Raw genomic sequence first — 115,343 nt, 5'->3', positions numbered from 1 at the left:
TTCCAAGGGAAGTAAGATTGTAAATTATGTTGTTATTAACATTAGAAATACCGAGACATTCTTCAAGATTGAAACCTGTGTTCTCATCACCAGTATCATTCCATGCGTAATTGTCATAGGTGCCTTCATAGTTGGTGTTGTCTAATTTTCCGAACATATAAAAGCAATTACCGTCATTACTAGAGCCACTAAGGGTTAATATAGGTGCGTTATAATTTGGTGAGTTTGTGTCGAACTGACTATTTATATTATCCAAAATATAAATGACGTCGCCATCATCAATGCTATATTGAACAAACTCAGAAACCGTATTGCAGGCCGTTATGGTACCAATATTAGTTAAAGGAGTTGTAAAAGTGTAACTAATACTATCTGTTGTTTGAAGATTTACATAATCACTTGCTTTTATTTGAAAAGTATTGTCTTCTTCACAACGTAATAAGCTTATTTCAAAAGTGCCATCACTTACAACATCTGTAAAAATTTGACCACCATATTTTAACTGAACGTAACCATCGGTTACTGCATTGTCATCACATGTATTAAAATTTCCTGTTATAGTTTCTTCTATAATATCTGAGCTTTCCGGTACTGTTATAGAAATATCAGAATCTGTTGTAAAAGGACCTATCATTTCTGAATAAAGTGCTGTATTTCCACAAAAATCATAACTATACACATTAAGTTCTAAGCTTTCATTGCTAGGTATATAACCACAAACTTCTCCATTTTCGTTAGTAAAACCAGTGGTTGTACCATAAGTTAGACTGGTTATTTTTACCCAAAGATTGTTTAATGCATTGTTATCTTCATTGGTTGCTGTAATACATAGTGTAACTGCTTCTGCTTGAATGTCATAATTCCAAAATGAAAAATGAGATACAGTGCCGACATACATGTTGCCTTGTAATGTAGCTTCACCTTCTTCAATCCAGTAGCCTTTGGTTTCATCAAAATACCATAAAGGGATGGTGGCTGGTGCTATAGTCATTAAACTTGGATCAACATACATTTGAATTTCGGATGTTGAACCTTCCGCTAAATTAAGTTCTTCTCCAGCACTTCCTCGCAATTCTACAGCGAGCATACCAAGCGTTTGAAGCATGCGTTCGGCTCCTTCTTTGTTTTGGGCGTACAACATACCTGGGCGTTGTAAAGGCATATCCTCGTCGGTTGGGTCTAAATGATGTACAATCACATTTACTGATCCTGAATATTCTGAACCATCTTCTTTAATAAAGTTGCCGTCAAAATTAACAGAACTTCCATTGTTAAGCGAAACATTGCCAGTTTCTCCACTATTTACAGTACCTATAATATTGTGGTCTAATAACATCATCGTTACTTTATTGGTGCCATTAGAAGGTACCACATTTCTAGAACCATGGATATAACCTGTTTTTGAAGCTTTTATGTAGCCAAAACGTTCATTAATTGTCGCGTTCTTAATCATAAAGACACCATTGCTATCGGTATATGCGGTATCATCACCAATGGTGACTAAAACGCCTTCAATGGGAAGATGATTTTTATCAATGACGGTACCTAAAAAATCTCTTGAGATTTCATTACCAAAATATTCAGAAAATTCATCGGGAACAATTTCTTGTTGTTCACCTCCAGATATTCGGTCATCTTCATCTTTTGAACAGGAACTAAAAGTGAGTGTTGTTATAAGAATGAATAAAATAAACTTGGGGAATTTGCTTATACGTTTCATATTGAAATAGTTTTGATTGTTTATGATGTCTTATTTATAAAACAATCTAATAGTTGGAATTCCTACTTTTTGCAACGTTATGATATGAAAAACCCTCAACATTTATAAACTATGCTGAGGGTATATTTGAATGTATTTAGTACTTTCTAACGTTTAGATATATCGACGCTCTCAATTACTTTTTCAACCTCACCAGCTTCGTTAGTAGTTGAGGCTTCAAAACTTTTTAATTCTTTTTCTACTTCAGCTTGTGTGCCTTCAAAAATGATTACTTCAGAAGTTTTTTTGCCTTCTTTTAGGGTAGAATAATTAACTGTTGCTTTTGCTATATCTTTAGATTCTACAGTCATTTCTATAGTAATATCTTCTTCGCTATGAGCTAAGCCTGTTTCTTCAGCATGACCTCCCAAAATTGGGGCAATCACCAAGCCAATTAAACAAGTTAATTTAATTAAAATATTCATTGAGGGTCCAGATGTATCTTTAAAAGGGTCACCAACCGTATCGCCAGTAACTGCGGCTTTATGTGCTTCAGAGCCCTTATAAGTCATCTGTCCATTAATCTCAATTCCCGCTTCAAAAGATTTTTTAGCATTATCCCAAGCTCCACCAGCATTATTTTGAAAGATAGCCCACAGAACACCAGATACTGTAACACCTGCCATATAGCCACCTAGCATTTCTGCGATTGCTAAAGCATCCATTCCAAATAACATGGGTACAAAAGCGATAATTAAGGGAAAGCCAATGGTTAATAAACCAGGTAACATCATTTCTTTTAGGGATGCTTTTGTTGAAATCGCAACACATTTATCGTATTCTGGCTTTCCTGTACTTTCCATAATACCAGGAATCTCTCTAAACTGACGACGGACTTCTTGTACCATTTCCATTGCGGCTTTACCAACAGCATTCATAGCTAATGCAGAGAAGACTACTGGCACCATACCGCCAACAAATAACATGGCTAATACAGGTGCTTTAAAAATATTTATGCCATCAATACCAGTAAAGGTAACGTAAGCCGCAAAGAGCGCAAGTGATGTTAAAGCAGCAGAAGCGATTGCGAAACCTTTTCCCGTGGCTGCTGTTGTATTTCCTACAGAATCTAAGATATCTGTGCGTTCTCTTACAATGGGTTCTTGTTCGCTCATTTCTGCAATACCTCCTGCGTTATCAGAGATTGGCCCAAAAGCATCAATAGCTAATTGCATGGCTGTTGTTGCCATCATTGCTGAAGCTGCCAATGCAACACCGTAGAAGCCAGCAAAAGCATAAGAAGCCCAAATTGCTCCGGCAAATAACAATACTGAAGGAAATGTAGAAATCATGCCTGTGGCTAAGCCTGCTATAATATTAGTTCCTGCTCCTGTAGAGGATTGTTGTACTATTTTTAAGATAGGGCGTTTACCTAAACCTGTATAGTATTCAGTAACAGAAGAAATTACAGCGCCCACAACTAAACCAACTAAGGTGGCATAAAATACGCGCATAGATGAAATTTCTTGTATGCCTTCACCAAAGAAATTCATTAGCATAGTTTCAGGCAACATCCAAGTTACGAGTCCGAAACAAGCTGCAGCAACTAAAATAATTGAGGTCCAGTTACCGATATTTAAAGCACCCATAACCTGAGCTTCTTTGGCATCGTTACTTTTAATTTTTACAAGCATAGTTCCAATAATAGAAATTATAATACCTACACCAGCAATAGCCATTGGTAGTAAAATTGGGCCAATACCTCCAAAAGCATCAGCGATAGATCCTCCCATATCCTTAATAACGTAGTTACCAAGTACCATTGCTGCTAAAACGGTTGCGACATAAGATCCAAATAAATCGGCTCCCATACCAGCCACATCACCTACATTATCACCAACGTTATCAGCAATTGTTGCAGGATTACGTGGGTCATCTTCAGGGATGCCAGCTTCAACTTTACCTACTAAATCTGCACCTACATCGGCAGCTTTCGTGTAAATACCGCCACCAACTCTAGCGAATAATGCTATAGATTCTGCACCAAGAGAGAAACCAGCAAGTGTTTCTAATACAATGGTCATGTCCATAGTATTAGTCCAAAGCCCTCCCATAAACACATGGAAAAATATAATGAAGAAAACGGTGAGGCCTAAAACGGCTAGGCCTGCAACACCAAGTCCCATTACAGTACCACCTCCAAATGAGATTTTTAAAGCATTTGGTAAACTTGTTCGAGCCGCTTGAGTTGTTCTAACATTAGTTTTAGTGGCTATCTTCATTCCAATATTTCCCGCAAATGCAGAAAAAACAGCTCCAAAAATAAAAGCAATAACAATAAGCCAATGGGTGGTTGGCACAATAAATGAAACAATCGCGAGAAGTATACTTACAATAACTACAAAAACAGCAAGAAGTTTGTATTCGGCATTTAAGAAAGCGAGTGCACCTTCATAGATATGATCTGAAATTTCTTTCATTTTACCATCTCCGGCATCTTGTTTCATAACCTGAGCTTGTTTTACAAGCATGTAAATTAATCCTAAAAGTGCCAATGCTATTGGCATATAAATCATCATTGATTCCATATAATATTTATTATTTTGATTAGTTATTAGCTGGGTAAATGTAGTAAAATCCATCATATTTTTACGAAAAAAGCAATATCAATTACTTCAAATTGGTTTTTTTGTAAATGTTAAGTGAAATAAATATGAATTACATATTATTGGTGTTGGCACATATTTTGCTGAAATTATATAATATTTACATTTTTAAATTGTTTAACTGAAACTTCTGTACCTACTCAGTTTTTATTTCATTTAGGTTTTACGGTGAGTAAAAAAAAGAAACCCTTTTACTGTAGTAGCAAAAGGGTTTAATCAATAATATTTTTAGAATGCACTAAATTGTGAATGTGCGTTTCTTTTTGTGTTCACTTTCGTCGTAACGTTTTACACATTCGTGATAAATTTCTACAGCTTCTGCTGCATCTCCCCATCCACCAACATCAACTTTCTTCTTCTCTAAGTCTTTATAGACTCTAAAAAAGTGTTCAATTTCTTTTAATCTGTGTGGATTTAAGTCGCTAATATCTCTATTGTTGCTCCAAATTGGGTCTGAAACTGGTACACAGATAATTTTTTCATCTGGTCCTTTTTCATCTGTCATATGGAATACTCCAATAGGTCTTACTTCCATAACTACCATTGGGTAGGTTGGTTGGTGTCCTAAAACTAAAACATCTAAAGGGTCACTGTCTAATGCTAATGTTTCTGGAATAAAACCGTAATCACCAGGATACATCATAGATGAAAAAAGCATACGATCGAAACGTATTTTATTTAGTGTAAAATCGTATTCGTATTTGTTACGACTTCCTTTAGGTATTTCGATAAGTACATCGAAAGTTAAATCTTCTGTTTCTGACATTTTATAAATTGTATTTGGGTGTTCTGTATTCTTAGAACCGTTATTATATGTTTTGTTACTTCGTAAAGTGCTGCAAAGATAGTATATTGTGTGAGTTAGGCAATTAAATATGTTTTCAGTTTCTAGGCAAAGCGACTTCATAAATAATCTTCATTCTTAAACGATAGGTCTTATTTATAGGGTTGTGCTTTTCTTCTTGAAATAGATTCAGTAATTTCGTTTTTCCCATAATAGACAAAGTAAGGATTCTTATATATATAACCCAAAGTTACCTTTTAACAAATGAATACGCATTTAATACAAGTCATTAATCAACATAAGGAAACTATTAAGGTTTCTATGACACTAAAAGAGGAGTCCAAACGCTTTACAACACTTCTATTTAATGCGTTTTATGATTGTGATACAAATGCAGAGGAAGCATTAAAAGATTTAGAAGCACTTTTTATGTCCATACGAAATATGGCGTGTCCACAAATTAAAAATATGCCATGTAAGCGTTGGGATGATTTTAAAGCTAATATTCCCGATTTATATGCTAGTTTGCAAAAAGATGCTGAAGCCATTTATAATAACGATCCGGCATCTCAGTCTATAGAAGAAATTTACATAGCGTATCCTGGCTTTTTTGCAATTTCCATTTATAGAATGGCAAGAGTGTTTTATAAATTAAATTTGCCTCTAATACCTCGATTAATGACAGAGCACGCACATTGTGTTACAGGTATTGATATTCACCCTGGAGCTAATATTGGGGAATCATTTTTTATAGATCACGGTACAGGAGTTGTAATTGGTGAAACTACAGAAATACATAATAATGTAAAGGTTTACCAAGGAGTAACTTTGGGAGCGTTAACCGTTAAAAAAGATCAGCAAAATTTAAAACGACATCCTACGATAGAACATAATGTTACTATTTATGCTAATGCAACTATTTTGGGAGGCCATACAGTTATTGGATCTCATAGTATTATTGGTGGTAATACATGGTTGACAGAGTCGGTACCTGAAAATTCGATAGTTACACATAAACATCAGGTTGAAATTTATGCAAAAGCAAAAAAATAATATGAACAAGACATTAATAGATCGTATTGGAAATACACCATTGGTGAAATCCATAGCATTAAATGATAATCCAAATGTAAGTTTGTATTTTAAACTTGAAGGTAATAATCCTGGTGGTAGTGTTAAGGATAGGGCAGCTTATAATATGATTAAAAGTGCTTTAGATTCTAAAAAAATTAATGCCTCTACAAAACTTATTGAAGCCACAAGTGGAAACACAGGCATAGCTTTGGCAATGATTGCAAGTGTTTTTAAGTTGCAAATAGAACTTGTAATGCCAGAAACTGCCACAAAAGAACGTGTACAAACGATGCGTGCGTATGGTGCTAAAGTGACTTTGCATCCCGATGGTATTGAAGGAGCCAGAGACTATGCTATTGATAAAGTTGAAAATGAAGGTTATTTTTCCTTTAATCAATTTGCTAACGATGATAATTGGAAAGCGCATTATAAGACTACAGGTCCTGAAATCTGGAGAGATACTGAAGGTGGAATCACACACTTTGTATCTTCTATGGGAACTACAGGCACAATCATGGGAACTTCAACCTTTCTCAAGGAGCAGAATTCAGAGGTAAACATTGTTGGTGTACAACCCACTGATGGCTCTAAAATACCTGGAATTAGAAAGTGGCCATTAGAATATTTGCCCAAGATATTTGAGGCTTCAAAAGTAGATAAAACTATTGAAGTGAGTACGGCAGAGGCTAAAGAGATGTCTCGCAGATTGGCAAAAGAAGAAGGCATCTTAGCAGGCATGAGTAGTGGAGGTGCTACAAGTGCGGCATTAAAATTAATACAAGAACTAAAAAGTGGTATTGTAGTTTGTATTATATGTGACCGAGGTGATCGCTATTTATCTTCAGATTTATTTGAATAGATTGTGGTGATCTAAATGATAAATAATTGTATTAAAAATAAAATCCAAAACTTCCAGTAATACCAAAAGATCTTGCGTCTGTTCGGTCTAGATAATTACCTCTAAAATTAAAATCTAATCTTAGCACTTTAAAAATATTGGCAACACCAAAACTATATTCGTAATACATACGCATATTTGGTGCAATAAGATCGATTTCAGTTGGGAGGCCAGTATGATTTAAAGCCTTATTTTCATCAGAAAGTTCTCCCCAAACACCTCTTAATCCTAGAATAGCTCTAAGGTTGTATTTCTTTAAGAATGGTATACGCGAAAAAATACGACCATTAAAATTGTGTTCTAAGTGTACAGAGCTATAGGTGTCGGTTACAAATTCGTAGTAATCTAATTGTGTAAAGGTATTGTAAATTGAAAAATACGATTGATTACCAGGAACAACACTTAATAAGCTAAGTGGTACTTCACCATAGGTTTTACCTAATTCTACAGAAGTAACTAACCTTCCAAAACCTCCAACTTGCCAAGGTTGTATATATGAAAATTGAACCTTGGTATAATCAAAATCACTGTTAAACCAATCGCGATCTCCACGACTTACCTGAGCAAAAAGTCTAGCAAAATTATCATTCTTATGCTTACGTTCAACTCCAAAACCTGTCATTTGACGTTTTGGGAAATAGCCAAGAGACAATCGCGATTCAAATTGTTCCACTTCAGGTGAAATACCAGTTGCGGATTCTGGGTCATTGTAATCTAAACTAAATGTAGGTGATGCCGAACTTATAGTGCGGAAACTCCCATCGATGCGGACTTCAAAATTTCTGAAGGGCTCTATAGACGCACCAAAATTAGTTAAATTGATATTAGAAAGCTTATCATTAGTCCCAGTGCCTATTACTGCAGAAGAGGCCAAACTACGACCTAGTACATCAGAAGAGCTCGTTAAGCTGGCGCCAATTTGTTCTACATCGCGTCGGTTGCCTCCAAAGATGGTAAATCGACTACGTTTGTCTAATAACCACTTTCCTGAAATACCGTATTTAAATTTGTCATCTTTAAACCCGTAGGCTAAAAATCCTTCGATACGCCATAAATCATTTGGACCAAAATAAGTTCTACCGCCTGTTCTTAAACGAACCCCTTCAACTTCATTATAACCAAAAGTTGAAAAAATAGGACCATAATCTAAGTTAACACTCGGAAACTCTATATAGCCAGATGCCAAAATACTTCCTAAGTTATACAAACGTTTAAATTTCTTAACGGTTTTAAGGGTGTCTAACATTTTATAGACTCCTTTTTCGTCTTTACTTAGTGATTCAAGTCTGTTGTTTTGCCAAAATTCGTCTTCTCTATTGTATACATCTTCATCATAGTTATAAACCACCTTATCATAAAATTTAGGGTCTTTAGGTTGGTCAAACTTGTAATTATCGTAGATGGTGGTTCGTTTTCCATAAATACCTCGAGACATTTCTTTTTTGTTCATGGCAAAATCAGAAAGGAAATAATCGCGTTTTATTAGAAATACAGAATCATTTAATACTTCAAACTCTTGCTCAATATAGATTTCTTTAACCCAATTGATATTCGCACTCTTAGAGGCTTGCAGGTTAATTTCTTTAATAGCGTAGGTCGAATCATTTACCCAAAAATCACCTTTAAAAGTCAGTTCGTTTTTACGCCTTGGATAATAGATAATATTATAACACCATTTGTTGTCAATAAAAGCACTATCAGATAAAACGTAGTTGTACGTTTGTACTCCGGTTCTGCTCAACGGACTTACAAAACTTTTATCGAAGAACTTTAAGTAATTATCGTAGACGTTATATTCTGAATATAAGTCATCTATAAAATCAATAATAATTTGGTTATTGCTAAAACCTGAATTTTTGTTCCCTTTTAATTCTTCGTGTTTTTTGTTAAGGAGGTTATCTCCAGATATTTTCTTAACGGATTCATTTAAGAAAATTGGTAAATAGGTTTTTCCTGTAACATTAGAAGTATCTACTTCATTAAAAACAAATTCCATACCTCTAAAAAGTTTACTCTTTATAAGAGTACTGTCTATGGTATTAAGGTCGAATTCTACTTTTTCGTATTGGTCGTATTCGTATTGTTTAAATTGACTTAGTCCATTTTGTCGTTTGCGCTCCCATATCTTTTTAAGGATGCGTATTGCAGGATTTTCGGAGGCCTTTTTGGATTGTTTGCCTGTAACAATTAGAACTTCGTCTAAAGAAGATGCTTCTTCTTTAAGAACAAAATTTAAATTGTAGTTAACAGATTTGGTTAGGGGTACTTCTAACATTTCAAATCCAATAAAGGAAATGATTAAGTTATCCCATTTATTATCAGATTCTAAATAAAATTTTCCATCCTCGTTAGTGATGGTACCTTCTGTAGAACCTTTAAATAAAACATTTACAAATGGGATTGGTACATTGTTTTCATCAACAACATGACCGCTAACTTTTGTCTGCGCTACTGCAGAAAAAAATCCGAGAATTAGAAAAGGGATAAGTAGTTTTAGTTTCATATTAAAAAAATAAACTTCATCAACAACCATGCTAAACTTACGCTAGAGGGTTACGAATGAAGTTTACTAAACGCAGAAATCTGCAATTTATTTATTTATACATTACTTTTTTCACTGCTTTAACAACATCGTCACTGTTTGGCAACCATTCTGCTAGTAAAACAGGTGAATAAGGGGCAGGTGTGTCTGCGGTGTTTATTTTAATAATTGGTGCGTCTAAATAATCAAATGCTTCAGATTGTACTAAGTATGTAATTTCAGTAGCAACATTTCCAAATGGCCATGCTTCTTCTAAAATAACTAAACGATTAGTCTTTTTAACGGACTTTAAAATTGCAGCTCTATCCATTGGACGTACAGTACGTAAATCGATAATTTCGCAAGATATACCGTCTTTTTCTAGTTCGTCTGCAGCTTTGTAAGCTTCTTTAATGATTTTTCCAAAAGATACGATAGTAACATCTGAACCTTCACGTTTAATATCTGCAACTCCTATTGGTAATACATATTCTCCTTCTGGGACTTCACCTTTATCTCCATACATTTGCTCACTTTCCATAAAAATTACAGGATCGTCATCTCTAATAGCAGCTTTTAATAAACCTTTTGCATCATATGGATTTGATGGTACTACTACTTTTAAACCAGGAGTATTGGCAAACCAATTTTCAAAGGCTTGTGAGTGTGTTGCACCTAATTGACCTGCCGAAGCTGTTGGGCCTCTAAAAACAATAGGGCATTTAAATTGGCCACCAGACATTTGTCTAATTTTGGCTGCATTATTAATAATTTGGTCAATACCAACTAAAGAGAAGTTAAACGTCATATATTCTACAATTGGTCTGTTTCCAGTCATTGTAGAGCCTATGGCAATACCTGCGAAACCAAGTTCAGCAATAGGAGTATCTATAACACGTTTTGCGCCAAATTCGTCTAACATACCTTTAGATGCTTTATAGGCACCATTATATTCTGCTACTTCTTCACCCATAAGATAAACACTCTCATCTCTGCGCATTTCTTCGCTCATGGCTTCACAAATAGCTTCTCTAAATTGAATTGTCTTCATTTTTCTGTTTTTAGTCGAGTAGCAAAAATAATAATTCTATACTATATATGACCACTAAAAGTAACGTGAAAATGTAAAAATTTATGAAGATTTATTTTTTTTCTGATTTATGAGATTTTCATTGAAGGTCTTTTCATTTAACGAGACTTAAATTGTCGTCGAATTATCAAAATATCTTTGAATTTTTGAAAAATCAATAGTTTAATGAGAAAATATTGAGTTTTTTTAAAAAATACTATGCGTGCATAGTAAAATTCAAATTATTATTTTTATCTTCGTACACAAGAAAAAGACGTTTAAAGTAAATCATTTTTATATGAAAATATTAGTATGTATTAGTCATGTACCTGATACAACATCAAAGATTAATTTTACGGATAATGACACAAAGTTTGACACAAATGGTGTTCAATATGTGATTAATCCTAATGACGAATTTGGTCTAACACGTGCCATGTGGTTTAAAGAAAAGCAAGGTGCCAGTGTAGACGTTGTCAATGTTGGTGGACCAGAAACTGAGCCAACATTAAGAAAAGCGTTAGCCATAGGAGCCGATTCTGCCATAAGAGTAAACACACCAGCTACCGATGGTTATGCTGTGGCTAAACAATTAGCTAAAGTAGTAAATGATGGTGGTTATGACTTAGTTATTGCAGGTAGAGAATCTATTGATTATAATGGTAATATGGTACCAGGAATGTTGGCAGCTATGATTGATGCCAATTTTGTAACCAATTGTATCAGTCTTGAGGTTGATGGTACAAGCGCTAAAGCTACTAGAGAAATTGATGGAGGTAAAGAAACCGTAAGCACATCGCTACCTTTAGTCATTGGTGGTCAAAAAGGTTTGGTTGAGGAAAGTGATTTGCGTATACCAAATATGAGAGGTATTATGATGGCTCGTAAAAAGCCATTATCTGTTGTAGAACCAACAGAGACTAACGCAGAAACTAATGTAGTAAGTTTTGAAAAGCCAGCTCCAAAAGGTGCTGTTAAATTAGTTGATGCCGATAATATTGATGAATTAGTAAGTTTACTTCATAACGAAGCTAAAGTTATCTAATATGTCATTTCTGCGAAGGCAGAAATTTACTAATAAATTATAATAAAATAGATTCTTGCTTTGGCAGGAATGAAAAAATTAAAAGTTATGTCAATTCTAGTATATACAGAATCCGAAAACGGAAAATTAAAAAAGGCAGCGTTAGAAGTGGTGTCATACGCTAAAGCTGTTGCAGACCAAATGGGTACCTCAGTAACCGCTGTCGCTGTTAATGCCGATAACGCAGAAACACTTGGTAACTACGGTGCGTCTAAAGTACTTTTGGTTAAAGACGAATCTATACAAGCATTCAATGCTAAAAAATATGCAGCTATTTTAGAAAGTGCCGCAAAAAATGAAGGCGCAAAAGTTGTAGTAGTTAGCGCAAGTGCAAATAGTAAATATTTAGCACCTTTATTGGCTGTTGGGTTAGGTGCAGGTTATGTCTCTAATGTCGTGGCAGCGCCATCTAGCGTGTCACCATTTACAGTAAAACATTCTACGTTTACAAATAAAGCTTTTGCGAATACAGAAATTACAACCGATGTGAAAATTGTAGGTTTATCTAATAATTCTTTTGGATTAGTAGAGTCTGATGGTAGTGCTTCTGTTGAAGATTTTTCTCCTTCAGTACCAGAATCTGGCGTTACTGTAGAGTCTGTAGATAAGGCTACGGATAAAGTGAGTATTGCTGATGCTGAAATTGTAGTATCTGGTGGACGAGGCTTAAAAGGTCCTGAGAATTGGGGAATGGTTGAGGAATTAGCAGAAGTTTTAGGTGCAGCTACCGCATGTTCTAAACCAGTATCTGATTTAGGTTGGAGGCCACATAGCGAGCATGTTGGGCAAACAGGTAAACCAGTAGCATCTAATTTATATATTGCTATTGGGATTTCTGGAGCAATTCAGCATTTGGCAGGTATCAATTCTTCAAAAGTAAAAGTCGTTATCAATACAGATCCTGAAGCACCGTTTTTTAAGGCTGCAGACTACGGAGTTGTTGGAGATGCGTTTGAAGTTGTACCAAAATTAATCGAAAAATTAAAAGCTTTTAAAGCAGCAAACGCATAATTTTATTACCTTGTAGTCTTCAATACCAAATTGTATTATGAAGATAAGGTATTAATAAGGACTGTTTAAATTTAGAAACTCTCTTGTGGACTTGCATTTTATAATGCGTCACAAGAAAATTAGCCAAATCTGCTCAATGCAGTTGGTAAAGTCCAAATTTAAACAGTTCTTTGTGTTTTATAAATTATGAGTTTAGTTCGTTTAAATATCAAAGGCATTTCTTATAGTCAAACCCAGAATGGTGCCTATGCTTTAATTCTTAATGAAGTTGATGGTGACCGAAAATTACCAATAGTTATTGGTGCCTTTGAAGCACAATCTATTGCTATAGCTTTGGAAAAAGAAATTCGTCCTCCACGTCCTTTAACTCACGATTTATTTAAAAACTTCTCAGATAGATTCGATATTGTTGTTAAGCAAGTTATTATTCATAAGTTGGTGGATGGAGTTTTCTATTCAAGTTTAATTTGCGAACGCGATAAAATTGAAGAAATTATCGATGCGAGAACAAGTGATGCCATTGCCTTGGCTTTACGTTTTCAAGCCCCTATATTTACCTATAAAAATATATTGGATAAAGCAGGAATCTATCTTAAAGTCAATCCTAAAAAGGAAGACGAAGAAGACCAAGATAGCATTCTTGTTGATGATCTTATTGTCGAAGAAATTGAAGCAGCTTCAGCTGAACAAGAAGGCTATAAAAATAAATCTCTCACAGAACTTAATGCACTCTTAGAAGAAGCGGTAAATAATGAAGATTATGAATTAGCTGCTAAAATAAGAGATGAAATTTCTAAACGCTAACTAACACTTTATTACATATGAATCAGTTTTTCAAGGCTTTTCTGGCTATATTTCTTGCGCTTTCGTCAACAACAGCTCAGGAACTTGAAAAAACATGGGAGTCTACATCTTCCGAAAGCAACTATTCTACATTAGAATTTAATCAAGGTGAGTTTAATTTCTCTTCAAAATCGGCTAATGATTTAGAAGGGGATTATATGTATCAAAATAACTTATTGGTATTGTATCTCAACGATTCTTTAAATTCTATTAAACGTTACAAAATCTCAGAACTTACAGATTCTACCTTAGTGTTTTCGGGTCATAATATGCGTTATAACTTGGTGGCTGCTAAAGAAACAGTACAGGAGGAGGTTGCTACTACTAGTGTGGTTAACGATAATATTATTCCCAATCAAGGTTTCTCTTTTAATAGTTTGTGGCGAGGGATTTTAGGTATGGCATCGTTAATTCTTATCGCATTTTTATTTAGTAGTAATCGTAAAGCTATTAACTGGAAAACAGTTGGGATTGGACTATTATTTCAATTAATTATAGCTATTGGTGTCTTAAAAATCGATTTTGTAAAAACAGCTTTTGAGTTTATTGGTCAAGGCTTTATTGCCATCTTAGGGTTTACGCAAGCAGGTAGCGAATTCTTATTTGGTGGTATGTTAGATATTAATTCATTTGGATTTATCTTTGCTTTTCAAGTACTGCCAACAATTATATTTTTCTCAGCTTTAACATCAGTGCTGTTTTACTTAGGACTGATTCAAAAAGTGGTAAAAGGTATGGGATGGTTATTGTCTAAAGTTTTAGGTATTTCTGGTCCAGAAAGTTTAAGTGTTGCTGGTAATATTTTCTTAGGGCAAACTGAAGCTCCTTTGCTGATAAAGGCTTATTTAGAAAAAATGAATAAGTCTGAAATTCTCCTTGTTATGATTGGTGGTATGGCTACGGTAGCAGGTGCTGTATTAGCGGCATATATAGGTTTCTTAGGAGGTGAAGACGAAGCTTTACAATTATTTTATGCAAAACATTTATTAGCCGCTTCTGTTATGGCAGCTCCTGGTGCTATTGTAATTTCAAAAATATTATTTCCGCAAACAGAAAAAGTGAATACAGATGTAGCGGTATCTCAAGAAAAAATAGGATCTAATATCTTAGAAGCCATTGCTAATGGAACCACTGAAGGTTTAAGATTAGCTGTGAATGTTGGTGCCATGTTGTTGGTTTTTGTTGCTTTTATAGCTATGATCAACGGGATATTAGGTGGTATAGCAGGATATGATGGTATTGTTATTGAAAAATGGAATGTGAATTGGCATTTTACATCTTTGAATGAAATTATTGCGGCCAACACAGTGTATGATAGCTTGTCTTTAGAATTTCTTTTAGGCTATTTATTTGCACCATTAATGTGGTTAATAGGAGTGGCTTCTGAAGATATGGCTTTAATGGGGCAATTGCTAGGAATTAAATTAGCAGCTAGTGAGTTTATTGGCTATATACAGTTAGCAGATTTAAAAAATGCAGCAAATGCTACACACCTTACTTACGAAAAGTCGATAATTATGGCGACTTATATGCTATGTGGTTTTGCAAATTTTGCGTCCATTGGTATCCAAATTGGAGGGATAGGATCATTGGCACCAGGTCAACGTACACAATTATCTAAATTTGGAATGAAAGCATTAATCGGAGGTACGCTGGCGTCTTTAATTTCTGCAACTATTGCAGGTATGATTATTGGTTAAAAGCCTCATCAATTCCCAAGGAGGAACGTAAGCATTCGTAATTTATTTGTTAATAAATATCTGATCTCTGTTATGATTTGTTTTAAGTCAATGAGATTGCTTAAATTCGTTCCTATAAAATTTTATTAAACACAATACAGTTTCTTCTCTTTTGGAAGACTGAATAAAGGCTTTATGAAACAATACCACGACTTAGTAAAACACGTTTTAGCAGAAGGTAACGAAAAAGGAGATAGAACAGGAACTGGTACCATCAGCGTTTTTGGTTACCAAATGCGTTTCGATTTGAGTGAGGGTTTCCCAATGGTTACAACAAAAAAACTCCATCTAAAATCTATTATTTACGAATTGCTTTGGTTTTTAAAAGGAGATACTAACACCCAATATTTAACCGAAAATGGTGTTAGAATCTGGAACGAATGGGCAGATGAAAACGGTGATCTTGGACCTGTATATGGACATCAATGGAGAAATTGGGCTAGTGAAGATATAGATCAGATTAAAGAAGTTATTGCCACCTTAAAGAACAATCCAAATAGTCGTAGAATGCTGGTTTCAGCTTGGAACCCTTCAGTTTTACCTGATACTTCTAAATCGTTTGCTGAGAATGTTGCTAATGGAAAAGCGGCCTTACCACCATGTCATGCTTTTTTTCAGTTTTATGTGGCTAATGGCAAATTATCTTGTCAACTCTACCAACGTAGTGCAGATATATTTTTAGGTGTCCCTTTTAATATTGCATCTTACGCCTTGTTTACAATGATGATGGCCCAAGTCTGTGGTTACGAGGCAGGTGAATTTATCCACACCTTTGGGGATGCTCATATTTATAATAATCATAAGGAGCAACTAGAGTTACAATTATCTAGAGAGCTTAGGCCTTTGCCAAAAATGATTCTGAATCCAGAAGTAAAAGATATTTTCGATTTTAAATTTGAAGATTTTACACTGGTCGATTATAATCCACATCCACATATTAAAGGTAAAGTGGCAATCTAAATTTCCATAATGAGACACCTATTTTTTATAGTTACTTTCTTTTGCGGCTTATGTTTAAGTGCACAAGATATTGATAACGCAACCTACCCTGTTTATAAAGGTTGTAGTAAAGAATTAAATTTTGAAGAAACAAAACAGTGCACTTCAGATAAAATTATAGATTATATTAAGGTTAGTTTTAATTATGAACTCGCCGATAAAGTGTTTCCAACGGCATTAACAACCAAGTTTCTTGTAGAATTCACCATTAATAAGAAAGGAAAAACAGAGCAAATAAATGTAAAAGCACATCATAAAGCGATTGCAGTAGATGTTATTCAGTTAATAAAGCGGATGCCAAAATTTAAAGTTCCAGGGACTAGCAACGGCGAACCTTCAGAGACGCGCTTTAGTGCTTTAATGACTATTAGGTTATTAGGCTAAGCGAGTAAAGGTATACACCTAATAAAAGAAATATTATGTAAAAAGAAAGGGCTTTCAAAATAAAGAGAGCCCTTTTTATATAATGCTATTTAATTGCGATGTCTTATAAAGTGATAACACAATTTTCTTCTCCTGCATAGGCGTTAAATGCATAAGAATCCGCTTGATCATCATTAGTATACGTACCATCTATAAGATATCTAAATTCGTAAGATGCGTCTTTTGCTAAATCTAGAGTACCTTTAAATGTACCGTTTTTTAATTTCTTTAATTCAGTAGCTTCAGTATTCCACTCATTAAAAGTTCCAACAACCGCTACACTTTTTGCCTCTTCTGCAGGTACAGAAAATGTTACCTTACAAACGGGCTTACTCTTTAAATACTGTTTTTTAATTGCCATAATGATATAAAATATAGATTTATGTATAGTACAAAAGTATAAAAGAAATCGATGATTATTTTTGTTAAATCCTTAAAAACTAAATAATTATCAATTTCTTAATCTAGGATTTAATTTTTGTTTAAGAATATAAAATATATAGGCTTAAATTATTGTATTAATAACAGGAGTTGGTGTTGCTTTACTGTTGATTATCAGTTATTTCGTTTTAATTGAAGAAGAATTACTAATCTCTTGAAATCCCAATAACAATTTTCTAAAAAAACAAGTATCTTTATCTTATTAAATCACGATTATGTTTGGCAAAAAGAAGCAAGCAACGACAATAGATAAAGACCAGTTAGAGCTCATTGAAAATGCGCAAAAACGTATTAAACAAAAGAAGCGTTTATATATTCACTTTGTCATTTTTTTAATTGGTGCCTTATTTTTAATACTAGCAAACACGGTTTTAAAAATTGGAGAAACATTTAGACCTGCTGGAGTTGATTGGTTTGTGTATGCTATCTTAGTTTGGTTTTTTCTGTTTATCTACCATTTTATTAGTGTGTTTATTACGCATAAATTTATGGGCAAAGATTGGGAGAAACAACAGTTAGAAAAATTGGTGAGCCAACAAGAGAATCGCATAGAAAAGTTAAAACAAAATTTAATCAAAGAAGAAACTAAAATTGCACAAACCCAAGCTTATACAGAAGTGAAAGACAAAACCGATACACATCAAAAAAAAAAGACATCTGAATTAACGATTATCGTAGCAGCAGGCGAGGATAATGCCATAGGTAAAGACAACGATTTAATTTGGCATCTCAGTGATGACCTTAAACACTTTAAATCTTTAACAAATGGGCATCATATTATAATGGGGAGAAAAACGTTTGAAAGCTTCCCAAAACCGTTGCCAAATCGTACACATATTGTTATTACAAGACAAACCGACTATAAAGTGCCGAGTGGTGTTATTGTTGTAAATTCGCTTAACGATGCATTAGATGCAGCTAGATCTGATAAACAACCGTTTGTAATTGGCGGAGGCGAAATTTACAAGCAAGCAATGCCTTTAGTAGATAAGCTTGAAATAACACGTGTCCACGCCGAGTTTGATAATGCCGATACGTTTTTTCCAGAAATAGATAAAACAAAATGGCAAGAGGTTAGTAGAACTACACACGATGCTGATGAAAAGCATGCTTATGCATTTTCATTTATAACATATCTAAAGATATAAGAAAATGAAATTTATACAGTATTTGTTTTTTACAGTATTTGTTTTTCTTAAAATGACAGCCAAAAAAACACCCTAAATTTGAAAGAAGTTAGGGTGTTTTTTTGATTTGTATTGCGATAATCCAATTAAACTTCAAAAGCAGCTTTTACTTTATCAACATAATCTAACTTTTCCCATGTAAATAATTCTACATCTAAAGTTATAGGTTCACCGTTAGGTTGTTCAAATGATTTACGCACTACTTCATGCTGTCTCCCCATGTGTCCATATGCAGCAGTTTCGCTATACATTGGCTGACGTAGCTTTAAACGCTCTTCAATAAAAGCTGGTCGCATATCAAATAAATTTTCAACTGTTTTAGCAATTTCACCATCTGTTAAATTAAAATGACAAGTACCATAGGTATCTATAAAAATACCCATAGGTTTAGCAACACCAATAGCATAAGAAACTTGTACTAAAACTTGGTCGCATAAACCTGCTGCAACTAAATTTTTAGCAATATGTCTGGTTGCGTATGCTGCACTACGGTCTACTTTACTTGGGTCTTTTCCTGAAAAAGCACCACCTCCGTGTGCCCCTTTTCCTCCATAGGTATCAACAATAATTTTTCTACCAGTTAAACCTGTATCTCCGTGTGGTCCTCCAATAACAAACTTACCCGTTGGGTTAATGTGATAGGTTATATCATCATTAAATAATTGCTGAATATGTTCAGGTAATTTAGCGATGACTCTAGGAATTAAAATGTCGATAATATCCTTTCTAATTTTGGCTAACATTACATCATCAGTATCAAACTCATCATGTTGTGTAGACACTACAATAGCATCAATACGTTGTGGTACATTATCGTCACTATATTCTATAGTAACCTGGCTTTTAGAATCTGGACGTAAATAGGTAATATCATTATTTTCACGACGCAGCTCTGCTAACTCTTTTAATATCCTATGAGATAAGTCTAAAGCCAAAGGCATAAAGTTTTCCGTTTCGTTAGTGGCATAACCAAACATCATTCCTTGGTCACCAGCACCTTGCTCTTCTTTAGTAGCTCTGTCTACACCACGATTAATCTCTTCAGACTGCTCATGGATTGCAGAAAATACTCCACAAGAATTACCGTCAAACATATAGGCGCTTTTGGTATACCCAATTTTGTTTATGGTATCCCTTGCAATTTTTTGCACGTCGAGATAGGTGTTCGATTTTACTTCACCTGCAAGTACAACCTGTCCTGTGGTTACTAAGGTTTCACATGCAACTTTAGATTCTGGGTCGAAAGCTAAAAAGTTATCGATTAGAGCATCACTAATTTGATCTGCTACTTTGTCTGGGTGTCCTTCAGATACACTTTCTGAAGTAAATAAATATGGCATAAGTCCTATTTGTTTAGGTTATATTTAATCAACGAAAAATTTTAGATTGCTTGGTCGCTAGAGAAGTAGTATCCTTACTGCTTTAGCATTTTTTGTTTCAGCTGAAGTTAATTCAGCGTCAGAGGTTGCAATCAGAACAAATTTTTCCTCTCAAATTTGAAGGTACAAAAGTAGAAAAATTATATTGAAAGCAATTTTATTTCAGTTTTTTTATGATTTAATTTGGTTTTTGAATTATTTTGGAAGCTTATATTAATTATGACGTTTAAGAGATATCTTTCCTTATCATAATCGCAATAGAGACTAGAAGGTTTACTTGGTGGTTAATTTGAAGTATAGTTTTTGAAAATGAGCTGTTTCTAAATCGATGTTTTTTAAGTTTCTATGGTCCTTAATCGTTATTTTTGTAAAAAACGAGTTATGAAACTAGTGTATATTCTATTCCCTCTTGTCATATTGACATGTTTATTTAATTGTAGTTCTAACGATTCTAATGAAGAGGTTGTTGAAGAGAATTTGGAGTTAACGGCAGTTTCAGAATTTTCTGCAAATAGTGAATCCCAGTCTATTTATGTAATCTCTAATTTAGAGTGGATGGTTGAAGATAATTCTAGTTGGATTTCTACAACACCAAATAGTGGAACTAATAATGGATTGATTGCAATTTCTGTAGACGAGAATTTAACTGAAAGTAACCGTTCAGGAGTTGTAACGGTTTCAGGTGGCAGTGTATCAAGACAACTTACCGTGACACAACGAGCATTTGAAGAAGGTTTAGGTGAATTAGACCCTAATAAATCACCTTCAGAAAATTTCGATTTATCAACTTGGAATTTAAGTATTCCTGAAGATCAAGGAAATGGTACAGCGACCACAATAACGGTGAGTCAAATAAATAACAACTATGAAAATTCCAACTATTTTTACACTGCAGAAGATGGAGGTATGGTGTTTAAATGTCCCGTAGATGGTTTTAGAACTTCAGAAAATACAAGTTATACCAGAGTAGAACTTCGCGAAATGCTTAGAGGTACAAATACTAGCATTAGTACGCAAGGAGTCAATGGTAATAACTGGGTATTTGGCTCTGCACCTGAGACAGATAAATTAGCTGCGGCAGGTTATGATGGAGAAATGACTGCTACGCTTGCCGTAAACCATGTAACTACTACAGGAAATAGTAATCACCAAGGTAGAGTCATCATTGGGCAGATCCACGCTAATAATGACGAACCTGTACGTATTTATTATAGAAAATTGGTGAACAATACATTGGGTTCAATTTATTTTGCTCACGAACCTACCGATGGAAATGGTGAGGAACAATGGTACGAAATGATTGGATCTAGAAGTAGTAGTGCGTCTAATCCTTCTGACGGCATTGCGCTGAACGAAGTTTTTACTTATAATATTAAGGTGGTTGCTGATGTTTTAACAGTGACAATTAGTAGAGAAGGAAAACCAGATATTGTTGAAACAGTAAATATGGTTAACAGTGGTTTTAATGTTGGTGGACAGTATATGTATTTTAAAGCAGGCGTGTATCAAGGAAACAACTCTGGAGAGGATGATGACTACGTACAAGCAACATTTTATGCTTTAGAAAAAACACACACTACAAATTAGCATAACGATTTTAAAATACTTATAATAGCATAATGCTGTCAAAGAAAACAAAATACGGAATTAAAGCTTTAGTGCATCTAGCACGACAAGAAGATAGGCAACCTGTTCAGATATCTACGATATCCACATCAGAGAATATATCTCGAAAATTTCTAGAAAGTATTTTACTTACACTAAGAAAAAACGGTATCCTCGGCTCAAAAAAGGGTAAAGGCGGTGGTTATTATTTATTAAAGGATCCTAAAGAAATTCCGATGACCACTGTGATGCGCCTATTAGAAGGACCGATTGCAATGGTGCCTTGTGTAAGCTTAAATTTTTACGAAAAATGCGCCGATTGTATAGATGAAGAGACCTGTGCAGTAAATAAACTAATGCTTCAGGTTCGAGATAATACTTTAGAAATATTCAGAAATACAACCTTGGCCGATTTGTCTAATTAGTACATTCTTATTTTTTTAATCTTTTTTTTTCAAAATAAATAGGCTCTAAACTATAATAAATTTATATGTTTGCATTATCCTATTAAATCTATAGGGTAGTAGTGTTAGGAAATTAATAGTAATAATATGATGCGTATTACAAGTAGAGGTATGTTTTTATAAAATAAATAAAGGGGGCTTCTACACCTCAATAAAATATTAAGCGAAGCATGGTAAAAACAAGAAAGAAGACTTGTAATTCATTAGTTACGGTAACAATTTCTTAATAGATTACAGGTATTTGAGCTTTGGCATTAATAATCGGAGGTATAGAAATCGTGTCTAAAAAGGTACTTTATTTTTATAACGAGCGCACATGGACTAAAATAAAATGGAAAAAATGATTAACATAGATATTGACGTTTGGAACAAAAAATTGAGAGATAAAACTCCCGATGAAATTGCGGAATGGGCATTACGGCTATCAGATAATAGAATCGTAACCACAAGTTTCGGAATTTATTCTTCTGTTTTGTTAAGTACAATGTCTAAACTAGATAAAGATATAAGAGTGGTTTGGTGCGATACCTTGTACAACCAACCAACAACTTACCAGCATGCCGATCATTTAATTAAAAAGTATAATCTTAATATTCTAAAATATCAAAGTCTATATACCAAGGAAGAAATTGATTCTACAATAGGATTGCCAAGTTTAGAAGATGATAACCATGCTATTTTTTCTGAAGCTGTGAAATTAGAGCCTTTTAGAAGAGCCTTAAAAGAGCAAAATCCAGATGTATGGTTTACTAATATTAGAGTAAGACAAACGGAATATCGGGACAAAAAAGACATTTTAAGTTATAGCAAAGATGGTATTCTTAAAGTGAGCCCGTTTTACTATTGGAGTGATGCAGATTTAGATAAATATATAGAAGATAATAACTTAGCTAAAAATAACTATTATTTCGATCCTATAAAAGCACTTCTCAATAGAGAATGTGGTATACATTTTCAATAAATAAATGAAAATAAAAGAGGCTACCAATAGCTATATAATTATGCTTTAAAATCCTATAAAATCTATAGGAATAATATATTTAAAATTATGCAAAGTTTCCGAACCGAATTAGAAAATCCAGTAGTTGAAAAAGATATTCTTGAATTAGCACATAAAATTGAGCTTTTTCGAAATGGAAAAATTGACGAGGAAAAATTTAGAAGCTTACGGTTAGCTAGAGGCATTTATGGTCAGCGTCAAGAAGGCGTGCAAATGATTAGAATTAAATTGCCATATGGTAAAGTTTTAAGTCATCAATTGCGTCGTATAGCTGAAGTTTCAGATGAGTATTCTAGAAGTCGTTTACATATTACTACGCGTCAAGATATTCAAATACATTACGTAGATATTAATAGAACTCCAGAACTTTGGGCCGAATTAGAGCGCGATGAGGTTACAATTAGAGAGGCATGTGGTAATACCGTAAGGAACGTTACCGCAAGTGAAACAGCTGGTATTGATATTAACGAACCATTTGATGTATCTCCTTATGCAGACGCGTTATTTAAGTTCTTTTTACGAAACCCAATATGTCAAGAAATGGGAAGGAAATTTAAGGTTTCTTTTTCAGCTTCAGAGGAAGATACAGGGTTGTCTTATATGCACGATTTAGGTTTTATTGCCAAAATTAACAATGGAGTTAAAGGATTTAAAGTGATGTTGGGTGGTGGTTTAGGATCACAACCAAGACATGCCGATTTGTTTTACGAATTTCTTCCATCAGATAAAATAATCCCTTTAATGGAGGGAGTATTAAGAGTATTTGATCGTTATGGAGAGCGCAAAAGTAGAGCGAAAGCACGACTAAAGTTTTTATTAAAGGATATTGGATTAGAGGCTTTTAAAATTTTGATTGAAGAGGAGCAAAATGCCATAGCCTTTAAATCCGTCACTATTGATGATGCTAATTACAAGGTTTCTAAACCGGTTACGGTCACTGCCCCAAATGTTGAAATTAAAGATATTGAGGCCTATAATTTATGGAAATCTACCAATGTAATTCCTCAAAAACAACACGGTTATGTGGCTATAGGAATTAAGGTCTTATTAGGAGATTTTTACACCGACAAAGCGCGTTTATTGGCTGATTTAGTTGAGCAATATGCAGCTGGTGAAATTAGGTTAAGCTTGCGGCAAAACATCTTAGTTCCTTTTGTAAAAGAAGATTTGTTACCGTTTTTCTATATAGAGTTAAAAAAGTTGGGCTTCGTAGAGGCTGGTTATAATAAAGCTGTAGATATTACAGCATGTCCTGGTACTGATACTTGTAACTTAGGGATTGCAAGTAGTACTGGGATAGCCCAAGAACTTGAGCGTGTTATAAAAACAGAGTATCCACAATATCTAGAAAATTCTGATTTGGTAATTAAAATCAGTGGATGTATGAATGCTTGTGGGCAACACAATATGGCAAATATCGGTTTTCAAGGGATGTCTATCCGTACAAAAGATAAGCTAGTTGCTCCAGCATTACAAGTTTTGTTAGGCGGTGGAAATTTAGGTAACGGCAAGGCGTATTTCGCTGATAAAGTGGTTAAAATTCCAAGTCGAAGAGGTCCAGAAGCATTACGTAGAATATTAGATGATTTTGAAACCCATGCTGAGGGAAAGCAGTTTGTAGACTATTACAACGAAAAAGGGGAAAAGTATTTTTACCATTTATTAACCGATTTGTCGAATACGGATAATTTAACGCAAGACGACTTTATAGATTGGGGAACAAATGAGCAATATGTAAAAGCCATAGGAGTTGGAGAATGTGCTGGTGTAGTTATCGATTTAATTGCCACATTGTTTTTAGAAAGTGAAGAAAAAATTCAAGAATCTAAAACCGCATATAATAATAGCGTGTATTCAAGTGCAATATATGAAGCATATCGTTCAATGGTAAATTCGGCCAAAGCCATTTTACTTTCAGAAAATATAAGTACCAACACACAAGCTGGTATCATTAAACAATTTGATGAACTATTTGTTGACACTCATAAAATAGATTTAGGAGGCTCATTTTCTGATATTGTTTATCAAATTAAAGTTTATCCTCCAACTAAGGATTTTGCCAGTAATTATATAAACGCCGCAGAGGAGTTTTTAAAACGTCTTAGAGCTTTTAGAGATACTAAGATTGTGAATTAAAGATAGGAGTATGACACCAAAATTAACCGTAGTAGGAGCAGGACCAGGAGATACAGATTTAATTACTGTAAAAGCGATTAAGGCAATAAAATCGGCTAATGTAATTTTATATGATGCATTAGTGAATGTTGAATTATTAGAATATGCATCACCACATACTGAATTAATTTTTGTTGGAAAACGAAAAGGCTGTTATGCTTACCAACAAAATCAAATTAACGAGTTAATTGTAGAACGCGCATTAAGATTTGGCCACGTAGTGCGGTTAAAAGGTGGTGATCCTTTTGTATTTGGTCGAGGTGCAGAAGAACTAGATTATGCTAAAGCATATGCGATAGAAGTTGCTGTTGTGCCTGGTATTTCATCGTCTGCAGCAGTCCCTGCATATCAAGGTATTCCTTTAACTAAACGCAATGCGGCTGAAAGTTTTTGGGTCATTACAGGTACTACAAAATCACATCAAATTTCAGGGGATATAGCTTTGGCTGCTCAATCTACAGCGACCGTCGTTATTTTAATGGGTATGAGTAAGCTCTCAGAAATTGTCCAAATATTTTCAAATGAGGGGAAGTCTGAGACAGCTATTGCGATAATTCAAAATGGTACTAGACCTAATGAGAATGTTGGTATTGGTACAATTTCTAATATCAAATCTATTGTTAAAGCAAAGCAGCTCTCTAATCCTGCTATTATCATAATTGGAGAGGTAGTAAATCAGCGCGTAGATTTAACAGATATTTATAATAAAGCGAATTTGGCGCAGTATAACACACAGAAGCAAATAGCCTAACAATGGAACGAAATAATTTATATCCCATTTTTTTAAAGCCTAAAAACCTTAAGATACTCATTGTTGGAGGTGGTTATGTAGCAGAAGAAAAATTAACCTTTCTATTAAAATCTAGTCCAGATGCCAACGTTACTATGGTGGCGCCAATGTACAGAGAAGAAACAATTAAAATCGCGGATAGAGGAGATGTAAATCGTGTTGTAGACGTTTATAAAACAGACTATTTAAAAGAGCATCATATGGTCATTGCAACAACGGATCAACCCGAAATTAATATTCAGATTTACAAGGATTGTCGGTTACAACATAAGCTGGTAAATGTAGCAGATAATCCACCATATTGCGATTTTTATATGGGAGGAATTGTCACCAAGGGCAATGTTAAAGTAGCCATATCTACTAATGGTAAATCACCAACAACAGCAAAACGATTACGTCAGTTTTTTGAAGATGTAATACCAGAAAATATCGATGATTTAGTAAAGAATCTCAATATATACAGAAAAACAATTAAAGGAGACTTTGAACAAAAAGTTGAAAAATTAAACGAATTCACTAAAGGTTTAGTCGAAAAAATGTAGAATATGATTACAACAGATATACTTATTATAGGAGCAGGACCAACAGGTTTATTTACAGTATTTGAAGCTGGATTGTTAAAATTAAAGTGCCATTTAATTGATGCATTGCCCCAACCTGGTGGTCAATGTTCCGAATTGTATCCCAAAAAACCGATTTATGATATTCCAGGGTTTCCAGAAATTTTAGCAGGAGACTTAACTTCAAATTTGCTAGAACAAGGCAAGCAGTTTCAGCCTGGTTTTACCCTCGGTGAACGTGCAGAAACTATAGAAACTTTAGAAGATGGTAGTTTTATTGTTACAACAAATAAAGGCACCAAGCATCACGCTCCAATTATAGCTATTGCTGGTGGTTTAGGTAGTTTTGAGCCTAGAAAACCACAATTAGAAAATATAGATAAGTACCAAGACAAAGGCTTAGCATATTTTATTAAGGATCCAGAAGTTTATCGCGATAAAAAAGTAGTGATAGCAGGAGGAGGCGACTCTGCATTAGACTGGAGTATTTTCTTAGCAGATGTGGCTTCAGAAGTAACCTTAGTACATAGACGAAATGAATTTAGAGGGGCTTTAGATTCTGTAGAACGCGTCCAAGAATTAAAATTGCTTAATAAAATAAACATTATTACTCCAGCCGAAATTACAGGTTTATATGGAGAGGATAAAATTGAAGGAGTCGCTGTTACTAAAAATGGTGACACTAAGGTTTTAGAAGCAGATGCATTTATACCGCTTTTTGGCTTATCTCCAAAATTGGGACCTATTGGAGATTGGGGACTTGAGATAGAAAAAAATGCCATTAAGGTAAATACATTAGATTACCAGACTAATATTCCGGGAATTTATGCCATAGGTGATGTCAATACTTACGAAGGAAAATTAAAGTTAATTCTTTGTGGTTTTCACGAAGCAACCTTAATGTGTCAATCCGCTTATAAAAGACTTAACCCAGGAAAGAAATTTGTTTTAAAATACACTACAGTTAGTGGAGTAAATGGATTCGATGGTTCACGGAAAGAATCACCAAAGGCAGTTGTTAAGGCAATTGTGTAATGCAAGGTATTACCTTATTTATTACGGACAGAAATGGTAATTTATCTACCTTTTTGGAACCTACTGATTTGGTCATGAATGTCATGGGAGTTATACGCTCCTATGATTTAGGTGCGAGAGGGTACAATTGGTAACTGTGGTGGTATGGCCATGTGGGCTTCATGCCAATGTTATATCAATTCAACGCATAACTTAGCGGCTATGGAAGGTGAGGAGGAAGCTATGTTATCTGAAGCTTTTAATGTTATAGAGAATAGCCGGTTGAGTTGTCAGATTACGGTGTCATAGGTTTTAAATAACTTAAAAATAGTGTTGGATCTAGAATCTTAAGATCAAATTAAATACGTAACAATTTCTTAGGTTTTAATTAACAAAAGAGTCTGTATTTAGTGAGATATTTGCACCGTAGAATTAAGCCCTTTATCATGAAAATATTAAACAAATATAAATCAGATTTTAGATTTGTATTGCAACTATTGGCTCTAACAGCGATATCATTATTCGCTACTTTATTTATATAAAGCTTAGCGCTGATATAGGCTTCTAATTGTAATTATTGACTATTTTAGCACCTCAATAATTGCCAATGAGAAATCTATTATGTACCATTATTATATTCTTCTCTGTAGTACTCTATGGACAAGAAAAAAAGCATAGTACGTATTTTGATCTCAATTATTTTGGAGGCAATATAGCCCTTCATAATAATAGTATTCTTCATTTAATAAAGGGGCATCCTGAAGGTTTTATATTTAGTTGGAACCAAAAAACGTTTGGTAACCAAGCTTGGCAACAGCGGTTTAACTATCCAGATTATGGAGCGTCTTTTATTTATCAAGATTTAAAAAACGAAATTTTAGGGACTAATATAGGGCTTTACGCACATTACAATTTCTATTTTTTTAAGCGAAATTTAATGTTACGACTTGGACAAGGCTTGGTGTACTCAACCCATCCATATGATAAAATTGAAAACCCAAAGAATATAGCATTTGGATCTGATATTTTAAGCTCCACTTATTTAATGGTGAATTATAAGAAGGACAGACTCTTTAATCGTTTTGGGCTGCAAACAGGTTTGTCTTTAATTCATAGTTCTAATGCCAATGTTAAAGCACCTAATACTAGTGTTAATATTATAGCTTTTAATTTGGGAGTAACTTATCATTTAGATATGGAAGATCCTGAATATAAAAATGTAGTTGAAAACGGGAAGTTTACAGAAAAGGTGAAATATAACCTTGCGTTTAGAACCGGAATTAATGAAAGTGATATTATCGGAAGTGGGCAGTTTCCATTTTATGTCGTATCTGCATATGCTGATAAACGCTTAAGCCATCTTAGTGCTATCCAATTTGGAGCAGACATGTTTTTTTCAAACTTTTTAAAGGAATTAATTTATTACGAATCGGTTGCATTTCCTGAAGAACAAGTTAGTGGAGATGAGGATTATAAACGTGTGGGACTATTTTTAGGACACGAATTATTTATAAATAAAATATCGATAGAAACACAATTGGGTTATTATATATATTATCCATACGATTTTGAAGGTAGAACTTATATAAGAATTGGTTTAAAACGGTATTTCGGGAAAAAGTTATTTGCTGCTGTTACCTTAAAATCACATGCTGCAAAGGCAGAAGCCGTAGAATTTGGAGTGGGTGTAAGGTTATAAAAGCCCATAAACTTTAAGAGTATCGATATCCCATAAGATTAAAGTAATATGAAAAGAATACATATTTGCGTTTTTACGTTTTTTATGCTTTTTGCTTGTAATAGTGAAGATGCTAACGATTGTTTTCAAACCTCAGGAAACTTAATTCAGCAAGCTATCACTGTACCAAGTTTTAAACGTATTATTGTTCATAGAGATATCGAAGTGATTATAAAAGAGGCTCCAAACTATAAAGTTACTGTTGAAACTGGTCAAAATTTAATGAACGATGTTAAGGTAGAAGTTTTAGGCGACCAATTGGTGTTAACTGATAGTAATTCATGCAACTTTGTTAGAGAGTATGGTATTACTAAAATATATGTTGAAACGCCAACACTGACAGAAATTAGATCGTCTACACAATACAACATTTCCTCAGATGGTGTTTTAAATTATGATATACTCAGTTTACTGTCTGAAGATTATAATGCAGAAAATGAATTTACAGTGGGAGATTTTAGACTTCAAATAAATTCAGAGACGCTTAATATTAGATCTAATAACCTTTCGTTTTATTACATTGATGGAGCTGTAGAGGATTTGTTTGTTGGATTTTATTCTGGTGACGGTCGTTTTGAAGGTGAAAATTTAATAGCTCAAAATGTTCAAGTTTATCATCGTGGTAGTAATGATATAATTGTAAATCCACAGGAAACCTTAACTGGAAGCCTGAGTGGTACAGGTGATTTAATTTCTGTTAATGAGCCAACAATGGTAGATGTTGAACGTATTTATACAGGGCAATTGTTGTTTCAATAGCAATAATGCTTTCTTTTAAAGCTAGTTATAAGCTAAAGCGCTTCCAGACGTTTTAGTGTAGATAAGGATAACAGCTCAAAAGACTTCTGTGTACAGTTTCTATTCTAATTAGTGAGTTCTTGAAATAAACTTTCTAAACTTGCATTCTTCTGATTAAGTTGTAGAATTTTTAATTCATTATCATGTGCAAAATCAAACACGTGAGAGCGCATATCTTCTTTGGTCGAAAAAGTGATTTCATATACAAAATTGTGTATATTTTTTACACTTTTTACCTTAGGTAGCCTTAGTAAGAAGGCATCTTCAACTCTATAGTCAAATTCAACAATTACAATTTGTTCTTGGCCTTCTCGTAGATCTTTTAGGTATTTGTCAGCAACCACTTCTCCTTTATTAATGATGATGACACGGTCGCACATCGCTTCAACTTCTTGCATAATATGAGTTGATAAAAACACAGTTTTCTCCTTTCCTATATTTCTAATTAAGTTTCTAATATCTACCAGTTGGTTAGGATCTAAACCTGTGGTAGGTTCATCTAAAATTAAAACATCAGGATTGTGTAATAAAGCATTCGCTAAACCAACACGTTGTCTGTAGCCTTTAGAGAGCTGGCCAATTTTCTTATGTGCTTCGGGTTTTAAACCGGTTAATTCTATGACTTTATCTATACGCGATTTTGGGGTGGCGTAAACGTTGGCGTTGAAATTTAAATATTCTTTAACGTATAAATCGGTGTAAAGCGGATTGTGTTCGGGCAGATACCCAACACTCTTTTGTACATTTTTCTTATCAGAGTTTACATCAAAACCATTTACAATAGCAGAACCGTCAGACGCATTTATATAGGTGGTTAAGATTTTCATCATAGTTGATTTTCCCGCTCCATTCGGGCCTAAAAAACCAACAATTTCAGCATCATTTACCTTAAAAGAAACGTTATTAAGTGCCTTCTGATCTTTATATAATTTGGTTATGTTTGAAACTTCGATTGACATACGGTTATAATTTATTCAAAAATAGGTATTTCCAAATATTGTATTGCAATTATTATTAATTCTTTAAAATAATAGAATTAACTCCAAAAAAACAAGGCAACAATTTTGATTTGCAAAAATAATAATTACATTAGCGACATAATTAAAGATTTCCACTGGTGTGGAAAATGAATATGAACATATCTAGAGCATATTATAACTGGTTTTATTTCTTTTTTAGCTAAAGGAACGAGACTGAGTATGTTTTATTTAAAAATATAGTTTTAAAGTCTCGATTTAATCGAGACTTTTTTTTATGTCAACTTTTAAAAGTTGAAGAATGTTAAGCTGATTTTAAAAGCGATAAAAGAGAATTATAAATTGTGGGCAAACCAATAGCAATACAAGGAATTAAGGGATCATTTCATCATGAAGTTGTACAGCATTATTTTAATGTTGAAGCTAATGTGGTAGAATGCATGAGTTTTGATAGTGTTATCGATACATTACTCAATAACCAATCAGATGATATTGTAATGGCTTTAGAAAATTCTATTGCAGGTTCTATTATACCTAATTATGCGCTAATTGATAATCACAATTTGAGTATTGTAGGTGAGTGTTATTTAGATATACAGCATAGCTTAATGGCTTTGAAGAACCAAACAATTGAAGAGATTTTAGAAGTGCATTCACATCCTATGGCTTTATTACAATGTAAAGTGTTTTTTAGAGAATACCCACATATTAAATTGGTAGAAGCTAAAGATACAGCAGATGTGGCTAAGCAGATTTCCGAACAAAATATTAAAGGCATTGCAGCGATTGCAAGTAAAAACGCAGCGCGATTATACGGACTTCATGTTTTGGCAGAAAGTATTCAAACTATAACACATAACGAAACACGTTTTGTAATTGTTAGACGCGAAAATAACCATACGGATAACAATGGAATCAATAAAGCATCATTAAAGTTTGAGTTAGATCATAAACGTGGCAGTTTAGCAGCAATATTAAATGTGTTGAGCGACTGCAAACTGAATCTTACTAAGATACAATCTTTACCAAAAATAGATACACCTTGGAAATATGCATTTTTTGTAGATGTTACATTTATAGATTATAAAGATTATGAGAAAGCCAAATCCATTATGGGTTTAATGGCTGAAAATTTTAAAATATTGGGAGAATATAAAAATGCCAAACTATGATAGAAGTTGCAAAACGTTTACAAAATGTAGAGGAATACTACTTTTCTAAAAAGTTGAGGGAAGTCGCACTTTTAAAATCGCAAGGTAAGCCAATTATTAATTTAGGAATTGGTAGTCCGGATTTAGAGCCACCTTTTAAAGCTTCTATGTTGCTTCAAGATAGTCTAGTAGAAGAAAAAGCGCATCAATACCAAAGTTACCAAGGTTTGCTTGAATTGAGAACAGCCATTTCAAATTTCTACAAAAACCACTATCAGGTAAATTTAAGCCCACAAACAGAGGTGTTACCTTTATTGGGAAGCAAAGAAGGTATAATGCATATTTCTATGGCCTTTTTAAATAAAGGAGATAAAGTATTAATTCCCAATCCTGGGTATCCTACATATGCCTCAGTAACGCAACTTTTAGAGGCTAAACCAGTTTATTATGATCTTAAAGAAGAAAATAATTGGGAACCAGATTTTGTGGCTTTAGAGCGCTTAAACCTAAAGCGTGTAAAAATTATGTGGATTAATTATCCGCATATGCCTACAGGAGCTAATGCAACCAATAAGTTTTATGATAAAGTTATTGCGTTTGGAAAACGACACAATATTCTAATCGTGAATGATAACCCTTATAGTTTTATTCTCAATGATAAACCTATAAGTATTTTAAGATACAAGGACGCTAAAGACGTGTGTTTAGAGTTAAACTCATTGAGTAAAACTTTTAATATGGCAGGATGGCGTGTAGGAATGTTAATGGGTAATTACGATTTTGTAGATGCCGTTTTAAGAGTTAAAAGCAATATGGATTCTGGTATGTTTTATGGTATACAAAAGGGAGCGATAGAAGCTTTAAAATGCTCAGAAATGTGGTTTAAGAGTCTAAATAGTGTGTACCAAAAACGTCGGGAGTTAGTTTGGAAATTGGCCAAAGGACTTAATTGTACATACGATGAACATGTCTCCGGATTGTTTGTTTGGGCAAAATTGCCAGCGCATTTAAAGTCCGAAGAATTTACAGATTTAGTACTAAAAGAACATTCTATTTTTATTACACCAGGTACTGTTTTCGGTAGTAATGGAGAGGGTTATGTTAGGTTTTCATTATGTGCTTCAGAAGAAATAATAGAAGAAGCCGTAGCGAGAGTGTAGTTAATAGTTATTGTCACAAATTAGAGTGATTATTAAAATATAAAAAGTGAATAATATTTTTATCATAGGAGTTGGGTTAATTGGCGGAAGCTTTGCATTAGATATTAAAACATTATATCCAACATGTACTGTTTTTGGTATAGATAACAGTGAGAAGCACATTGAAGAAGCTATACAACTTAAGGTTGTAGATCAGTCGGCTAATTTTGAAGATTTAGGAAAAGCTGATTTGGTTATTGTAGCCATTCCTGTGGATGCCACTTTAGCGGTTTTACCCAAAGTTTTAGATTTTGTGTCAGATCAAACCATTGTTTTTGATGCAGGTTCAACCAAAGAAGATATTTGCGATGTGGTAAGAACACATCCTAAAAGACGAAATTTTTTAGCGGTACACCCTATAGCTGGTACAGAACATTCTGGTCCAAAAGCTGCCATTCGCAATTTATTTAAAAGCAAAACAAATATAATTTGTGAAGTGGAAGAAACTGCCTTTAAACTTCAAGAAAAAGCATTAAAGTTGTTTGCGGATTTAGGAATGAGAATACGGTATATGAATCCTAAGGCTCATGATAAGCATATTGCTTACGTTTCGCACTTATCGCATATCAGTGCATTTATGTTAGGAAAAACGGTAATTGACAAAGAACAAAATGAGCGCGATATTTTTGATATGGCAGGTAGTGGGTTTGCAAGTACCGTACGTTTGGCTAAAAGTTCGCCAGCTATGTGGGCGCCAATTTTTAAGCAGAACAAATCTAACGTTATTGAGACTTTAGATGAGTATATAGATAATTTAAAACATTTTAAACAATTGATGGAAGATTGTGATTTTGAGGCCGTCTATGATGAAATGGAAAAAACAAATCACATAAAAGACATATTAAACGGAATACAATAGTAATTAAGAATAAAAATAAAAATGGAAAACAAGAAAGAAATGAGAACGTGGTTGGATGATATGAATTTAGATCATCCATTAGTAATTGCAGGTCCTTGCAGTGCAGAAACCGAAGAACAAGTCTTAAAAATAGCACACGAGCTTAAAGATACAGACGTTAATTACTATAGAGCAGGTATTTGGAAACCAAGAACACGACCAGGAAATTTTGAAGGAGTAGGAGCTCTAGGTCTAAAATGGTTGCAAAAAGTAAAAGAAGAAACAGGAATGAAAACCTGTACCGAAGTTGCCAATGCAGCGCATGTTAAATTGGCTTTAGAATATGATGTAGATTTATTGTGGATTGGAGCACGTTCTACAGTAAGCCCATTTATAATGCAGGAGATTGCAGACGCTTTAGAAGGAACTGATAAAATTGTGTTAGTTAAAAATCCAGTAAATCCAGATTTATCCTTATGGTTAGGTGGTATTGAAAGATTGTACTCTGCCGGAATTAAAAATTTGGGTGCTATACATAGAGGTTTTTCAACGTATGAAAAGTCTAAATATAGAAATATTCCAGAATGGCAATTGGCTATAGAATTTCAGAATAGATTTCCAGATTTACCATTAATAAATGATCCTTCTCACATCACAGGAAATAGAGATATGATTTTAGAAGTTTCTCAGACCGCTCTAGATCTTAATTTTGATGGCTTAATGATTGAAACACATTTCGATCCTGAAAACGCTTGGAGTGATGCTGCACAGCAGGTAACACCAAGTAGTCTTGTTCAAATTATGAAAGACTTAAAAATTAGAAAAGAATCAGATCCTGAGGCTGAATACAATTCCGAACTTAATAATTTAAGAGCTCAAATAGATGTTGTAGATAATCAAATTATTGAGTTGTTAGGTAAACGTATGAAGGTTGCAGATGGCATTGGTGCGCTTAAAAAGCAAAAGAATGTTGCTGTACTACAAAGTAAACGTTGGAACGAGATTTTAGGAAAAATGGTTTTAGAAGGAGATGAAAGAGGACTGAGTGAAGAATTTATTTTAAGAATGTTTAAAGCGATTCATCAAGAATCAATTGTACATCAAGAAAAGGTTATAAACGGTTAAAATAAAAAGGCTCGCAATTTGCGAGCCTTTTTTATTTTAGTGTATTGCCAAAATTAAAGCGATCTCTTAAATGTATAACGGGTAATAAAAATGCCTTTGCCATCACCTTTTCCGCCTTCACTTTCAACTCCTGTATTAATAAAAGCTAACTCCCAGCCTTCTGCAATCATTGCATTAACTTTAGAGGTCATTACCGCATCGTTAGCAGCAATATTTTGAAAACGGATACCACCTAAATTATAAAAATTTAAAAGTTTAGTCTCTTCGTAGTCTTTTACTCTAATTTCGTCTCTTTTAGATTTATTTTTTTCATCTTTATCTTTATCGTCAGATCTAGTTGTCGTAAAGTCTCTATAGTCTTTTGTTTCGTTTGCTGAAATCATTCTAGAGCGTCCAAACCCATTTGGTACAATAGATTCTACAACAGTTACAACCTTATACTCAACTTGAGCAGTAGGTTTGTCTCCATTAACAAATGAAAACGAAATTAAGCCACCAACAAGTAACCCGATAAATAATAAATTTTTTTTCATAATAAGTAAATTGTTTGATTAAGGTCGCAAAATAATGATTTTTGGTATAAAATGTTTTCCTTTGTTATTGTTTAAATATTCTTAATGACAGGAACAGTATATAAATCTACGGGCAGTTGGTACACTGTAAAAACCTTAAATGGTAAATTCTATGAGTGTAGAATTAAAGGCCGTTTTAGACTGGATGGTATTAAAAGTACCAACCCAATTGCTGTTGGCGATAAAGTAGAGTTTGAATTAGAAACCAAGAATAATACAGACACAGGAGTAATTACACGAATTGAAGAGCGAACTAATTATATTGTTCGTAAGTCGGTAAACCTATCTAAGCAAACGCATATTATTGCGTCTAATATCGATCAAGTATTTTTATTGGTAACTATAGATAACCCTCCAACATTTACCACATTTATAGATCGCTTTTTAGTTACCGCAGAAGCATATTCTATAAAAACAATTTTACTGTTTAATAAAGTTGATACATATAGTGAAGATACTTTGTTAGAGGTTAAATACTTAGCAAGTATATATAGAGATATTGGGTACGAATGTATCGGTATTTCTGCGACCACAGGAAAAAATATTGATAAAGTAAAGGCATTGATGGAAGGTAAAGTGAGCATGTTTGCAGGCCATTCAGGTGTTGGTAAATCTACTCTAGTAAATGCTATTGAACCATCATTAGATTTAAAAACAAAAGCCATATCCACACAACATAGTCAAGGGCAACATACCACTACATTTGCAGAAATGTTTGACTTAAGTTTCGATGCTGTTATTATTGATACACCTGGTATTAAGGGGTTTGGAGTGGTTGATATGGAAAAAGAAGAAGTTGGTGATTATTTTCCAGAGTTTTTTGCGTTAAAGCAAGACTGTAAATTTAACAACTGTATTCACATTAAAGAACCAAAGTGTGCTGTAAAAGAGGCTTTAGAGGCCAATGAGATTTCTTACTCGAGATATAAAAGTTACTTGCAAATTTTAGAAGGGGAAGATGAACATTACAGAACCGATAATTGGGACGAGATACAATAATTTAGAGGTGGTCGTCTTGATAGAGTTGAATTAAGTGGTATAATTATGAGATTAGTAATACAAAGAGTTTCCGAAGCTTCAGTAATTATTAATAAGGAAGTTGTCGCGAAAATTAATAAAGGACTTTTAATTTTATTAGGTATAGAAAATGAAGATAACCAAGAAGATATTTCATGGCTTTGTAATAAAATAGGCAATCTTCGAATTTTCCCAGATGACAATGGTTTAATGAACAGATCTTTAAAAGCTATTGATGGAGATGTTATATTAGTGAGTCAATTCACACTTCATGCAAGCACTAAAAAAGGAAATCGCCCAAGTTATATTAAAGCAGCCAAACCAGATATTGCTATCCCGTTGTATAATGAGTTTATAAAAACACTTCAAAATGGTCTAGGTAAATCCATCCAAACTGGAGAATTTGGAGCAGATATGAAAGTTCATTTGGTTAACGACGGTCCTGTTACTATAATAATAGATTCTAAGCAGAGAGCATAAAAATTATATTTAAAAATTGGCAATTATTGTTCTCATTTTATTAGACTAAAATTTCACCTCTTATCTAGAATGAATAAAATTTAGAAACTCTTTATAGTTGTATGTATTATGAATATTGAGGAGTTATAATATGTGAAAAAAAAGTTAAAGAAAAGTTTTAGTGTATTAATTTTCCTTCATATATTGGATGACCTTAACACCTTAAAACTATCTCATGGTTAGTCCTTTATCTAGAAAAGTCAACATTTTTTCTTGTTTGTTTTTTTTATCAATTTTCAGCTTTTCGCAAACACCAGATAACTACATTGCATTACTGGCTCCACAAGATTTAATGACTAAAGTAAATGCTATAGTTAGATATGATAACCAAAGGATCGAAATTAATGCTATTGATGATATGGTGGTGCATACTAAACGTATTGTTAGTATTTATAATAAGTACGGAGATAAACATGCAAACTCCTTAGAGTTTTATAGTGATAATTCTAGTATAAAGACTATTGAAGCTAGAATCTACGACAGTGCAGGTAACGAAATAAGAAAAATCAAGAAAAATGATTTTACTGATAATAGTGCCGTAAGTGGTGGAACCTTGTATTCTGATAGTCGTATTAAATATTACGATTATACTCCTATAAGTTATCCGTATACCATAGAATTTATTTCAGAAGTGCGCCATAACACTACTGCTTTTATCCCTCAGTGGAGACCTGTAACTGGGTATTTCTTAGGAATTGAACATGCGGAATATAAAATTGAAAATCATTCAGGAATTCCTTTAAAAATAAAAAAAGAGAATATTGATAATAATCAAGTGGTTGAAGTTTCAGAAAATCATTTTACAATTAAAAATTTGCCAGGTGTTAATTATGAGTCCTATAGCCCTTCTTTGGTCACCTTTACACCCAATGTTAAGCCAGCACTAACTAAATTTAATATGAATGGTGTAGAAGGTGTGAATACAAATTGGAAAGATTTTGGAAAATGGGTGTATGGTGAGTTGCTTACAGGTACAGATATATTACCTCAATCAGCTATCGATGATGTTAAGGCATTAACAGAAGGTGTAGAAGACAAGATTGAACGAGCAAAAATTGTTTACAAATACATGCAAGATAAAACCCGTTATATTAGTGTTCAAATTGGTATTGGAGGCTGGAAACCTATGTTAGCAGACGATGTTAATACTCTTGGTTACGGAGACTGTAAAGGTTTAACAAATTATACCAAGGCATTGTTAGAAGCTGTAGATGTGCCATCGTATTATACACTGGTATATGGAGGTAGAAGTATATTAGATATAGATGATGAATTTTCATCGGCACAAGGTAATCACGCCATTTTATGTGTTCCTAATGATGGTGAAAACATATTTTTAGAATGTACTAGTCAAACCAATCCTTTTGGGTTTTCAGCAGGCTTCACGGATGATAGAGTGGTATTATTAGTAAAGCCAGAAGGTGGAGAGATCGTAAGAACCAAAAGATATGAAGCCGATGAAAGTGTACAAAACACAATTGCCAATATTATTATGGATGACGCAGGAGGCTTTACAGCAGATGTGAATGTTAAAACTACAGGTTTTCAATACAGTCTCCATGAGGGTATTGAAAATAAAACAGAACGCGACCAGCATAATTATTACAAAAACTACTGGGACAATATTAACAATATTACCATTGAAAATATAGATATTGTTAATGATAAAGACACAGTTATACTTAGCGAAAATGTAAAATTATCGGCAACTAATTACGCTTCAAAAAGTGGAGATAGACTCATTTTTCAACCTAATATGTTTAATCGTGTAACTACAATTCCTTCAAGATATATTGATCGTAAATTAGAATTTAAAATAGACCGTTCCTTCAAAGATACCGATGAGTTTATCATACAATTACCTCTAGGTTTAAAGGTTGAAGCTATGACGGATGCTAAAGAAATTAAATCGCAATTTGGTACCTATAGTTTTAAGATAGAAACCTTAGAGAATAATAAGTTAAAATACACTCGCACGTATATATTGCTTAAGGGTAACTACGCAAAGGAAGATTATAAAGCATTTAGAGACTTTAGAAAGCAAATTGTAAAGAACGATAAGAGTAAAATTGTATTAATTAAAGCCTAATAAACTATATAACCTAACAAATAATAATCATATATTTAATGAAAAATCTACTATTTACACTCTTCATAGCCTTATGTTTTAATGTTCTAAGTGCTCAAGATTATGATTTCGGTAAAATTTCAAAAGCCGAACTTCAAGAAAAATATCATCCTAAAGATTCGGCTACTTCCGCAGCGATATTATATCGTAATGAAGATATAAGTTTCTTTTTCTCTTCAAATGAAGGATTTATACAACAGCGCAAAGTGCATCAACGCATTAAAATATATAACAAAGATGGTTTCGATTGGGCTACTAAAAAAATCTTTTTGTACCAAGGAACAGGACAAAAAGAGAAGGTAAAAGGTTTAAAAGCTTTCTCTTATAATCTTGAAGATGGAAAAATTCAAAAAGATAAGCTGAAAAGTGATGGTAAATTTGAAGAAGATTATAGTGAATTCACAAAAATTAATTCGTTTACTCTACCTAATGTTAAGGAAGGGACCGTCATAGAATATCAATATACTGTTACTTCACCAAGTATTAATATTGATGACATTATTTTTCAATTTAGTGTGCCAATCAATAAGCTATATGTAAGAGTTGCAACACCAGAGTATTACGTTTACAATAAACAGCCTAATTTTAGAGCCAAGTTTATGCCAATAATCAATGAAACGTATATAAATATTAGAACACCGTTCAATTATAAGATTAATATACTTAGGATTAACGAAGAAAATATACCTGCCATTAGATCAGAGGCTTATGCAGGTAGTGTCAATAATTACAGAAGTAAAATGGCTATGGAGTTAACAGCGACATTAAATAACATGAAATCTGTTAATAAGACTTATTCAACGACTTGGGAAGCCGTATCAAAAACCATTTATGATAGTGATAATTTTGGTGGACAATTATCGAGATTTAGTATTTATAAAGATGATTTAGAAGCTGCAATGGTAGGTCTTGAAGATGATTTTGAAAAAGCCTTTGCTGCAGAAAAGTTGGTAAAATCTAAAGTGAAATGGAATGGTGGATATGGTAAATATGCTCAAAAAGGAATTAGAAACGCATATAAAGATGGAGAAGGAAATGACGCCGATATTAATTTAATGTTGGTTTCCATGCTACGTTCTCAGGGTGTAAATGCAAACCCAGTATTAGTAAGCACAAGAAATAATGGGATTCCACTTTTTCCAACACGCGAAGGATTTAATTATGTCATCTGTAGTGTTCAAAAAGGAGATGCATACTTGTTAATAGATGCTACTGAAGAGTATAGTACTAACAACGTATTACCACACCGTGTGTTAAATTGGCAAGGGAGATTACTTGAAGATAATAAAACTTCGCGATGGATTCCTATTCAGCCAAAGAAAAAATCAGTAGAGTCTTCTATGCTTAATGTTGCTATTAACGACGATTTTTCTGTTTCCGGAAAAGTAGCACAACATCTTACAGATTATGTGGCTTATTCTCATAGAAATAGATATGCAGTTTTAACGACCGAGGATCATATTAAATCTCTTGAAAAAGATAAAGGTGATATTGAAATTAGTGAATTAAATGTTGAGAACACAGATGATATTACACAACCTATAAAAGTAAGTTACCAATATGAATTATCTGATGGAATTGATGAAGTAGGTGATAAACTCTATTTTTCTCCATTACTATTTTTAGGAATCAAAGAAAACCCTTTTAAACTAGAAGAACGTGAGTATCCAATAGATTTTGTAATTCCTTACACCGATAAATATATGGTGAATATAATGTTGCCAGAAGGTTATACAGTAGAGTCGTTACCTAAGTCTGAAGGATTAGAATTTAAGAATTCTAGCGTAACATTTACCTATTTGGTACAACAAAATGGAAATTATTTACAGCTAAAAGCTCAATTAGATATTGAGAATCCATTAATTTTGCCAGAAGATTACAAAGCGTTTAAAGCATTCTACAGTAGAATTGTAGAAAAGCAAGCAGAACAAATCGTATTAACAAAAGTGTAAAAATGAATATTAAAAACGCGCAGAAGGAAGTTGATGATTGGATTAAAGAACATGGAGTACGGTATTTTAATGAACTTACAAACATGGCTCAATTAACCGAAGAAGTAGGGGAGGTGGCCAGAATTATTGCCAGACGTTACGGAGAGCAAAGCGAAAAAGAGAGTGATAAAGATAAAGATTTGGGTGAAGAGCTTTCTGATGTGATGTTTGTTGTATTGTGTTTGGCTAATCAAACAGGTATAGACTTACAAGCTGCATTTGATAAAAAGATGGATAAAAAAACCAAACGAGATCATAACAGACACCATAGTAATGATAAATTAAAGTAGATTTGTCATTCATTTTATTTTAAGCATCGTTATGGACATTAGTATCCAAAAATCAAAATTGCATAATCGACAGGAGATTCAAATTACGGGATCAAAAAGTGAGTCTAATCGCTTATTGTTGCTTCAGGCTTTGTTCCCACAAATCAGTATTAATAACATATCTAATTCAGACGATTCTGTTTTAATGCAAAAAGCATTGGAATCCAAAGAACAATTGATAGATATTCATCATGCTGGTACAGCAATGCGTTTTCTAACGGCATATTTTTCTACTCAACAAGGTAGAGATACAATAATAACAGGGTCTACTCGTATGAAAGAGCGTCCGATTAAAATATTAGTCGATGCTTTAGAAACGTTGGGTGCAGACATTACCTATTTAGAAAACGATGGTTTTCCTCCACTTCAAATAAAAGGTAAAACGTTAACAGCTTTTAAGGTGGCCTTAGAAGCAAATGTGAGCAGTCAGTATATTTCGGCGTTATTATTAATTGCGTCTAAACTGCAAAACGGATTAGAGTTAACGTTAATAGGAAAAATTACATCTGTACCTTATATCAACATGACTTTAAGCTTACTCAATAATATAGGCATAACAACGAGCTTTGAGGGGAATACTATTATCGTAAAACCTAACGTCACAGAAGTTAAAGCACAGACTGTAACTGTTGAGTCCGATTGGTCCTCTGCGTCATATTTTTACAGCATCATAGCTCTAAGTGATATAGGTACGGAAATTACTATCTCGTCATACAAAGAAAAGAGTTTACAGGGAGATTCTGTATTATCTGATATTTATGAAAAATTCGGAGTGTACACCTCGTTTGAAGCAGAGTCTATGACGTTAAAAAAAACAGCTAATTGTGATTTAAATTTAAGTATTGATTTAGATCTAAAAAATGCTCCAGATATTGCACAAACTGTTGCGGTAACAGCGTTTGGTCTAGGTGTAGAATGCACTATGGTAGGCTTACATACGCTCAAAATTAAGGAAACTGACCGTTTGGTGGCTCTAAAAACCGAATTAGAAAAATTAGGTGCAGAAGTACTTATTACTAACCAGTCATTATATGTAAAGGCTTCAACAAAAATCAATACTGATGTAAAAATCGCAACTTATAACGATCACAGAATGGCTATGGCTTTTGCTCCTTTAGGATTAAAAGTTCCATTGGTGATTGAGAATGCTGACGTGGTGAGTAAATCTTATCCTCAATTTTGGGAAGATTTTAAGGCCATTGGGTTCAATTTAAAATAAACCCATATTTACTTGACAACGCCTATCTCGAGATTGTATATTTGCAATTCCAAAAAAAATAAATTACATACATGAAATTATCACACTTTAATTTTGAGCTTCCAGACGAATTATTAGCCGAACATCCTGCAGAACATAGAGATGAATCCAGATTGATGGTGCTTAATAGAGCAGAACAAACTATTGAACACAAACAATTTAAAGATATTATTGATTATTTCGATGAAGGTGATGTGATGATAATGAATGATACCAAAGTGTTTCCTGCGCGTTTATTTGGTAATAAAGAAAAAACAGGCGCACGTATTGAAGTGTTTTTGTTACGTGAGTTAAACCAAGACCAACGTCTTTGGGATGTATTGGTTGATCCTGCTCGTAAAATCAGAATAGGTAATAAATTATATTTTGGTGACGATGAAACCTTAGTTGCAGAAGTTATAGATAACACTACTTCTAGAGGTAGAACGTTACGTTTCTTATACGACGGTTCTTATGCTGATTTTAGAACAAAATTAACACAACTTGGAGAAACACCTTTACCTAAATATATCAATAGAGAGGTGGAGCCAGAAGATGAAGAGCGTTACCAAACAATTTATGCTAAGAATGAAGGTGCTGTTGCGGCACCAACAGCTGGTTTACATTTTTCTAAGCATTTATTAAAACGTTTAGAAATAAAAGGAGTTAAAACGGCGGAAGTCACTTTACATGTTGGTTTGGGGACTTTTAACCCTGTTGAGGTTGAAGATTTATCTAAACACAAAATGGATAGCGAAGAAATTATTATTAAACAAACAGCTGCTGATACTGTAAATGAAGCCATAGAAAACAAGAAGCGTGTTTGTGCAGTAGGTACGACTTCAATGCGTACTATTGAGAGCTCAGTATCATCTAATGGAAGATTGAATGAATTTGAAGGATGGACCAATAAGTTTATTTTTCCTCCTTATGATTTTAGTATTGCTAATTGTATGATTACTAACTTTCATACTCCAAAGTCAACATTATTAATGATGACGTCAGCTTTCGCTGGTCACGATTTTATTAAGAGAGCATATGAAGAAGCTGTAAAAGAAAAGTATAAATTCTATTCTTATGGTGATGCCATGTTAATCATCTAAGCGTAAAAATTATAAAATTTAAAAAAGTCTCTTCATTGAGGCTTTTTTATTTTAATAGAAAACCAGATTCATTTAAGTACTTTTGCATATCATGGAAGTAAAAAAGAAAGATATAAGAGCTTTAACAAAAGATCAACTCAGAGATTTCTTTGTAAAGCAAGGAGATAAAGCATTTAGAGGCAACCAAGTATATGAGTGGTTATGGCAGAAGTCTGCATATAGTTTTGAAGATATGACAAACATATCTATTGAAACCCGACAAATGCTAGAAGATAACTTTGTAATTAATCATATTAAGGTAGATCAGATGCAACGTAGTGCTGATGGTACAATTAAAAATGCAGTGCGTTTACACGACGATTTAATTGTAGAGTCTGTATTGATACCAACAGCAACGAGAACAACGGCCTGTGTGTCCTCTCAGGTGGGTTGTAGTTTAGATTGTAGGTTTTGTGCAACATCACGATTAAAACGTATGCGAAATCTTAATCCAGATGAAATATACGATCAAGTCGTCGCTATAGATAATGAGAGTAGATTATACCATAACAGACCGTTGAGTAATATTGTGTTTATGGGAATGGGAGAGCCCTTAATGAACTATAATAATGTGCTTAAGGCTATTGATAAAATTACATCACCAGAGGGTTTAGGCATGTCACCAAAACGAATTGTGGTATCAACCTCTGGAGTGCCAAAAATGATTAAGAAAATGGCGGATGATAAGGTGAAATTTAAGTTAGCCGTTTCACTACATTCTGCGATAGATGAGATTCGTACGTCTATAATGCCATTTAACGCTACATTTCCGTTAATTGATTTAAGAGAGGCTTTGCAATACTGGTACGCTGCAACAAAAAATAGAATTACTTATGAGTATGTTGTTTGGGATACTATTAACGATAAACGTAAAGATGCAGAAGCCTTAGTTGAGTTTTGCAAATTTGCACCAAGCAAAGTGAACCTCATTGAATATAACCCAATCGATGATGGTGAATTTCAACAAGCCAACTCAAAAGCCATAGATATGTATGTTTCAGTACTAGAGGCTAATAATATCACTGTAACCGTAAGACGTAGTAGAGGAAAAGATATAGATGCCGCTTGTGGGCAATTGGCTAATAAAAGTTAATTTAAATTAAAAATCATTTAGATTTTAGACATAAAAAAAAGCGGCAATTGCCGCTTTTTTCTGTTTGAATATAATATTATTCTTTAGTAACTCTTAAGGTTTGAGTTTTATCTCCAGAAGTAATCTTTACTAAGTAAAGTCCATTTGATAATTCAGATAAGTTAATTGAAGAATCAATAATAGTATTTTCAGTAAAACTTGCTACATTTTGACCAAGTAAATTAAATACTTCAACCTTATCAATATCTTGAGTAGACTTAATGTCTAAAATACCAGAAGTTGGATTAGGATACACGCTAAATTCTTCCAATTCATTATCCGTTATTGATAATGCAGAGTCTGTAGTAAATGTCCATGTAGCACATGATGTAGCTGTTCCAGCACAATTTATAGGTAAGATACTCCAAGTGTAAGTAGTCTCAAAATCTAATCCATAAAGAGTTATTTGTGTGCCAGCTGTTTCTCCCAAGACATTACCACCAAAGCTAACAGCATAACCATCTGCTCCATCTACAGGATCCCATGATAATAAAACTTCTCTACTAATGATACCATCAGTAATGTTTTCTTCAGAAACAACATTTATAGCGTTGTCTGCTGGTGAAACTACAGTAGTACAAGAAGGTGGAAAGAGTTCTTCACAAACAGGACAAGTTTCACCATCTGTACCAGTTATAGCAGGAAAACCATTATCAGTACCGTTATTTGTAGAAGTACCACAAGCGACTCCTTCTTCAGAAATAACGATAATATAAGTACCTTCCTCGGTTGCTGTCCAAGTTAAGGCACAAGTAGAGCCATCATCTAAACCTGTTGCATCAACAGCTCCAGAAGGAGCAATGATTGTAAAACTAGGTGTCCAAGATCCTGCGCCATCACCGTTACAAAGGCTAAACGTGTATGTGTAACCTAGTACTACGTTGTCCATGAGGTAAGCTTCATCTGCCCAAGCAGCAAAAGGAAGTTCGTTAGTTGGAGAACCAGAGCCAGCGTCACAAGGTGCACCACCAAATGAAGTGTTGAAATTTGTATATGGACCTTCGGCGGTATCTACTCCACACTGTCCAAATGCTTCAGTGTTAAATGAAATTGCTATTAAAGCAAAAAGTAAAAATGTAATTTTTTTCATGTGTTTTTGGTTTTTTAATTAGTAGGGATAAAGTTACAAATTAATCCGAGTAGTAAAAGTTAAAATTCTATAATTCCCGTTTTGTGAATAATTAGTATTAGAATTTGTAAATTCGCAAAGTTTTAAATTCAAAATGAAAATAACCGAACAAATAAAACTTCCAATTGCCTATGAAATGGATCTTTTTGAACAAAAGTTTCAACTTTCTATGGCGAGTAAGGTGGCGCTTCTCAATAGAATTACTCATTACATTGTAAACCGTAAAGGAAAACAGATGAGACCTATGTTTGTGTTTTTGGTTGCAAAAATGATGAATAATGGTGAAGTTAGCGAACGGACTTATAGAGGTGCTTCGGTTATTGAGCTCATTCATACGGCGACATTAGTACATGATGATGTTGTAGATGATAGTAATAGAAGACGCGGTTTTTTTTCTATAAATGCTTTATGGAAAAATAAAATTGCTGTCCTTATTGGTGATTTTTTGCTTTCAAAAGGCTTATTACTTTCTATAGACAATAACGATTTCGATTTACTGAAAATTATCTCTGTCGCTGTTCGCGAAATGAGTGAAGGTGAATTACTTCAAATAGAAAAAGCGAGACAGCTTGATATTGATGAAACGGTTTATTACGAAATCATTCGTCAGAAAACAGCGACTTTAATTGCTGCTTGCTGTAGTTTAGGTGCGGCTTCTGTAAAACCTAATTCGCCAGAAGTAGAAACGATGCGAAAATTTGGCGAGTTAATAGGAATGGCATTTCAAATTAAAGATGATTTGTTCGATTATGGAAAGGAAGCTATCGGAAAACCAACTGGTATAGATATTAAGGAGCAAAAGATGACACTTCCTTTAATATATGTACTAAATAATTGTACTAAAAAAGAAAAATCCTGGCTAATTAATTCTGTTAAAAATCATAACAAAGACAAAAAACGAGTAAAAGAAGTTATTGCCTTTGTAAAAGCTAATGGAGGATTGGATTATGCGGTTTCTAAGATGAAAACATTTCAGGAAGATGCCTTAAGTATATTGGCAACCTATCCAGAATCTCCATACAAAGCTTCTCTTAAATTAATGGTAGATTACGTTATTGATAGAAAAAAATAACTGAGTTCTATTAATTTCTTTTTGTTCTTACCTACTTTGTTATGATAATGAGTAGAGTAGTAGAACATTAAATAAAATGAGTATTCTTAATAAACCATTTTAATACTGTTGTCTGTCCTTATATATCAATCACATTTCTGTAACTTATCCGTAGAAATATTTCCTTTTTATTTTTTTATAAAAAAAAAACACGAATTAAATTAATGACAATCAGCTTGTTATATATTTGTTGTTTTTTATTTAATGCCTTAGGCAACCTTTGTAAACTAATTTGCGTCTTTATAAATAGAAAGGCATCTGTACGTAGTCAGAATTTAAACTAAGCCATGAAAGTTATTCAACTTCATAAAAACGAAACGAAACTTATACAGCGCGCAGCGAAACAAAATCGTGATGCACAGCATGTGTTGTACGAGTTACATGCGCCAAAAATGTTGAGTATTTGTAGGTATTATATAAAGGATGTACACCAAGCTGAAGAAGTTATGTTGAATGGTTTCTTTAAAGTCTTTAAATATTTAAACTCGTTTAAAAATGAAGGTAGTTTTGAAGGTTGGATAAGACGCATTATGGTGAGAGAAGCTATTTCATTTCTTAGAAAACATAAAAATATTGAATTTGCAGGAGACGAAAACTATCTAGATGGAGATTCGTCTAACAATATTGACAGTAATATTCAGGTAGCAGAAATACAGCAACTTATAGATAGTTTACCTGAAGGTTACAGAATGGTTTTTGTTATGTATGCGATAGAAGGGTATAAGCACCATGAAATTGCTGAGTTATTAAAAATTTCTCAAGGTACTTCTAAATCACAGCTATTTAAAGCAAGACAAATGCTTCAGAAAAAATTAATAGAATTAAATAACAGTAGTTATGGCACCAATTAAGTTTGAAGAAAATATAAAAGACAAGTTAGAAAATAGAACCTTGTCACCATCTACAGATAGTTGGTCTAAACTATCTAAGCGATTAGATGATGCTGATGATAATCGATCGAAAAAAACAATCTTTTGGTGGTTAAGAATTGCGGCAGGCTTATTAATTATGATAGCACTTACAACACAGTTTCTTGGTACAAGTCCTTCTGAAACAGTATTGCCAGAAATCGTTGAAGACGATAAGATTACAGTGCCTTTAAAAAATAAACAAATAGAGCCTTCTCAAAAAGAATCTATTGAGCTTGCAAAAGAAGATCACAAGGGGCAAAAGGATAAAGATGTAGTACCATTATTTAAAACATCTAAAAATGTAGAGACTCAAAAATCTATTTATAAAAAAACAGAGCCAGACAATCAATTGGCCATACAATCGATACCTGTTGAGGAAAAGAGTATAAATACAACTCAAGAGGCCATTCTTAATAATGAAGTGCAAGGTCTTTTGGAAGAGGCAAGATTAAAAATTGCAGTGGCAGAAGCTGTACAGAAGATAAAGTTAGAGAGTACAACTGTTAGTGATAAAGAAATCGATTCTTTATTAAAAATTGCTAGTAAAGAACTTTTTAAAGACAATTTAAAAAACGAATTGATTCAAACCGTAGATGCTAATGCTTTATTAATGAGTGTTGAAGACGAAATGGGACAATCATTCAGAAGTCGTGTATTCGAAGCCTTAAAGGAGAGTTATGAAACTGTAAAAACAGCGGTCGCAGATCGTAATCATTAAAATAAGAAATCTAATTATTTTGATTATAACGCTAATCAAATCAAACATCAATAATCAATCCATCAAAAAACGAACAGTTATGAACACAATTACAAAATTAGTAGTGTATTTTATGGTATCCTTAGCATTGGTTACAGTGCAGGCTCAAACCAAGGAATTAGATTCCATTAAATATGAAAAGGTAAATTATAAAATTAGTCTTTTAGAAAAAGATAAGAATAAGGTTGAAGAAGAAGAAAGGGGTATTTTAAAGTTGAAGATTTCTAAAATAAATAAACAACTAGACGATAAAGAAATTACAGCAGAAGAAGCTGAAAACTTAAAAAAAGAAGCAGCAAAAAAAGCAGCACTTAACATTGAAAACCGAATTGAAATCATAAATAAACAAATAGCACTATTAGAGCGAAATGGATATGAAGCTTACCAATACAAGCAAACAGAGACAGGCGATGATGATGGGTTTGTGTTTAGAATAGGAGGTAGCGATGATGACACTAATGAAAGCTTTATTTATTTTGGTGAAAAGTCTAGTGATAAACCTAGAAAATATGACAGGCGCACAACGACAGATATTGTTTTTGCATTTGGATTTAATAATACCTTAATCGATGGTCAGGATTTAGAAGATTCTCCATATAAATTAGGTGGTTCAGGATTCATAGAATTGGGTTATGCATGGAAAACAAGAATTTTTGAAAATACTAATTTCTGGAGGTTAAAATACGGTTTCTCGTTTCAATGGAACAAGTTAAAGCTTAAAGACAATAATTATTTAGTCAATACTGATGGAGATATCTCATTAGAAGAATACCGTTTAGATGCCGATAAAATAAAGTTTAGAGCCACCAACCTTGTGATTCCGATGCATCTTGAATTTGGACCTTCTAAAAAGGTGGATCGAGAAGATTATTTTAGATATTCGACTTACAAACAATTAAAAATAGGAATAGGTGGATATGCAGGTTTAAATATAGGAAGCATGCAAAAAATAAAATATAAAGAAGATGGGGAGCGTGAAAAAGAGAAGCAACGCGATCAATTTGAGGTCAGTGAATTTGTATATGGTTTAAGTGGATATTTTGCTTTAGGAGATGTGGCTTTATATGTAAAATACGATTTAAATCCGTTGTTTAAAAATCAGGTTGTGGATCAAAATAATATTTCAGTCGGACTTCGATTTGATATGGACTAATTCATCAATCAATTAATTAATCAATTTTTGAGTGTTAAAAGGCTTTTCATCTGTAAAGGATTGAAGCCTTTTTTCTTTTAGTGAGAAACTACTTTTAGTCCAACAATTGAAATTATTAATGTCGAAATAAAAAACAATCTCCAAAACGTGGCAGGTTCTTTAAAGACAAAAACACCGACCAGAACCGTTCCTACAGCACCAATTCCGGTCCAAACAGCATAAGCCGTTCCTATTGGTAATTCTTGCGTTGCTTTAACAAGCAGAAGCATACTAATACTTAAGCAAGCTAAGAATCCTATATACCAATAGGTGGTCTCAATTCCAGTAGCTGCTTTGGCTTTACCTAGGCAGGTAGCAAAGGCAACTTCAAATAATCCGGCAATAATTAATAAAATCCAATTCATTTAATTTTTATATTTCAATGATTATGAGAAAAGCGTTGCAATATAGATAATCTAAGGTCTTTCTTTTAAATGAGAAATTCAAATTTTTGAATCTAAAAAACTAGCTTCTATTTTTCGATAATGCTAATTTGTCTTAACTTTACAAACTTGCAAAAATCCATACATTGATCTCACAAAACTCCATAGCTCAAGTCTTTGAAACCGCTCGCGTAGAAGAGGTGATAGGCGATTTTGTACAACTTAAAAAATCGGGAAGTAATTTTAAAGGTTTAAGTCCTTTTAGTGAAGAACGTTCTCCTAGTTTTATGGTGTCTCCTGTGAAACAAATCTGGAAAGATTTTTCTAGCGGAAAAGGTGGAAATGCTGTTACATTTTTAATGGAGCACGAGCATTTTACATACCCTGAAGCCATAAAATATTTGGCTAAAAAGTACAATATAGAAATCGAGGAGACTGAGCGTACAGATGAAGAAAAAGCGCAAGCCGATACGCGAGAAAGTTTGTATTTGGTTAGTGAGTATGCTAATTCGTATTTTCAAAAAATCCTCCATAAAACCGACCAGGGAAAAGCCATAGGGTTAAGTTACTTTAAAGAACGTGGTTTTACTGAAGAAACTATTAAGAAATTTGAGTTGGGATACTCTTTAGATGAATGGCAAGCGTTTACAGATGATGCCTTGCGTAAGGCATATAAGCTAGAGTTTTTAGAACAAACAGGCTTAACCATTGTAAAAGGAGAAAAACGTTTCGATAGGTTTAAGGGTAGGGTTATGTTTCCTATTCATAGTATGAGTGGTCGTATTTTAGGATTTGGTGGTCGTATATTAGTCAATGATAAAAAAGCTGCAAAATATCTAAATTCACCAGAAAGCGAAATCTACCATAAAAGTAAAATTTTATATGGATTATATCATGCTAAGCAAAGTATCGCTAAGGAAGATAATTGTTATTTAGTTGAAGGGTATACAGATGTTATTCAGTTTCATCAAACCGGAATTACCAATGTGGTTTCATCTTCTGGTACAGCATTGTCACCAGATCAAATACGTTTAATTAATCGTTTAACAAATAATATTACGGTGCTTTTTGATGGTGATGCAGCCGGAATTAGAGCTTCGATTCGTGGTATCGATTTAATCTTAGAGCAAGGTGTTAATGTTAAAATCTGTACATTTCCAGATGGTGAAGATCCAGATAGTTTTTCAAGATCAAACACCTTAGAAGAACTCACGGCATATCTTGAAGATAATGCTAAAGATTTTATTCAGTTTAAAGCTTCGCTATTGGTTAAGGAAGCAAATAATGATCCTATAAAAAAGGCAGAAACTATTCGCGAAATTGTAAATAGCATCGCTAAAATACCAGATCAGATTAAACGAGAAATCTACATTCAAGAATGTGCTCGCATTATGGATATCAGTGAAAGTGTACTGTTTAGTACGTTGGCACAAATAAATAAAAAGGATGTACAAGAGGCGAGTAAGGCACATGTGCAAGAACAGCAAGCGTTTCAGGTGGTTAAGAATGAACCACAAGCCAAACGAAAAATTGATGTTCAATATGAATTAGAGCGAAAAATTATTGAAATATTAATGCTCTATGGTGATCGAACGGAACAGTTTGAAGACTTAATTTTACAAGAAGATGAGAAGTCGGGTGAGCTCATTTTAGAACCTACAAAACATGAAACACGAGTGTTTGAAAAAGTGTATTTAGATCTTCAAGAAGATGAGATGCAATTTACTAACCCACAATTCAAAGTGCTTTATTATTCCATTATTGAAAAATTAAATCAAGATGAAAGTTTTTCAACAAAAAACTTTATCAATCAACTCGATCAAGAATCGGCAAGTACGGTTACTAGTATTCTAATGGAGGATGAACGCTATAATCTCCACGATTGGGAACGCAATCAAATTATTCCGAAAGAAAAAGATCAATCTATATCTCAATTGGTTAGTCAGACCATTTTAAGCTTACGATGCCACTTAATTGATAAGAAGGTTGCAGAATATAAGAATGAAACTTTAAACGCTAATGCAGACACACGCTCAATAATAGAGGATGTAAAAGATTATGTTGGTTTAAAGATGCTGCTATCTCGTAAGCTAGGTAAGGTGGTTGGTTAAAACTAAGGCTTATGTAAGGTTGTGATGTTTTGCTTGGTGAATTAAGTCAACAATATTAGTGACGTTTAGCTTCTTAAATAGTCTGGCTTTATACGTACTAACCGTTTTTTCGTTTATGTCTAATTCTTGAGCTATTTCTTTATTCTTACGTCCAATTGATAATAGTTTTAAAACTTCAATTTCTCTAGTGGAAAGCTTTTTGAACATACGGCTTCTACTTTTTCGCGTGTCTTCATAACGAAAATGTTTATCCATTTTTTCACTTAGGGATATTTCTCCTGCAGAAATTTTTCGAATTGCGGTTTCAATTTCCTCAACATCGGCCTCTTTATTTAAGTAGCCAGAAGCGCCTGCCTTAATTGTGCTTATTGCGTAAATTTCTTCAGGTTGGTGACTAAACATTAAAACGTTAACAGATTTGTTCTCCTTTTTAATAGCTCTTAGTGCAGTTATTCCATTGAGTTCTGGTAAATCGACTTCAGATATTATAACATCGACTTTGTGACGTCTTACAAATTCAAATATCTCAATTCCACTACCTAAACTACCAATCACTTTTAAATCTGGTTTACTGTTTAGAAATAGCTCTAATCCTTTTCTTACAATAGGATGGCTATCTACAATCAGAATGTGTATCATGATAATTATATTTTGGTATCTGGTTAGGGTTCATAATTACTTTAAAATATGCTATTATCAAAAAGGTTGTGGGGAATTATTGAGTAAAAGTAGTTAAAAATTAAATAAATTAGTAATTTTATTTAATAAAACGCAATAATTATTTTAAATTTTTAGGGATTTCGCAAACTGGAATAGGGTTCATTTTATGCTTATTAGATGAATTATATCGTAAATAAATTTCAAGAACTTCACGTTTTCTACCTTCAAAATCTGTTGCTATTTTTCCTTCGTCAGTGACATTCATTGCCCACTCTAATTCTGGGTAAGACGCTCCGATTTGATCTTCATCACTACGAGCATCTCCAAATAAACCATCGCTTGGTGCAGCTTTAATTATAGATTCTGGTACATCTAGGGACTTGCCTAACATGTAAACTTCAGATTTCATTAAGTCTGCAATTGGGCTTAAATCAACACCACCATCTCCGTATTTGGTATAAAAACCAACTCCAAAATCTTCAACTTTATTTCCTGTACCAGCAACTAAGAGTCCTAAAAGCCCTGCATGATAATACAGCGTTGTCATTCTTAATCGTGCTCGTGTGTTGGCTAATGCCATATCTACAGTAGCTTGAGGCCCTTCTAAACTGACTTCGGTTTTAAATTCTTCAAATACAGGTGTTAAGTTTACAACCGTATCTTTAACATTAGCAAACCGCTGCTTTAAAGATGAAATATGTTCTTGAGCTCTTGTAACATGACTCGGAGCTTGGTGAATTGGCATTTCTATACAGAGGACATCTAAACCTGTTTTGGCACAAAGTGTAGAAGTTACAGCAGAATCAATTCCTCCAGAGATACCTACTACAAAACCATTAACTTTTGCTTTGTTAGCATAATCTTTTAACCAATCTACAATGTGATTTACTACGTTTTCGGTTTGCATAATTTTTAATTTTTAAAACAAAGAAGTGTACCTTTGCACAACAAAAATAATGTAATCGAGTTAGGATTAAAAATATTTTACCAAATGCAAATAAGAATTTACTTTATTTTAATACTTGGATTTATAATGCTTTCTTGTAATGAGGAGTCTAAGGTTGAACAAGAGATTGCTAAAATTGAAGTAGATTTTAATATTGAGCGTTTTGATAAGGCTCTTTTAGAAGCGACTCCAAAAGATCTGCCTCGTCTTAAAGGTGCTTTTCCTTTTTTCTTTTCTAAACACGTGTCAGATTCTATTGTTATTGAGCGCATGCAAGATACCTTACAGCACGAAATTTTAAAAGAAGTACAACTCGCTTTTGAAGATTTTAAAAACACCAAAGTAGAGTTAACTTCTTTATTTCAGCATATAAAATACTATGATAAAGTTTTTTCAATTCCTAGGGTAGCGACGTTTACAAATAATGTGCAGTATAGAGATAATGTGATTGTAACGGATAGTGTTGTGGTTATTGCGTTAGATAATTATTTAGGAGAAAATCATAAGTTTTATGTAGATGGTAATATACCTGTGTACTTAGCTAAGAACTTTAAAGAAGAGCAAATTGTAGTAGATATAGCAAATGACTATGCTGAGAAATATGCTTTTCAGTCGACTAGAAAAACACTGCTAGATGAAATGATTTATTTCGGGAAATTGCTATATTTTAAAGATGTTATGATTCCTTTTAAAACTGATGCTGAAAAAATCGGCTACTCCGATAGTGAGCTCAAATGGGCTGAGGCTAATGAAAGTCAGATTTGGAGCTATTTTATAGAAAAAGAAATGCTGTTTAGTACCGATTCTAAATTACCAAATCGATTTATTGCTAATGCTCCATTTTCTAAATTTTATTTAGAGTTAGATAATGAATCTCCAGGACGATTGGGTCAATATATCGGTTGGCAAATTGTAAAAGCGTATGCTGAAAATTCAGGTGAAAATGTTATAGAAATAATGCAAACGGAACCTGATGTGATATTTAATAAATCAAAATTTAAACCAAAAAAGTAATGTCTAAAGTTATAAAATCTAAAATAGTACTAAACGTAGAACTCGACGAGAATAGAGTGCCAGAGAAGTTAAATTGGTCTGCTCAAGATGGAGGGGTTGATAATGAGGAAGCTAAGGCAATTATGTTGTCTGTATGGGATAGTAAGGCACAAGAAACACTTAAAATAGATTTGTGGACAAAGGATATGCCTGTTGATGAAATGAAATTATTCTTTCATCAAACTTTAGTAACTATGAGTGATACGTTTTTAAGAGCCACACAAGATGAAAAAATGACGGCTACTATGAAAGATTTTTGTGATTATTTTGCTGAAAAATTAGAGCTTAAAAAGCAATAGGTATTCCGAATTATCGTTCGTGTTCTATTTTGTAATAAGGTACAATGTTAAAACTATTAGATTCTATATTCATATAGTTGCTTCTGTTTTTACGCTTATGTTGTACAAAGTGTGTGGTGTCATAGATTTCCCAAGCCGTAAGTTCATTTAAGCGACCTGTAGAGGTTTTCATGTCAGTCTCAATCTTGCGAATCATTTTGTCTACTGTTTTTTGGTCTACTATTCTGAGAATTTTTTCTGAACTAGAACCTTTATTTATTTTATAAATAACCCAGTAATTGGAGTGAGATTTGTATCGCTTAGAATCCGTTAATTGCAATCTTGGTGGGCTGATTTTAGTGGTTTTAACTCCTCTGCTTTTGTAAATAGATATTCTGTTTTCAAGATTTCTGTTTGTTGAGGTAGTTCCCTTCGTTTCTTTTTGATTTGCTTTTTTACCAGAAAGTCTTAAATCAGATTCAATAGTGTTACTTTCAGATCCAAAAGGTATAGACTTAGATAGAGAATCTATTTGTGTGGTGTGATTATTATGGTTGTTAGAGGTGATAAGTGTAGGCGTTTTTAAATCAAAGGATTGGTTTCGCAGTAGCGTGATAATTATTAACTTATCTTTTAGTACAGCTTCAACAGCATAGCGACCCACTGGAATATCTGAAATTTGAATTTTAGCGACAGTATCCTTAACTTTTATAACGCGTTCAAAATCTTCATCATTGAAAATCATGAGTTCGTATATGGTACTATCACATTGAAAAACGATACTATCTTCGGTTTTGTTCAGATAATGTTTAAGTTCTTTGGCTCTTGTATTTGTATTTTGAAGCAATACCGACTTCTGACCATACACTAAGGATGATACAAATAAGAATACAACGAAGTATAGTAATCTCATAATTAGTAGGTTTTTTTGTTTTTGGGAAACAATTTTGGTAGCAAGAAAATGAAATAACATACTCAATACCATGTACAAAGGTACGTGCTTTTTAATAGGCTGCGCTATATTATAGATGCGAGGTTCGTTTTACGGGTTTATTTGCTAAGTGGGTCGATGTAACACATATATTGGTATATGAAACGTTGTAAATCAAGCTTTAGTTGTAGGTTTATTGGAGATGCCGTGCTCTTAAAAATGAATACTCTAGATGCTTTAATTTTAAAACTAGAGGCTTTGAAGATTGTTGCCTGTAGAGTAATATGGCGTCGGATTAAATATATCTGTAGCCACGGAATACACAAAATCTGGATTAGAGACTTGCTGCTCCATAAATTTACTCTTGTTATATACTTCCCAAACAGTCAGTGTGTTTAATCTACCAGAATTGCTGTTTGTTTCAATCTTGTGTCTGTATATCATTGTTTCCACGGATTTCTGATCTACTAATCTCATAGTTTTACTCGATCCGCTATCATTATTAATTTGCGTTTCTGTCCAGAAGTATTTTTGATGTTTTTTTGGCTGCATGCCACTATTGCCACGCGTTAAGATAAATGCAATGCTCTTTTTTGGTGCGCTTTTAATTACTTTTAGTTCTTCATCTAACATCATGCCTTTTCCTTCAGCTATTTGTTCGGTATTGTGAGAGCTGTTAGCGTTAGAAATGTTGTACAAATCGTTGTATTTGACTAAATCCATAACAATGATTTTTTCGGTTAATTTAGCTTCAACAATAAAATTACCTATAGGAATGTCTCTCAATGAAATTTCAGTTTTAGGTGTATCTACTGTAATAATCTGTTCGTAATCTTCATTAAAAATTTCTACTTTTTTAATTTTAGAATTACACTCTAATACCAAGCTATCCTTTGTGGCATTTAAATGGTGTTTTAATTCTTTAGCTTTAGGATGTGTATTTTGAAGTAATGTGATATTCTGACTGTAGCTAAAATGAGTCAAAAGTAGGACGAGTAATATGCTTATGTTTTTAATCATAATAATCACTTTTTTTAGGTTAATGGGCTTACAAATTATCTGATTTTGGGTGTCAGAATTTGCGTATTGTAAGTCTAATTTACACTCTAATTGCTTAATTTGTATTTATATAGGATGTGTGGCGTTTTTTTTAGATAATGCACATTTACATACGATGTAAAGCAGAAAAACAAGTTTTAATTATAATTAATTTAAGTTTTTTTAAGTCGTAATTTGTTTAAATTAGCCTATGAGAAAAATTCTATTTGGAGTTATTATAACTTTGGTTATTGTCTTCACTTTTAAATACTGTGATAACAAACAAGAAGATAAAATTGTACTTAAAGAAAGTAGTGCTTTAATTCAGGAGCAAATTAAAAATGTCGGCAAACTCGTGGTTACCGAGGGACATTTTAGTGAAGTGTTTACCTATAAAAATTCTAAGGGTATTTTTGGAGATTTAATTTCGGCTGAAAAGAAAGCTGTGGTTATTGTTAATGCCGATGTCACTGTGAGTTACGATTTGAGTAAAATAGACTATCGTATTGATGAGGGCGCTAAAACACTTCAAATACTTAGTATTCCAAAAGAAGAAATTAAAATTAGTCCAGATTTCGAGTATTACGATATGCAAGCTGATTTTCTAAACCAGTTTGAAGCCAAGGATTATAACGCTATAAAAACAACGGTAAAAGCATCATTAATGAAAAAGATAGAGGCTTCAGAATTAAAATCGAATGCAGAAAACCGTTTAATTAGTGAGCTTTCCAAGTTCTTTATTCTTACAAATACTTTAGGTTGGACTTTGCAATACCATGATAATTCAATAAAGTCTTCTGAAGAATTACAAAAATTACAATTATAGTTGACTTTTTAAGTTAATCCATCCACCTCCATTGGTAGCAGCAATATTATTGAGGTTTAAAAACTTTGCCGCCTTAGCAGAACGTGCACCACTTGCACAACAGGTAATTATGGGTTTGTCAAACTTTTTTATTTCATCAACTCTATTGTTTAATTCGTTGATGGGTATATGTATTGCATTTTTAATATGTCCTCCATCCCATTCCTGCTGAGATCTCACGTCTAATATAATGGCGTCATTTTTTAAATATTCTTCAACTTGACGCTTTTTTGTACGAAAAATAAAATCTAAAAATCCCATAGTTTCTTTTTGTTTAAATTTACAAATTATTAAACACTTCATAAAATATTGAAAGGGATAACTCGTAAAGAAGAAATAATAACCACAGCAGCTAAGTTGTTCAAAGAAAAAGGCTATAGCGCTGTAACTATGAGGGACTTGGCCAAAGCCATGGGGATTAAGGCTGCAAGTCTTTATAATCATATAAATTCTAAACAAGATATTTTAAAGGCCATTATTATTTCTCTTGCCGAAGAATTTACAGAAGGCATGCAACTCATTCAATCTTCTAATGATAGCTGTATTGATAAACTAAAAAAAATCATTGAACTTCACGTTAAAATTTCTAGCCAAAATATATATGGCATGGCGTCTCTTAATAATGATTGGATGCACCTCGAAGAGCATCTAAAATATTATCAACAGTTAAGGGACGATTATGAAAATGATTTTAGAGATATTCTTAAAAGCGGAATAGCATCAGGTGAAATCATAGATATTAAGCCAGAGGTTATGTTGTTTTCAATTTTAACGACATTGCGTTCTCTCTATCTTTGGATTCCTAAAAAGGAAGATGTCAATTTAGATGAACTGTCTAATTCTTTATCCCAAATCCTCATCAAGGGAATTAACATTTAGGTATCAAATTATTTCTTAACTTTGTAACACTAACTAACAAGTGTTAGTTTAAGGATTAAGAAATAATAATGGCACAATTCTATAAACTAAAAATACAAGATATATATAAGGAGACAGACGATACTTCGGTTGTTTCTTTCGCTGTTCCAGATAATTTAAAAAACGAATTCAAATTTCGTCAAGGTCAGCATTTAACGCTAAAAGCAGATATTAATGGCGAAGATGTTCGTCGTTCATATTCACTATGTTCTGGCCCAAACGATAACGAGTGGAAAGTTGCAGTAAAACAAATTTCCGGAGGTAAGTTTTCAAGTTATATAAATAATAATTTAAAAGCAGGAGACGAGCTAGAAGTTATGGTGCCAAGTGGAACATTTGGTGTCGAGGTACAGCCAGAAGCCTCAAAAAATTATCTCTTTTTTGCAGCAGGAAGTGGTATCACGCCAGTGCTTTCAATGTTAAAAGCACATTTATCAGCAGAGCCTAACGCAACTTGTAAATTGTTTTACGTTAATAAAACAGCAAAATCAATTATCTTTAAAGAAGCCTTAGAGCAACTTCGAAACACATACTTTGGTAGACTCGAAATTTATTATTTCTTAACCAAAGAACGTAGAGATATCGAGTTGTTTAACGGGCGTTTTGACGATGAAAAGATGCAAGTTTTAACCAAAACGTTTATAGATATTCCAGACACAAGCGAGGTTTTCCTTTGCGGACCAGAAAAAATGGTACACTTTGTAAGCGACTATTTAATAAACGCAGGTTTACCAAAAGAACTCGTGCATTTCGAGCTATTCGTAACAGGTCTTTCAGACGAAGATATTAAAAGAGCCGAGCGTCTAGCACAACAAAACGTAGAAGGAACAGAAGTAATCATAGTCGATGGCGGAAAAGAATTCGCCTTCACCATGACCAAAGAGTACGATAACATTCTCGATGCAGCCTTAGGTGCAGGAGCCGATTTGCCATTCGCCTGCAAAGGTGGCGTTTGTAGCACCTGCAAATGCGAGGTCATAGAAGGAAACGTAGAAATGAAAATAAATTACGCGCTAGACGATAAAGAAGTCGCGCAAAACCTGGTGCTAAGCTGTCAAGCAGTACCAACAACAGATAAAGTAATCGTCGATTTTGATGTGTAACAAATTCCTTTGTAAAAAGGAGTCTATTAATTTGTCATTCCTGCATAGGCAGGAATCCACTAAAAACTAAAAACTATTCACTAATAATTAATACAATGAGTGAAGAACAAATAAAAAACCTAGAAGCACAATTCGAAGCACGTATCGCAAGAGACGAGAAAATCGAACCAAAAGATTGGATGCCAGAAAAATATCGTAAAACGCATATTAGGCAAATGTCGCAACACGCACATTCCGAAATTGTAGGTATGCTTCCAGAAGGTAACTGGATTACAAGAGCACCTTCTTTAAGACGTAAAGTAGCATTACTTGCAAAAGTGCAAGACGAAGCAGGACATGGATTGTATCTATATTCAGCAACCGAAACTTTAGGTATTTCTAGAGAAGAAATGTACGAGCAGTTGCACACAGGTAAAGCAAAATATTCATCTATTTTTAACTATCCAACCATTACTTGGGCAGATATGGGAGCCATTGGCTGGTTAGTTGATGGCGCAGCAATTATCAATCAAGTGCCATTATGTAATACATCTTATGGACCATATGCAAGAGCAATGATTCGTGTGTGTAAAGAAGAAAGTTTCCACCAACGTCAAGGGTATGAAATCATGATAAAATTGGCAAATGGTACACCAGAACAAAAAGAAATGGCACAAGATGCTTTAAATCGTTGGTGGTGGCCAAGTTTAATGATGTTAGGCCCAACAGATGCAGAGTCAATCCATACAGCACAATCCATGAAATGGAAACTAAAACGTAAGTCTAACGACGATTTACGTCAGCAGTTCATAGACCAAACCGTTCCACAAGCAGAATTAATAGGTTTAACCATTCCAGATCCAGATTTAAAATGGAATGAAGAACGCCAAAGTTATGACTTTGGAGAAATCGATTGGGACGAGTTTTGGCAAGTTGTAAAAGGTCATGGACCAATGAATAAGGAGCGCATGAAAGCAAGAGTAAATGCATGGGAAGAAGGTGAATGGGTTAGAGACGCAGCAATGGCTCATGCCTCAAAAAAACAACGAACCTCTTTGGAAAAAGAGGTCTCATAATCGATATTAATGAATTATTGGTATGTCTATATCATGACAAATAAACCTAATGGTGTAATTTATATTGGTATAACCGATAATATTGAGGAAAGAGTTAAAGAGCATAAACTAAAAGTGTATCCAAAATCATTCACAGCTAAATATAATTGTGATAAACTAGTTTATTTTGAGGAGTTCGAACAAGGTAATGAAGCAGAGATACCAGAAAGACAATTCAAAAAATGGAAAAGAGATTGGAAAATTGAATTGATAGAGGAAATGAATCCTAATTGGACAGATATAAGTACTAATTGGAATCTGAACTATAATAAATTAAGAAAGTAAAATATAATTAATAAGATACCTGTTTTCACAGGCATTAGAAATTATGTCAACAAAAAATTGGCCCTTATGGGAAGTCTTCGTAAGAAGTAAAAACGGATTAGAACATCGTCACTGCGGAAGTTTACACGCAGCAGATGAGGAAATGGCATTAGAAAACGCAAGAGATGTCTACACCAGAAGAAGCGAAGGTGTAAGTATTTGGGTGGTAGAATCTAAGCATATTACAGCATCCAATCCTGAGAATAATGGTGAAATGTTTGAACCTGCTCAAGATAAAGTATATCGTCATCCAACATTTTACGATTTACCAGACGAAGTAAAGCATATGTGATAAATCTTTGATTTGTCATCCTGAACTTGTTTCAGGATCTCATCAAATGAAACAATTAAAATGAAAAACGAAAACTTATACAAATACATACTTGGTATCGCAGACAATTCACTTATTCTTGGACAAAGACTAGGAGAGCTTACAGGTCACGGACCAAGCTTAGAAACAGATATTGCCTGTACAAATATTTCACTAGATTTATTCGGTCAAGTACGCAGCTATTACCAATACGCTGCAAAAATAGCTGGTGATAATAGAACCGAAGATGATATTGCAATGCTTCGTAAAGAAAGAGAATATGTAAACGTGTTATTGGTAGAACAACCAAATACCAATTTTGCATATACTATCACACGTCAGTTTTTGTTCGATGTGTATCACTTTCTCTTTTTAACTCAATTAGAAAAAAGTAAGGATTTAACGCTTTCAGCAATTGCAACAAAGTCGCTAAAAGAAGTAAGCTATCATCAACGTTTTTCTACCGATTGGTTAAAACGATTGGGAGATGGAACAGCTGAAAGTAAAGAAAAAATGCAAGAAGCCATAGATGGTTTATGGACCTACACAGATGAGCTTTTTCATCAAACTGAAGCAGATAAAGCTATGGTTTCAGAAGGTGTTGGTGTAGATGTAACCAAACTAAAGGAAGCATATTACGAGAAAGTAGAAGCGGTTTTAAAAGAAGCAACTTTAACTGTTCCAGAATCTAAGTGGTTTCAAAAAGGAGGGAAACAAGGTATTCATACCGAATACATGGGATACTTATTAGCCGAATTACAATACATGCAACGTGCATATCCAAATATGGAATGGTAAAATTCCTGAGAAGGCAGATAAACCTTTAGGTTCAGCGAAGCTAATCTCATAAATAGAAACGAAATTTTAAAATGAAGTAAAATGTCACCTCGAGCGCAGTCGAGAGGTCTCAAAAAATGGTAACAGAAAAACAAAACATAAATCAAAGCTTAATTCCAATTCTGGAAAAAGTGTCTGATCCTGAAATTCCAGTATTATCCATTATGGATATGGGAGTTGTACGTTCTGCTGTCATCGAAAATAATAAAGTGAAAGTTCAAATCACACCAACCTATAGTGGTTGTCCAGCAATGGATGTGATTGGTGACGATATAAAAGCAGCTTTAAAAACCGCAGGATATGATTCCGAAATAGAATTAATCCTTGCACCAGCTTGGACAACCGATTGGATTACACCAAGAGGACGAAAAGCATTAGAAGATTACGGTATTGCAGCACCTTTAGATGCAGAAGCAGATAAAGACGTGTTGCTAAATGGAAAACGATTGGTAAAATGTACCAATTGCGGTTCCGCAAATACAAGATTAGTAAGTCAGTTTGGTTCTACAGCATGCAAAGCGCAATTTCAGTGCGACGATTGCCAAGAACCATTTGATTATTTTAAATGTTTAAAGTAAAATAATTTGGGCGTTACCCAAGGGTCAGGCTTTCGGCAGTCGCTCTCTGCGAGGAGCTTCAACAAAGCCTTAATCCTTAACGCGAAAACAAAAATTCGAATGCAACAATTGTCCCCTTGAGGGGACTTTAGGGGTGTTTTAAAATGACATAAACATGAGTTCAATTCTTTTAAAAATAGAAAATAAAATAGCGTACATCACGCTAAACAGACCAGAAGTATTTAATAGTATAAATAGAGAAATGGCATTTCTATTTCAAGATATTTTAGATGCTTGCGAAACAAATGCAGACGTTAGAGCGATTGTAATTACGGGAGCAGGAAAAGCATTTGGTGCTGGTCAAGATTTAAAGGAAGTTACAGATCCAGACTTAAATCCTGGTTTTAAAAAAATATTAGACGAGCATTATAATCCAATAATAATAAAAATTCGTGCTATAAAAAAGCCAATTATTGCAGCAGTAAATGGTGTTGCAGCTGGAGCAGCAGCCAATATTGCTTTAGCCTGTGATATTGTTGTAGCACATGAAAAAGTGAATTTTATTCAAGCATTTAGTTTAATAGGCTTAATTCCAGATAGTGCAGGAACGTATTTTTTACCAAGATTAATCGGTTTTCAAAAAGCGCAGGCATTAGCTATGTTAGGTGATAAGATTGGAGCTGAAGAAGCAGAAAAAATGGGAATGATTTACAAAATGATTCCATTAGAAAATTTCGAAGAAGAGGTTAATAAACTCGCTTTAAAATTAGCAAACATGCCAACCTTAGCTCTAGGTAAAATCAAAGAAGCATTCAATGCGTCATTAACCAATACTTTAGAACAGCAATTGGCTTTAGAATCTAAATTACAAATAGAAGCAGCTAGTAGTAATGATTATGCCGAAGGTGTTGCTGCATTTATAGAAAAACGTAAACCAAATTTTAAAGGAAATTAAAATTATTCATGTGAGTATTGTCCCCTTGAGGGGACTTTAGGGGTGTTTTTTTAGAGAATAAAAGCGCTACAATATAGAATGAAAAACAAAATAATTCCATACAATCCAAAATTAAAAGAATACGCTAGAGCACTAAGAAAGAATAGTACTTTGACGGAAGTATTGTTATGGAAAAACATTAAAAACAAAGCATTAGGAGTGCAATTTCACAGACAAGTCCCAATGTTAGATTATATCGTTGATTTTTATTGTCATGAACTCATGTTGGCAATTGTAATAGATGGAAATTCTCATGATTTTAGATATTTTGAAGATTCTAAAAGACAGAACAAGCTTGAGGATAAAGGCGTTGAATTTATAAGATTTTCGGATTATGATGTTAAGAATAATATGTTTAGTGTTTCCAGGTCTCTCGAAAAAAAAATAATCGAATTGAAAACACCCCTAAAGTCCCCTCAAGGGGACAATACTCATAAAGAAGCGAAAGTTGAATCTTTAAAAGAGGAATTAATACAAGCCCACAACCGAATAAAACCCTTTATTCACAAAACACCAGTATTAAGTTCCAACTTAATAAATAAAATGGTTGATGCAAATATTGTGTTTAAGTGCGAGAATTTTCAAAAAATGGGAGCCTTTAAAATGCGTGGTGCTTCCAATGCAATTTTATCATTAACGGATGAGGAAAGACAACGAGGCGTAGTTACACATTCCTCAGGAAATTTTGCACAAGCAGTTTCATTAGCAGCATTGAAATTAGGCGTGAAAGCCTATATCGTAATGCCAGAAAATGCACCTCAAGTGAAAAAAAACGCGGTTAAAACCTACGGTGGCGAAATCATAGAATGTGAATCTACACCACAAGCTAGAGAAGCTACTGCGAATAAAATAAAGGAAGAAAAAGGAGCCTCGTTTTTGCATCCATCAAATCAAGATGAGGTCATTTATGGTAATAGCACAGCAGCTATGGAATTGCTTGAGGAATATCCAGATTTAGATGTAATTTTAACACCAGTTGGAGGAGGCGGACTCATTGCAGGCACAGCTTTAGCAGCACATCATTTTTCCAAAAACTGCAAAGTAATTGGTGGAGAACCAATGGAAGCTGATGATGCGTATCGTTCTTTAAAATCTGGTAAAATAGAAACAAATGATAGTTTCCATACAGTGGCAGATGGCTTAAGAACACATTTGGGAGACCGAAATTTTCCGATCATTCAAAAGCATGTAGATAAGATTATTCGGGTTGAAGAAGCTGAAATTACAAATGCCATGCAACTAATTTGGGAACGTATGAAGATTGTGATAGAACCATCGAGTGCAGTCGCATTTGCTGCTGTTTTAAAATGTAAAGAAGAATTTAAAAATAAAAGCGTTGGCATTATTTTGTCTGGCGGAAATGTAGATGTGAAAAATCTACCATTTTAAAGTGCCTGAGTATTGTCCCCTTGAGGGGACTTTAGGGGTGTTTTTGAACAAGATAAATATAAAAGTTTAACCAAAAAACTTACCCACTTTCGTGGGCATTAATATGAACATAGGAATTATAGGTTCTGGCACAATGGGAAGCGGCATAGCGCAAGTTGCTGCAACTGCTGGTTGTACAGTTAAATTATACGATACCAATCAAGCGGCTTTAGATAAAGCTAAAGCAAGTTTAGAGAAAATTTTAAATCGTTTAATTGAAAAAGGACGAATAAATACAGAAGAAAAAAACAGAATTCAAGGTAATATTCAATATGTAGATAGTTTAAAAGATTTAGGAGATTCTAATTTAACTATCGAAGCAATTATCGAAAATTTAGAAATCAAACAAAAAGTGTTTTCAGAATTGGAAACTTATGTTTCTGAAGATTGCATCATAGCTTCAAACACATCTAGTTTGTCTATAGCATCCATTGCTGCATCATTACAAAAACCAGAACGCTGTGTCGGAATTCATTTTTTCAATCCAGCACCTTTAATGAAATTGGTGGAAGTTATTCCAGCTATTCAAACCTCAAAAGAAGTGCTTGAAAAAGCCATTCAAACCATCAAAGATTGGAAAAAAGTGGTTGCAGTTGCTAAGGACACACCAGGTTTTATTGTAAACAGAGTAGCAAGACCTTTTTACGGAGAGGCTTTACGAATTTACGAAGAAGGCATTGCAGATTTTGCAACTATAGACCACAGTTTAAAATCTTTAGGAGGTTTCCGAATGGGACCATTCGAATTGATGGATTTTATAGGAAATGATGTTAATTACACTGTAACCGAAACAGTATTTACAGCCTTCTATTTTGATCCAAGATATAAACCTTCATTTACACAAAAGCGTTTTGCAGAAGCTGGTTATTTAGGTCGAAAATCAGGAAAAGGATTTTATGATTATGATGCAAATGGAAGAAAAATAGAGCGAACATCTGTCTCGTCGAGCGCAGTCGAGACGTCTATTTCAGAAACCATTTTCAACCGCGTGATAGTCATGCTTATCAATGAAGCAGCAGATGCCTTATTTTTAAATATCGCATCCGCTGAAGATATAGACAACGCCATGACCAAAGGCGTCAACTACCCAAAAGGCTTACTCGCTTGGGCAGATGAAAAAGGTATCGATTGGTGTGTGTCAAAATTAGACGACTTATACAATGAATATCATGAAGATAGATACCGTTGCAGTCCATTATTACGAAAACTAAACAGAGAAAATAAAACGTTTTTTTAATTAGAGAGGAATTAGGGATTAGGAAATAGGCATTAGTATGAAAAGTAATTACCATTTTAAATTTGAGGATTTAATAGTATATCAAAAAGCTATGGATTTTGGTGAAGTGGTAGATGAACAAGTAAAACAATTTCCTAATCACGAATTATATGCTTTGTCTTCGCAATTTAGAAGAGCAGCAGATTCTATTGCTTTAAACCTTGCAGAAGGATATCCTGGTTCTGATGCTCAATTTGTTAAGCATATTAATCATGCTATTCATAGTGCTAATGAATGTGTAAGCTGTAGTACCAAAGCTAAAAGAAGAAAGTATGTTAGTTTTGAACAGAATGAAAATAATAGAAAACTAATTTCTGAATTAACTAAAATGATGTCATCATTAAGAAATAAAATTATTGAACGAAATAAGACTAATCCCTAATACCAAATCCCTAATGCCTTTAACTGGAGACCAAATTCCACATAAAATGTTATCCCAAGATGCCTACAGCACGTGGCTAGGAATAGAAATTCTTGAATGCGAAATCGGTCGCTGTAAAGTTGCGATGACTGTAAGAAAGGAAATGCTAAACAGTATGGGTAAAGCACATGGTGGAATCAGTTATTCCTTAGCAGATACAGCTTTCGGGTTTGCGGCAAATACACATGGTAAATATGCCGTATCCATAGAAACAAGCATTAATCATATTGAAGCATTAAATGAAGGGGATTATATTGTAGCAGAATCGGTGATTGAAAGCGTTAAAAACAGATTAGGTTTCAATATTGTTGAAGTTAAACGTGGAGACGAATTAGTAGCCCTTTTTAAAGGCGTCGTGTATCGCACACAAAAAGATTGGGAATAAAAAAAAACTAAAATATTAAATTATGAAATGGAAAGGTAGAAGACAAAGTGGTAACCTAGAAGACCAACGTGGTATGAGCAGCAAAGGAAAAGTTGTTGCTGGAGGTGGTGTTATTGCCGTAGTTGTAATTCTGTTGCAATTATTTGGAGGTGAAACAGGCCAACAAATAGCACCAATTATAGAACAGGTTGCCAATAGTCAGACCACACAACAGGTGCAAGAACGAGAGTTAACGAGCGAAGAAGTTGAAATGGGCGAATTTATGGCAACCGTTTTAGCAGATACCGAAGATGTATGGAACACTATTTTTATAGAAAATAACTTAGGAAACTATAAAGAACCAAAAATGGTGTTATTTACAGATGCAGTAAATACAGCATGCGGAAGTGCCACTTCAGCTTCCGGTCCTTTTTATTGTCCAGGAGACCAAAAATTATATATGGATTTGGCGTTTTTCGATGAGTTAAAAACAAGATTCGGAGCGCAAGGAGGCGATTTTGCAATCGCTTATGTTACCGCGCATGAAGTCGGACATCATATCCAAACCATTCTTGGGACTTCTAACAAAGTAAGACAATTACAAAGTCAAACTAACCAAACAGGAGCCAATAAACTCTCAGTAGCACAAGAATTACAAGCCGATTTTTATGCTGGTGTTTGGGCGCATCATAATAAAGAATATTTACAAGCGGGAGATATAGAAGAAGCATTAAGTGCTGCCAATGCTGTTGGAGATGATGCTATTCAAAAACGAATGAGTGGAAGCGTCAATTCCGATAGTTTCACCCATGGCACATCTGAGCAACGTATGGAGTGGTTCATGAAAGGCTATAATACAGGAGATATTAGAAATGGAGATACGTTTTCTGCACTTTTAGATTAACCAATTCCTGCTAAAAAAAGACAATTTATTGTTTATAACAATTTGTCATTCCTGCGCAGGCAGGAATCCACAATAAGAGTAAAATATTAATTTGAAATAGAAAATTCAATTTCAATATCAATTTCAAAAATGAAAGAAGCATACATTATAGACGGAATTAGAACACCAATAGGAAACTACAAAGGCACTTTATCTGCTGTTCGTACAGACGATTTAGGAGCTTTAGTAATAGAAGAAGTTGTAAAACGTAATCCAAACATCCCAAAAGAAGCATACGACGACGTTATTATGGGTTGTGCCAACCAAGCAGGAGAAGACAATCGTAATGTAGCACGTATGGCTTCGCTTTTAGCAGGATTGCCATATACCGTTCCTGGCGAAACTGTTAACCGACTTTGTAGTTCTGGTCTATCAGCAATTATTCACGCTAATCGTGCCATAAAAACAGGCGATGGAGATGTTTTTATTTCTGGTGGAGTAGAAAACATGACACGCGGACCATACGTTATGGCAAAACCATCAAGCGCTTTTGGAGGCGATTCAAAACTATACGATTCTACTTTCGGATGGCGATTTGTAAACCCGAAAATGCACGAAATGTACGGAACAGACGGCATGGGAATGACGGCAGAAAACTTAGTCGAAAAATATAATATCTCTCGTGAAGACCAAGATAAATTCGCACTTTGGAGTCAGCAAAAGGCAACCAAAGCGCAAGAAAACGGACGACTAGCAAAAGAAATTGTTACTGTCGAAATTCCGCAACGTAAAAAAGATCCAATTCAATTTTCAAAAGATGAATTTGTAAAACCATCAACATCTCTTGAAGTTTTAGGAAAACTAAGAGCAGCCTTTAAAAAAGAAGGCGGAAGCGTAACCGCAGGAAATTCTTCAGGATTAAACGATGGCGCAGCAGCAACCATCATAGCAAGTGAAGATGCAGTAAAAAAATACAATCTTAAACCATTAGCTAGAATTGTAAGTTCTGCTGTGGTTGGTGTCGAGCCAAGAATCATGGGTATTGGTCCTGTGCAGGCGTCTAATAAAGCATTAGAAAAAGCAGGTTTAACCATGGACGATATGGATATCATCGAGCTTAACGAAGCCTTTGCAGCACAAGCTTTGGCCTGCATTCGCGCTTGGGGATTAGAAGATAACGACCCAAGAATTAACCCAAACGGAGGTGCAATAGCAATTGGCCATCCATTAGGAGTTACTGGAGCTAGAGTTGCGTATTCGGCAGCTTTAGAGTTGCACGAACAAAATAAAAAATATGCACTGGTAACTATGTGTATTGGTGTTGGACAAGGGTATGCTTGCGTAATAGAAAAAGTATAACAAGAAAATAGAGACTAGACAACTACGCAGTTAGAGATTAGGAGAAAGTCAGCAGGTAGTCACCGTTGAAATGCAGAATAAAAAAATGAAATCGTTAAGAATTTTTGAAGCCTTGGAAAAAATTTAGATTTCATTTTGAGGTTTCAAAACTGTACTACAAGTTTTGAAAATTCCTCATTTCAACTTGAATTTTTGGTTCGTTTTGTTTCAAGACAAAATGAACATAAATAAAAAAATAAATGAAAAAAGTAGAACATTACGTTCAAGGACAATGGACAACAGGAAAAGAAGAAGGAACACCAATTCTAGATGCAGTAACTGGTGAAGCATTTACTAGCGTTGCCATAGAAGGATTAGACGTTCCCGAAATTTTAAACTACGGACGAACAAAAGGTGGAGAAGTACTTCGTAAAATGACCTTTCAAGAGCGTGGAAACATGCTTAAAAAATTAGCATTATATCTTACCAAAAGAAAAGATGCTTTTTACGATTTAAGTTATAGAACAGGAGCAACCAAAGTAGATAGTTGGATAGATATTGAAGGTGGTTTCGGAAACTTATTTGCTAACGCTTCACTTAGAAAATTATTTCCAAATCAACCGTATCACGTCGAAGGTGATGCAATCGATTTATCCCGTGGAGGACGCTTTATGGCGCATCATATTATGGTGCCTAAAAAAGGAGTTGCAGTGCATATTAATGCTTTTAACTTTCCGGTTTGGGGCATGTTAGAAAAATGTGCGGTAAACTGGATGGCAGGTGTGCCAGCAGTCGTGTTGCCTGCACCTTCGTCATCGTATCTAGCAGAAGCTGTGGCACGAACTATTATTGATTCTGGAATATTGCCAGAAGGCGCATTACAAATCATAAACGGAACGGTTAAAAATATTCTAGACACTGTAGAATCTCAAGATGTGGTTACCTTTACAGGTTCTGCACAAACCGGACGATTACTAAAAGCGCATCCAAGATTAATACAAGAATCTGTGCCTTTTACTATGGAAGCCGATTCTTTAAATGCTTCTATTTTAGGAGAAGATGCGGTTCCTGGAACACCAGAATTCGACTTGTTTATTAAAGAAGTTAGAAAGGAAATGACGGTTAAAGCTGGGCAAAAATGTACAGCAATTAGACGCGTCATCGTTCCTGAGAAATTAGTAGACGATGTGCAAACTGCATTAGCAAAACAACTAGATAAAGTAACTATTGGAGACCCAAGATTAAAAGAAGTTAGAATGGGTTCTTTAGTTAGTCATCAACAAGTACAAGCAGTTCGAGATTCGGTAAACGATTTGTCAAAAGAAGCGCAAATTGTATACGGTAATTTAAACGAAATTAATACCATTGGAGCAGATGCCAAAAAAGGCGCATTTATTAGTCCAATTTTATTACGAGCAGATAACCCATTTCAAAATACTGTCATTCACGAGCGTGAAGCTTTCGGACCAGTAAGTACCCTTATGCCATATAAAAACCTAGACGAAGCCATTACTTTGGCACAAATGGGTAAAGGTTCGTTAGTGTCTTCTATTGCCACTAATGACGATAAAATTGCTAAAGATTATGTGATAAATGCAGCATCTCATCATGGTAGAATTTTAGTTTTAAATAGAGAAAGTGCAAAGCAAAGTACAGGTCATGGTTCGCCATTACCATATTTGGTTCATGGAGGTCCAGGACGTGCTGGTGGAGGCGAAGAAATGGGAGGTATGCGAGGTATTAAACATTATTTACAACGTACAGCTATTCAAGGTTCGCCAACCACTATTACCGAAATCACTGGAATTTACCAGCAAAATGCAAAATATAAGGAAGCAGAACAGCATCCGTTTCAATACCATTGGGAAGATATTCAACCTGGTATGTCTCTAAAAACACATAAGCGAACTTTAACAGATAATGATATTCAAAATTTTGCCAATTTAACTTGGGATCATTTTTATGCACATACTGATATTACTTCGTTAGATGGAAGTATTTTCGAAAAGAGAACAGCGCATGGTTATTTCATTATTTCAGCAGCAGCAGGATTATTTGTGTATCCAAATAAAGGGCCAGTTGCAGCCAATTACGGTTTAGATAGTATTCGTTTTTTAAGACCATTATATCATAACGATACTATTTATGTGCGTTTAACATGTAAAGAAAAAGTAGATAGAGATGTTGCTTCTGCAGAACATCCAAGCGGAATCGTAAAGTGGCATGTTGAGGTTTTTGATGCTAATTTTGAAAACCGTCCTGAAAGTCAGAAAACAGAAAAAGACAGTCCGTTAGTAGCTGTAGCAACTATTTTAACTATGGTTGAAAAAAAGCAAGAAACCTTTGTGGAGATGACTTCGGAAAAAATTGACGAATGTCTTTCTAATTTAAAAGCAGATGCTAAACCAAAATGGGGAATTATGACGCCACAACACATGATTGAGCATTTAGAATATACTTATAAAATTGCTTCAGGTGAAATTCAAGATTTTGATGTCAATACACCAGAAAAGATTTTAGAGAAAGTGCGTCATAGTTTATATAACTACGATAAATTTCCAAAGAACAGCCAGTTTCCGCAGTTAGAAAAAGACACATTAGATGATTTAAAACATGCTGATTTAGAAACAGCAATTGAAAAATTTAAAGAGCAACGCGAAAAATATTTAGAATTTTATAAAGAGAATCCAGATGTTAAATTGAAGAATTTAGTCTTTGGTGAATTAAATAAATATGAAGCGTATTTATTAGAAAGAAAACATTTGAATCATCACTTTGAGCAATTTGGTCTCTTGTAAAGTCACTGCGCACCTGTTGCGCAGTCGCATTAATATTAACGGAAAACTTTAATGCAGTCGCCTATATAAGAACTAAATGTCAAAAAAATATTATACATACATTTTAACACACGAAAGAAATCACATCTTTTATGTTGGTGTAACAAATAATATGGAACGAAGAATGCATGAACATAAAGCAGCAACTTTTGGAACGCACGTTGGACATTATAATATTAAAAAATTAGTTTATTTTGAAGAGCACTCAGATATTAGGGTTGCTATTAGAAGAGAGAAGACTATTAAGAAATGGAAAAAAGCATGGAAGAAGAATCTAATAACGCAAATGAATCCAGATTGGATGGATTTGAGTTTAGATTGGGATCTTTCCAAGTATAATAAGAACTAAAATAATACGAATGCGCAACAAGTGCGCATTGACATACTAAGAATATGAACACACCATACGTAAAACTAGAAATTAAAAACGAAGTAGGATACATAGAGTTTTTCCATCCTGCTCACAATTCCTTGCCAGGTAACATTCTGGCTGAATTAGCACAAACGATAACCGATGCAGGAACAAACGATGCAATAAAAGTTGTTGTACTTAAAAGTGGAGGAGACAGAACCTTTTGTGCTGGAGCAAGTTTTAATGAATTAATAAATATTAACGACGAAGCAACAGGAAAAATTTTCTTTTCAGGATTTGCAAACGTAATCAATGCGATGCGTAAATGTCCAAAATTCATTATTGGACGCATACAAGGAAAAACCGTTGGCGGTGGAGTAGGACTTGCAGCAGCAACCGATTATTGTATGGCAACAAAATTTGCTGCTATTAAATTAAGTGAATTAAATATCGGTATTGGACCATTTGTTGTAGGTCCCGCAATAGAACGTAAAATGGGCTTAAGTGCGATGTCGCAAATCGCTATCGACGCCAATACATTTTATACGCCAGAATTCGCAAAACAAAAAGGCTTATACACACACGTTTTTGATACAACTGAAGCGTTAGATGAAGCTGTAAAAAATACAGCAGAACACTTATGCACATACAATACAGAAGCCATGCTCGAAATGAAAAAAGTATTCTGGCAAGGCACAGATGATTGGGATGTGCTTTTAGCAGAGCGCGCAGCAACAAGTGGTAAACTTGTGCTTTCAGACTTTACAAAAGAGAAACTTAAAGGATTCAAATAAAGCATTAATTATTCAATATAAAGAATACTGTGTTTAGGAATCGTAATACCTTGTTTTAAAACTACAAAGTTAGAAGTAACGGCCCATATTGTAGTGTTTACGCTGAGCAATTTATTAGAACTATCCATAAAATAAATTTTTACTTTAGTTTTTAATAAATTCCCTAATTGTGTGCCGCGTTCTAAATAATAAGCTCTTAATTTTCTCTTTTTAAAGCTTAATAGTGTCTCATTTTGAGAAAATTTAATTTGAGGTATATCTTCTTTCTCTATGTTGAAGGATGATGTAGGATGATTCATATATTTAAGTATTTGTTAGGGTATAGTGTATTTAAATATACAAAACCTTGCATTTTATTGTCATATTTATAGATTTTTAACATTTATTAAAAGTAATATTACTCTTATGATTTATAGTTTTGATGGGTTTATTCCAGTTGTTCACGAGTTAAGTTTTGTACATCCTTTAGCTGCAGTTACAGGAAACGTTATCATTGGTAAAAACTGTTACATTGGTCCCGGAGCAGCTATTCGTGGAGATTGGGGACAAATTATTTTAGAAGATGGTGTAAACGTGCAAGAAAACTGTACAGTGCATATGTTTCCAGGTAAATCCATCACATTAAAAGAAAGTGCTCATGTGGGTCATGGCGCAATAATACATGGAGCCAATTTGGGTCGTAATTGCTTAATAGGTATGAATACTGTTATTATGGATGATGCCGAGATTGGTGACGAATGCATCATTGGCGCCATGTCGTTTGTAAAAGCAGAAACTAAAATTCCGTACCGTAGTTTAGTAGTTGGAAATCCTGCAAAAGTGATTAGAGGTGTTACAGATGAAATGATTGCTTGGAAAACAAAAGGCACACAATTATATCAGCAATTACCAGCAGATTGTCATGAAACTTTAAAGGAGGTTGAGCCACTTCGTGAAGTGCCAGAAAACATGAAAGTTCAAGAAGATGTTTATAAAACACTTCGAGAGACTTTCAAAAAGTAAAAGTGGTCATTTTGAGTGATTCCGATTTTTTATCGGAATTGTATCGAGAAGTATTTAATCTATTTATCACTTACAAAACACGACTCAAATCGATAGCGTTTGTTTCCTTGCTGGTAGACATTGCAATTAAACTCTGAACATTGCCTAAATAGGGTAGTAAGGTTAATTTTGAAATGATAAAGGTTTCATACGCCTCAATATCTTCAACAACTAATTTCAATAAATAATCAAAGTTTCCACTTACCCTGTGACATTCTATAACTTCAGGAAAACTATTGATTTCTTTTACAAATTTTTCGAGATAACTTCGGGTATGCCCTTGTAATGTAATACCGATAAAAACAGTTAGTTTTAGGCCGATTTTTTTGTTATTTAATACAGCAACATAGTTCTCAATATAGCCTTCTTTTTCCAACTTTTTAATGCGTTCAAAAATTGGTGAGGTTGTCATCCCAAGCTCTTCAGCAATACTCTTTGTTGTACGGTTACTGTTTTTTTGAAGAATAGTTAAAAGTTGGATGTCTATTTTATTGAGTGTATGTGCCATGAGAAAAGTTATTTGGTTAACGCCGTAAATTTAAGGTTTTAAAGTTGTATTTTTTGAGATATGTTGTATTTAAAGAATTTTTTGCTTTTTAATGTGATAATAAGAGATTTTAACAATTGTTGATTGCGTTATATATTATCTTTAATTCTTAAATCAATAATTTTTATAGACTAATGACTTTTGAATTAAAAATGCCTAAAATGGGCGAATCAATTACTGAAGGAACCATCATCAATTGGTTAATTTCTGAAGGAGATAGTTTTGATGAAGGAGATATTATTCTTGAAGTAGCTACGGATAAAGTAGATAACGAAGTACCTGCGCCAGCATCTGGAATATTGGTTAAAACCTTGTTTCAAGCAAAAGATGTTGTTCCTGTTGGAGAGGTAATTGCTGTCTTAGAGGTTTCAGAAGAGGTAAAAACTTCTAATAAAACAAAGGTCTCGTCGAGCGCTGTCGAGACGTCTAAAAAGAAACAAAAGACACCAAAAAGACCAAAACCAGTTCAGCAAGCATCAGCTTCAACTTCATTTTCAACATCAAATTCAAATACATTCTTTTCACCATTAGTACTCGAAATTGCAAAAGAACATCATATTAGTTTTGAAGAATTAGCCAGAATACCGGCAACAGGTCATGAAGGCAGATTGCGTAAAAGTGATGTGTTTCAATATATAGAAGAAGGCAGGCCATACAAATTTGCACAACCAGTAGCCGAAAAAGATCCTACGGCTTATCGTATTCCGCAATTGCAGTTCGATAAAGGCAAAGGTAAAGTGATTGAAATGGATCGCATGCGCCAAATGATTGCAGATCATATGGTGTATTCAAAACACACGTCACCGCATGTTACAGCTTATGTTGAGGCAGATTTAACCAATATGGTTAATTGGCGAAATGCTAATAAAGTGGCGTTTCAAGAAAAGTATGGTGAGCGTTTAACCTTTACACCATTGTTTGTAGAAGCGGTAGCAAAAGCAGTAAAAGATTTTCCAAACATTAACGCTTCGGTAGATGGTAATAACATTATAGTAAAAGAAGACATCAATATTGGTATGGCAACCGCATTACCAAGCGGAAACTTAATAGTTCCTGTAGTAAAAAATGCAGACACGAAAGATTTAAAAACCATTGCTAGCAATGTTAATGAACTGGCAGGAAAAGCAAGAGAAAATAAATTGGCAGGAGACGATATAAAAGGCAGTACGTTCACAATATCAAATGTTGGAACTTTTGGTAGCGTCATGGGAACACCAATAATAAATCAACCAGAAGTAGCAATTCTTGCCTTAGGAATTATTAAGAAACGACCAGAAGTTATCGAAACCGAAAACGGAGACGAAATCGCAATACGTAGCATGATGTATCTATCATTATCATTCGATCATCGTGTTGTAGATGGTTTCCTTGGTGGAAGCTTCGTAAGACGTGTAGCCGATTATTTCGAGCAATTTGATATCAATAGAGACATTTAATTCCTGCGACGTAGCAATCTCTTAGTAAAAGAGAGAGTATATTAATATAAATAGTATTGTCATTCCATATTTGATACGGAATCTACAATAAAAAATAAAGTTTAATTAATGAGATACCCACTTTCGTGTGGGCATAAAATTATGAAACATAACATTTCAATAACCACAGTAACCGAATCTAAAGTTAAAGGCATAGACTTTAACAATATTCCTTTAGGTACAACCTTTACAGATCACATGTTTATTTGTGATTATAACAACGGTGTTTGGGAAAATCCAAGAATAGAACCAATGGGAATGATTCCTACGCATCCAGCAGCCATGGCATTGCACTACGGTCAAGCCATTTTCGAAGGTATGAAAGCAACAGTAGATGCAGACGGAAACCCAATGTTATTTAGAGCAGATAAAAATGCAGCACGATTAAATACCAGTGCAGACCGTATGGGAATGCCACATTTCCCAACAGATTTGTTTGTAGAAGGCTTAACAAAATTAGTAGATTTAGAGCGTAACTGGATTCCACCAACCGATGGTAGCGCACTTTATTTGAGACCATTTATGTACGCAGATGAAGCCTTTATAGGTATGCGTGCAGCAACACATTATAAGTTTATAATCATGGCCTCACCGGCAGGACCATTTTTTAGTAAGCGTATTAGGTTGTGGGCCGAAAAACATTATATACGCGCCGTAAATGGTGGAACAGGAGAAGCAAAAGCAGCCGGAAACTACGCCGCAGCCATTCGTCCAACAGAATTAGCAAAAGCAAAAGGATTCGATCAAGTATTGTGGTTAGATGCTATCGAGCACAAATACATTCAAGAAGTTGGAACCATGAATATTTTCTTTAAAATCGACGGAAAATTCATCACACCAAATCGAGACGGTTCTATATTAGACGGTATCACGCGCATGAGTGTAATCGATATTTTAAGAGATAAAGGTTATCAGGTTACAGAGCGTACAATAACTATAGACGAGATTCAAGAAGCGGCAAAAAATAAAACCTTAGAAGAAGCCTTTGGAACAGGAACAGCCGTTGGTATTGCTTACATTCAAGACATTGGAGTAGGCGATGAGGTTATACACGTATCCAACGAAAGTCCAGTAGGTTTAGACGTTAACAACACTTTAAACGCCATTAAAACTGGTAAAGTAGAAGATAAATTTGGTTGGATGCTAAAAGTAGAAAACCAGTTAGCTTAAAATATTTTGGGCGTTACCACAAGGGTCGCGCTTTCCGTTATATCTTTTTTGCTTTTAATGGCAAAAAAGGATGCCACATCAATCGCTAACGCAAACTAACGCTAACAAAAAAATCTTTTATACTAATAAAAAAAGATTGATTTTGAGATTATAACAAAATAGACACCTGCTTTCGCAGGCATGAATATGAAAAAAGAAACACTAAAAAAAGGATTTTCAAAACTCTGCACAGCAAAAGCAATGGCAGAATTATACGAAGCTAATTTTAAGCAAGTCTCTAAATACGTACACGCTACATCAAGAGGTCACGAAGCTATCCAAATAGCTTTAGGTATGCAGTTATTACCACAGGATTATGCGTTTCCATATTATAGAGATGATGCCATGTTATTATCATTTGGTTTAGAACCTTACGATTTAATGTTGCAATTATTAGCAAAAAAAGACGATCCATTTTCTGGCGGAAGAACATACTATTCGCATCCAAGTTTAAAGGATGACGATAAGCCAAAAATACCACATCAATCCTCAGCAACAGGAATGCAAACCATACCAGCAACAGGAGTGGCTATGGGAATGAAGTATAAAGAATTACAAGGATTAGATGATTATAGTTTAGAATCGGATCCTGTCAGTTCGAGCGCAGTCGAGAACGCTCTAAATCCAATAACCGTTTGTTCTTTAGGCGACGCCTCTGTAACCGAAGGTGAAATAGCAGAAGCGTTTCAAATGGCAGCTTTAAAGCAAATGCCAATTTTATATTTAGTACAAGATAACGGTTGGGATATTAGCGCAAATGCAGCAGAGACTAGAGCGCAAAATGCTTTTGAATATGCTCAAGGTTTTAAAGGTTTAGAAGCCATTTCAATAGATGGTGCTAACTTTACAGAAAGTTACCAAGCGCTAGAAAAAGTAATAGAAACCATTCGTACAGAACGCAGACCATTTTTAGTACATGCCAAAGTACCATTGTTAAATCATCATACGTCTGGTGTAAGAATGGAATGGTATCGAGACGATTTAGACGAGGCGCGTTCTCGTGATCCATATCCAGTAATAAAACAACAATTATTAGATGCAGGATTTTCAGAAGAAGACGTTGAAGATATAGAAAATTCCGCGAAAGCGAAAGTACAATCAGATTTTGAAAAAGCCTTAAAATCCGAAGACCCAAAACCTGAAGATTTATTTACAAACGATTTTGTACCAACACCAATTACCGAGGAAAAAGGAACACGCTCACCAGAAGGTGCAGATAAAGTGGTAATGGTAGATTGTGCATTATTCGCCGTAGAAGAATTAATGAAAAAGCATAAAGAATGCTTGCTATACGGTCAAGATGTTGGTGGCAGATTAGGTGGTGTTTTTAGAGAAGCAGCAACATTGGCTCAAAAATTTGGAGACGACCGCGTATTTAATACACCAATACAAGAAGCTTTTATTGTTGGTTCAACCGTTGGTATGAGCGCAGTTGGATTAAAACCAATTGTTGAGGTTCAGTTTGCCGATTATATTTGGCCTGGCTTAAATCAATTATTTACAGAGGTAAGTAGAAGTTGTTATTTATCTAACGGTAAATGGCCGGTTTCTATGATTCTTAGAGTGCCAATTGGTGCTTATGGCAGTGGAGGACCTTATCATTCGTCTTCAGTTGAATCTGTAATTACAAATATTCGTGGTATTAAAATAGCGTATCCAAGTAATGGAGCCGATTTAAAAGGTTTAATGAAAGCGGCTTATTACGATCCTAATCCTGTAGTTATTTTAGAGCACAAAGGTTTGTATTGGTCTAAAGTACCAGGAACACAAGGTGCAACCTCTGTGGAGCCAAGTGAAGATTATGTTTTACCTTTCGGTAAAGCTTGGGTTTTACAAGAAATTTGGAAACAAGAAAATGTAGAAACTCTAACGATTGTTACCTATGGAATGGGCGTGCATTGGGCAATGAACGCATCAGAGCAATTAGGCTTGCAAGACCAAATAGAAGTAATTGATTTACGCACCTTATTTCCTCTAGATGAAGACACAATCATGAAATCGGTTAAAAAAACAGGAAAGTGTCTTGTTGTAACAGAAGAGCCTTCAAACAATAGTTTTGCACGTGCATTATCTGGAAAAATTCAAGAAGAATGCTTTAAACATTTAGATGCACCAGTAATGACAATTGGTAGTGAAAACATGCCGGCAATTCCTTTAAATTCAACTTTAGAACAAACCATGATTCCTTCTACAGAAAAAGTGAAGGCTAAGATAGAAGCACTTTTAAATTATTAGTTTTATAAGAAAAACTAATTAAACATATTTTATTATAAAGCATAAAAAAGCCTATCTAAAAAGATAGGCTTTGCTCTTAAAAAGATTGTAAGATATATACTTATATAACTTTTACATTCACTGCGTTTAATCCTTTTTTTCCTTCTGCTAAATCGAATTCTACATTATCGCCTTCTCTAATCTCATCGACTAAACCAGAAATATGTACAAAATGCTCTTTGTTGTTTCCTTCTTCTGTTATGAATCCAAAACCTTTAGAGTCATTAAAAAATTTTACTGTACCAGTACTCATATTAAAATATATTAAATTAAGTCGCGAAGGTAGTGTAATTAATTGAATTTCAATTATTTTAATGTGTTTATTTTAAAAAGCTCTAACTCGCTCTCTAGTCTGAGTTTATAAAATTTAAACGTTGTATTCTGATAAGGGTCTGGTAAATTTTTCAGGGTTAGCAGCTAAATGGTATCTAGGGTCATCGATAGCATCTACAATAACTTCTTTAAATTTAGGACTAGCTTTGTAAAGCAAAATTTTACAATCTTCGCTTAAGTGCTTTAACTTTATAATTTTGCCTTCCGCTTGGTATTTTTCGACAATAATAAAAATAGCTTCAATAGCCGAATGATCTGAAATACGAGCTTCTACAAAGTCGATCTCTACATTATCTGGGTCATTTTTAATATCAAACTTTTCGTTGAATGCAGTAATACTTCCAAAGAATAAAGGTCCCCATATTTCATATGTTTTAGTGCCATCATCTTGCATACGTTTTCGAGCTCTAATCTTCTTAGCATTTTCCCAAGCAAACGACAGCGCTGAAATGATAACACCAACAAAAACAGCAATCGCTAAATCAAAGAAAACAGTAACCACTGAAACAATAACAAGTACAACGGCATCTGATATTGGAATCTTTTTCATGATTCTAAAACTAGACCACGCAAACGTTTCAATCACCATCATAAACATAACACCGACTAATGCAGCGATAGGTACTTGTTCAATATACTTATCTGCAAATAGAATAAAGGTTAATAGGGTCAGAGCCATCATTACTCCAGATAAACGGCCTCTACCACCAGCGTTTATATTAATTACTGTCTGTCCTATCATTCCGCAGCCACCAGTTCCACCAAATATACCACTAAGCATGTTTCCAGTACCTTGAGCAACACATTCTCGGTTACCATCTCCTCTAGAATCTGTTAATTCGTCTACTAGATTCATAGTCATTAATGTTTCTATCAAGCCTACCGAAGCCGCTAAAAAGGCATATGGTGCTATAAACTTTAAGGTGTCTAAATTAAAAGGGAGATGGCTCCAAAGTTCAGAGAGATTGAGTTTACTCGAGAGTTCATCAAATCCATTTAATCCAGCTCCTCCACCATCTCGAATAAAATCACCTACATTAATAGATTCTAATCCTCCAAATATAGATATGAGCGTTACGATTAATATCGCTGTTAATGCTGCTGGCATTTTTTTTGTTAATTTGGGTAAACCCCAAATAATAAACATTGTAAGCAAGACTAAGCTAATCATAATGTATAGCTTTTTACCCTCTAAAGTAGATTTTACTACACCATTATCTTTTATAGAATAGAAGCCATTATCTTTTATGTTAAACACAACCTGTTTTGTATCAATATCAAAAACTTGATTGTTTGATATGATAAATACTTCTTCTCCGGTGCTAATGTTTTTTACTGAGTTGCCATTTATAGAAAATATTTCAGTATCTGAAATTAAGTCTTTTACAGCACCATCACTAACGTTATATACTAAGTCTTTAGATTGTGTATTCCGCATGTTCTGACCGAAGATGTCTTTGGAGTTTTCTTTGAACATACCGAGTTGTGCCAAGAAAATTACAATAGCTAACCCGTTTACAAAGCCCAACATTACAGGATGAGGGATTAAACGAACGAATTTACCAAGCTTAAAGACGCCTGCCAGTATTTGAATAAATCCCATTAAGACTACAGCAGCTAACAAATAAAAGTAGCCCATGTTTTCTACTGGTTGATCAAATAGCAAACCTTTAGCATGCCCTTCTTGTATCATGTGAACAAAAATCACAGCAACCGCTCCGGCAGCACCAGATATTAATCCTGGTCGCCCACCAAATAGTGCAGAAATAAGTCCAATGATAAATGCTCCAAATAAGGCTACAATTGGACTAATTTGTGCAACGAATGCGAACGCGACTACCTCTGGAATCATTGCTAAGGATACTGTAATCCCAGCAAGAATATCATTTTTAGGGTTTTGAGTAAAGTTTTTCAGAGTATTTTGCCCAAATTTCATAATATATACTTTTAAAAGTCGGCAAAGATAGATGATTTAGATTTAAGGTCTAAAAATTTCGTATTATGAAACAAAAAAAGCACCAATTTAAAATTAGTGCTTTGTAAATCTGTAGTTATACTGTTATTCCTCAGGTGGAAATTGTTCTAGCATTTTAGATACAAATTCTTTAATTCTTGATTCTTTTTTCTCAACACTATTGTAATTAAGATTTCCAGTGCCAGAGCCTTGCCAGATTAATTCTTTTTTGTCAGTGTCTATAAGGTCTATAAATAACATACCTTCTGTTGTTGTGGTTACTTGGTTATTATTCCAACCAGAACGCCAGCCCCAGCCTCCATAACCTCCCCAACCCCAAGCTCCATTGCCCCAAGCATTGTTATAAACATCAACACGTTGGTTTGATTTGGTGAATATACTCACTAGCATATCTGGGTTTTCAGATTTGGTATAACCTTTTGCCATTAATTCTGCTTCAATAGCTCTTAAAATTCTGCGTTTATCAATATCGTTAATTTCGGCTTTATCTATACCAGGTTTAAAAAACGCAAAGGTTTTATAATTGTCAAAATTAGCTTCTCTATCATAATCAGCCGCCACCCTTACAGAGCTACAAGATGCTAATCCTATTAATAATAGAAACATTGGAGTAAATTTGAGTAGTTTTTTCATACTGATTGTTTTTTGTTAAACGTTATCTAATAATCTATCATCAACGAAATTTGGCAAGGTTACTTTTAAGTTAGGTTCAATTTCCATAGCACGTTTTATTGCAAAAACAGCTCCATCGTTTCTAGCCCAACTTCGTCTTGAGATTCCGTTATTGACATCCCAAAATAACATTTGTTTTAATCGTTTAGATGCTTCCTTACTTCCATCAAGAACCATACCAAAACCACCATTTATAACTTCTCCCCAGCCAACGCCTCCTCCGTTATGGATGCTGACCCAAGTAGCTCCTCTAAAGCTATCACCTATGACATTTTGAATCGCCATATCTGCTGTAAAGCGCGATCCATCATAAATATTGCTCGTCTCTCGATATGGAGAATCGGTTCCTGAAACATCGTGGTGATCTCTTCCTAAAATAACAGTTCCTATATCTCCATTACTAATGGCTTTGTTAAATGCTTCTGCTATTTTCATACGACCTTCGGCATCCGCATATAAGATTCTTGCTTGAGAACCGACAACAAGTTTATTATCTTGAGCTCCTTTTATCCATTGAATATTGTCAGCCATTTGTTGCTGAATTTCTTCAGGTGAATTCTGCTTTATGTCCTCTAATACCTTACAGGCAATTTCATCTGTTTTAGCTAAGTCATCTGCTTTTCCTGAAGCACATACCCAGCGAAATGGACCAAAACCATAATCAAAACACATAGGTCCCATAATATCTTGTACATAGCTAGGGTATCTAAAATCAATACCGTTTTCAGCCATAATATCTGCACCAGCACGTGAAGCTTCGAGCAAGAAGGCATTACCATAATCAAAGAAATAAGTACCTTTTGCTGTGTGTTTATTTATAGCATCAGTGTGTCGCTTTAAGGAGTCTTGTACATTCGTTTTAAAACGTTCAGGATTATTAGCCATCATATTGTTAGCCTCTTCAAAGGAAATACCAACTGGATAGTAACCACCAGCCCAAGGATTGTGTAACGAGGTTTGATCACTACCTAAGTCGATATGAATATTAGCCTCATCAAACTTTTCCCATACATCTACAACGTTTCCTAAATAGGCAATGGATATGGTTTCTTTATTAGCTTTAGCTTGATTTACCCGATTAACAAGTTGGTCTAAATCTGTTATTTTTTCATCGATCCAACCTTGATCCAATCGGACTTGGGTAATTTTTGGATTCACTTCCGCACAAACAGTAATACAACCTGCGATATTTCCTGCTTTTGGTTGCGCTCCCGACATACCACCTAATCCTGAAGTAACAAATAGATGACCTTTGGGGTCTTTCTTTATTTTTCTAAAACCGTTTAGTACTGTGATTGTGGTGCCATGAACTATACCTTGCGGTCCAATGTACATGTAACTTCCTGCAGTCATTTGTCCGTATTGCGTAACTCCTAAAGCATTAAATTTCTCCCAGTCATCTGGTTGAGAGTAGTTAGGAATCATCATACCGTTAGTTACCACTACTCTTGGTGCTTCTTTGTGAGAAGGAAACAAGCCCATTGGGTGACCAGAGTACATTACTAAGGTTTGTTCATCATTCATTTCAGCCAAATACTTCATAGTAAGTCTGTATTGTGCCCAATTTGAAAATACAGCACCATTACCACCATAGGTAATTAACTCATGTGGATGTTGTGCAACTGCATAATCAAGATTATTCTGAATCATTAACATAATCGCTGCTGCTTGCTTTGATTTTGCAGGATATTCTGAAATTGGTCTAGCATACATTCTATAGTCTGGTCGTAGTCGGTACATATAAATACGACCATACGTATCCAGTTCGTGCTTAAATTCTTGAGCTAAGGTCTTATGATCTTTTTTATCAAAATATCTTAAAGCATTTCTAAGTGCTAATTTTTCTTCTTCAGTAGAGAGAATTGATTTCCGCTTAGGTGCATGATTTATTGAAGCATCATAAGACTTAGGTTCTGGTAATATATCTGGAATGCCTTCTAATATTTGGTCTTTAAAAGAGGGATGTGTAGTCTGCATTACTTCTGTTTTAATGTATTTTTATTAAATCCATATGGACAATGTCTGCAACCGCTCTCACAACAATAGCCACGTTTTAGATGGTATTGTTCTGTAAAACAACGATAGCCTTCTGGTGTTAGGTAGTAGTCACCGTCTTCAATTGGGACGTATTTTTTCATATGAAACAAAGATAATGTAATTTGGTTTGATTTTTGAAACGAATACGGTATGATATTGATTTCAAAATACATAGTACCAAGAGGATATTTAGGAATAACGATATTTCCGTTTATGTTCTTAAGGTCAAGGGATTTAATAGGTAATAGGAGACTTGTTAATCATGAAAAAATTCATTTGCAACAACAAATAGAATTATTAGTTCTTCCTTTTTATTTGCTGTATGTCTTAGAATTTATGATTCGATTAATGCAATATAAAAAGTGGTCAATAGCATATAGGCATATATCTTTTGAACGGGAAGCTTATGATAACGAAAGTGATAAGGGCTATTTAAAATCGAGGCCTTACTGGAATTTTCTATCGTATTTTTAATAGAAAGTTTTATCTATTGTTAAGGTTACTTATTTTTACCGTAAAAAGAGTTTGTTTCAAGATCCAATATACAATCAGAAAGTTAATATTCCCAATTCTTCTATAGAACTTGTAATTAAGCGTGAAGATTTAATACATCCTTTTGTTTCGGGTAACAAGTTTAGAAAATTAAAGTATAATATTAAGCAAGCTAAAACTACGCGTTTACGACCTATATTAACTTTTGGTGGAGCGTTTTCAAATCATATTGCGGCAGTTGCATTTGCAGGAAAGGAACATGGAGTGCCTACTATAGGTATTATTAGAGGTGAAGAATTACGTTTAAAAAAGCATCTTAATCCTACATTACAATTTGCAAAATTAAATGGGATGCAACTTAAATTTGTATCTAGAGATGATTATAAAAAGAAAACACATTCTGAGTTTTTAAGTCTTTTAAAAGATGAGTTTGGGGCGTTTTACATGTTGCCCGAAGGAGGAACTAATAATTTAGCGGTTAAAGGTTGTGAAGAAATTTTGCAACCTATAGATTATTCGTATGATTACGTTTGTTGTGCTGTTGGAACCGGAGGAACAATTGCAGGATTAATCAATGCGTCAAAGGAGCATCAGAAAATATTAGGTTTTCCAGCTTTGAAAGGTGATTTTTTACAAGAAGATATTCGTAAATTTGCAAATCGAGATAATTGGAAATTAATAACGGATTATCATTTTGGTGGTTACGGTAAAATAAAGCCAGAATTGATTTCGTTTATTAATACGTTTAAAAAAAATCACAATATTCCATTAGACCCAATTTATACAGGTAAAATGCTATTTGGTATATTCGATAGGATTGCTAATGGCTATTTTCCTGAAAATTCAAAAATACTAGCTATTCATACTGGAGGTTTACAAGGGATTGCAGGTATGAATGAGATGTTGAAACGAAAAAAAAGCCCCTTAATTGAAGTATAACTTATGAAGTTTAGATATTTAATTTTATTAATTGCAGTATTAGCGATGAGTTGTGGTCCCAAAAAAGGGATTGTAACCAAGAAGAAACGCAACAGTTCTAATAAAACAGTTGTAGTAAAAGAGACGAAGGAAGCTGAAAAAAAGCCCGAGATTAGTACGCCTGTTATAACAGAAAGTAAACCACCGAGTAGTGTTGAGGTTTACATTAGCTTGTATGCCGAAATTGCAAAAGATAAAATGAAAACCCATAAAATTCCGGCAAGTATTACACTGGCCCAAGGTATTTTAGAATCTGGATCTGGGAAAGGACGTTTAGCCGTTAAGGCCAATAATCATTTTGGGATTAAATGTCATGGTTGGACTGGAGCCAAGATTTACCACGATGATGATCGTTCTCAAGAATGTTTTAGGAAATATCCTAGAGCAGAAATGTCTTATGAAGATCATTCAGAATTTTTGACAGGAAGAAAACGTTACGCAGGTTTATTTGATCTTAAACCAGATGATTATAAAAGTTGGGCAAAAGGATTAAGAGCTGCAGGTTATGCTACTGATAGAAAATATCCTGAAAAGTTAATCAGTTTAATAGAGCGGTATAAACTTTATCAATACGATGATGAGGTGCTTAATGGGGCTCAATCTAAATCAACTAGGAAATCCACAACTATAATAGAAGGCGTAAAGAAAAATATTTCTAAAAAACACCTTGTTGTTAAGGGTGACACATTATACTCACTTTCTAGGTTATACAAAACAACAGTTGCTGAGATTAAAGCAACGAACAATTTAAAATCAAACGACCTTACGATTGGTCAAGAACTTATTATTCCTAATTAATTTATGTTATATCAAAGAAGTAGTGCGTTGTTTAAAGAAGCGCAAGAGGTTATACCTGGTGGTGTAAATTCGCCTGTAAGAGCTTTTAATGCAGTAGGTGGTACACCAATTTTTGCAAAATCGGCAAAAGGGGCTTACGTCTATGATGAAGATGGTAATCGTTATATAGATTATATTAATTCTTGGGGACCGATGTTGCTTGGTCATGCATTTCAGCCAGTTGTAGAAGCTGTTATTGAAAAAGCAAAACAAGGAACTTCTTTTGGTATGCCAACAGCGATTGAAACAGAAATTGCAGAGTTAGCGGTTTCTATGGTTCCAAATATTGATAAGATAAGATTTGTAAATTCTGGTACAGAAGCTTGTATGAGTGCCATTAGATTGGCCAGAGGGTTTACTAAAAAGGATAAGATTATAAAATTTGCGGGTTGCTACCATGGTCATAGCGATTCGTTTTTAATAGCTGCCGGAAGTGGTGCTGTTACATTCGGAACGCCTAATAGTCCAGGTGTTACTCAAGGAACAGCAAAAGACACGCTATTAGCACGTTTTAATGACCTAGAAAATGTGAGAACATTACTTGCATCTAATAAAGATGAAATAGCAGCAATTATCATAGAACCTGTTGCAGGTAACATGGGGTGTATTCCGCCGGTTAAAGGCTTTTTAGAAGGTCTAAGAACATTGTGCGATGAGCACAATATCTTATTAATATTTGATGAGGTTATGACAGGTTTTAGATTGGCAAATGGTGGTGTTCAGCAACTAAAAGGCATACACGCAGATATTGTTTGTTTTGGTAAAGTTGTTGGTGGCGGTTTGCCTGTAGGTGCATTTGCAGCAAGAAATGAAATTATGGATTACCTGGCTCCAATAGGACCTGTATATCAAGCCGGAACTTTGAGTGGAAATCCACTTGCTATGGCAGCAGGATTGGCTATGCTTAAAACCATTAAAACAGATGCTGGTTTAATGCAAAGATTAGAGGAAAAAACTGCATATCTTCATCGCGGTATTTCAGAGGCGCTTAATAAGCACAACGTGATCCATACAATCAATAGAATAGGCTCTATGATATCTGTTCATTTTTCAGAAAATCAGGTGGTCGATTTTGATACGGCTGCTCAAGGAAATAATGATACTTTTAAGCGGTTTTTTCATGGTATGCTAAATAAAGGAATTTATATAGCACCAAGTGCGTTCGAAACCTGGTTTATTACAGATGCCTTAACCTATGAAGATTTAAACGAAACGATAGCGGCTGTTGAAGCCATTGCAAAAGATCTCTAAATAAAAAAAGTCTCGCATTTAGCGAGACTTTTTTTATATATAATACTTTATTTAGCTTCTAAGAAATTGTTTGTAACGCTCGTATTGATCGTCGCTTAAAATGTTTTGCATTTTAGTTTCTAATTGCTTTGCTATAGCTTCTATTTTTTTAGTCGCGTTTTTATCAGCTACATTTTGTTTTTCAATTAAATAATTGTCGCGGATAAATTCTTGTTGTGCCTCATAGATTTGATCTCTTTGTTGGTTATCAAATTTAACGAACTTTCTTAAGGCCTCAGTTTTTTCAGCAGCTTCAGCATTTACCGTTTTTATCATCTCTAATTTACTGTTTTGAGCTACAGTTGTTTGAGTTCCTAAAAATAAAGCAAATACAAATAAGCAAAGTGTAATTATCTTTTTCATTATGGATTAATAATTTAAAATTGGACACTAATGTAACAATTTTATTCAATAAAAAGAAAAAGTATCGTCTAAGCGATACTTTTTCTTTTAAAATCCAATTCAATTTTTATTCTTGGTCGTCTTGCTTATTTCGTTTTTTATTGCGCTGACCTCTTTTTTTGTGATCTCTAGGCTTCATTTTTTCAAATTCTGCATATTGCTCTGCGCTTAAGATTGTTTTCATTTTTCGCTTCATTTCAATCTGCTGATCTAATCTTAGATTTTGCATTTTTATAAAGTCTTCCTTTGAAGGTTTTTCTTTGTTCTCATCTTTATTCGCTAAGCGTTCCAATCTAAATTTTTCGTTGGCTTTGGCTTCTTCTAAGATGAGTGCGTGTACTTTTTTTTGCTGCGCTTCAGTTAAGTCTAATTTTAAAGTGAGTTTTTTAGATTTTAAATCGGCAATATCGTTAGGTGATATATCCATTCTCATTTCTGATCTGTCTTTACGATCTGATCGTTTTTCTCTTTGCTGTGCCATGCCATTTAATGTAAATAAAGCAATAGCGATTACTAATAATTTTTTCATGTCTTTCAAATTTTGTGTTATACTGTTTAGACCTAACACTGTAAGATTGGTTTAATGCCGTTTTTAGTTTTAACAGCTATTTTAACATTTTGAGATCTCTTATATGAATTAATTCCTTATGGCATATACTGACTTTGTCTTGTTATTTAAGTGATGTATATGGGCAATTATAAGACGCATTGTTTATAGTATTTTGGTTGTTGAAAGTGAGGTTTAATTGAGTTAACGTATAGAATAGAAAAAGGCTTCAATGTTAATTGAAGCCTTTTATTATCTAAATAATAAGTTATATTATTTAGGATCTAAAATTAGATTAATACGTTCAATCGCATCTGCAATATGAATTCTACTTATTGCATCTCCACCACGTGCCGATCTTAATTGACTGCGTAATGTTTTTAATTCTGCTCTTACAACAGCTCTAATATCGGATTGACTAGTGTTAACCGGAGTAACTTTAACGTATGGACTAGACCTTCTACCTGAAGTTTGGTTTTTAGCCGTCATTAAGTACTCTAAACGATCAATATGTGCACGTTGTAAATTACGTCTGTAGGTGTCAATTTTCTTACCTGTACGTAATTCACTCCACACCCCTTTACGTAAATCGCTCATCATGTCTGTTAAAGCGTATGCACTGCTATCGTAGGTATTAGCTTCAATAAGACGTTGCATTTTTCCTAAACTCATAATGTTGTTTAATGTTCTAGATTGAAGTGCTCTAACACGTTCAACAGAACCTGTAAACTCAATACGGTCGAAAATCGCTTTATCGAGTAACCATTCTGGAGTTTCAAATAAGTTTTCTTGAATAAAAGCCATAGCTTTTTTCTGATGATCTTTAGGTACAGCAGTGTAAACAGCACCTTCTTGATCTGCTGCTTTATAATGTTCGTAAACTCCACCAATATTATTAGAAACATGTCCCATATAACGGTTAAACTGAGAAATAACATGACCGTACATTTCCTCTAAATCATCATAATCTTCACCTGCTTCAGTTGTCCATTCAATTAAATTTGGAACAATACGCTTCAAGTTTTTAATCCCATAGGCACTAGCTAACATCGCGTCGTCACCTAAATCTTCAGTTTGTGAGCTTGGATCAACTACATCACCAGCTTGTTGATGACCAAAACGATACATTGGGTCGCCTGCGTGTTTCATTATCCACTCATTAAGAATCGGTTTTTCTTCTTCAGCAGTTTTATCTAATATAGGTCTGTAACCCCAAGAAATTGCATATTTGTCGTAAGCTCCGATATCTGGCATTAATGCCACACCTTCATCACCAGGTTGAGCAATATAATTAAAGCGCGCATAATCCATAATAGATGGTGCAGTTCCGTTTTTCTTTGTGAATTCTGCATCACGCAATTTTTCAACAGGATAAGCAACACTAGATCCCATATTGTGAGGTAAACCTAGGGTGTGTCCTACTTCATGAGAAGATACAAAACGAATTAAACGTCCCATAACTTCATCTTTAAACTGTGGACTTTGAGCATCTGGGTTGATAGCAGCTGTTTGTACAAAGAACCAGCCTCTTAATAATGACATAACGTTGTGATACCAATTGATATCACTTTCTAAAATTTCACCAGTTCTAGGGTCGCTGACGTGTGGTCCATTTGCATTAGGAATTGGCGACGCTAAATAACGCACAACAGAGTAACGCGCATCTTCAGGACTCCAATCAGGATCTTCTTCAACTGTAGGTGGATCTTTTGCTATAATGGCATCTTTAAAACCTGCTGCTTCAAAAGCTACTTGCCAATCTTCTATACCTTGTTTAATGTATTTTTTCCATTGTTCAGGTGTTGCTCTATCTACATAATAAACAATTTGCTTCTTAGGCACAACTAATTCACCACGCTTAAATTTCTCAATGTCTTCGTCTTTAACTTCTAACCTCCAACGGTCTAAAAATTGAACAGACTTACTTTTCTGATCTTTTAGTCCGTAATCCGTTTGGCTACTTGTAAACCATCCTACGCGTTCGTCGAAATAACGACGTTTCATTGGTACTTCTGGTAGCAAGATCATTGAATTGTTAATTTCTATAGAAATAGCACCTGTATTAGCATTAGAGGGTGGAGCTCCTGAAGCGTAGGTTTTAACGGTTCTAGATTCAATATTGGTTGGGTAAGATTTAATAGATTCAATATATGATAGCTGAGCGTCTAAACGAGAGATTTTATACTGTCTTCTTGCGCGTTGCGGAAAACCTAAGGGTTTTACGTCTTTTGAAAACAAATCGGTAACATCGATAACCGTATTCATAGAGTCTTTACTAAAAGCTTTTATAGGAAATGTAGCTATAACAGGCTCAAAGTTTGAATTTACTACCGCTTCATGTACTGGTAAAGAATCTGCCGCAACCACTTGGTGAGAGACCATACGTAGTAATACTTTTTTGTCTTTCTTTTCCCATCGCAATACTTGTTCGCTTAATTTTCCGCCACCAAAACCTAGTCCAGATGCTGTTTTAGCAATACGTGTTACCATAAGCATCTCTTTATTAAAAAGAGAATCTGGTATTTCATAAAAGAATTTCTCATCTACAGTATGTACCGTAAATAAGCCTTTATCGCTTTTTGCGTCTTTTGTTATGACTTTATCGTAAGGTTTTGGGTCATTTTTACCAGGCTTTTTAGCTGGTGGTTTTGCCATCGCTGTGGCATCTTTTCCTGATTTTCCTGCTTTTTTTGCCGTAGAACAAGAAAATGCCAGAAAGGCGGAAACTACAAGAAGTAGTTTTAGAGATACGTGTTTCAAAGTTGTCGGTTTTTAAAAATTTTGTTGAAAATACATATTCTATTAAGAATATGTTAAGGTTAAAACCGAATTTAGTATTTCTTTAACGCAGTTATTCTAGAGTTTCTAGATAATCTTGAATCAATGCAACACCTTCAGAATGCATCATAGAAGTTCCTATAAAAGGCATGCTTATACCATCTAAATAAAAAGAGATTCTATAGTCAATACTAAAACTTTGCTCTACAATATCACTATTTTCTAAAGGCGTTTCATAAGCAAGGTTTAAAGTTGAAAGGTCTTCACATTGACCACCTGGAATGTGGCAATGTGCACAGTTAATATCCATGTATGCTCGTGCTCTATTTTCTAAACTTTCGTTGTCGTCCTCCCAATTTGGTAAACGTCTTATTGAGGCACTATTCGAGATACCTGTTAATTTTGAATCTGTAATAAATTGTTCCAATTGATTGATTCCATTAATTTCAAAATTCATGGATCTCAATTTTGGACCAATAGGAATAATAGATCCGTTGTTTCCGTGGCAAGTAAAGCAGTCTGTATTTGATGGAATTTTATAGGTTGTAGAATTACTATTACCGTCTGTATCAATCCAAGTTATTGGAAGTTCGCTCCCTTCTAGATCTAAAACAGCATCTGTTTGTGAGTCGTTCCATTTGTAATCTCCGGTTTCCCATATACCATTTATTTTGATTAAAACACGAGTTTCGATAATGGTTCTTCCTAAGGATAAATCGCGTTCATCGTTATTGTAATAAAATGTCTTTGCAATTACGGTTTGATCAGGAAAAAGAGGTAAACCATCTCCATCGTATTCCATACTTGTACCATTTGGTAGTGCTATAATCCGTTGTTTATGCGCATAGTCAGTAAATAAGGGTGTGCTTAGGTTGTACTCAAATCCTTTTGGAGTAATTTGTAATTCGCTAATGTCTCCTATAAATAGATTTAATTCGGAAAGGTTGGTTTTCAATTCTGGAACGACATTTGGGATTAACGTTGTAAAACTATAAACATCTGTGTTTAAACTTGAATTGTCGGTACTGCAAACGGTAGTGATGTAAATATCGTAAGTGGTATTAGCTTGTAAATTAGTGAGAGAGGAAGATGTTTCTGATACTGAAATTGTGGTGCCATTACCGATTGAAAAACCTGAAACACCATATTCTAAATTGTACGATGCAGAAGAATTCGTTGTTTCCCAAAGAATGGTTGCTGAATTAGAGGTAATTGAATTCGCTGTTATGTTAGTTACGGTATCGCATGCAGGAATGAGATTATCATTATCGTCTGAGCATGATGAAAAAATGCTAACACATAAAATTAATATATAGAATTTTTTAAACATTTTGAATAGTCTTCTGATTGATGGTAAGTTGCTAAAGTAATAAATTTAAATTTTAACAAAATAAAATGAATAATTAGCTTTTTAATTCCAGTCATTATTTTGAGGCTGTATTTCTATCGTTAGACCTAGATATTCAATATGTAAGAATGTTGATCAAAAGAAAAGGAGCTATTTTTCAATAGCTCCTACATTGTATATTTGTATTTAAGTGCTTTTAAATGAGTTCTACAAATAAGCCGTCATCGGTCTTTTCAACTTTAGTTAAGCCGTGTTTGCCTAAACCTTTAATGCCCTTGTCCCACCCTTTGTTACTTAAGCCGGATTGCGATTTTAGTACATTTAAGTCCATTCGTTTTTCAGCTTTAAGAACTTCTAAAATGGCTTTTTCATTATCGCTAAGATCAACTTTTTTCTTTTCTGGTCGCATTTGCGGGAAGAATAAAACTTCTTGAATGCTTTGATTATTAGTTAAGAACATAATTAATCGGTCCATTCCAATACCCATTCCAGATGTTGGTGGCATACCGTATTCTAGTGCACGTAAAAAATCGTGATCAATAAACTCTGTAGCTTCATCATCTCCTTTTTGAGCCAGTTTTAATTGGTGCTCAAAACGTTGACGTTGGTCAATTGGGTCGTTAAGTTCTGAATAGGCATTGGCGATTTCTTTTCCACAGACCATCAGCTCAAAACGTTCTGTTAATTCTGGATTGTCTCTATGCTCTTTACATAATGGACTCATTTCTTTAGGGTAGTCGGTAATGAAAGTTGGTTGAATGTAATTACCTTCACATTTTTCACCAAAAATCTCATCGATCAATTTTCCTTTACCCATGGTCTCATCGACCTCAATATGCATGCCTTTAGCAGCAGCCCTAATTTCCTCTTCAGTTTTGTTGTAAATATCGAATCCAGTAAATTCTAAGATAGAATCGCGCATGGTAATACGCTTATATGGTGCTTTAAAATTAATTTTATGTTCACCAAAGGTCGCTTCAGAAGTTCCATTAACAGCGATGGCACAATGCTCTAACAGTTGTTCACAGAAATCCATCATCCAATTGTAATCTTTGTACGATACATAGATTTCCATGGCTGTAAACTCTGGATTATGCGTTCTGTCCATGCCTTCATTTCTGAAGTTTTTAGAAAACTCATATACACCATCAAAACCACCAACAATTAAGCGTTTAAGATAAAGTTCGTTTGCAATTCGCATATATAACGGAATATCTAAACTATTGTGGTGTGTAATAAAGGGACGTGCCGCGGCTCCACCAGGAATTGGTTGTAAAACAGGAGTTTCTACTTCAAAATAACCAGCATCATTAAAAAACTGACGCATAGCATTAAATAATTTGGTACGCTTTACAAATACTTCCTTTACATGTGGATTTACAGCTAAATCGGCATAACGTTGTCTATAACGTTGCTCAGGATCCGTAAAAGCATCATAAGTTTTACCGTCTTTTTGCTTAGGAATAGGTAACGGTTTTAAAGCTTTACTTAGTAATTTAAAGCTTTTAACCATAACTGTTTTTTCTCCAACTTGCGTAGTAAAAAGCACTCCTTCTATACCCACAAAATCACCTAGATCTAAAAGCTTTTTAAACACATCGTTGTAAAATGATTTGTCTTCACCTGTACAAATTTCATCGCGATTAAAATACACTTGAATACGCCCTTCACTATCTTGCAGTTGAGCAAACGAAGCTTTTCCTTGAATGTTAATAGCCATTAAACGCCCAGCAATAATTACCTGTTTACCTTCTTCAAAATCTGATTTTATCTGTTTTGATGTATGATTAACCGGAAATAAATCCGCTGGATAAGGGTTGATCCCTAAAGCTCTAAGCTTTTCTAATTTTTGGCGTCTTACCAATTCTTGTTCTGAAAGTTGCATTCTTATTAATTTTTATCGACTTACTTGTTTTTTAGTAAGCAGATGCAAAATTACACTTTTTACAAAAATTAACGAGCTCCTTTTTAGTTTGATTTTATAACCTCTATATTTTCTATCAAATCACTGTTCTCTGGATGTAATTTGAGAGCTTGCTCTAATACTTGTATAGCATCTACTTTTCTATTTGTAGCACCGAGTGTGTTAGCCAAGCTCATAAAGGTTCTCGGTTCTTCTGGGAATAATTTTGTGTTTAACCTGTATACAGCAATGGCTTCTTCTGTACGGTTTTTGTTATATAAAATAGAACCATAAGTATTGAGTTCAAACCTATGTTGCACTATTTCTTTATATTGTTTTACCAGTTTTTTCTGTTTGCCCAATAAGCCTTTGACTCCTTTCTCTTCAAGAATATCATTGACAATTGTGACGATATGATAATTAGGCTTATAATTGGTGTTGGTAATTATCTGCTCTATATCTTCTTCAAACGAATGAATAGGATATTCTACAATGCGGTTGACTTCCTTTCCGTCTTTGAAAAAAATAATGGTTGGTACTCTATGAATGTTTAAGCCGGCTTCTTCGTGTTGAGGACTTTGTTTATATAAATTAGGTGCTCTACTAACAGCCACAACGGTAAGTTGATCCATTGGAAAATTACATGCTTCTAATACTTTATAGAGTTTAGGAACGTTTTGTTTGCTATCTCCACACCAAGTGCCCATAAAAACAGTGATGTCATAGTGCTTTAGTTCGGGAGCGATAGAAGAAATGATAGTGTCATTAACGTTATAGTCCTCAAAGTTTGTAGAAAACCAAGAATGATAATTGTTACTTTCTAAGCCGTGTTTATCAATCTTTCCAAGTAGGTAAGGGGCTTGCCCATCAATAATGACCTCTTTATTAAATGTTTGTGCTCTCATTTGAAATAGAAAAGCAAGTGCTGCAATAATTGCTAATGTGGTTGTTTTCATATTATACAGGGTTTAATGGTAGGTAAATGTGTTGAGATAAGCGCAGTTATATCTAATGTTGCTATGTAAACGATTTGTTTTTTTTAACGACGCTCAGCCCAACAACGGAAAGTATGCTACTATAGAGAAGCGACAATATTCCCTTTAATTTTTAAGATTTTGTTACCACCATCCGCGTTAGACATAACCGTTATAGTTTTGGTAAATGCACCTAGTCGGTTAGTATCGTATTTAATGTTTATTTCTCCAGTTTTACCGGGAAGTACTGGAGCTTTTGAATAGTTAGGAACGGTACAACCACAGCTCGTTTTTACTTTGGTAATTACCAAAGGAGCGTCTCCTGTATTGGTAAATGTAAATAGGCGATGACCTTCCGAATTTTGAACAATGGTGCCGTAATCTATAACTTCAGTCTTAAATTTTAAAACGGCAACTTTGACGTCACTTTTACCGACTTCTTTGGGTGCAGCGTTGAAAAAACTAAGTGCTAAGATTAAAATAATACTCATGCTGAATGTACGTTTCATAATAAAAAAATTTAATAATTAATATGAAAGCAAACATCTATCTTAATGCTGAAAAATATGAAGAAAGAAGGTTGGAAATCGGTACTAGTACCAAGGTTGAATTTTGTAATTACTTGGTAAACAGAGATTTTGCATCGTTTCTAGATTGTACATTTAATTTCTTATAAATGTTATGAGTATGAGTTTTTACTGTGCTTACACTTAGAAAAAGAGATTCAGCAATATCTTTATTAGTTTTATCTAAGAGTAAATGTTCTAAAACTACTTGTTCTTGTTTAGATAATTTTGCTTTTAGTTCATCAATTTTAGAAGTGTTACGTTTCCATAAGCGATAAACAAAAAATAGATTAATACAAATGGATACTCCCAAAATGGAATAGAGCAATATGCTCCAATGAGATGTTTTTGCACCATGATATGCAGACAACATATAGCGATCTGATTCCAATTCGTTAAGATATTGTTTGGTATATGAAGCGTTAGGGTATCTCTCTTCTAATCGTGTTTTTAATTGATCATAATAATTGTTGTGCTTTAAATCTTCAACATAATAATTGTGTAAATCACTGCTTCTATCAGATAAATAAGCGTAAATATAAAGTTCTGCGATGGGTTCATTTAAGGTAGCTCCAAAATTTTGAAGTGTATGAAACCATTTTTTATTGTTGAGTTTTCGGTTGGCTTCACTTCTAAATTCGCTGTAAGCAAAGCGCATTTCGTTTTTTAATGAATCGATTTTCAAAAAAGCATTTGCTTTAGGATTATTCGATTTTACTTTACAGAATACTTGATTGCCAAATGAGAATGGAAGCTTTAGAGTATCTGTGTTTTTAGCAATAAATAAAAGGGCTTCGCTGTCGTTACAATGACCATTAAAGTGATTAATGCTTTGTTGATTAACTGAACATTTGTCCACATGAATGCGATAAATACGGTTTTCATTGTCTAGCATATTGCCGTCAAATTCAAAAAAACCGGAGTCATCTGCTGTGGTTTTTGCTATTATTTGTTCTGCATAAACACCGTTCATTTTTCTATAATCTTCAACAATAGAAAGGTATACGGATTTATCCCATTCTTCAGGATTGGTATAGCCCGAAAATGAATATTGTGCCTTGCAAACCGAAGTAATAATTAATAAAACGAAAAGTATTTTTATTCGCATGGAACGAAACTACATAATTTAATTCTGATTTCAATATAATGAATTTATAAAAAAATGTAACATTTGTGTATAAAAAACGTCCTATTAATACATCAAATCATCAAACAAATTATGAGTATCTGGCGTGTTATCCTTTCAATTATTTGTCCGCCTTTAGCTGTCTTAGATAAAGGTTGTGGTTCTATTTTAATTACGTTTTTACTGTGGCTTTGCGGTTGGGTGCCAGGCGTTATTGCGGCACTAGTTATATTGAATAATCCTGAGCGATAAAATCACTACCTTTGCGCTTTAATATAGCCCAAAAAGTAGTGATAAAAAATCTAATTATATTATTTGTTATAGCAACCTTTTTCACAAGCTGTAGTGTTACAGAGTCTATTGTTTTTAATAATGATATGAGTGGCGAGTACAGGTCATCTTTTGACTTAACTCCCTTAATGAATTACGCTAGTGAAAATAGTCCTGGTGCAAATGAAGCGTTTATGAACGAAGAAAAAGTTGATACTACAGTGGTGTTTAATGACTTATTTGAAAATTATAAAGACAGTATTGCTACACTTTCAGAAGCTCAACGGTCTAAATTAGAAAACCTTAAAGGTATGTCTATGAGAGTACACATGGATGTAGAAAATGATGTGTTTGAAATTGCAATAAACAAATCATTTAAGACGGTTTCGGAATTAGAAAATATAAATGAAAGAGTAGACGAAGCTATGGGAATAGCAAAAGCTATTGGTAGTAATGAATCTAACGTACCAGATAATCAATTAGATGAATTAACCAAAGTCGATAAGGTTGTTTATACCTTTAAAGATGGTGCTTTTAGACGGTATATGCCCAATGCTGTGGCAGAGCAAAATAAAACTGATGAGCATGAGTCGACTGTAACTGATAAAAGTGATTTTGCGACGCAATTTGAAGAGATGTTTTCTTCGTCGTACTATACACTCGTTTATAGCTTTCCTAAACGTGTAAAATCCGTTTCTAATGAAAATGCTATAATTTCTGAAGATGGAAAAAAGGTGACATATAAAATTGGTTGGAGTGACCTAAAACAAGATGTGACCTCAATGAATTTAAATATAGTGTTAGAAGATTAAGGTTTGAATAAGAGGATACAACTTCAAGATATAGGGATAAAAGATTTTAAAGCTACTTGGGATTACCAAGAAATGCTTTTTAAAGCCATTTTAGACACCAAAATAAAAAATAGAAGAGAGGATGCTGGATTAGAAACCGATAACCATTTTCTATTTGTAGAGCATCCTCATGTCTATACTTTAGGCAAAAGTGGAGATGAGTCTAATTTATTACTTTCTAAAGCGCAATTAGCAGAGAAAGGTGCTACGTTTTACAAAATTAATAGAGGTGGAGATATTACCTATCACGGACCTGGTCAGATTGTAGGTTATCCTATTCTAGATTTAGATAATTTCTTTACAGATATTCATAAGTATTTGCGCTTTTTAGAGGAAGTCATTATTCTCACCTTAAAGGAATACGGACTAAAAACGGAGCGTAGTCCAGGTGAAACAGGGGTGTGGTTAGATGTAGGGACACCATTTGCTCGAAAAATTTGCGCCATGGGAGTCCGTGCAAGTCGTTGGGTTACTATGCATGGATTTGCCTTAAATGTTAATGCTGATTTAGGTTATTTTGATAATATTATCCCTTGTGGCATCAAAGGCAAGGCAGTAACTTCTTTAAATAATGAGTTAGGAATTAAACATGTAGACGAATCCGAAATTAAAGCTAAAATATTAAAACATTTTAGTGTACTTTTTAAAGCTGATTTTGTTTAATAAAGGAAATGGTGTTCAGGGATAGTTATTAAACTGCTGAAGTTAAGACTCGTCATTAAAAAAGACCTTATAATAATGCATCTTTTTCTCTTCGTCATAACCGCGTTCTAGGTATTCTGCAGAAGCATCAGGTGCATCAACATCTAGTTTAATTTGAATATTGGTGTCCAGTTTTATTTCAGTTTTAATTTTTTGTTTTTGCTTTTTTAAGGCGATTTCTGAAACATCAAACTGGTTTCTAATGAGTACTTTATTGTCAGTTTCGTATATTTTTTTATAATCTTCAAACAGTTGTATTTGATCTTCTTCATCAAAGACCTCTTCTTTAAATGTTTCGATATTAACAATTTCATTTTCTTTAAAAAAATCTACTGTTTTTGCTAAAAAATAACTTTGTTCTTGACCTCCAAAATTGGGCTGAAGCACCTCTTTAGAAAACTCTCTACACAGTTCTATGCAATTCTTAGTGTGCTGATTGCTATCGTCTGGATAACTGATGTTTAGAAAGCTTTTTATCCAATACTGTGTGTCGTAAGTGTTATTATCTACACTAAAGACAATTTTGCCTTCCATATCAGAAGTATTTAAGATTAAACAACCTTTATCTACTTTTTTGGCTTGTATACCTTTTTGAACCAAAATGTCATAGTTGTTGTCTTCTAAATAGGTTTGGAAAAACTCAGTCTTATTTTCAATTTTAAATATGCCAATAGCATCTGTAAAATAGTCTTCGTATTGAATGTTTTCAAAATGACAAATAAGGACATCTCCAGTTTTAATTTGAGCAGAATTACTTTGCTCAAACAAATGCGTAACTATATGTTTAGAGATATCTACAAAGTCCGCATCATCTTTAAATAATTGGTCACTATAGGTGTTAATTTCATTAAGACCTACATCACTATGATGATGAAAACGATAGCTTTCAGCAACACTTACAAATGGTTTTAAAAGGTAAGGAAGCATTAAATTATAAGTGGCTTCATCAAAATTTACAATAGCGTCTGAAAAGGCATTTTTTGTACCGTTAAATTTGTTCCCTACTTTGTGAATGATACAGCTTTTTAAAGAGGCTTTTTGTCGTTTTATCATGTTTAAAAATGTAATCTAAATTTTGAATTTACAATACTACAAAACAATGCTCTTATTTTGAATGAAAATGATACTAAAATAGTTGCGTGTTTAATGTAGTTTGTAAACCACAATAGTATTATCGTCACTTTGCGTAATAAGCTCTAAGCCGCGTTCGTTATCAAGTTTTTCTAGCACTGCTGGTGCCGTGCCAAAAACCGGAAAATTAGGTATGGATTTGGCTTGACTATCAAAAAGATATACCTTTTTTGATTGTAAATCTGTTGTTGTAACATAAATTTTGTCATTTAAATAGAATATTCTCGGCTCAGTATATTCTCCGTAATCTAAATCTAGAGTCCTAGATTTAATTATTAATCTATTATCTCTTAGCGAAACTAAGGTTTTACTCGTTGTTGTAATATGGTGTTTGTCTGTAAGGTCTAAGTTTTTTGTCGTGATTTTACCTTTTGTATCTACTTGAGTAAGCTGTCCAAGTTTGTTGGTTGTGGTAAATTTATTTTGGTATAAATAAATCTCGTTATCAGTAAAGTGAATCTTGTCGTTAACTGATACCCTAACAGCACCTTGCCTGTTTAAGATTTTTAGACCTTCACCAGCACCAAATACTATATAATCTTTAGAGCCAATTCTATAATGTTTAGGTTGTGTAATAATATTAGCACTATTGTTTTTATACTTAAATCCATTAACAGATTGTCCTTTGGCATTGTACATTAGTAAATGTTTTCCTTGGGTTACAAGTAGCCTATAATTTTTACGCTTGTCATAATCGAAAACGGAAAGTGGTTGCGTAATTGCGTCATTAAATTTTAATGGAAACGGAGCAACATCATTACCGTTTCGATCTAAAACGTAGAGTCGGTTAGGGGTTGCAAATACTAGTTGTAACCTACCATTTTTATACATGTCTATTTGCTCTATGTTTCCTAAAACTTGTCCGTGAAGTTGTTTTTTCCATAGAATGTTTCCAGTACTTGAAATTAGATATAACATGTTATTGACATCTTGGACAACAATATCATGTGATTTTGTTACATGATTTTTTACAACTTGTGGTGCTGTCAATAATGTAGAATTAAGTGAGGTCGTAAAGGCTTCAGACACCGAATTTGAGGCAGCTCTTTTTTTGAATTTCTGAATGATGCCGTTAATGTGTGTATAATGATTTTCATGTATAAACTGTACGGCATTGGCATTATAACCGTTCATTGGTTTTTCTAAAATATCAGCTAATTTTTCAGAATTTTTAAATATAAATAAGGAGGCCTCGTCACTTAGTTGATCTTTAATGTTTTTAAAGGCATCTGAATTAGCAAGAGTTTTGCTATTTAGGGCGTCAGTAAGAACTGATTTAAGCGTTTCAGAGGAACTTGAAAACACAATGAAGTTTTCAAAAACCGTAAAGAAATTTGCGTTTTCAAAGCTTATAAATGGTTTTAAAAAGGACTTGAAAATATCGGAATCACCAAATTCATAAATATCGATATCTCTAAATGTCTCTGAAAGTGTTTTGTCTTCAATAGATTCTAATATTAAGTTGGGGTCTAATGAATGTAGAGCCAAGACGTTGTCAATTAAAGCGATTTCATTGGTATAGTTTAAAAAACTTTCTTTCTGTGTAGTTGTACTATCGGTTTTTAGGTTATTGATGTTAAACACTGAATAATCATCAAAACTAATACTCAATAAGGAGCTTGTTTTTTCCGGTGCTATAGATGGAGTGTTTATTTTTTGTGGTATTGTATTTTTAAAGGAATCTAAGTGATTTGATGTGGAGTCTTTTGAGGTTAAAATCCCATTGTAGCTTAATCCATTTTTTGTGTATTCAAAATCTAATATGGTAAAGTTGGAATTCCCTTGGTTAACAAAATCCGAAAATAATAATTGCGAATAGTTATTAGCTTCTGATTTAAAAAGAATTGATGCTACTGATTTTTTATCTGTAGTTTCTATTAAATTGCTAATTGTGGTGCTTTCGTTTTCAGCTTTGACGTTTTCTAAAAGATCTAAATTGTTTGAGCCCGCAAACGTGTTTCCAATATTTTTGTGGTAAAGTTTAGTAGAGTCTATTTGGGTTTCTTCAATGTTCGAATTAGCTAATGTTTTTGAAATAACATTATTAACAGCGTCTAAGGTAAATAGTGTGCTATCATTTTTAGTGAAAATAAGATAGTTAGAATCTTTGAAAGCAATATATATGGGTTGCGTAGTGTTAAAGTGATTAAGAAATATCGAGGCGTCTTTTAACTCCTTATTATATAGGCCAGAAAGTACGTCGTTATTTTCAATACTTTTAATAAAATCATTCAACTCATTAACTTGGATAACGGCTGAGGTATTTACTGGAATATAATTGTAAGGTCGTTTGGTTTTGTTGTAGTCTTTTTGACAGGCCAATACTAAGGTGAGAAATATCAATAAAAAACCAAGTCGCTTCATTAGATTGAGAATTTAATTTACAAATATAAAAAGTTATATATCCAATTTGTATTGCTCAGGTAATAATCTAAATGATTTTCTGTGATATTTGGTTATGCCGTATGCTTTAATTGCAGCTCGATGTTCTTTGGTTGGATAGCCCTTGTTTTTTTTCCAATTGTACATCGGAAATTCTTCGTGTATTTTTTCCATGTACTCGTCTCTGTAGGTTTTTGCTAATACAGAAGCAGCGGCAATACTCATAAACTTACTATCGCCTTTAATGATAGTCTGATGAGGAATGTTTTTATAAGGTTTAAATCTGTTACCATCGACGATAATAAATTCAGGCATCATCTTTAAGGCCTCAATTGATCCGTGCATCGCTTTTATGGAGGCGTTTAGTATATTGATCGTGTCAATTTCAGGTTCAAAAATATGCTGTACACCAAAGGAAATACTAGACTCTTCTATAAGAGGCCTCAGAAAGTTTCTGTTTTTTTCTGAAAGCTGTTTGGAATCATTTAATATTTTATTTTTAAATGAGTTTGGTAAAATCACAGCAGCAGCTGTTACTGGGCCAGCCAAACAACCACGCCCAGCTTCGTCAGTACCACATTCCATTTCATGGTTTGAAAATTGAATTTTTAGTGACAAAACATTAAATTTTGAACAAAGTTAAAATTTTAACGCAACCCTTTTACACTTTTTACATCTAAGTAGTGAGTTTATGGTTTAAACAAGGGAAAAAATGAATCATTATGAACGTTGTCAATATGATAACATTATTAACATTTTTTTAGCAAAAAGGCTTGGTTATTTAATATAAAATTAAGATGTTTGCAACTAGACTAACTCAAATAATTGTTTTATGAAATTAAAATTAACATGGTTATTAACGCTTTTTATGGCGTTCGTGATGCAGTTTTCTTTTGCACAAGAGAAAACTGTCACAGGTACAGTTACAACTCAGGATGATGGTTTACCTCTCCCTGGTGCTAGTGTAATTGTAAAAGGGACTCAAAGGGGTCAACAAACAGATTTTGATGGTAAATTTACCATTCAAGTCAATCAAGGAGATGTTTTAATCATCTCATACGTTGGTATGAAAAATGCTGAGGTTACAATAGGTGCAGGTAGTACTTATAATGTAGGGCTTGAGCTAGACAATGCTTTGGATGAGGTTGTTGTTGTTGCTTATGGTACTCAGAAGAAAGAGGCTGTAGTTGGTTCTATATCAACATTGTCGTCTTCTAGTATTGAGACTCAACAGGTGACTTCGCCTCTGAGAGCTCTTCAGGGTTCGGTAGCAGGTGTGAATTTGTTGACTTCAGGTGGGCAGCCAGGTAGCAGTCCAACGATTAGAATTAGAGGTTTCTCGAGTATTAACGCTGAATCAGGGCCGTTAATTGTTTTGGATGGTTCTCCTTTTAATGGAAACTTAAATTCAATCAGTCAGGATCAAATTGAGTCTTTAACTGTTTTGAAAGATGCTTCTTCTACATCTTTGTATGGGTCAAGAGGGGCGAATGGTGTAATATTGATTACAACTAAAAAAGGAAAATTAGCTTCTGGAGCGCGAGTAACAGTTAGAAGTCAGTATGGTATTTCTAATCCTGCTGTTGGTTTGCATGATTTAGTTGGTACAGAAGATAATTTAAAACTTTCTTGGCAAGCTATAAGAAACAGTAACCAATATTCTTTAGGGCAAGATGCAGCTACTGCTGCTGCAAATGCTTCTGGTTCTTTAATTGGGGCTTTAGGTTATAATCCATATAATGTTTCTAATCCAATTGGTACTGATGGTAATTTAGTGCCTGGTGCTCAGCTTTTGTGGGAAACAAATTGGGAAGATTTATTGATAAGGTCAGATGTTCCTAGAACTAATCATAATATTAGTGTTTCAGGAGGAAGCGATAATACGACTTACTTCTTCGCTGTAGATTATTTGAATGAAGAAGGTCCGGTAATTACATCTGATTTTGAACGTATTTCAACACGATTAAACTTAGAAACGCAAGTTAATGACTGGTTAAAAGTTGGTATAAATACCAGTTTTTCTAGATCTAATTCTGGTAACCCAGATCAAACATCTGGGAGTACTACTCAATCAATAGGGTGGATTTATAATATGTCAAGTATATTTCCAGCCTACGCACGTGATGCTGCAGGTAATATAGTTAGAGATGCTGCAGGAAATAGATTCTATGATGCAGGAAATGGTAACGGTGGCAGGTTAGGTCAATCATTGAATGCAACAAGACCTATTAATAGTGGTGAGAATATTTTAGCTTCATTATTGTTAGGGAGTGAAAATGAAAAAAGAACAAATTACGTTGGTAATGCTTTTGCAGAAGTTAAGTTTTTGAAAAATTTCAAGTTTACTACACGTACTAGTTTTGAGAGCTACGTTTTTGATTCACATTCTTTTGATGATGACATAATTGGTGCAGCATCATCTGTTGGCGGTAGAGTAAGTAAGTCAAGAAGTGTTACTAATACGCTTAATGCAATCCAGGCTCTTAACTATTCTAATAGTTTTGGAAAACATAACCTTTCTGTTGATGCTATAATGGAGGCTTATGAGTTGAGTTTAGATACTTTTAGTGCTAGTGCAACTGGTTTACTTCCTAATCAAGAAGAACTAGGTAATGCTGCTAACCCAGAATCTACTGGTGGTTTTAGGATTTCTGAACGAATTAATGGATATTTAGGTAGGGTAGCTTACAATTATGATAATAAATATTTTGTAGAAGGTTCAGTTAGAACAGATGGTTCTTCAAAATTTGGTAGTGATTATAGATGGGGAACATTTTATTCTGTAGGTGCAAGCTGGGCTATTTCTAATGAGAGCTTTATGGATAATATAGACGCTATTTCTAGTCTTAAAATTAGAGGGTCTTATGGTGAATTAGGAAATAATGCTGGTATTGGGCAGTTTCCTTATCAATTTGTTTTTGGGGGAGTAAACCCTAATGGTATTACGTTATCTCCAGTAGAGGGTAATCCATCAATATTGCCTCCAACATCATTACCTGACCCTGCTTTACAATGGGAAAAAACTGCTTCCACTAATGTAGGTATAGATTTTAATCTATGGAATAGTGCATTTTATGGTTCTGTGGATTATTATTCTAAAGAGAGTATTGATTTGTTATATAGTGTTCCTGCAGTTAACTCAACAGGTGTTGAAACTGTCTTTACAAATAATGGTGCAGTTAAAAATTATGGATGGGAGTTTTCTTTAAATTCTCAAATTATTGATAAAGAGAATTTTTCTTGGAGTGTAGGAGCCAATTTCTCAATGGATAAAAATGAGATTACTAGCTTGCCTCAAGATCAGTTTATCAATGGAACTAAATTATGGAAAGAAGGAAACTCATTATATGATTTTTATATGGACGAATGGGCTGGTGTAGACCCTGCAACAGGTGATGCATTATGGTACTATGATGTTCTTGATGCTGATGGTAATGTTATAGGGAGAGATGTTACGAGCGATAACACGCAAGCTACACAGTATGAGGTAGGTAAGTCTTCTTTGCCAGACATCCAGGGTGGTTTTAATACAAATTTACGTTATAAGCAGTTTGATTTAAGTGCATTATTCAACTTTAGTAAAGGTGCTTACTTGTATGATAGTGATTATTCAGGATTAATTGCTGGTTTTAGTACTATCGGCTCAGGGGCTCACCCTGATAATTTTAAAGCATGGCAACAACCAGGTGATATAACTGATTTCCCTAGGTTAACAACAGCAAACAATAACTTTACAGCTAGATCTACAAGATTTTTGTTTAAAAATGATTATGTAAGACTTAAGGCTTTAACTATAGGTTATAACTTACCTACTGAAGATGCTGAGAAAATGGGGTTAACCAAAGTGCGTATATTTTTACAAGCGGATAACTTGATAACATGGCAATCGCATAAAGGTATAGATCCAGAACAAAGCTTTGCTGGTACTACTGCTAATAGATCACCACTACAGAGAACTATTACTACAGGTGTAATTATAGGATTTTAAAAAAATGAGAAAGATGAAAAATAAATTAAAATTAAAGAATGCTTTAAGCTATAGATTTATAGCTCTATCGCTAATGTTACTAACCTTCGCAAGTTGTTCCAAGGATTATTTAGAAGAGCCTGATAATACAGCTGGTCTTACAGAAGATGTCGTGTTTAGTAGCAGACAGGTTACAGAATCGTACATTGCAGGTATTTTGGCGAATTATAAAGGCCAATATCAGGGAAGTCCTGATGCAGGTGGCATATACTCTTTAGATTATGCAAGAGTAGTTAAAGGTAATGATGTAATACAGGGTGTCAGTCATTATCGATTTGACTATAATCATGAGAATAGAGAGCCGAATTATAGAAGAACGCAATTTAATTGGGATTTTAATTACCAAAACGTTAACTATGCTAATATACTAATTCAGGGTGTTAGTGAGAGTGCTTTATCTGACGTAGAAAAAAAGGAATTTATTGCTATTGGTAAGGCTCTTAGAGCATATCACCATTTTCAATTATTACTTGATTTTGTTCCAAATTACGCAAATAACAAAGATGTTGTAAGGATTCCATTCTACACAGAACGTGTTTCTTTAGAAACAGTTGGTGGTAAAGCACCTTCTTCTGCAAGTGATATTATGGATCAAATATTATTAGATATCAATGATGCTATTGCTGACTTACCAGATAGTCGTATTGGTAAGAGTTATATTAATAAAAGAGTGGCATATGGTATGAAAGCTAGAATTTTAGCTGTTACTAAGGATGATTGGGCTGGTATGTCAGAAGCTGCAAAAATGGCATATGGTGGTAATGCTGCAGCTGCTGTTGCATCTATAAACTGGGGTAATGGTTTTAATAATATGGAAGATGATGAATGGATTTGGGCGCTTTATCAGAATGGTACTTCAGAAACTAATTATTATTGGGGGCATACAGCTGCTTTCTTTGATCATTTTAACTTGTCTTACCAAGCAGCTTATATGAACCCAAATTTTGTAAATGAATTTTCTGATACAGATGTTAGAAATACTTTTTCTGATTTCTATGGAGTATCTGCAAGTGTGCCATGGAGAGAGTTTGTCTCGAGCAAATTTGTTTTCGGATTTGATAGTGATATTGTTTTGATGAGAAATTCTGAAATGGTCTTATACGATGCTGAAGCTCAGTACCAATTAGGTAATATCCCTGAAGCTAAAAACTTACTTTTTGCATTACAATCTAATAGAGATCCTAATGCGGTTATGTCTGCTAATGTAGGTACTCAACTTTTTGAAGAAATTTTATTAGAGAGACGTAAGGAAATGTATGGTGAGTTTGGTACGGAATGGTTTGATGCAAAAAGGTATAATAGAGCGATTAACAGAGATGCAGTTCATAGAACACCTGTTAACGTACCTGCAGATAGTCCATTGTTTTACCTAAAGATTCCTCAGACTGAGATTGATGCAAGTGAATTCTATACGGACGCTATTAATCAAGAATAGTATTATATAAATTATTAACTTATAATATAGACTCTTAGCACTCTAAGAGTCTATATTTAAAATTTAAATTATGAAAAAAAAATTTTTAATAGGTATATTATCGTTAGGTTTTGCTTTTTTAGGCTGTGAACAAGATGATATAGAAAGAGCGAATAGAGTTTCTTTTGAAAATGAAACTGTAGAAGTACAGGTGCCTAGAGACGCTATTGATTTTCAAAGACCTATATCAATATATGTAAGTGAAGTTTCTGGAAGCGATAGAGTGTTTCAAATTGCTGTAAATGATGAGGAGTCTACTCTTGAATCTAGTGAATATTCTATTCCGTCTTCAGTAACGGTTCCAGCTAATTCTAAAACAGGTGAGTTTATTATGACAGTTTCTGATGTTTCTTTATCATTTGAAGCTAAAACTTTATCTTTACAATTACTATCGGATGATGATACTTATACTGGTAATGCCATGTTATTTGTCACTGAGCGTTGTGATGATACTGTTGTAGGATTAAATTTGGCATTTGATGATTATGCAGAAGAAGCATATTGGGATTTATATGATTTATCAGGGACTCCTACAATTATCTTTTCAGGCGGGCAAGGTAGTGCTTACGACGAATTAGATAACGGTGAATTTGATATTGAGTTTTGTTTGGCTTCTGGTAATTATGGTATTGTAGTTTATGATGGATATGGTGATGGTGGTACCACTTTTACGGTTTCTGCAGGTGAAACTGTTCTTGCGTCTGGTACAGTTCCTGGGGGTAATCCAGCTAACGTTCCAACAAATATAACATCTCTTTTTACGGTTGATTAATTATCAATTCTATTTATATTTTAAGCCACCTATTTCTGGGTGGCTTTTTTTATTAAAAATAAGCATACAGAATTAATTAGATTTTATGTATATTGCTTTCGAAATTAATAAAAAATAAAAATGAAAAAGTGCTTATTTATTATAGTAGTATTGTTGGGATTAAATTACTCAGTTGCCCAAGACAATAGTACTTATAAATTATCTAAAGAAAATTTAGAACTATTAAAAAAAATAGAAAATCAAGAAAATGAAAGATTAACTAGGGTTAGAACTTATATAAGAAACAACCCTAATTCTAAGATTACTACTAAGGATGATCTTAATATAACTCAGATATATGACGTTAGAGATGGTGAGGTTTTGTATAGAACGACAGATAATTTAAATGCGGCTAGAGCTACAAAAACAACAGCACTTCATTCTGGTGGGAGCTTAGGCTTAAATCTAGATGGTACTGGAATGACCATTGGTGTTTGGGATGGTGGTCCTGCTGATTCCTCACATCCTGAATTTGAAAATAAAACTAATACAGGGTCACGAGTTTCAATTATTGATAACTCTACTGTTGATGGTGATACGGGATTTAGTTCACATGGTACACATGTTACAGGAACTATAGCTGCAAAAGGGGTTAATGCAAGTGCATTAGGTATGGCCCCTAACGTCAATGTTAAATCTTATAATTGGAGTAATGACTTATCTGAGATGATTTCTGCAGCCAATAATATTAATAATCCTATACTAATTTCCAACCATTCATATGGTGTCCCTATTATTCCGGACAGCGGTGATGCTCTACCTGCTTGGTATATGGGGGCTTATACACAAGATGCAGTAGATATTGATAATATTGCAAAAAATAATCCTAAGTATTTAATAGTCGCGTCGGCAGGTAATGCTGGCACAACGACCTATACAGGTGGTTTATATTCAGGTTATGATAAACTTACGACTGATAAAAATGCAAAAAATAATTTAGTGATTGCTAATGCTAATCCTGTTGTAACAGAGCAGCCATTGTTTAGTGGTAATTTTAATATTACTAATCTAGCTATTAATTCAGGAAGTAGTCAGGGACCAACGGATGATTTAAGAATTAAACCAGATCTAGCTGCAGATGGTACAGCTGTAACATCTTCAATCCCAGGAAATGGTTATGCATCATTTAACGGAACATCAATGTCATCGCCTAATACCTCAGGTTCGTTAATTTTATTACAGCAATATTATCACCAATTGCATGGTGTTTATATGAATTCTTCTACGCTCAAAGGATTAGTGTGTCACACGTCAACTGATGACAATAATCCTGGGCCAGACCCTATTTTTGGATGGGGTTTTTTAGATGTTAAATTGTCAGCTGAAACTATATTAGCAGATGTAAATGGTGAGGCTGTTTTAGATGAATTGAATTTGGCACAAGGACAAACGTATAGTATGACATTTTCTGCTGAAGCGGGTGATAAACTAATAGCATCTATTTCTTGGACAGATATGCCTGGTAGTGCTATTAGTAATGGTAGTTTAAATAATTCATCACCGAGATTGGTTAATGATTTAGATTTGAGATTATCAAAAGATGGAGTGGATTACTTTCCTTGGAAATTAGATTACTCTAATACATCTGGATTTTCTAATTCAAAAGGAGATAATATTGTGGACAATATTGAAAGAGTAGAACTTGAGGCTCCTTCAACTGGTATGTATACATTAACAGTTACTCATAAAGGGTTATTACAAGGTAATGTTGGAGGACCTTTTGATCCTCAATCACAGGATTATGCTCTAATAGTTACAGGAAACAACATTACCCTAGGGACTTCTGATAATAGTTTATCCAATAGCTTAGTAGTATATCCTAATCCTAACAAAGGTGAATTTACAATTAGTTTTGATTCTAGTTTAAGTGATAATAGTGATGTCAATGTAGATATCTATGATGTTAGCGGAAGATTAGTTTATAAAAATATTTTCACTAATAATACTGTCAGATTTAATGAAACTATTAGTTTAGACAATGTAGCTTCTGGTGTCTATATTGCTAATATTTCTCAGGGAAATAAAATGACATCTCAAAAAATTATTATTGAGTAAACTATATAATTTATATAGAGTATTAAAGACCAACAATAATTCTGTTGGTCTTTTTTTTGTTAAGTAAATTGTAATTTTCCATACGTAAACAATAATTTATAGTTTACTTTGTTTGAAAACTAGAAAGTATCAAATGCAGTACAAATATTTCTACATTCTTATATTTTGTTTATTTACCAGTGTATTTAGCGCTCAAATTAAATTGAATAACGCATATGCAGGTAATGGTCAAGATAGTTCTTCTTCTAAAAAATCTAGAGGATTTAAAGAACTGGCAACAATCGACATGTATCTTCAAATAAATAATGCACTAGATTCTATTCAGGTGGATACAACTCTAGTAATTCAAAAAGATTATAAATTTAATTACCTACAAAAAGATAATTTTAATTTACTGTCATTTGCTAATATTGGTCAAACATACAATACGCTTAGTTATAATTCTATTGATAATAATATTATACCATTATTCGGGGGTAGAGCTCGTCATTTTAATTACCTAGAGCATGATCAAATTTTATTTTACGAAGTCCCAACACCATGGACGCGGTTAACATATAAAACAGCCTTTGAGCAAGGACAACTTTTAGATGCTTTTTTCACGGTAAATTTGTCTAAACAATTTAACTTCTCAATAGCGTATAAAGGATTAAGATCCTTAGGAAACTATCAAAATGCGTTATCTAGTACGGGTAATTTTCGATTTACTTCTAATTATAAAACCAAAAATGAAAAGTATATAGCCAAAGGATATGTTGTGATGCAAGATTTACTTAATCAGGAGAACGGTGGCCTAGAATCAGATGATCTAAATAACTTTACTTCTGGTAATGAAGAGTTTTTAGATCGTTCTGTCTTTGATCCTGCGTTTGAGAATGCAGAAAATATTTTGGAAGGTAAACGTTTCTATTTTGAGCATTCTTATGCGGTACTTCAAGATAAAGACAGCTTATCAAACAACAATATTAATATTTTTAATAAAATTTCGTTCGAAGATAAATATTACCAGTATAGTCAAACGGCTGCCGATGCTAGTTATTTTGGTGATGCATTTGCTACGAGTATTAATGATAAGGTAAAGTTAGAGCATTTTAATACAGCTTTAGGAGTTACCTATAGTAACAACGTGATAGGAAATATAGAGTTTGCTGTAAATTATACAGATGTGAACTATGGTTATAATAGTGTTGTCTTGTTACCCACGGAGACTATTACAAATAGAATAAAATCGAATTTTTTAGGTGTCGAAGGAGGTTATTCCAAAAAGTATAAGGGATTTCGTCTTACAGGAAAAGGTGGTCTAAATCTTTCAGATACATTTGTGGGAAGTTTTTTGGATGGAAATATAAGTTTAAAGTTGAATAAGGATATTGAGTTTTCTGGAGGTATTGCTATTAATACTCGACTTGCAAACTATAACTATTTATTATATCAAAGTGATTACATCAATTATAACTGGTACAATTTGGATGATTTTCAAAACGTGAATACTCAACAATTGAAATTTAATCTAAAATCACAAAGATGGCTTAATGCTTCCTTTGATTTATCTAATATTGAAAACTACACTTATTTTAATTTAGAAGAAACTGTCGACGGTTTGAATAAGATAGAACCAAAACAGTATAATAAAACACTTCAATATTTAAGACTTAAATTACAGAAAGAATTTAAAGTTGGAAATTTTGCATTAGATAACACAGTAATGTATCAAAATGTGGTTAGTGATGAAGACGTTCTCAATGTTCCAGAAATTATTACAAGAAATACGCTGTATTATTCAAATCAGTTGTTTAAAAAATCCATGACACTGCAAACTGGAGTTACCTTTAATTATTTTACCAAATATAATATGAATGGTTATGATCCACTGCTTGCTGAATTCTACACACAGAGTGAAACCAAATTAGGAGGATTTCCTAGACTAGATTTCTTTATCAATGCAAAAGTGAGACAAACAAGGATCTTTTTTAAAGCAGAACACTTTAATTCATCTTTTACTGGTTACGATTATTTTTCGGCACCAAACAATCCTTACAGAGACTTTACAATAAGATTTGGTTTAGTTTGGGATTTCTTTTTATAGAGTGTTTCAATAATCTCAGTGGGTTGTAAGTCTTGTAAACCGGAGTTATGATTTTAATTTTTTAATTCTTTTTATTCTACATCAGTTATAATAAATACTTGTATTTATATGTGTTTAACCCTTATATTATAATGATTGCTATCTATAATATAAGATTGTCTACTTTATATAAAGAGAATATAGAAACAAAAAAGGATGCCGTTACTACCGCTAACGCACATACTTGTTATGGTTCTA

Annotated in this window: 105 protein-coding genes and 2 pseudogenes (1 of these 107 running past the window's edge); 73 read left to right on the top strand and 34 right to left on the bottom strand. The window is 33.9% G+C overall.

Annotated elements, in window-relative coordinates; translation table 11 throughout:
• The 3 genes from C8N41_RS00530 to C8N41_RS00520 form a co-directional block, all read right to left on the bottom strand.
• A protein-coding gene (locus tag C8N41_RS00530; RefSeq protein ID WP_115837719.1) for a hypothetical protein crosses the window boundary here: on the bottom strand, window positions 1-1,720 show its 5' portion. 104 nt of this gene lie to the left of the window's left edge; only the first 1,720 of its 1,824 coding nucleotides appear in the window; its start codon is at window positions 1,718-1,720; its stop codon lies beyond the left edge, outside the window.
• A gap of 146 nt (window positions 1,721-1,866) precedes the next feature.
• Window positions 1,867-4,287: a sodium-translocating pyrophosphatase gene (locus C8N41_RS00525; RefSeq protein ID WP_115838750.1), complete on the bottom strand. Its 2,421-nt coding sequence runs from the start codon at window positions 4,285-4,287 to the stop codon at window positions 1,867-1,869.
• Window positions 4,288-4,603: 316 nt separating this feature from the next.
• Window positions 4,604-5,131 (bottom strand): inorganic diphosphatase, encoded by a 528-nt coding sequence (locus tag C8N41_RS00520; RefSeq protein ID WP_092446627.1) that lies wholly within the window; start codon window positions 5,129-5,131, stop codon window positions 4,604-4,606.
• A 282-nt stretch (window positions 5,132-5,413) separates the two neighbouring features.
• Between C8N41_RS00520 and epsC the strand changes: the two genes are divergently transcribed.
• Together epsC and cysM are read left to right on the top strand one after the other, a co-directional pair.
• The gene (epsC, locus tag C8N41_RS00515) at window positions 5,414-6,202 is read left to right on the top strand and encodes a serine O-acetyltransferase EpsC (protein WP_115837717.1); all 789 of its coding nucleotides are present in this window, start codon (window positions 5,414-5,416) and stop codon (window positions 6,200-6,202) included.
• Window position 6,203: 1 nt separating this feature from the next.
• Window positions 6,204-7,082, top strand: coding sequence for a cysteine synthase CysM (gene cysM / locus C8N41_RS00510; RefSeq protein WP_115838749.1), 879 nt, complete (start codon window positions 6,204-6,206; stop codon window positions 7,080-7,082).
• A 31-nt stretch (window positions 7,083-7,113) separates the two neighbouring features.
• Here cysM and C8N41_RS00505 read toward each other — a convergent pair whose 3' ends face one another.
• Both C8N41_RS00505 and C8N41_RS00500 read right to left on the bottom strand, forming a co-directional pair.
• Complete coding sequence (locus C8N41_RS00505) at window positions 7,114-9,624, bottom strand: DUF5686 family protein (protein ID WP_115838748.1); 2,511 nt, start codon at window positions 9,622-9,624, stop codon at window positions 7,114-7,116.
• 91 nt (window positions 9,625-9,715) lie between these two features.
• A complete protein-coding gene (locus C8N41_RS00500) occupies window positions 9,716-10,693 on the bottom strand; it encodes a pyruvate dehydrogenase complex E1 component subunit beta (protein ID WP_092446630.1) in 978 nt (325 codons plus the stop codon).
• A gap of 316 nt (window positions 10,694-11,009) precedes the next feature.
• Here C8N41_RS00500 and C8N41_RS00495 point away from each other — a divergent pair, with 316 nt between their 5' ends.
• The 6 genes from C8N41_RS00495 (at window position 11,010) to C8N41_RS00470 (ending at window position 16,771) form a co-directional block, all read left to right on the top strand.
• Window positions 11,010-11,756, top strand: coding sequence for an electron transfer flavoprotein subunit beta/FixA family protein (locus tag C8N41_RS00495; protein ID WP_115837716.1), 747 nt, complete (start codon window positions 11,010-11,012; stop codon window positions 11,754-11,756).
• An 87-nt stretch (window positions 11,757-11,843) separates the two neighbouring features.
• Entirely contained in the window at window positions 11,844-12,806 is a 963-nt protein-coding gene (locus C8N41_RS00490; protein WP_115838747.1) for an electron transfer flavoprotein subunit alpha/FixB family protein, read from the top strand.
• A gap of 186 nt (window positions 12,807-12,992) precedes the next feature.
• The gene (locus tag C8N41_RS00485) at window positions 12,993-13,610 is read left to right on the top strand and encodes a bifunctional nuclease family protein (protein ID WP_092446631.1); all 618 of its coding nucleotides are present in this window, start codon (window positions 12,993-12,995) and stop codon (window positions 13,608-13,610) included.
• Window positions 13,611-13,627: 17 nt separating this feature from the next.
• Window positions 13,628-15,349, top strand: coding sequence for a NupC/NupG family nucleoside CNT transporter (locus C8N41_RS00480; RefSeq protein WP_115837714.1), 1,722 nt, complete (start codon window positions 13,628-13,630; stop codon window positions 15,347-15,349).
• Between the two features lie 174 nt (window positions 15,350-15,523).
• A complete protein-coding gene (locus C8N41_RS00475) occupies window positions 15,524-16,348 on the top strand; it encodes a thymidylate synthase (RefSeq protein WP_115837712.1) in 825 nt (274 codons plus the stop codon).
• Between the two features lie 9 nt (window positions 16,349-16,357).
• Window positions 16,358-16,771, top strand: coding sequence for a hypothetical protein (locus C8N41_RS00470; RefSeq protein ID WP_092446634.1), 414 nt, complete (start codon window positions 16,358-16,360; stop codon window positions 16,769-16,771).
• A gap of 103 nt (window positions 16,772-16,874) precedes the next feature.
• Here the strand turns inward: C8N41_RS00470 and C8N41_RS00465 are convergent, their stop codons facing one another.
• The gene (locus tag C8N41_RS00465) at window positions 16,875-17,171 is read right to left on the bottom strand and encodes an isoamylase early set domain-containing protein (RefSeq protein ID WP_115837710.1); all 297 of its coding nucleotides are present in this window, start codon (window positions 17,169-17,171) and stop codon (window positions 16,875-16,877) included.
• 295 nt (window positions 17,172-17,466) lie between these two features.
• On the opposite strand from C8N41_RS00465, the gene C8N41_RS00460 reads away from it, so the two are divergent.
• Window positions 17,467-18,399, top strand: a complete 933-nt coding sequence (locus C8N41_RS00460; RefSeq protein ID WP_115837708.1) for a dihydrofolate reductase — start codon at window positions 17,467-17,469, stop codon at window positions 18,397-18,399.
• A 125-nt stretch (window positions 18,400-18,524) separates the two neighbouring features.
• Here the strand turns inward: C8N41_RS00460 and metK are convergent, their stop codons facing one another.
• Window positions 18,525-19,778 carry a methionine adenosyltransferase gene (gene metK, locus C8N41_RS00455; protein WP_115837706.1) on the bottom strand — a complete coding sequence of 418 codons (1,254 nt, stop codon included), beginning with the start codon at window positions 19,776-19,778 and terminating at the stop codon, window positions 18,525-18,527.
• Between the two features lie 420 nt (window positions 19,779-20,198).
• Here metK and C8N41_RS00450 point away from each other — a divergent pair, with 420 nt between their 5' ends.
• From C8N41_RS00450 to C8N41_RS00400, 11 genes and pseudogenes are all read left to right on the top strand, one after another.
• Window positions 20,199-21,404, top strand: coding sequence for a polysaccharide lyase family 7 protein (locus tag C8N41_RS00450; RefSeq protein ID WP_249033207.1), 1,206 nt, complete (start codon window positions 20,199-20,201; stop codon window positions 21,402-21,404).
• Window positions 21,405-21,436: 32 nt separating this feature from the next.
• Window positions 21,437-21,847, top strand: a complete 411-nt coding sequence (locus C8N41_RS00445) for an RrF2 family transcriptional regulator (RefSeq protein ID WP_092446639.1) — start codon at window positions 21,437-21,439, stop codon at window positions 21,845-21,847.
• A 287-nt stretch (window positions 21,848-22,134) separates the two neighbouring features.
• Window positions 22,135-22,230, top strand: coding sequence for a DUF2061 domain-containing protein (locus C8N41_RS17205; RefSeq protein WP_262507951.1), 96 nt, complete (start codon window positions 22,135-22,137; stop codon window positions 22,228-22,230).
• Window positions 22,227-22,847: a phosphoadenosine phosphosulfate reductase domain-containing protein gene (locus C8N41_RS00435; RefSeq protein ID WP_092447796.1), complete on the top strand. Its 621-nt coding sequence runs from the start codon at window positions 22,227-22,229 to the stop codon at window positions 22,845-22,847. The genes C8N41_RS17205 and C8N41_RS00435 overlap by 4 nt, the downstream gene beginning before the upstream one ends.
• A gap of 87 nt (window positions 22,848-22,934) precedes the next feature.
• Entirely contained in the window at window positions 22,935-25,022 is a 2,088-nt protein-coding gene (locus C8N41_RS00430) for a HEPN domain-containing protein (protein WP_115837704.1), read from the top strand.
• Between the two features lie 10 nt (window positions 25,023-25,032).
• On the top strand, window positions 25,033-25,812 hold the full coding sequence (gene cobA, locus C8N41_RS00425) for a uroporphyrinogen-III C-methyltransferase (protein WP_115837702.1): 780 nt from the start codon (window positions 25,033-25,035) through the stop codon (window positions 25,810-25,812).
• A gap of 2 nt (window positions 25,813-25,814) precedes the next feature.
• Window positions 25,815-26,393 (top strand): precorrin-2 dehydrogenase/sirohydrochlorin ferrochelatase family protein, encoded by a 579-nt coding sequence (locus tag C8N41_RS00420; RefSeq protein ID WP_115837700.1) that lies wholly within the window; start codon window positions 25,815-25,817, stop codon window positions 26,391-26,393.
• Between the two features lie 3 nt (window positions 26,394-26,396).
• A complete protein-coding gene (locus C8N41_RS00415; protein WP_115837698.1) occupies window positions 26,397-27,446 on the top strand; it encodes an NAD(P)/FAD-dependent oxidoreductase in 1,050 nt (349 codons plus the stop codon).
• Window positions 27,446-27,734 (top strand): annotated as a pseudogene (locus C8N41_RS00410) (ferredoxin). Before C8N41_RS00415 ends, C8N41_RS00410 begins: the two are co-directional and overlap by 1 nt.
• Before the next feature lie 298 nt (window positions 27,735-28,032).
• Window positions 28,033-29,124, top strand: coding sequence for an acyloxyacyl hydrolase (locus C8N41_RS00405; RefSeq protein WP_115837696.1), 1,092 nt, complete (start codon window positions 28,033-28,035; stop codon window positions 29,122-29,124).
• Window positions 29,125-29,172: 48 nt separating this feature from the next.
• Window positions 29,173-29,922, top strand: a complete 750-nt coding sequence (locus tag C8N41_RS00400; protein WP_092446645.1) for a head GIN domain-containing protein — start codon at window positions 29,173-29,175, stop codon at window positions 29,920-29,922.
• Between the two features lie 104 nt (window positions 29,923-30,026).
• Here C8N41_RS00400 and gldA read toward each other — a convergent pair whose 3' ends face one another.
• A complete protein-coding gene (gene gldA, locus C8N41_RS00395; protein ID WP_092446646.1) occupies window positions 30,027-30,920 on the bottom strand; it encodes a gliding motility-associated ABC transporter ATP-binding subunit GldA in 894 nt (297 codons plus the stop codon).
• 362 nt (window positions 30,921-31,282) lie between these two features.
• Between gldA and C8N41_RS00390 the strand changes: the two genes are divergently transcribed.
• The 4 genes from C8N41_RS00390 to C8N41_RS00375 are packed head-to-tail and all read left to right on the top strand — an operon-like array spanning window position 31,283 to window position 35,251.
• Complete coding sequence (locus tag C8N41_RS00390) at window positions 31,283-32,110, top strand: prephenate dehydratase (protein WP_115837694.1); 828 nt, start codon at window positions 31,283-31,285, stop codon at window positions 32,108-32,110.
• Window positions 32,107-33,249 carry a pyridoxal phosphate-dependent aminotransferase gene (locus tag C8N41_RS00385; protein WP_115837692.1) on the top strand — a complete coding sequence of 381 codons (1,143 nt, stop codon included), beginning with the start codon at window positions 32,107-32,109 and terminating at the stop codon, window positions 33,247-33,249. Before C8N41_RS00390 ends, C8N41_RS00385 begins: the two co-directional genes overlap by 4 nt.
• A gap of 46 nt (window positions 33,250-33,295) precedes the next feature.
• Window positions 33,296-34,147 (top strand): prephenate dehydrogenase, encoded by an 852-nt coding sequence (locus C8N41_RS00380; protein WP_115837690.1) that lies wholly within the window; start codon window positions 33,296-33,298, stop codon window positions 34,145-34,147.
• A 21-nt stretch (window positions 34,148-34,168) separates the two neighbouring features.
• On the top strand, window positions 34,169-35,251 hold the full coding sequence (locus tag C8N41_RS00375; protein ID WP_092446650.1) for a bifunctional 3-deoxy-7-phosphoheptulonate synthase/chorismate mutase type II: 1,083 nt from the start codon (window positions 34,169-34,171) through the stop codon (window positions 35,249-35,251).
• Window positions 35,252-35,304: 53 nt separating this feature from the next.
• On the opposite strand, the gene C8N41_RS00370 is transcribed toward C8N41_RS00375, so the two are convergent.
• Window positions 35,305-35,784 carry a hypothetical protein gene (locus C8N41_RS00370; protein WP_092446651.1) on the bottom strand — a complete coding sequence of 160 codons (480 nt, stop codon included), beginning with the start codon at window positions 35,782-35,784 and terminating at the stop codon, window positions 35,305-35,307.
• A gap of 84 nt (window positions 35,785-35,868) precedes the next feature.
• On the opposite strand from C8N41_RS00370, the gene rsgA reads away from it, so the two are divergent.
• The 8 genes from rsgA (at window position 35,869) to rlmN (ending at window position 45,279) form a co-directional block, all read left to right on the top strand.
• On the top strand, window positions 35,869-36,822 hold the full coding sequence (gene rsgA, locus C8N41_RS00365) for a ribosome small subunit-dependent GTPase A (protein ID WP_115837688.1): 954 nt from the start codon (window positions 35,869-35,871) through the stop codon (window positions 36,820-36,822).
• A 45-nt stretch (window positions 36,823-36,867) separates the two neighbouring features.
• On the top strand, window positions 36,868-37,320 hold the full coding sequence (gene dtd / locus C8N41_RS00360) for a D-aminoacyl-tRNA deacylase (protein ID WP_092446653.1): 453 nt from the start codon (window positions 36,868-36,870) through the stop codon (window positions 37,318-37,320).
• A 256-nt stretch (window positions 37,321-37,576) separates the two neighbouring features.
• The gene (locus tag C8N41_RS00355) at window positions 37,577-39,448 is read left to right on the top strand and encodes a DUF3857 domain-containing protein (RefSeq protein WP_249033206.1); all 1,872 of its coding nucleotides are present in this window, start codon (window positions 37,577-37,579) and stop codon (window positions 39,446-39,448) included.
• Between the two features lie 38 nt (window positions 39,449-39,486).
• On the top strand, window positions 39,487-41,439 hold the full coding sequence (locus C8N41_RS00350) for a transglutaminase domain-containing protein (RefSeq protein WP_115837684.1): 1,953 nt from the start codon (window positions 39,487-39,489) through the stop codon (window positions 41,437-41,439).
• 2 nt (window positions 41,440-41,441) lie between these two features.
• Window positions 41,442-41,768: a nucleotide pyrophosphohydrolase gene (locus C8N41_RS00345; RefSeq protein ID WP_115837682.1), complete on the top strand. Its 327-nt coding sequence runs from the start codon at window positions 41,442-41,444 to the stop codon at window positions 41,766-41,768.
• A gap of 31 nt (window positions 41,769-41,799) precedes the next feature.
• Window positions 41,800-43,026, top strand: a complete 1,227-nt coding sequence (locus C8N41_RS00340; RefSeq protein ID WP_092446656.1) for a 3-phosphoshikimate 1-carboxyvinyltransferase — start codon at window positions 41,800-41,802, stop codon at window positions 43,024-43,026.
• A 71-nt stretch (window positions 43,027-43,097) separates the two neighbouring features.
• Entirely contained in the window at window positions 43,098-44,147 is a 1,050-nt protein-coding gene (gene queA, locus C8N41_RS00335; protein WP_092446657.1) for a tRNA preQ1(34) S-adenosylmethionine ribosyltransferase-isomerase QueA, read from the top strand.
• Window positions 44,148-44,238: 91 nt separating this feature from the next.
• Window positions 44,239-45,279 carry a 23S rRNA (adenine(2503)-C(2))-methyltransferase RlmN gene (gene rlmN, locus C8N41_RS00330; RefSeq protein ID WP_115837680.1) on the top strand — a complete coding sequence of 347 codons (1,041 nt, stop codon included), beginning with the start codon at window positions 44,239-44,241 and terminating at the stop codon, window positions 45,277-45,279.
• Window positions 45,280-45,355: 76 nt separating this feature from the next.
• Here the strand turns inward: rlmN and C8N41_RS00325 are convergent, their stop codons facing one another.
• Window positions 45,356-46,408, bottom strand: coding sequence for a T9SS type A sorting domain-containing protein (locus tag C8N41_RS00325; protein WP_115837678.1), 1,053 nt, complete (start codon window positions 46,406-46,408; stop codon window positions 45,356-45,358).
• 133 nt (window positions 46,409-46,541) lie between these two features.
• On the opposite strand from C8N41_RS00325, the gene C8N41_RS00320 reads away from it, so the two are divergent.
• From C8N41_RS00320 to C8N41_RS00305, 4 genes are all read left to right on the top strand, one after another.
• On the top strand, window positions 46,542-47,519 hold the full coding sequence (locus tag C8N41_RS00320) for a polyprenyl synthetase family protein (protein ID WP_092446660.1): 978 nt from the start codon (window positions 46,542-46,544) through the stop codon (window positions 47,517-47,519).
• A 326-nt stretch (window positions 47,520-47,845) separates the two neighbouring features.
• A complete protein-coding gene (locus tag C8N41_RS00315; protein ID WP_092446661.1) occupies window positions 47,846-48,409 on the top strand; it encodes an RNA polymerase sigma factor in 564 nt (187 codons plus the stop codon).
• Window positions 48,396-49,187, top strand: a complete 792-nt coding sequence (locus tag C8N41_RS00310) for a hypothetical protein (RefSeq protein ID WP_092446662.1) — start codon at window positions 48,396-48,398, stop codon at window positions 49,185-49,187. The genes C8N41_RS00315 and C8N41_RS00310 overlap by 14 nt, the downstream gene beginning before the upstream one ends.
• A 79-nt stretch (window positions 49,188-49,266) precedes the next feature.
• Window positions 49,267-50,379: a hypothetical protein gene (locus tag C8N41_RS00305; protein ID WP_115838745.1), complete on the top strand. Its 1,113-nt coding sequence runs from the start codon at window positions 49,267-49,269 to the stop codon at window positions 50,377-50,379.
• 77 nt (window positions 50,380-50,456) lie between these two features.
• Here C8N41_RS00305 and C8N41_RS00300 read toward each other — a convergent pair whose 3' ends face one another.
• Window positions 50,457-50,783, bottom strand: coding sequence for a DMT family transporter (locus tag C8N41_RS00300; RefSeq protein WP_115837676.1), 327 nt, complete (start codon window positions 50,781-50,783; stop codon window positions 50,457-50,459).
• 164 nt (window positions 50,784-50,947) lie between these two features.
• Between C8N41_RS00300 and dnaG the strand changes: the two genes are divergently transcribed.
• The gene (dnaG, locus tag C8N41_RS00295) at window positions 50,948-52,912 is read left to right on the top strand and encodes a DNA primase (RefSeq protein WP_115837674.1); all 1,965 of its coding nucleotides are present in this window, start codon (window positions 50,948-50,950) and stop codon (window positions 52,910-52,912) included.
• A gap of 9 nt (window positions 52,913-52,921) precedes the next feature.
• Here dnaG and C8N41_RS00290 read toward each other — a convergent pair whose 3' ends face one another.
• Both C8N41_RS00290 and nadE read right to left on the bottom strand, forming a co-directional pair.
• Window positions 52,922-53,551, bottom strand: a complete 630-nt coding sequence (locus tag C8N41_RS00290) for a response regulator (RefSeq protein WP_115837672.1) — start codon at window positions 53,549-53,551, stop codon at window positions 52,922-52,924.
• 139 nt (window positions 53,552-53,690) lie between these two features.
• Window positions 53,691-54,479 carry an NAD(+) synthase gene (nadE, locus tag C8N41_RS00285; protein ID WP_115837670.1) on the bottom strand — a complete coding sequence of 263 codons (789 nt, stop codon included), beginning with the start codon at window positions 54,477-54,479 and terminating at the stop codon, window positions 53,691-53,693.
• 84 nt (window positions 54,480-54,563) lie between these two features.
• Here nadE and gldB point away from each other — a divergent pair, with 84 nt between their 5' ends.
• Entirely contained in the window at window positions 54,564-55,532 is a 969-nt protein-coding gene (gene gldB / locus C8N41_RS00280; RefSeq protein ID WP_115838744.1) for a gliding motility lipoprotein GldB, read from the top strand.
• Complete coding sequence (gene gldC, locus C8N41_RS00275) at window positions 55,532-55,870, top strand: gliding motility protein GldC (protein WP_092446667.1); 339 nt, start codon at window positions 55,532-55,534, stop codon at window positions 55,868-55,870. The genes gldB and gldC overlap by 1 nt, the downstream gene beginning before the upstream one ends.
• Window positions 55,871-55,880: 10 nt before the next feature.
• Here gldC and C8N41_RS00270 read toward each other — a convergent pair whose 3' ends face one another.
• Together C8N41_RS00270 and C8N41_RS00265 are read right to left on the bottom strand one after the other, a co-directional pair.
• Window positions 55,881-56,762 (bottom strand): hypothetical protein, encoded by an 882-nt coding sequence (locus tag C8N41_RS00270; protein ID WP_147298915.1) that lies wholly within the window; start codon window positions 56,760-56,762, stop codon window positions 55,881-55,883.
• A 267-nt stretch (window positions 56,763-57,029) separates the two neighbouring features.
• The gene (locus C8N41_RS00265) at window positions 57,030-57,800 is read right to left on the bottom strand and encodes a hypothetical protein (RefSeq protein ID WP_115837666.1); all 771 of its coding nucleotides are present in this window, start codon (window positions 57,798-57,800) and stop codon (window positions 57,030-57,032) included.
• 229 nt (window positions 57,801-58,029) lie between these two features.
• On the opposite strand from C8N41_RS00265, the gene C8N41_RS00260 reads away from it, so the two are divergent.
• A complete protein-coding gene (locus C8N41_RS00260; RefSeq protein ID WP_115837664.1) occupies window positions 58,030-58,644 on the top strand; it encodes a DUF4230 domain-containing protein in 615 nt (204 codons plus the stop codon).
• Here C8N41_RS00260 and C8N41_RS00255 read toward each other — a convergent pair.
• On the bottom strand, window positions 58,639-58,944 hold the full coding sequence (locus C8N41_RS00255; protein ID WP_092446671.1) for a rhodanese-like domain-containing protein: 306 nt from the start codon (window positions 58,942-58,944) through the stop codon (window positions 58,639-58,641). The genes C8N41_RS00260 and C8N41_RS00255 overlap by 6 nt on opposite strands.
• Window positions 58,945-58,992: 48 nt before the next feature.
• Between C8N41_RS00255 and C8N41_RS00250 the strand changes: the two genes are divergently transcribed.
• The 18 genes and pseudogenes from C8N41_RS00250 to C8N41_RS00170 all read left to right on the top strand — a co-directional run bounded on the left by C8N41_RS00250 (window position 58,993) and on the right by C8N41_RS00170 (window position 74,513).
• Window positions 58,993-59,562, top strand: a complete 570-nt coding sequence (locus tag C8N41_RS00250) for a TetR/AcrR family transcriptional regulator (RefSeq protein WP_211318174.1) — start codon at window positions 58,993-58,995, stop codon at window positions 59,560-59,562.
• A gap of 68 nt (window positions 59,563-59,630) precedes the next feature.
• Window positions 59,631-60,704, top strand: a complete 1,074-nt coding sequence (locus C8N41_RS00245; RefSeq protein WP_115837662.1) for a 2Fe-2S iron-sulfur cluster-binding protein — start codon at window positions 59,631-59,633, stop codon at window positions 60,702-60,704.
• Between the two features lie 95 nt (window positions 60,705-60,799).
• Window positions 60,800-61,759: a 1,2-phenylacetyl-CoA epoxidase subunit PaaA gene (gene paaA / locus C8N41_RS00240; protein ID WP_115837659.1), complete on the top strand. Its 960-nt coding sequence runs from the start codon at window positions 60,800-60,802 to the stop codon at window positions 61,757-61,759.
• A gap of 9 nt (window positions 61,760-61,768) precedes the next feature.
• Window positions 61,769-62,083: a GIY-YIG nuclease family protein gene (locus tag C8N41_RS00235; RefSeq protein ID WP_115837658.1), complete on the top strand. Its 315-nt coding sequence runs from the start codon at window positions 61,769-61,771 to the stop codon at window positions 62,081-62,083.
• A gap of 43 nt (window positions 62,084-62,126) precedes the next feature.
• Entirely contained in the window at window positions 62,127-62,414 is a 288-nt protein-coding gene (paaB, locus tag C8N41_RS00230; protein WP_013870237.1) for a 1,2-phenylacetyl-CoA epoxidase subunit PaaB, read from the top strand.
• Between the two features lie 60 nt (window positions 62,415-62,474).
• On the top strand, window positions 62,475-63,230 hold the full coding sequence (gene paaC / locus C8N41_RS00225; protein ID WP_115837656.1) for a 1,2-phenylacetyl-CoA epoxidase subunit PaaC: 756 nt from the start codon (window positions 62,475-62,477) through the stop codon (window positions 63,228-63,230).
• 116 nt (window positions 63,231-63,346) lie between these two features.
• The gene (gene paaD / locus C8N41_RS00220) at window positions 63,347-63,847 is read left to right on the top strand and encodes a 1,2-phenylacetyl-CoA epoxidase subunit PaaD (RefSeq protein ID WP_115837654.1); all 501 of its coding nucleotides are present in this window, start codon (window positions 63,347-63,349) and stop codon (window positions 63,845-63,847) included.
• Window positions 63,848-64,001: 154 nt separating this feature from the next.
• Window positions 64,002-64,781 carry an enoyl-CoA hydratase-related protein gene (locus C8N41_RS00215; RefSeq protein ID WP_115837652.1) on the top strand — a complete coding sequence of 260 codons (780 nt, stop codon included), beginning with the start codon at window positions 64,002-64,004 and terminating at the stop codon, window positions 64,779-64,781.
• A 78-nt stretch (window positions 64,782-64,859) separates the two neighbouring features.
• Window positions 64,860-65,180 (top strand): annotated as a pseudogene (locus C8N41_RS16845) (endonuclease domain-containing protein); the annotation flags it as partial.
• A gap of 141 nt (window positions 65,181-65,321) precedes the next feature.
• Window positions 65,322-66,209 (top strand): threonine ammonia-lyase, encoded by an 888-nt coding sequence (locus C8N41_RS00210; protein ID WP_394364690.1) that lies wholly within the window; start codon window positions 65,322-65,324, stop codon window positions 66,207-66,209.
• Between the two features lie 103 nt (window positions 66,210-66,312).
• A complete protein-coding gene (locus tag C8N41_RS00205; RefSeq protein ID WP_115837648.1) occupies window positions 66,313-67,485 on the top strand; it encodes a 3-hydroxyacyl-CoA dehydrogenase NAD-binding domain-containing protein in 1,173 nt (390 codons plus the stop codon).
• A gap of 37 nt (window positions 67,486-67,522) precedes the next feature.
• Window positions 67,523-67,906, top strand: coding sequence for a four helix bundle protein (locus tag C8N41_RS00200; protein WP_013870242.1), 384 nt, complete (start codon window positions 67,523-67,525; stop codon window positions 67,904-67,906).
• 13 nt (window positions 67,907-67,919) lie between these two features.
• Window positions 67,920-68,330: a hotdog fold thioesterase gene (locus C8N41_RS00195; RefSeq protein ID WP_115837646.1), complete on the top strand. Its 411-nt coding sequence runs from the start codon at window positions 67,920-67,922 to the stop codon at window positions 68,328-68,330.
• 22 nt (window positions 68,331-68,352) lie between these two features.
• Window positions 68,353-69,213 (top strand): KPN_02809 family neutral zinc metallopeptidase, encoded by an 861-nt coding sequence (gene ypfJ / locus C8N41_RS00190; RefSeq protein WP_092446679.1) that lies wholly within the window; start codon window positions 68,353-68,355, stop codon window positions 69,211-69,213.
• Window positions 69,214-69,342: 129 nt separating this feature from the next.
• Window positions 69,343-70,551 carry a 3-oxoadipyl-CoA thiolase gene (pcaF, locus tag C8N41_RS00185; protein WP_115837643.1) on the top strand — a complete coding sequence of 403 codons (1,209 nt, stop codon included), beginning with the start codon at window positions 69,343-69,345 and terminating at the stop codon, window positions 70,549-70,551.
• A gap of 239 nt (window positions 70,552-70,790) precedes the next feature.
• A complete protein-coding gene (paaZ, locus tag C8N41_RS00180; protein WP_115837641.1) occupies window positions 70,791-73,328 on the top strand; it encodes a phenylacetic acid degradation bifunctional protein PaaZ in 2,538 nt (845 codons plus the stop codon).
• Window positions 73,329-73,404: 76 nt separating this feature from the next.
• Entirely contained in the window at window positions 73,405-73,716 is a 312-nt protein-coding gene (locus tag C8N41_RS00175; RefSeq protein WP_115837639.1) for a GIY-YIG nuclease family protein, read from the top strand.
• Window positions 73,717-73,760: 44 nt separating this feature from the next.
• A complete protein-coding gene (locus tag C8N41_RS00170; protein ID WP_115837637.1) occupies window positions 73,761-74,513 on the top strand; it encodes an enoyl-CoA hydratase/isomerase family protein in 753 nt (250 codons plus the stop codon).
• Between the two features lie 8 nt (window positions 74,514-74,521).
• On the opposite strand, the gene C8N41_RS00165 is transcribed toward C8N41_RS00170, so the two are convergent.
• Window positions 74,522-74,812 carry a hypothetical protein gene (locus tag C8N41_RS00165; RefSeq protein ID WP_115837635.1) on the bottom strand — a complete coding sequence of 97 codons (291 nt, stop codon included), beginning with the start codon at window positions 74,810-74,812 and terminating at the stop codon, window positions 74,522-74,524.
• Between the two features lie 106 nt (window positions 74,813-74,918).
• On the opposite strand from C8N41_RS00165, the gene C8N41_RS00160 reads away from it, so the two are divergent.
• Entirely contained in the window at window positions 74,919-75,515 is a 597-nt protein-coding gene (locus tag C8N41_RS00160; RefSeq protein ID WP_115837633.1) for an acyltransferase, read from the top strand.
• 70 nt (window positions 75,516-75,585) lie between these two features.
• Here the strand turns inward: C8N41_RS00160 and C8N41_RS00155 are convergent, their stop codons facing one another.
• The gene (locus tag C8N41_RS00155) at window positions 75,586-76,062 is read right to left on the bottom strand and encodes an Lrp/AsnC family transcriptional regulator (protein WP_115837631.1); all 477 of its coding nucleotides are present in this window, start codon (window positions 76,060-76,062) and stop codon (window positions 75,586-75,588) included.
• A 200-nt stretch (window positions 76,063-76,262) separates the two neighbouring features.
• Between C8N41_RS00155 and C8N41_RS00150 the strand changes: the two genes are divergently transcribed.
• The 3 genes from C8N41_RS00150 to C8N41_RS00140 all read left to right on the top strand — a co-directional run bounded on the left by C8N41_RS00150 (window position 76,263) and on the right by C8N41_RS00140 (window position 81,020).
• Window positions 76,263-77,537, top strand: a complete 1,275-nt coding sequence (locus C8N41_RS00150) for a dihydrolipoamide acetyltransferase family protein (RefSeq protein ID WP_249033204.1) — start codon at window positions 76,263-76,265, stop codon at window positions 77,535-77,537.
• A 141-nt stretch (window positions 77,538-77,678) separates the two neighbouring features.
• Complete coding sequence (locus tag C8N41_RS00145) at window positions 77,679-78,746, top strand: branched-chain amino acid aminotransferase (RefSeq protein WP_115837627.1); 1,068 nt, start codon at window positions 77,679-77,681, stop codon at window positions 78,744-78,746.
• A gap of 180 nt (window positions 78,747-78,926) precedes the next feature.
• Entirely contained in the window at window positions 78,927-81,020 is a 2,094-nt protein-coding gene (locus C8N41_RS00140) for an alpha-ketoacid dehydrogenase subunit alpha/beta (RefSeq protein ID WP_115837625.1), read from the top strand.
• 100 nt (window positions 81,021-81,120) lie between these two features.
• Here the strand turns inward: C8N41_RS00140 and C8N41_RS00135 are convergent, their stop codons facing one another.
• The 5 genes from C8N41_RS00135 to C8N41_RS16840 form a co-directional block, all read right to left on the bottom strand.
• Window positions 81,121-81,312: a cold-shock protein gene (locus C8N41_RS00135; RefSeq protein WP_020895249.1), complete on the bottom strand. Its 192-nt coding sequence runs from the start codon at window positions 81,310-81,312 to the stop codon at window positions 81,121-81,123.
• Window positions 81,313-81,426: 114 nt separating this feature from the next.
• The gene (locus C8N41_RS00130) at window positions 81,427-83,328 is read right to left on the bottom strand and encodes a SulP family inorganic anion transporter (RefSeq protein WP_115837624.1); all 1,902 of its coding nucleotides are present in this window, start codon (window positions 83,326-83,328) and stop codon (window positions 81,427-81,429) included.
• A 123-nt stretch (window positions 83,329-83,451) separates the two neighbouring features.
• The gene (locus C8N41_RS00125) at window positions 83,452-84,000 is read right to left on the bottom strand and encodes a DUF4136 domain-containing protein (protein ID WP_115837622.1); all 549 of its coding nucleotides are present in this window, start codon (window positions 83,998-84,000) and stop codon (window positions 83,452-83,454) included.
• Between the two features lie 15 nt (window positions 84,001-84,015).
• Complete coding sequence (locus C8N41_RS00120; RefSeq protein ID WP_115837620.1) at window positions 84,016-86,016, bottom strand: urocanate hydratase; 2,001 nt, start codon at window positions 86,014-86,016, stop codon at window positions 84,016-84,018.
• A complete protein-coding gene (locus C8N41_RS16840; protein ID WP_170137065.1) occupies window positions 86,016-86,177 on the bottom strand; it encodes a DUF5522 domain-containing protein in 162 nt (53 codons plus the stop codon). Before C8N41_RS16840 ends, C8N41_RS00120 begins: the two co-directional genes overlap by 1 nt.
• Before the next feature lie 424 nt (window positions 86,178-86,601).
• Here C8N41_RS16840 and C8N41_RS00110 point away from each other — a divergent pair, with 424 nt between their 5' ends.
• Genes C8N41_RS00110 through hemL form a run of 3 tightly spaced genes read left to right on the top strand, consistent with a single transcriptional unit; the run spans window position 86,602 to window position 89,634 of the window.
• Complete coding sequence (locus tag C8N41_RS00110; protein WP_115837618.1) at window positions 86,602-87,507, top strand: 1-aminocyclopropane-1-carboxylate deaminase/D-cysteine desulfhydrase; 906 nt, start codon at window positions 86,602-86,604, stop codon at window positions 87,505-87,507.
• Window positions 87,508-87,510: 3 nt separating this feature from the next.
• The gene (locus tag C8N41_RS00105) at window positions 87,511-88,344 is read left to right on the top strand and encodes a glucosaminidase domain-containing protein (RefSeq protein ID WP_115837616.1); all 834 of its coding nucleotides are present in this window, start codon (window positions 87,511-87,513) and stop codon (window positions 88,342-88,344) included.
• 3 nt (window positions 88,345-88,347) lie between these two features.
• Window positions 88,348-89,634 carry a glutamate-1-semialdehyde 2,1-aminomutase gene (gene hemL, locus C8N41_RS00100; RefSeq protein WP_115837614.1) on the top strand — a complete coding sequence of 429 codons (1,287 nt, stop codon included), beginning with the start codon at window positions 88,348-88,350 and terminating at the stop codon, window positions 89,632-89,634.
• 51 nt (window positions 89,635-89,685) lie between these two features.
• On the opposite strand, the gene C8N41_RS00095 is transcribed toward hemL, so the two are convergent.
• From C8N41_RS00095 to C8N41_RS00060, 8 genes are all read right to left on the bottom strand, one after another.
• Window positions 89,686-90,036, bottom strand: coding sequence for a hypothetical protein (locus tag C8N41_RS00095; protein WP_092446695.1), 351 nt, complete (start codon window positions 90,034-90,036; stop codon window positions 89,686-89,688).
• A gap of 106 nt (window positions 90,037-90,142) precedes the next feature.
• A complete protein-coding gene (locus tag C8N41_RS00090; protein WP_115837612.1) occupies window positions 90,143-90,604 on the bottom strand; it encodes a hypothetical protein in 462 nt (153 codons plus the stop codon).
• A 291-nt stretch (window positions 90,605-90,895) separates the two neighbouring features.
• On the bottom strand, window positions 90,896-93,382 hold the full coding sequence (locus C8N41_RS00085; protein WP_249033203.1) for a zinc-dependent metalloprotease: 2,487 nt from the start codon (window positions 93,380-93,382) through the stop codon (window positions 90,896-90,898).
• 91 nt (window positions 93,383-93,473) lie between these two features.
• Window positions 93,474-94,730: a fibronectin type III domain-containing protein gene (locus C8N41_RS00080; protein WP_115837610.1), complete on the bottom strand. Its 1,257-nt coding sequence runs from the start codon at window positions 94,728-94,730 to the stop codon at window positions 93,474-93,476.
• A 214-nt stretch (window positions 94,731-94,944) separates the two neighbouring features.
• Entirely contained in the window at window positions 94,945-96,633 is a 1,689-nt protein-coding gene (gene lysS, locus C8N41_RS00075; protein WP_115837607.1) for a lysine--tRNA ligase, read from the bottom strand.
• Window positions 96,634-96,716: 83 nt separating this feature from the next.
• Window positions 96,717-97,607, bottom strand: coding sequence for a thioredoxin family protein (locus tag C8N41_RS00070; protein ID WP_115837605.1), 891 nt, complete (start codon window positions 97,605-97,607; stop codon window positions 96,717-96,719).
• 119 nt (window positions 97,608-97,726) lie between these two features.
• Window positions 97,727-98,134, bottom strand: a complete 408-nt coding sequence (locus C8N41_RS00065) for a DUF1573 domain-containing protein (RefSeq protein WP_092446699.1) — start codon at window positions 98,132-98,134, stop codon at window positions 97,727-97,729.
• A gap of 109 nt (window positions 98,135-98,243) precedes the next feature.
• Window positions 98,244-99,299 carry a response regulator transcription factor gene (locus C8N41_RS00060; protein WP_115837603.1) on the bottom strand — a complete coding sequence of 352 codons (1,056 nt, stop codon included), beginning with the start codon at window positions 99,297-99,299 and terminating at the stop codon, window positions 98,244-98,246.
• A 111-nt stretch (window positions 99,300-99,410) separates the two neighbouring features.
• Between C8N41_RS00060 and C8N41_RS00055 the strand changes: the two genes are divergently transcribed.
• Genes C8N41_RS00055 through lipB form a run of 3 tightly spaced genes read left to right on the top strand, consistent with a single transcriptional unit; the run spans window position 99,411 to window position 101,101 of the window.
• Complete coding sequence (locus C8N41_RS00055) at window positions 99,411-99,569, top strand: YqaE/Pmp3 family membrane protein (protein ID WP_092446701.1); 159 nt, start codon at window positions 99,411-99,413, stop codon at window positions 99,567-99,569.
• An 11-nt stretch (window positions 99,570-99,580) separates the two neighbouring features.
• Window positions 99,581-100,399 (top strand): hypothetical protein, encoded by an 819-nt coding sequence (locus tag C8N41_RS00050; protein WP_147298914.1) that lies wholly within the window; start codon window positions 99,581-99,583, stop codon window positions 100,397-100,399.
• A 3-nt stretch (window positions 100,400-100,402) separates the two neighbouring features.
• Complete coding sequence (gene lipB, locus C8N41_RS00045) at window positions 100,403-101,101, top strand: lipoyl(octanoyl) transferase LipB (RefSeq protein WP_115837599.1); 699 nt, start codon at window positions 100,403-100,405, stop codon at window positions 101,099-101,101.
• Between the two features lie 42 nt (window positions 101,102-101,143).
• On the opposite strand, the gene C8N41_RS00040 is transcribed toward lipB, so the two are convergent.
• The 3 genes from C8N41_RS00040 to C8N41_RS00030 all read right to left on the bottom strand — a co-directional run bounded on the left by C8N41_RS00040 (window position 101,144) and on the right by C8N41_RS00030 (window position 105,238).
• On the bottom strand, window positions 101,144-102,193 hold the full coding sequence (locus C8N41_RS00040) for a nucleoid-associated protein (protein WP_115837597.1): 1,050 nt from the start codon (window positions 102,191-102,193) through the stop codon (window positions 101,144-101,146).
• A gap of 90 nt (window positions 102,194-102,283) precedes the next feature.
• Window positions 102,284-104,635 (bottom strand): ribonuclease HII, encoded by a 2,352-nt coding sequence (locus tag C8N41_RS00035; RefSeq protein ID WP_115837595.1) that lies wholly within the window; start codon window positions 104,633-104,635, stop codon window positions 102,284-102,286.
• Between the two features lie 33 nt (window positions 104,636-104,668).
• Window positions 104,669-105,238 carry a ribonuclease HII gene (locus C8N41_RS00030; RefSeq protein ID WP_115837593.1) on the bottom strand — a complete coding sequence of 190 codons (570 nt, stop codon included), beginning with the start codon at window positions 105,236-105,238 and terminating at the stop codon, window positions 104,669-104,671.
• Between the two features lie 247 nt (window positions 105,239-105,485).
• Here C8N41_RS00030 and C8N41_RS00025 point away from each other — a divergent pair, with 247 nt between their 5' ends.
• From C8N41_RS00025 to C8N41_RS00005, 5 genes are all read left to right on the top strand, one after another.
• On the top strand, window positions 105,486-108,641 hold the full coding sequence (locus tag C8N41_RS00025) for a SusC/RagA family TonB-linked outer membrane protein (protein WP_115837591.1): 3,156 nt from the start codon (window positions 105,486-105,488) through the stop codon (window positions 108,639-108,641).
• Window positions 108,642-108,654: 13 nt separating this feature from the next.
• Window positions 108,655-110,115, top strand: coding sequence for a RagB/SusD family nutrient uptake outer membrane protein (locus C8N41_RS00020; protein ID WP_170137064.1), 1,461 nt, complete (start codon window positions 108,655-108,657; stop codon window positions 110,113-110,115).
• A 70-nt stretch (window positions 110,116-110,185) separates the two neighbouring features.
• Window positions 110,186-110,926 (top strand): beta-barrel fold lipoprotein, encoded by a 741-nt coding sequence (locus tag C8N41_RS00015; protein WP_115837587.1) that lies wholly within the window; start codon window positions 110,186-110,188, stop codon window positions 110,924-110,926.
• 120 nt (window positions 110,927-111,046) lie between these two features.
• Window positions 111,047-113,020: a S8 family serine peptidase gene (locus tag C8N41_RS00010; protein WP_115837585.1), complete on the top strand. Its 1,974-nt coding sequence runs from the start codon at window positions 111,047-111,049 to the stop codon at window positions 113,018-113,020.
• 202 nt (window positions 113,021-113,222) lie between these two features.
• The gene (locus C8N41_RS00005; RefSeq protein ID WP_249033202.1) at window positions 113,223-115,106 is read left to right on the top strand and encodes a putative porin; all 1,884 of its coding nucleotides are present in this window, start codon (window positions 113,223-113,225) and stop codon (window positions 115,104-115,106) included.
• The last annotated feature ends 237 nt before the right edge of the window (window positions 115,107-115,343 follow it).

Origin of the sequence: Winogradskyella sediminis (assembly GCF_003387355.1) — a bacterium.
GTDB lineage: Bacteria > Bacteroidota > Bacteroidia > Flavobacteriales > Flavobacteriaceae > Winogradskyella > Winogradskyella sediminis.
Note: the sequence above shows the minus strand (reverse complement) of the source record. Positions and strands in the feature narration are given on the sequence as shown.

Excerpts from the sequence above, each read along its gene's own strand:
- C8N41_RS00255 (WP_092446671.1), bottom strand. The coding sequence starts at position 58,944 with ATGGGATTTTTAGATTTTATTTTTCGTACAAAAAAGCGTCAAGTTGAA.
- C8N41_RS00040 (WP_115837597.1), bottom strand. The coding sequence starts at position 102,193 with ATGATAAAACGACAAAAAGCCTCTTTAAAAAGCTGTATCATTCACAAA.
- C8N41_RS00200 (WP_013870242.1), top strand. The coding sequence starts at position 67,523 with ATGAAAAGTAATTACCATTTTAAATTTGAGGATTTAATAGTATATCAA.
- ypfJ (WP_092446679.1), top strand. The coding sequence starts at position 68,353 with ATGAAATGGAAAGGTAGAAGACAAAGTGGTAACCTAGAAGACCAACGT.
- C8N41_RS00055 (WP_092446701.1), top strand. The coding sequence starts at position 99,411 with ATGAGTATCTGGCGTGTTATCCTTTCAATTATTTGTCCGCCTTTAGCT.
- cysM (WP_115838749.1), top strand. The coding sequence starts at position 6,204 with ATGAACAAGACATTAATAGATCGTATTGGAAATACACCATTGGTGAAA.
- paaB (WP_013870237.1), top strand. The coding sequence starts at position 62,127 with ATGTCAACAAAAAATTGGCCCTTATGGGAAGTCTTCGTAAGAAGTAAA.
- C8N41_RS00465 (WP_115837710.1), bottom strand. The coding sequence starts at position 17,171 with ATGGCAATTAAAAAACAGTATTTAAAGAGTAAGCCCGTTTGTAAGGTA.
- C8N41_RS00405 (WP_115837696.1), top strand. The coding sequence starts at position 28,033 with ATGAGAAATCTATTATGTACCATTATTATATTCTTCTCTGTAGTACTC.
- C8N41_RS00140 (WP_115837625.1), top strand. The coding sequence starts at position 78,927 with ATGAATATGAAAAAAGAAACACTAAAAAAAGGATTTTCAAAACTCTGC.
- C8N41_RS00025 (WP_115837591.1), top strand. The coding sequence starts at position 105,486 with ATGAAATTAAAATTAACATGGTTATTAACGCTTTTTATGGCGTTCGTG.
- C8N41_RS00470 (WP_092446634.1), top strand. The coding sequence starts at position 16,358 with ATGAGACACCTATTTTTTATAGTTACTTTCTTTTGCGGCTTATGTTTA.
- C8N41_RS00270 (WP_147298915.1), bottom strand. The coding sequence starts at position 56,762 with ATGAGATTACTATACTTCGTTGTATTCTTATTTGTATCATCCTTAGTG.
- C8N41_RS00135 (WP_020895249.1), bottom strand. The coding sequence starts at position 81,312 with ATGAGTACTGGTACAGTAAAATTTTTTAATGACTCTAAAGGTTTTGGA.
- C8N41_RS00260 (WP_115837664.1), top strand. The coding sequence starts at position 58,030 with ATGAGAAAAATTCTATTTGGAGTTATTATAACTTTGGTTATTGTCTTC.
- C8N41_RS00315 (WP_092446661.1), top strand. The coding sequence starts at position 47,846 with ATGAAAGTTATTCAACTTCATAAAAACGAAACGAAACTTATACAGCGC.
- rsgA (WP_115837688.1), top strand. The coding sequence starts at position 35,869 with ATGACAGGAACAGTATATAAATCTACGGGCAGTTGGTACACTGTAAAA.
- C8N41_RS00495 (WP_115837716.1), top strand. The coding sequence starts at position 11,010 with ATGAAAATATTAGTATGTATTAGTCATGTACCTGATACAACATCAAAG.
- C8N41_RS00505 (WP_115838748.1), bottom strand. The coding sequence starts at position 9,624 with ATGAAACTAAAACTACTTATCCCTTTTCTAATTCTCGGATTTTTTTCT.
- C8N41_RS00340 (WP_092446656.1), top strand. The coding sequence starts at position 41,800 with ATGGACATTAGTATCCAAAAATCAAAATTGCATAATCGACAGGAGATT.
- dtd (WP_092446653.1), top strand. The coding sequence starts at position 36,868 with ATGAGATTAGTAATACAAAGAGTTTCCGAAGCTTCAGTAATTATTAAT.
- epsC (WP_115837717.1), top strand. The coding sequence starts at position 5,414 with ATGAATACGCATTTAATACAAGTCATTAATCAACATAAGGAAACTATT.
- paaC (WP_115837656.1), top strand. The coding sequence starts at position 62,475 with ATGAAAAACGAAAACTTATACAAATACATACTTGGTATCGCAGACAAT.
- C8N41_RS00310 (WP_092446662.1), top strand. The coding sequence starts at position 48,396 with ATGGCACCAATTAAGTTTGAAGAAAATATAAAAGACAAGTTAGAAAAT.
- C8N41_RS00235 (WP_115837658.1), top strand. The coding sequence starts at position 61,769 with ATGAATTATTGGTATGTCTATATCATGACAAATAAACCTAATGGTGTA.
- C8N41_RS00215 (WP_115837652.1), top strand. The coding sequence starts at position 64,002 with ATGAGTTCAATTCTTTTAAAAATAGAAAATAAAATAGCGTACATCACG.
- queA (WP_092446657.1), top strand. The coding sequence starts at position 43,098 with ATGAAATTATCACACTTTAATTTTGAGCTTCCAGACGAATTATTAGCC.
- C8N41_RS00420 (WP_115837700.1), top strand. The coding sequence starts at position 25,815 with ATGGAACGAAATAATTTATATCCCATTTTTTTAAAGCCTAAAAACCTT.
- gldA (WP_092446646.1), bottom strand. The coding sequence starts at position 30,920 with ATGTCAATCGAAGTTTCAAACATAACCAAATTATATAAAGATCAGAAG.
- paaD (WP_115837654.1), top strand. The coding sequence starts at position 63,347 with ATGGTAACAGAAAAACAAAACATAAATCAAAGCTTAATTCCAATTCTG.
- C8N41_RS00105 (WP_115837616.1), top strand. The coding sequence starts at position 87,511 with ATGAAGTTTAGATATTTAATTTTATTAATTGCAGTATTAGCGATGAGT.
- C8N41_RS00095 (WP_092446695.1), bottom strand. The coding sequence starts at position 90,036 with ATGAAAAAGATAATTACACTTTGCTTATTTGTATTTGCTTTATTTTTA.
- C8N41_RS00090 (WP_115837612.1), bottom strand. The coding sequence starts at position 90,604 with ATGAAAAAATTATTAGTAATCGCTATTGCTTTATTTACATTAAATGGC.
- C8N41_RS00010 (WP_115837585.1), top strand. The coding sequence starts at position 111,047 with ATGAAAAAGTGCTTATTTATTATAGTAGTATTGTTGGGATTAAATTAC.
- C8N41_RS00130 (WP_115837624.1), bottom strand. The coding sequence starts at position 83,328 with ATGAAATTTGGGCAAAATACTCTGAAAAACTTTACTCAAAACCCTAAA.
- cobA (WP_115837702.1), top strand. The coding sequence starts at position 25,033 with ATGACACCAAAATTAACCGTAGTAGGAGCAGGACCAGGAGATACAGAT.
- C8N41_RS00205 (WP_115837648.1), top strand. The coding sequence starts at position 66,313 with ATGAACATAGGAATTATAGGTTCTGGCACAATGGGAAGCGGCATAGCG.
- paaA (WP_115837659.1), top strand. The coding sequence starts at position 60,800 with ATGAGTGAAGAACAAATAAAAAACCTAGAAGCACAATTCGAAGCACGT.
- C8N41_RS00020 (WP_170137064.1), top strand. The coding sequence starts at position 108,655 with ATGAAAAATAAATTAAAATTAAAGAATGCTTTAAGCTATAGATTTATA.
- C8N41_RS00345 (WP_115837682.1), top strand. The coding sequence starts at position 41,442 with ATGAATATTAAAAACGCGCAGAAGGAAGTTGATGATTGGATTAAAGAA.
- gldB (WP_115838744.1), top strand. The coding sequence starts at position 54,564 with ATGCAAATAAGAATTTACTTTATTTTAATACTTGGATTTATAATGCTT.
- rlmN (WP_115837680.1), top strand. The coding sequence starts at position 44,239 with ATGGAAGTAAAAAAGAAAGATATAAGAGCTTTAACAAAAGATCAACTC.
- C8N41_RS00145 (WP_115837627.1), top strand. The coding sequence starts at position 77,679 with ATGAAACATAACATTTCAATAACCACAGTAACCGAATCTAAAGTTAAA.
- C8N41_RS00120 (WP_115837620.1), bottom strand. The coding sequence starts at position 86,016 with ATGCAGACTACACATCCCTCTTTTAAAGACCAAATATTAGAAGGCATT.
- C8N41_RS00480 (WP_115837714.1), top strand. The coding sequence starts at position 13,628 with ATGAATCAGTTTTTCAAGGCTTTTCTGGCTATATTTCTTGCGCTTTCG.
- metK (WP_115837706.1), bottom strand. The coding sequence starts at position 19,778 with ATGCCATATTTATTTACTTCAGAAAGTGTATCTGAAGGACACCCAGAC.
- C8N41_RS00430 (WP_115837704.1), top strand. The coding sequence starts at position 22,935 with ATGCAAAGTTTCCGAACCGAATTAGAAAATCCAGTAGTTGAAAAAGAT.
- C8N41_RS00175 (WP_115837639.1), top strand. The coding sequence starts at position 73,405 with ATGTCAAAAAAATATTATACATACATTTTAACACACGAAAGAAATCAC.
- C8N41_RS00445 (WP_092446639.1), top strand. The coding sequence starts at position 21,437 with ATGCTGTCAAAGAAAACAAAATACGGAATTAAAGCTTTAGTGCATCTA.
- C8N41_RS00060 (WP_115837603.1), bottom strand. The coding sequence starts at position 99,299 with ATGCGAATAAAAATACTTTTCGTTTTATTAATTATTACTTCGGTTTGC.
- C8N41_RS00065 (WP_092446699.1), bottom strand. The coding sequence starts at position 98,134 with ATGAAACGTACATTCAGCATGAGTATTATTTTAATCTTAGCACTTAGT.
- C8N41_RS16840 (WP_170137065.1), bottom strand. The coding sequence starts at position 86,177 with ATGAAAAAATACGTCCCAATTGAAGACGGTGACTACTACCTAACACCA.
- C8N41_RS00015 (WP_115837587.1), top strand. The coding sequence starts at position 110,186 with ATGAAAAAAAAATTTTTAATAGGTATATTATCGTTAGGTTTTGCTTTT.
- C8N41_RS00030 (WP_115837593.1), bottom strand. The coding sequence starts at position 105,238 with ATGGAATGTGGTACTGACGAAGCTGGGCGTGGTTGTTTGGCTGGCCCA.
- C8N41_RS00320 (WP_092446660.1), top strand. The coding sequence starts at position 46,542 with ATGAAAATAACCGAACAAATAAAACTTCCAATTGCCTATGAAATGGAT.
- C8N41_RS00305 (WP_115838745.1), top strand. The coding sequence starts at position 49,267 with ATGAACACAATTACAAAATTAGTAGTGTATTTTATGGTATCCTTAGCA.
- C8N41_RS00160 (WP_115837633.1), top strand. The coding sequence starts at position 74,919 with ATGATTTATAGTTTTGATGGGTTTATTCCAGTTGTTCACGAGTTAAGT.
- paaZ (WP_115837641.1), top strand. The coding sequence starts at position 70,791 with ATGAAAAAAGTAGAACATTACGTTCAAGGACAATGGACAACAGGAAAA.
- C8N41_RS00155 (WP_115837631.1), bottom strand. The coding sequence starts at position 76,062 with ATGGCACATACACTCAATAAAATAGACATCCAACTTTTAACTATTCTT.
- C8N41_RS00525 (WP_115838750.1), bottom strand. The coding sequence starts at position 4,287 with ATGGAATCAATGATGATTTATATGCCAATAGCATTGGCACTTTTAGGA.
- C8N41_RS00300 (WP_115837676.1), bottom strand. The coding sequence starts at position 50,783 with ATGAATTGGATTTTATTAATTATTGCCGGATTATTTGAAGTTGCCTTT.
- C8N41_RS00070 (WP_115837605.1), bottom strand. The coding sequence starts at position 97,607 with ATGAAAACAACCACATTAGCAATTATTGCAGCACTTGCTTTTCTATTT.
- C8N41_RS00170 (WP_115837637.1), top strand. The coding sequence starts at position 73,761 with ATGAACACACCATACGTAAAACTAGAAATTAAAAACGAAGTAGGATAC.
- hemL (WP_115837614.1), top strand. The coding sequence starts at position 88,348 with ATGTTATATCAAAGAAGTAGTGCGTTGTTTAAAGAAGCGCAAGAGGTT.
- C8N41_RS00290 (WP_115837672.1), bottom strand. The coding sequence starts at position 53,551 with ATGATACACATTCTGATTGTAGATAGCCATCCTATTGTAAGAAAAGGA.
- C8N41_RS00245 (WP_115837662.1), top strand. The coding sequence starts at position 59,631 with ATGGCACAATTCTATAAACTAAAAATACAAGATATATATAAGGAGACA.
- C8N41_RS00375 (WP_092446650.1), top strand. The coding sequence starts at position 34,169 with ATGGAAAACAAGAAAGAAATGAGAACGTGGTTGGATGATATGAATTTA.
- lysS (WP_115837607.1), bottom strand. The coding sequence starts at position 96,633 with ATGCAACTTTCAGAACAAGAATTGGTAAGACGCCAAAAATTAGAAAAG.
- C8N41_RS00490 (WP_115838747.1), top strand. The coding sequence starts at position 11,844 with ATGTCAATTCTAGTATATACAGAATCCGAAAACGGAAAATTAAAAAAG.
- C8N41_RS00500 (WP_092446630.1), bottom strand. The coding sequence starts at position 10,693 with ATGAAGACAATTCAATTTAGAGAAGCTATTTGTGAAGCCATGAGCGAA.
- C8N41_RS00350 (WP_115837684.1), top strand. The coding sequence starts at position 39,487 with ATGAAAAATCTACTATTTACACTCTTCATAGCCTTATGTTTTAATGTT.
- C8N41_RS00435 (WP_092447796.1), top strand. The coding sequence starts at position 22,227 with ATGATTAACATAGATATTGACGTTTGGAACAAAAAATTGAGAGATAAA.
- C8N41_RS00475 (WP_115837712.1), top strand. The coding sequence starts at position 15,524 with ATGAAACAATACCACGACTTAGTAAAACACGTTTTAGCAGAAGGTAAC.
- C8N41_RS00370 (WP_092446651.1), bottom strand. The coding sequence starts at position 35,784 with ATGAAAAAAAATTTATTATTTATCGGGTTACTTGTTGGTGGCTTAATT.
- C8N41_RS00460 (WP_115837708.1), top strand. The coding sequence starts at position 17,467 with ATGTTTGGCAAAAAGAAGCAAGCAACGACAATAGATAAAGACCAGTTA.
- C8N41_RS00195 (WP_115837646.1), top strand. The coding sequence starts at position 67,920 with ATGCCTTTAACTGGAGACCAAATTCCACATAAAATGTTATCCCAAGAT.
- C8N41_RS00325 (WP_115837678.1), bottom strand. The coding sequence starts at position 46,408 with ATGAAAAAAATTACATTTTTACTTTTTGCTTTAATAGCAATTTCATTT.
- C8N41_RS00125 (WP_115837622.1), bottom strand. The coding sequence starts at position 84,000 with ATGAAAAAACTACTCAAATTTACTCCAATGTTTCTATTATTAATAGGA.
- C8N41_RS00485 (WP_092446631.1), top strand. The coding sequence starts at position 12,993 with ATGAGTTTAGTTCGTTTAAATATCAAAGGCATTTCTTATAGTCAAACC.
- gldC (WP_092446667.1), top strand. The coding sequence starts at position 55,532 with ATGTCTAAAGTTATAAAATCTAAAATAGTACTAAACGTAGAACTCGAC.
- C8N41_RS00450 (WP_249033207.1), top strand. The coding sequence starts at position 20,199 with ATGAAACTAGTGTATATTCTATTCCCTCTTGTCATATTGACATGTTTA.
- C8N41_RS00400 (WP_092446645.1), top strand. The coding sequence starts at position 29,173 with ATGAAAAGAATACATATTTGCGTTTTTACGTTTTTTATGCTTTTTGCT.
- pcaF (WP_115837643.1), top strand. The coding sequence starts at position 69,343 with ATGAAAGAAGCATACATTATAGACGGAATTAGAACACCAATAGGAAAC.
- C8N41_RS00520 (WP_092446627.1), bottom strand. The coding sequence starts at position 5,131 with ATGTCAGAAACAGAAGATTTAACTTTCGATGTACTTATCGAAATACCT.
- C8N41_RS00035 (WP_115837595.1), bottom strand. The coding sequence starts at position 104,635 with ATGAAGCGACTTGGTTTTTTATTGATATTTCTCACCTTAGTATTGGCC.
- C8N41_RS00265 (WP_115837666.1), bottom strand. The coding sequence starts at position 57,800 with ATGATTAAAAACATAAGCATATTACTCGTCCTACTTTTGACTCATTTT.
- C8N41_RS00385 (WP_115837692.1), top strand. The coding sequence starts at position 32,107 with ATGATAGAAGTTGCAAAACGTTTACAAAATGTAGAGGAATACTACTTT.
- C8N41_RS00415 (WP_115837698.1), top strand. The coding sequence starts at position 26,397 with ATGATTACAACAGATATACTTATTATAGGAGCAGGACCAACAGGTTTA.
- C8N41_RS00150 (WP_249033204.1), top strand. The coding sequence starts at position 76,263 with ATGGGCGAATCAATTACTGAAGGAACCATCATCAATTGGTTAATTTCT.
- C8N41_RS00080 (WP_115837610.1), bottom strand. The coding sequence starts at position 94,730 with ATGTTTAAAAAATTCTATATATTAATTTTATGTGTTAGCATTTTTTCA.
- nadE (WP_115837670.1), bottom strand. The coding sequence starts at position 54,479 with ATGCAAACCGAAAACGTAGTAAATCACATTGTAGATTGGTTAAAAGAT.
- C8N41_RS00165 (WP_115837635.1), bottom strand. The coding sequence starts at position 74,812 with ATGAATCATCCTACATCATCCTTCAACATAGAGAAAGAAGATATACCT.